Genomic DNA, 115,343 nt, shown 5'->3' on the forward strand with positions numbered 1-115,343 from the left:
GCGGCGAGCTGGCGCACCAGCGCGAGAGCTATCAGCACTACGACTATCCCGGTCGCTTTAAACAGGACCCGAGCGGCAAGGCGTTTACCGGCTACCGGCTGGAGGCGCTGCGTGCGGGGGCGGTAACGGGTGAAGGGGAATCGAACTGCGCGGGGCTGATGCCGGGCAGCACGTTTCAGATGACGGAGCACCCGAACCCGGCGCTGAATATCGCCTGGCAGATAGTGGGGGTGACGCACAGCGGGCAACAGCCGCAGGCGCTGGAAGAGGAGAGCGGCGGCGAGCCGACGACGCTGAGCAACGGTTTCAGGGTGGTGAACGGCAAAACCACCTGGCGGAGCGAGATGCCGTACAAGCCGAGAGTGGACGGCCCGCAGATTGCGACGGTGACAGGCCCGGCGGGGGAAGAGATTTACTGCGACGTGTACGGGCGGGTAAAGCTGCAATTCCCGTGGGACAGGTACGGCGCCAGCAATGACCAGAGCTCGTGCTGGGTACGGGTGAGTCAGGGCTGGGCGGGAGGCCAGTACGGGATGGTGGCGATACCGCGCATCGGACATGAGGTAATCGTGAGTTTTCTGGAAGGCGACCCGGACCAGCCGATAGTGACCGGAAGGACGTATCATGCAACTAACCGACCGCCTTACGACCTGCCCGCTCACAAGACCCGTACCGTACTGCGCACGAAGACGCATAAGGGAGAAGGATTCAATGAGCTGCGTTTTGAAGATCAGGCCGGGCAGGAGGAAATTTATCTGCATGGACAGAAGGATCTCAACGCGCTGATTGAGCATGACGTGGTCTGGCATATCCGGCACGACGCACACACCGATATTGATAACGAACGGGTAACCCGCATCAAAGCCAACGATCACCTGACGGTGGAGAAAGAGAAGCGTGACCATGTTAAAGGGGAGCATTCACTGACCGTTGATGCTTCTATGCACCAGAAACTGGGGCAGGCGTTGCTGGTCGAAGCGGGACAGGAAGTTCATGTGAAAGCCGGGGCCAAGGTGGTTCTTGAAGCCGGCGCGGAGTTGACCCTGAAAGTGGGGGGAAGCTTTGTCAAAGTTGACCCCGGCGGTGTGACCATCGTGGGGCCGTCCATCAGGATCAACTCCGGGGGGAGCGCCGGTAGCGGCTCTGGCTGGGCAGGGCAACTCCCCGTTCCGCCGGGCAATGTTGGCGCGCCACCGGCACCGCCCGCCACACTACCAGCCCCTGCAATTCATAAAAGCATGGAATCTGTGGCGCCGCTTGCCAAGCCCTGTCCCCTGGGCAAGGGAGGTCAAGCATGAGCCTGAATGCGTGGCGAATGCAGCATAGCGGTACGCTATTTGCGATTGTAGACGGTGCGGTAGACCGTTCGGTGGCGGGGCGTTTCTATACGCTCAGTGAGGGGGAGGCTTATCCTCTTTTTGCCGGTACGCCGTTTGCGGATCAAGCCGCCCTTGGCCCCTGGCTGCTGTCTAACCCCTCTCCCGCATTCGTGGCGGATTATCCTACCTTAAGTGGATTCTACCTGATGAGCGAACAGTCGATTGAGATCGTTCGTCGTCACTGGCAAAGCCTGATACAGGTGATTAATGAAGGGATCGCCGTCTGGTTTCGCTTCTCTGACCCTCGTATTTTTCTGCCCATATTCAGCGCGATGACCCCGAAGGAACGGGATACGGTTCTGGGGCCCTGCGCCGGGCTGTGGATTAACGGCAGCGGGTTTGCGCGTAGTCCCGATACCCGGTTTCGTCCCTCGTTGCAGACCCCGTGGTTTCCTATTCATTCGCATCATCTGGCGGCGTTGTATGACGAAAGTCGTCACGCCTATATCCTGCGTCGCCGCCTGTGGCAGACCATGACAACGATGATGGAACGTCATCCGGATCCGGCAGGCGCCATTTTGCCGGTGCTGAGGCAAGCCAATACGGAAAGGCTTCAGGAGGATGTGCTCGATGGCGTGGTGGCGGGCGCGCTGACCTTGCAGGCCGGATTTCCTCTGGAAAGTATTCGCGCGCCGCTGATGCTGAACGAGGCGGAATGGGCGCAGGTCAGTCATTGGCTGGCGCAGCATGATAAATTGACAGGAGTCAACTGATGGCGGCAAATCCTTACTGTATTCCCTGCGAACATTACGATAATTGGATAGAGATTGAGATTCGCGATGAGCACAATCGCGCGTTTAAGGGGCTAAGCGCGACGCTGGCCGACGATACCGGCAACGCCATAACGGTGACGCTCAAAGAGGGGCCGACGTTAGTTCAGGGTTTCGCCGTTGGCCCGATAACGGTAAAACTGGAAACGCAGCCCTGGCTTAAAGCCGCGCAATCGCGTGAAATGCTCAGTGAAGGGCCAAGTACCGTACCGGCCTATGCGGCGGAGCATACCGGGCATGAGGGCACCCGGCGGGAACACGTCAAGGCCACCACCGGCGACCTGTGCCTGACCGCCCCCGAGCGGCCGTTGCCGGAGGCGCATCAGCCAGGGAAAGCCGGACAGGTGCGCTTCTTTACCAACCATTCCTACGTGATTGAGGTCAAGGGCTACCAAATCAACGTATTGCGCATCGGCGTATTCTTCGACGGCACCGGAAACAACACCCATAATGCCGAATCGGGCCTCAAGAAAGTCGAGCAATGGCTGGCGGAAACCTGTTCAGACCCGGCACAGCGGGAACAAGAGCTGCGCGGCTGCCAGATGGGGCGGCTTCCGGTGGGAGACAGTGCGGCTAACGATATTACTAATGTGGGCAAGTTATTCATCCAATACGATCTCGCTGCTGGTGCGTTGATCGCCCATAGCTATATCAGTGGTATTGGAACCCGTGATCCGGTCGCCGGGGAAAGTGATAGGGAATATCTCTCGGATGATATGTTGACCAAAGGGCTGGATCTTGATTTCCTGGGGGAGAATACGTCGATTGCCGGTAAAGTGGCGGAAGCCTGTGAGAAATCTATTGTTCAGGCAATAGATGATGATCTGAAAGAAATACTCCCCAATATTGAATGCATCCACCGGATTATGTTCGATGTGTTCGGCTTTAGCCGTGGGGCGGCGGCGGCGCGCCATTTTGTTAATGTTATCGACCAAAAGGCCGACCATCCCCTGGTGCGGGCGGTGGCCAATACCGACACCATCCGCCTGAAAGCCGGGTTTGACTGGAGCAGTCGGGAGGATGTGCGCATCGCGTTTGTCGGGCTGTTTGATACGGTCAAATCGTCGTACCATCCCCGCGTCAATATCCGTTTGCGGGACGACAGCGCCGAGCGGGTGGTGCATCTGACGGCGCTGGATGAAGTACGGAAGCACTTTCCGCTATCGCGCATTACCCCTACGGCCATCGGCACCAGCATCCCGTCGCATTTTACCGAACTGGCTCTGCCGGGAGCGCACTCGGATATCGGCGGCGGCTATTACAGCCGCTGGAGTCTGCGTAACCCGAACAGCAACCCGGCGCTGACCGAGTGTATCGAACTGGAGCGCTTTATGAGTGAAGAAGAGGCCTCCACGCCCGATACGGCCAGCCGCGCCTATCGTCAGGCGCTGGCCTATGCCGAGGAGAAAGTTGCATTGGGCTGGGTCGGACGGCTTAATCCTCACTTGCGGCGTGGGGCCACGCCACCGGTGGGGGAAATCAGTTTACTTCCCTATTCGTTTATCCGGCGGCGCGGGAAGGATGATGCCTGGCCGAGAAAGGCCGTTTATGTGGAGGTGGTGATGAGCCGGGTGGTGGAGGGGGAATACGCCCGCATTCCGTTACATATGATGGTGGAAGCGGGGCGGGCTGTCGGCGTACCGTTTAAGGAGTGGGATCCGACAATCCCTGCTAATAGACTTGATTCTGGCGCTGCCAAACTTCCGGCGGTGAATCTGACTAAATTGGATGAGTACTGGGCGCTGGCGGCCAACGAGCAGGGCGTGGTGAAGAACCTGGGTCAGTCGCTGCCGCCGGAGGTTTACCGGGCGCTGCGTCGTGACTATATGCACCACAGCGCCAGCAGTCAGGGTATCGCCAATCCGGCCAATACCCACAAACAGGAAACCAGCGAGAGCCGGGAGCGGCGGCATATCATCGGCAATCAGGAGGCATGATGTTTAAACAACTTATTGTATTACTGGGGCTTTGTATCTCATTGGCTGCCTGTGCTACGACACCAATGATCCCGGACTTTTCATGGCGATATGGTACCGGCAGCAATATTGATATCACTCGAAATACGCGGACGGAGTTTTATCGTGATGGAAAACTGGTTTACTCCGATCGCGAAGCTGGCGGTGGGGCCGGCGGGCTCTTAAGTGACCGAATCAAAGGTCAGCGTTACTACTGGGCCGGGGGGGGCGGATTGCCTACCGAGGGCGTCGTTGTCCCAGACAAAGCGGTGATAGAAATGGTGTCCTTCTACGATCGTAAACGTTACCGCATCAAGGTTGATTTACCCGCGGATTTAGAGCAGCAGATGAGGACGGTTTATCAAATACACGGACGCTATGATCGCCGGGAACGTTTGTACTTTGGGCTGGCGCCCGGCGGCTATTATGAGGTTGTTTTGATGGGGCGTGGGCTTGGCGCAAGTCCGGATCTATTACTTGCCCGGGGTATTGCCGAAGAGGTTACCGATGACTGGTACGATAAAAAATTCCCAATAGGGATAAGCCAATTTACCGTAACGCTTAAAAATTTTGACGAAAAATACGGCGAGTTATTTAAGCAACATCCTATCCCACAGGGAATGGACTGGGCGCCGATAATGGATGCCTACCGCGCCAGCCAGCCTAAAACGGATCAGCATCCATTTAAAGAATAAGCGTCGGTCGTGCGTCATAACGCTATTTGTCTGAGGCGGTGTGGTTATCACACCGCCTTTTTAAACGCCGTTACTGCCGGCGCAGGGCGATGCAATTATCCGCCACCCGCCGGGCGATCCAGAATGCCGTCTGGGCCGCATCGCTGTGTAAATCGTTTGCGATGCGCCCCTCGGCCTGGTGCAGAAAGTCCGGCTCCAGCGAATCGACAAACGCGTCAAACGCGAATTTGCCACGGTATGGCGCGCTTCGCCGCGACAACACGGCATTCAGCTGTTCGCGAACCAAACCAATAGCGCGTTCGAACGCTTCGCGTTGCATGGGGGTCAGGTATCCCCCCTGCTTCACCACGTCAGCCCAGCGGGAAGGCGCGGCGTGATTATCGCCTGTTATGTGCAGCATCTTAGTTCACTCCTATGCTGGCGGAATCGGGCACTTTGTAGTGATTATTGACGTTCACCAGATTGATGTTGTTACCGGTGATTTTTAAGTTATCACTGTCGCTTTTCACAAAAGAGAACTTGCCGTTTTCTGCGTCAATATTGCTCAGGTTCATGTTCCAATTGCCTTGCTGACCGCCATTGGTGCGAATAAAGGTGCCGAAATCCTTCACCTTGAAGTTATCAATGGTCAGATTGGCATCGGCATTCAGTTGGAACACTTTGTCTGAGGCGTTCTGCGCGCTACTGTTGGTGATGTGTACGTTGGCCGGCTTACCGTTGTTGGATTTAACGGTTAGCGCATCTTCACCGACGTTGGTCCAATGCACGTTGTTAATCTCGGCATCACCGCGCACGTGCACGCCGTCCGCGGCATTATCGCCAAACACCACGTTTTTCAGGGTGGCGCCGTGAGCCAGTTCAAACACCGGCTTCTGTCCCTCTTTCTGACTGCCATCGCCTAATTTACTGCTGGCGACAAACGTTTTACCTCCACCGTCAAAAACTTGTCCGGGGCCGACCTTAATTGTTTCATCCACGGTGGTGACGTCGCTACCGGCGGTGGGAAAGGCTACAGCGGCGGCCTTACCGGTATCGGATACGGCGCCGTTGCCAGCTACGGTCGAAGAGGGTGAGGAAGGCGGTGAAGAGGGCGCGGCGCCGTTCCCGGCAGGGGCTGAAAACCCGGGCGAACCGCCGCTGCCGACATTGCCGTCGGCAGGAACAGATGGTGCGCCTTTCCCGCCGCCGGATGACGTCGGCGCTGCCGCGCTGCTCGGCGCGGAAATGTCCTTGTCCTGATTATTCGGCTGACCGAATGCCCCCTTTTGCGCATCCATCAGGTTGGCAATCAGTTCCAGCAGCGCTTTCAACAGCGGGTTGTCGCTAATCTGACCACCGCCGTCGCCGGTGGGGCTGATGGCGTTACTCAGCGCATTGTCTGTGGTGTCCTGTAATAATTTCCGGCTCAGGTCTTCCGGTTGTTGCGCGTCCCCGCTGCCGGCGGCTCCCGATAGCGGCGATGCGCCTGCGCCCTGACCGGCGCCCGAGGAGGTGTTGTTTTGCGCATCGTTGGGTATCAATGCTTCCAGCAGTTTCATCAGCATGTCGGCCGCGCTGCTATTCTGACCGGCGTTCTGACCGCCGGAACTCCCGGGTTCGGCGGCTTGGCCGGTCGGATCGTTGCCCGATGACGCTTGTCCGCCACTTGCGGCGGAGAGAAGGAGGGCGCTGAGCAGCATCCCCATCGTTTCTTTCAGTTGGTCGTTTTGATGTGCGGAACGGGGCGAAGCTCCCCCGCTGGCGGACTGCGGTGAGTCGGTGTTTGGCGTCAAGAGTCCCGCGCCGGGCGGCAGGTTAAATGAGAGTGTGATTTCAGACATGGTTGCTCCTTTACAGGGTTGGTTTTGGTAGCAAATAGCCGTAGTAAATGGCGATTTGTGGTTAGTCGAGTGTTAAGTGATGAAAAGGAGCGCATTGGTTCCGGATGGGGCTGGCAAAGAGAAAAAAGGGGTGAGGGAACCGATAAACAAATACGGCCACTTAGCAAGCAACGCCATTTTCTTATCCGGGGAAGTTGATTATGCAAAAAATTCAGCACGTGCAGTCAAGCAGGCCAATTTCGGAGATTGAACCAGCCTCATCGTCCCAATCCACGCTAGCGCAGGGTAAAAGCAGTAACGCGAGTCAGAAAGGTTCGCCGTCGCTGATTCAGCAGGGACTGCATGATAAAAATAAGCCGCCGGTGCTTGAGCAGGGAAGCGGCAGTCAGGTGAGGCATCAGGGCGCGCGTCCGACGGATCTGCGCTCGTCGCTATCCTCGGGCGGATTGATCCAGGGTTTGCCGCGCTCGCTGCGCGATTCGCTGTCGTCAGGGGGGCCGATTCAGAGCCTGGCGCGTCGGGAATCGTCGCCGGGGTCGTTATCACCGGGAGGCGGCGGCAGACTGACCGGCAGTGAGCGAGGGCATAGCGAGCGGTTCTTTACGCCCCCAAGCTCGTTGCCTGCTTCCCCTCGGCACAGCAATGCCGACAGCGACAGCCACGGGTCGCAGCGCTTCTATACCGCCCCCTCATCGCCGGCCGGTTCGCCGCCGCGCGAGGTGGGCCGCAGGGTATTCGAGCAAGGCGAAAGCAGCCATCAGACGCCGATTTCCGGGGCAACCTCTCAGCCGTCAAGCGCCATTGCGCCTTCACGTTCATCGCTGGGTTCCGGCGGGCCGATTCGGAATCTGACGCGCTTCGCTCCCCCTGAGGAATTCAAGGTTAAGATAGATGACCATGGCAAAATTCAGTTCGGCAAAGGGCTGCCGAATACGTTGGCGACGTTATTACAGCAGACTCTGGGGAAAAACAGTCAGCCGTTTATTGCCCATCATGAAAGCCAGGACGCCCAACAGCACGCGTTGTTAGATAAATCCGGCCGCGTGTTTGTGATCCAGCGCGAGGGGGAAAACGCTATCGCGCTGCACAGCAGCGGGCGCAGCCCCATTCCCGGCGTGGGCCGTGCGGGCAGTGCGCCGTCAGGCAGCGTGCAGTTGACGCTTACGCCGGGCCAAATCAAGCTTCAGTCTTCTTCTGCCGGCGCGCGCGGAGAAGAGGTCAGTATCCCGTTGTCGGGAAAGATGAATCACGAACTGCTGACCGGGATTTACCGACAGCCGGCCTCCGCGTCCGCGCCGGGCGAGCAATTGCGCATTCATGATAAAAAACTGTTTGCGCTCAGCCCCGACTTCGGCGTTTGGCAGCAAACCAGCGAGGTTCCTCACAGCTTGTTATCCCGGCAGGGCGACGGGCAATTGTATGCGGTTGAGGATAAACATACTCTGAATAACCTCTCATCAGGGGCGGGCGCGTCGAAGTTCAGCGACGAAATCAGCGATTTCTCCGCCAATAAAAACGGGCAACTGGCGGTGCTGACCAAGCGCGATCACCTGACGCAACTGCATCTTTTGTCCGCGCTGGACGCGTCTCCCCAGCCTGTCGACTTGCTGAATGATGGCAAACCGGTACAGGCGCAGTCCGTTGCCCTCACCGCCGAACACCTGCTGATCGCCGATCATGAGGGTAATCTCTTCCATGCGCCGCTGCCGGGGAAAGACGAGAAGAGCGTGACGTTGACGTCTTATGATACGCCGGAATTGGACGCCACGTTGGGGGCCAATCGCCGCATTACCGGATTTGCCCATGATGAGCACGGCCAGACGCATGCGCTGGCGACCGATCGGCAAGGTCAAAAACACGTGGCGTCATTGGGGCAAAATGGACTGTCGCCGGAACCAGGCTGGAATCTGAGCGATCGTCTGGTGGTGGATGACGCGCTGGGGCTGAAGGCTCAGGCGCCGGTGGGGCTGGATACCATTGATCTGGGGCGCTTGGGGAAGCTGGCGCTCCAGGACGGAAAAGTTCATTTTTACGATAAAAACAGCCAGAGTTGGGAAGCATCCAGCGTCGAGGCCGGTCAGCTTAAGCGCGGGCTGGATAATCAGGCCTACATCCTGAAAGACAGCAAAATTACTCCGTTATCTATCGGCCAGAAATCCGATGAATTCATGCACGGCGACAATACGGTGTTCGCCCTGTCGCAGGTGCGCCAGATGCCGACTGACGGTACCGCGCTGCCCGGTATTAGCAAAGAGGACAACGTTTCGGTCATCGCGATGATTAATCGCAATAAATTCGTGGCCGTCAATCAGCAAGGCGATCTGCATTTCCACCAGCATAAACCGGGTCTGGATCAAGTGGCTATCCCGCCGCTGGCGCTGCCCAAAAACGGCCTGTCCGGTGAAATACGCGACATCACGCTGGACAAGCAGCAGAACCTTTTTGCGCTGAATAAAGAAGGGCAACTGTTTCAACTGCCGAAAGCCGACTGGCAAAACGCGGCTCATCACGGCGCTGCGCAGTGGCGGCCGGTCGGTACGCCGATAGACGGTAAAATAAACGCCATCGGAACCGATGCGCAGCATCATTTACAAATCGCGCACGACGAGCATCAGTTGTATACCCGGCAGTCGGACGAGTGGAAAAGCGAGGTGCCGAAAGGACAAGCAACGCCTTCCGACGATGCGCGAGCCGCGGAAACCGTGTTCGGCACCTTGCGACGCGCCACCAAAGGCAAGCGGTTGCCGGCTACCGGCGTTACGGCCAAAGCCGATTTGCAGATTATGGGAAAAACCGGCGCAGAGTCGCAGAAGGTTAAAAGCAAGCTGTCCGATCTGGTGCGGGCGCATATCTTCAACACGTCGCTGGATATACCCCGACCGATAAAGACCTTTGCTAACCATGTACAGCATCAACTGGTGGGACGGGAAGGGCTGAAGCCGATTTATGAGATGCAGACCGCTTTGCTGAAAAAGCTGGAGGCGAACACCGGTCAACCTCAGGAACCAATGATGGATCTGGCGAGCAAGATGGAAAAACTGGATCTCGGCGAACAGGGTAAGCCGTTGGTGGACCTATTAAAGCAGTTTCGTACCGAACTGGAGACCAGTTCGGCCAGAGCCGCGTTGAACATCGGAAAACATTTGGGCGTAGTGGATGCCAATGGCGCGATAAACACGCAGAGCAAACCGGCGCTCCCGGACGAACAGTCCAATGCCGTCAGCCTGAGTCGTCAGGAGAAAGATCTGGCGCCCATGCTGCTCGCCGCCATGGAAACCACCCCCGCATCCAAAGAGAGTATGGCCAGAACGCTGGTGAAACAGTTTGTGGATAACCAGATGCCGATACAGCAGAAGCTGAATTCCGCTACGCTCGGTCAGCAGCGGGATACCCACGATGCATTGTCGCTGGCTAAAACCCGGCTGGTGTTGGATACGCTGACCCTGGGGGATTTGTATCAGTTGACCGACCGCCTCGGTACATTGTCCGGCACGTCGCCCGGCAAGGAGGCGCTGGCCTCGTTGACCACGGAGCTTAACGCGCTGCGGCAGGATACCTACGGGGCGAACCCGGTGAAGAAACTGACCGATATGGGCTTTGCCAATCATAAGGCGCTGGAAGCGGACTACGACTCTATCAAAACGTTTATGAAAGCGTTCAGGAAAGAGGAGAACGCGGTCAGCGTCACGTCCAGAACCGTGATGCGGGCCGGCAGCCAGACCGATATGATTGATAAAATGAAAGCCACGCTGCTGTCGCTGGATAGCAGCGAAAGCATCGCTTTCAGCCGCACTTATGGCGGCGGCGCATCGTTGGCGTTTGTGGTATTGGGAACGCCGCTGCCTTTCCCGCCGGTGCCCGGCGGCAGCGTCAGCGGCGAAAGGACTTATAATTTGAGCTTTGCCCGCGGGGATAACGGCGTTTCTGTGACGTTCGAACGCAGCGGCGGCATTACCGGCAAACTGTCCTATTCCGGCGGTTACGACGTCAGTGAATACCTGACGGGGACCACCTCGGCGGAAATGACGCAGGAAATCAACGATAAACACAGCTTTGTTCCCGATATTCGCGCCTCTGCCAGCATATCCGCCAGCCTACAGGTGGCGCAGCAGAACGCCATGAAATTTTCACTGACCGAGGAAGAGCTGCCAGGGTTTATCGAAGGGCTGACCAAAGGCACGCTTAACCCGCTGGCCCTGATGGATAAGGGCGAACAACACAGCGTGAAGTCGGGCAGAACGGTCAGCTTTAATCTGGACGGCAGCGCCGCGCTGGAGATACGCGGCGGGATTGACTTGACCACCAAAGGCGCTAAGCCTTCCACCGTCACGCTGCGCGGAACTGCCGGGATGACGGCAAGCGCGAACGTGCTGTCCGCGAACAGCGCCAAAAGTGTCGAGCAGAGTGAAAATTCGGACAGCTATACGGTCTCCGACAACCGTATGCAATTCATGAATCAGATTGCGCTGGGGGCCAACGCCGGGATCAACGGCGGGATCGCCAGAACCACCGATGATGGATCCGGGCTGGTCCCGATCTTTGCGGCGGCGAGCGTTGGGGTAAACGTTGCGGTGGATTCGCGTACCAACCAGTCTATCAGCTTAAATATGAAGAAAGCGGTGCCGATGCAAAAAACCGACATCGCCTCGATGACCCAATCGCTGGCGGCGGCCTTTACCGATCCGGCCAGCAATCTGGTACTCGATAATGTGAAAAAAATGACCAAACCGGATGACCAGTTGGCCATCCTGAGCGAGCATTTTGCCGACAAAACCGCGAAAACGGACATGCAGCATCAGGTGCTGACGCAGTTGAAACGTCTGGACCTGCGTCAGGACGCCGCGATGCGGGATGGCGCGACGCTGGACAGCGTAAAACACTCCACCTCATATACCAATCTGAGCAAACTGACGGAAAACGGCCTGTTTCAAGTGCTGGGCAGCCATCTGTTTTCGACGCTGCCGCCCAGTAATGCCGATCGCGTTAATCAGATGATTGCGCAAAATCCGGCGTTAAAAGATATCGTGAGTCGGTTGCAGGATAAGGATAACGCCACGGTGACGGTGGGGCTGGAACTGAAAGACGATGTTCGGGCAAAAGTAGAGCAGGGTATTCAGAATAAAACGCAAGGAAAAGATGACGTTATCGCGCTGTTCAAAGATAAGAGCAACCTGCGCCTGGCGAGTATCGAGGTCATGCAGACGGTGAAAAAGAGCGAGGGGTTCACTACGCCGGCAGTCATCATCAACGCCGCAAGCAGCGCGGCCGTAACCATGAGCAAACTGCTTGGCAGCGTCAGCTTCACTTACGGCCAGGACCAGACGATACCGCAAAGCTACACGCTCGGCGGAGAAATCGCCAAAGCGCATCCGTCCACCGCCAGCGCAATACAACAGTTGCAGCAGACAGGTTTGCAACTGAAAAGTTAATCGTGATTAAGGAGAAAATCCATGACACCGGCCCAACAACATATTACCCGTTTATTACACCATTACGGCAAGATTCATCAGGTTTCGCTTAGTTTACAAGACGGCGTTTGCGCGCTGTATGAGCAAGGCGGGCAGGAGGCGGCCGTATTGGAAATGCCCGCTAATGGCGACGCGTTGTTATTGCACGGCGAGATTATGCGCTTTCAAGACGATAACCCTGCGGCGACCTATCACCTTATGCTGCTGCTTAATTTTGAAATGGCGGCGATGAAAGGTTGCTGGCTGGCGCTGGATGAGAACACCACGCTACGCCTGTGCAGCCGGCAAACGGCGGACTCACTGGACGAGTCCCGTTTTACCGCGCTGCTTTCCGCGTTTATCGATCAGAAAAAGGAAGTCCGGCTGCTGATCAACGAACTGCTGTCGCCGGGAAAAGCGGCCTGATACCGCCGGCGGGAGCCGGCTTAGCCTACGCCTGCTGCTCGGCGGCAATAAACGCCAGCATGGTTTCGCTGCCATCCAGAATATCGCGCTGGATGGCGCGCATCGCGGCTTGGCCGTCTTGTTGGCGCAGGGCGGTCAGCACTTCCTGATGATGTTCGATAGCCATTTGCAGCGAGAAATGGGCATAGGCCCGGGCAATCAGCGGCCCGGTGCGCATCCACAGGCTGCCGATAAACTGCGTCAGCAGCGGCATCTGGGCCGACTGCGCCAGCAACAGGTGAAATTCGCTGTTCAGCCGCAACGCCTCGCTCAGGTTTTTGTCTTCAATCGCCTGGCGGTTGCGTTGAATATTTTCTTCGATACGCCGTAAATCCTGCGGAATAATCAATCCGGCCGCCAGTTCTGCGCCCGTTCCCTCCAGCGACAGTCGCAGGGTACGGATTTCTTTGAATTGATCTTCGGTTAATTGTGGAACGCGGATATCGCGGGGGGTCTTCAGCACCAGCGCCTGTTCTTTAGCCAGTTGCAGAATCGCGTCCCGCACCGGGGTAACGCTGGTGCCGACCTGCGCGGCAAGCTCCCTGATGCGCAGGCGATCGTCAGGCTTGAGGCGACCGACAATCAGCGCCTCGCGCAACATGGTATAAACGCTGGAACCCAGATAGCTGTGGTTGATTGGTCCGATTGGATAATTCACGCCTGCTCCCAAAGAAAGGGCGTCAGCGCCGCCCAAAGTCATCAATATACAATATGATGCATCAAAAATGCCATTCAAGATGCCACAGGTTTCCCTGATTTCTTGCGGTGTCATTATTCTTCTATTTCCTACGTGGAATTCACTATTTTTTGCGGCATCGAAATGACGAACGTCATATTTCTGTAATTATTCGTTAGTGCGATATTTTGTATTGAGTTAAGCCAAATTAATTATTGTAAAATAATATGTCGAAAAATATATTGAGCTTGGTAATTAACGGTTCTACTATGCCAGAAAAAATTAATAACCTCAGGGATGAAAACGATGCTGGTTTTTATCAGGCGGCTTTTGATTCTGCCTATTCTTTTTCCTTATTTCGTATTGTCGGCACCGCTTAACCCGGCAGACCGAAATGAAATACAACAACGACAAGCGGAAATCATTGAACAGGCTCGCCAGCAGCGTGAATCCTTATTACAACTGAATCAACGCCAGGAGCGGCAAGCGGCGGGGAGTGATGCCGAACGGGGCCATTGCTTCGCTATTCAGGCAATTCGCTATAACCATAGTTCATTATTGAGCGAAAAAGATAAAGAAAGGTTAAATAACAATTATATTAATCGTTGTATTAATGTTAATGAAATAAATAAACTTATCCATGACGTAAGTAATTGGTATATCGAGCGAGGGTATATTACCAGTCGTGCGTTTATTCGTGAGCAGGATTTATCCAGTGGCGTATTACAGATCGATATTCTGGAAGGTCGACTGCAATATATTAAAATCGATAATGAATCAAGACGAATTATAAAGCAGGTATTTCCCGGACTGGCGGGTGAAATCCTTAATCTGCGGGATATTGAACAGGGGATGGAACAGATTAACCGTATGCCGACGCAGCAGGTGAGCATTGAAATTCTGCCGGGAAGCCAGCCGGGCTATTCCATCGTCAATTTAACCAGTAAAAAACAACTGCCGCTGACGGCAAACATAAGTTTTGATAATAGTGGGCAAAAAAGCACCGGCGAGCAACAGCTAAACGGCGGGCTGTGGGGAGACAACCTGTTGGGCCTTGCCGATCAATGGTTTATCAACGGCGGACACAGCAGCCGATTTTCCGCCGGCCAGAATGCAAAAAATTTTCAAACCGGGGTTTCCGTGCCCTATGGCTACTGGAATCTCAATTATGACTACGCCTGGAGCCGCTACCGCAATGATTTCCTGAACCGGGATTTCCTCTGGCATTCCACCGGCGATAGTCAGACGCACCGTCTGTCGGTGTCGCGTGTGGTCTTTCGTAATGGCGATATGAAAACCAGTCTGTCGGCGGGCATGGCTCACCGTATCGGGCATAACTACCTCAATGATGTGCTTTTGCAGTCCAGCAGCCGAAAACTCAGCACGGCCATTGTCGGCGTTAATCACAGCCAGAAACTGTGGGGCGGGCTGGCGACATTTAACCCGGCGTACAGCCGCGGGACACGCTGGTTTGGGGCGGAAAGCGATGTTGGCAAAGATAGCGATGCGCCACGGGCGGCGTTTAACAAGCTGACGCTGGCCGCCAGTTATTACCACCCGATTACTGAAAACATCAGTTATCTCACCAACTTCTACGGTCAGTATTCTGCACAGACGTTGTATGGCAGCGAGCAGGTCACGCTGGGCGGAGAGAGTTCGGTGCGTGGATTTAAAGAACAATACCTTTCAGGCAACCGTGGCGGCTATTGGCGCAATGAAATCAATTGGCGGCCTGTGGCATTGCCGTTATTGGGCGAACTGACCTTAACGGCGGCGCTGGATGGCGGGCATCTTTCTGCGCATCAAGGGGATGGCGAATCCGCCGGTACTTTGTGGGGGGCGGCGCTCGGTGCCGGGGTCGCCAATCGGTATTTGGCGCAGCAGATCACCGTCGGTTGGCCGTTGGATTATCCAGGCTGGTTAAATCCTGATGCGATTGCCGTTTATTACCGCATCGGTGTTTCTTTTTAGCCGCTGAAACATGTCACAGTGTGGGGACAGGGATGAAAACAATTAAAACAACGCAACGGTTAATCGCTTATACGTTGATTAATCTTATCGCCTTCCAGCCCGTTCTGCCTGCGATGGCGGCCGGCGTCAATGTTGCCGCCGGCAATACCTCGGTGGATAAAGCCGGCAACGGCGTACCCGTGGTGAACATTGCGACGCCGAATAGCGCGGGTATTTCCCATAACCAATACCACGACTTCAATGTCGATAAATCAGGATTGATCCTGAATAACGGCACGGAGCGGCTCAATGCGACCCAGCTTGGCGGTTTGATCCAGAATAACCCTAATCTGAAAGGTAAGGCGGCGGACGCCATTATCAACGAAGTGGTATCGCCCAATCGCAGTACGCTGGCCGGCTATCTGGAAGTAGGCGGGAAACAGGCCAGCGTGATGGTCGCCAACCCCTACGGCATCACCTGTGATGGCTGCGGATTTATCAATACCCCTCGGGTCACGTTGACGACGGGCAAACCGCAATTTGACGCGCAGGGCAGGTTACAAAGTATTGACGTAAAGCGCGGAGATATTTTGCTCACGGGGCAAGGGCTGGATGCCAGTAAAAGTGACTATTTCAGCCTGATTTCCCGCACGGCACAGATCAACGCGGGGTTAAACGCTAATGAAGCTCAGGTGGTGCTCGGTGCGAATCAGGTCGATGCAAACGACAATGTGACGGCGCAAACGGCGGATAATAGCGGCATCAAAGTGGCGCTGGATACCGGCGCATTAGGCGGCATGTACACCAACCGAATTACGCTGATATCCAACGATAAAGGGGTCGGCGTCAACGTCGGTAATCTGAGTGCCCGCAGCGGTGATATCACGCTGTCGGCGAATGGCAAACTCAGCGTTGGCGATGCGGTTGCACAGGGAAATATTCGTGCGAAAGGAGAAGCGCTGGCGCTACAAGGCAAGCAGCAGGCCGACGGCGAACTCACTCTCGACGGGAATTCGGGGATCGCCCTGACGGATGCCACGTTACGTGCGGGACAATCCGTTACGCTTGCCTCGGAAGGTGACTTGAACGCGACCCATTCCCGGATTAGCGCGGGTGTCGATGCGCAAGGTACGGTCACTGCCGGACATCATCTAACAGTAAAAAGTGACAATGTCACTATAAATAATACCCAATTAGCCGCCGATAACGTGGCGATAACGGCCGACGGCGCATTACGGCAGGACGCCTTAAGCGGTATCAAAGCCGAGAGCGAGCTTGGCATCCAAGCCAAAGACATCACGTTGTCCGGGATTGCCGGGGCGCAAACTATCCGGCTTAAGGCCGAAACGTTGACCGCCACCCGTGACGCACAGCTGCAAGCTAAAAATAGCGCAACGATTAGCGCCACTCAACAAAGTGACTGGCAGGGTAATCTGACCGCCGGTGATACGTTGACGCTGCAAGGCGGGCAAATCGTGCAGCGTGGCACCTTGGCCGGGAAGACGCTGAATCTGAACGTTGATTCGCTGGATAATCAGGGTGATATCGCATCATTGCAGGGGCTGTCGTTTGGGGGCAACCAACTGATTAACAGCGGCTCGCTGTCGGCGGCTGAACAACTGACGTTGAAGGCAGGCCGCATTGACAACGCTGGATTGCTCAGCGCCCGCGGCGATTTGAAGCTTGAGTTACAAACGCTGCTGAATAATCAGGGGAAAATCCTGACCGACAGCCATCTGTTTATACTGGCCGACGACGTGGCGAACTGGGGGGCGATTCAAGCGGAAACGCTGGCGTTACACAGTACCTATCTCGCCAATCAGGGGGATGTCGCGGCGAGTCAAAATATTGATCTGAACAATCAGACGATAGATAACCACGGCGCGATTAACGCGCAACAGATGATCAATCTGTCTGGCGGCGCCGCGCTTAATAGCGGCACGCTCAGCACGGGAGCGTCGCTGACGGCCGGCCTGAATAACGGTCTAAATAACAGTGGCGTGTTACTGGCTGGGGAAACCCTGGCGGTTACTGCCGGCGACATCGCCAATAACGGTACGCTGACCGCGCCGGATTTACAGATTCACAGTGGTTTTCTCGACAATCAGGGGGTTATTCAGGCCGATAATTCGCTGACGGTCAGTGCCGATCGTCAACTGGTACAGCATGCAGCCGGTAAATTGCTGGCGGGGAATACGCTGACCCTGACCGCCGCCCAGGCGGAAACCGACGGCGAGTTGCAGGCGAAGCAGTTTTTACTGAATGCGGATCGCTGGCTTAACCGTGGCAAAACCAGCATCGGCGGTGATGCGCAGGCGACGGCATACGCTCTCGATAATACCGGCAGTCTGCTGGCGCAAGGGCGTTGGCTGCTGTCAGGGCATGACATGGTTAATCAGGGGATATTGCAGGGCGAGCGCCTGGATCTGCGCGCGAATAACATCACCAACGGCGGTCAGGTCCGATCTCTTCAATCCAGTGTGCTGCATGCGGATGACAAGCTGATCAATACCGGCGACTGGCTTAGCGGCGATGCCTTGTACCTGAGCTCTCTGGCCATAGATAATTCAGGAACTCTGCGGGCGTTGACCACGCTGGCTCAGAGCGATCGACTCACTAATCGCGGGCAAATCGATGGCATCCAACATCTGGATTTGAATATTCTTGACCGACTGGACAATCAGGGAACGCTGGACGGCAATCTGCTGAATATCGCCGCCGGCAGTCTGAACAATAGCGGGCGGATCACGGGGGTTGATGACTTTCAACTCAGTTTGTCAGGCAGTCTTGATAACCGTGGGCTAATCCACGGAGGCAGTGACCTGAATGTGGCCGCGGGAACGGTAAAACAGCAGGGTACGCTGCAAGGGCAATCAGTACGACTGGATGCCGCCGATCTGGATAATCAGGGAACGCTATTGGGCGTTGACGCGCTGACGCTGGCGATCCGCAATAGCTTGCAGAATAGCGGCGCGTTGCTTAGTCAGGGCGACAACGCCGTTACGGCGCAAACCGTCGACAACCGTGGGCAATGGCAGGCAAAAGAGATCACGCTGACCGCCGATGAAATAGCCAATGCCGGACAGATAATCGGACTTGCGGCGCTACAACTGACCGCCAGTCATTCATTGCAAAATTTGCAAAGCGGTAAATTGCTGACGCAGGGCGTCGCCACGCTACAGGCGGCTGATACCCTTAATGTCGGCGAGTGGCAGGCTGAAAATCTGCTGCTTGAAACTCATCGTTTCATTAACGAAGGCCGGGTGCAGGGCGATCGCTCGCTGAAAATTGCGGTTACTTCACCCGCCATCAATCAATCGTCTTTGTTGGCAATGGCGCTATCGCTGGCCGATGATGCGCGGGATCTCAGCACGCCAGCGCCTGCGGGAACGCTGCTGAACAACGGCACATTAATTTCCGGCGGCGACGGCCAACTGACCGCCATACAGATTAATAATCAGGGCGTGTTAGCCAGTAACGGCAGTGCGGTACTGGCCGGTGAGGCTATCCGCAATGACGGCGATGTGGTCGCCACCGATGGATTGTCGCTGAACGGTGAGTATCAAGGCGGCGGCTTGCTGTATACGGCGGGGCTTTTAGCGCTGCACGGTAATCATCTTGGCAATACCGGTCGTTGGGAAAGCCGCGTTCTGCAACTGACCGGGCAGTCGTTGACAATCAGGGAACGATCGTTGGTGAACGCGGGCTTGAACTGGATTTGGCCGATGAACTCACCGTCGGCGCCGCCGGACAACTGCTGACCGGCGGTGAACTGCTGGTGGAAGCGGGCAGCGTCAGCAGTCAGGGATTCTGGCAGGGGAAATTGCTGTCGTTGACTGCAAACGCATTACTCAACGCCGGCGCGCTGGTGGGACAAAACAGGTTGCAACTGGCGTTACAAGATAGCTATCAGGGTAATGATCGTTCTCAACTGCTTAGCGACGGCGATGCCGCCCTGACGGCAAGCCGTGTAATTCAGAGCGGAGAGATCGCGGCCAATAATCTGCAACTGAATACCGATGCGTTGGATAACGATGGCCGCCTGTTGGGCCTGAATCGCCTGCAAATAACCAATCAGAGAGAGATAACCAACCGCAAAAACGGTGAACTGCTGACCAATGGCGACGGGGTGATTAACAGCGCTTTACTCAACAATAACGGCAGCGTACAGGCGAACGATCTGCGACTTAGCGCTGAGCGGGTGGAAAATCAGGGACGTATTCAGGGCACTTCCGCGCTACGACTGCTGGATCTCAATGATTATATTGGCGATAAAACCAGTCAGTTGTTGAGCAGCGGCGCCGCAACCATTCAGGCCCAACAGGCCGACAATCTTGGCCTGTGGCAGGCGGGTAATCTGAGCGTCAACGTGGGTTCCCTGGTCAATGGCGGCACGCTGGCGGGGTTGAACAGCCTGTCATTTATAGGCGAGCAGATTGGCAATCAGGGCGATATTTACTCTCAGGGCGCGCTGGCCTTAAGCGGCGCGACCTTTGATAACGCAGGGACCGTCACCGGTATTGGCGGTTTTGATCTGCAATTTACCGATTCCGTGCTTAATCACTCGCCGGGCCGTTTACTGAATGGCGGTGTCGGCACCATTAATACCGACAGGTTAATCAATCAGGGGCTGTGGCAGTCTGACGATTTACACCTTATCGCTAGTGACTTGGATAATCAGGGGCAGATGCTGGGGGTTGAACAGGCCACGCTGCAACTGAGCGGAGACTATCAGGGGGCGGTAGATAGCCAACTGGTCAGCGGCGGTAACGCGACGCTGACGGCGGCGAATATCAATAACCGCGGGCAAATTCAGGCACTGAAGCTGGATGTAACCGCCAATTGGCTAACCAATCAGGGAATGCTGCGCGGTAATCAGAACCTTAATGCAACGGTAAAACATCTACTGGGTAATGCGCAGGATGCCCGGTTGGTCAGCGACGGCGCGCTGAAGGTTCAGGCGAATGATATTGATAACCAGGGCACGATTAATGCCGCCGGTCTTACGCTGCATGGCAATAATTCTCTGAACAATAACGGCGTATTGCAGGGAGCAACCGCATTACAACTGGAAACCGCTGGAAAACTGATCAATCAGCAGGCCGGGCAGGTGCTGTCGGACGGCACAACGACATTGAAAGCGGCGGCGCTGGATAATGCCGGCTGGTTACAGGGACGGGATCTGGAGGTGCAAACGCAGCAGTTTACCCAGCAAGGTAGCCTGATTGCGCAGGATAAGCTGACATTGCGCATTCCTCAGTGGGTCAACAAAGGGCTGATTCAGGCGCAGCATACGGAAATCATCGCCGACGTGCTGGAAAATCAGGGCACCTTACTCGGATTGACGCAGTTGGCGTTGCAAACCCATCGTCTGATCAATCAGCAGGGCGGCAAAATTTACAGCGCACAGGATTTAAGCCTCAAAACCGACGAACTGCAACAAAACGGGCAACTGCTGGCGCTAGGTAATCTGACCGCCGATATCAACGGGCCGCTGGCGTTTACGCAGTTATTGGCCGCCGGGAACCGCTTAACGCTCAACGTCGCGGGCGATCTCGATCAGCGCGGTACGCTTCAAGGTAAATCAGTGGTACTCGCCAGTAGCGGAAAGCTGACCAATCAGGGAAATATTCTGGCCGGTGACGGCGACTCCTCGATTACTGCACAGGATATCAATCAACTTGAAGCCGGCAGTATTCAGGCCGGCGGTAAATTATCGCTGGTAAGTGAAAACGATATTCGCAATCAGGGTCTGATTGGCGTTACCGGTGATTTATTAATGCTGGCAGGATCTGCGCTGAATAATACCAGCCTGTTATATGCCGGCGGTAATATGCGGTTATTCTCCGATTCGCTCAGCAATGTATTCGGCAATATTCTGGCGGGTAATAATCTGTGGATCCAGCGTGATGAACAGGGCAATGCCAGCGCATCGGTATTAAATAGCTCCGGTACGATTGAAACCCAGCATGGGGATATTACGATTAATACCGGCACGTTAACCAATCAGCGGGAAGGGTTGGTGGTGACGGAGAGTGGTGACGAAGCGTCAGAATTTCCTGAGTGGGCGGGAAAAACAAACGCTTTCATCCCATTAACTTTTTTTGATGAAGATGAGTATGGAATGTTCTTTGATTTTGGCAGAGAAGGGTATGTTGTAGATGAAGTGACCTTTTATGCTCCTTATGCTAAAGATTATGTAAAAAAAATTGCTATTACCAATAAAAGCATCAACATTACAGCAAAGGGAAACATCGGAGTAATTAGTTCAGGGAATGATGTTTATGTAAATAGTTCTATAATGAGTAATGTTGCTTCGGAGTTATTAGCAAAAAATAATGTTTATTTAAAGGGAGGCGAACTTAATAATATATCGTATCAGACTGGCACATTAACCGAGTTTTTAACTTATTATTTCCCTTATGAATCCGCTAATATAGGCATTTCACCATATTACATAAAACGCCATAATTTAGAACCCTATATGGAACTTAAGTTATCAGGCTCCCCAACCTACGAACAAACCACCGGCGAAAGCTATAACGCTTTAATTCAGGCGGGCGGCACCATTACCGCCGATTTCGCCGAAGATATCAGCAACACCACCTTGCAACCGGGCAGCGGCGGTTTTATCCCTACTACGGTGACGCCGGTATTAGCCTCCACGCAAACGCTGTCACCATTGCAGAAACAAACCACGCGCCAACTGGTTGGTAATAATTCGTCGCTCAATACGGGCGCAGTTGATCTGAGTCATACCAGCGTCGACGCCGCTACGTTGGGGCACAACGCCCACGCGGTCAGTTCGACGGCTAAAAATGTGTCTTTAAGCCAGTTGGAAAAACCGCAACTTATCACCGATACCGCCGCGACGCCGATAGACGTTGAATCGTCTGAGCCGTTCAGCCATCTTTCGGCTTCTGAACTGATGGACGCCATCGGCAACGGTTTACAGGCATTAAGCAGTAATCCACTGGCTGATTATCCGCTGCCTGCGGGCAACAATGGGCTGCTGGTTGTCGACCCGAATAGCGACAGTCGTTATCTGATCCACACCAACCCTAAACTGGAACAACTGGGGCAGGTGGATAACAGCCTGTTCAATGAGTTGCAGAGTATGCTGGGTCAACAGCCATCGACGACGGCGCCGGTGGAGACAAGTTCACAATGGACGCAAGCGGATAAAGTTCTGGGGTCGTCCTATCTGCTGGACAAACTGAACCTGGATGCCGACCATGCTTATCGTTTTCTGGGCGATGCCGAATTCGACACCCGCTACATCAGCAACGCGGTGTTGAATCAGAGCGGAAAACGCTATCTTGATGGTACGGGTTCCGACTTGTCGCAAATGCAAAAGTTGATGGATAACGCCGCGGCGGCGCAAAAAGGGTTGGATCTGCAATTGGGTGTCAGCCTGACGCCGGAGCAGGTCGCCAACCTCAGCGAGAGCATTGTTTGGTGGGAAAATATTGAGGTCAACGGGCAAACCGTCCTGGCGCCGAAATTGTATCTGGCGCAGGCCGACAAGAATAACGTGCAGGGCAGCGCCATCATCGCCAATCAGGTTAATCTTAGCGCCGGGGGCAGCGTCACCAACAGTGGAACGATTAATGCGGTTGAGTTACTGGCTATCGCCAGCGGCGACAAGATTGATAATCAGGAAGGCGGACTGCTTAAATCGGACGGCAGTCTGAATCTGGTTGCGCTAAATACTATCACCAACAGCGGCAGCCGAATCGAAGGCAACACGCTGCAACTTGCCAGTATTAACGGCGATATCATCAATAAAACCGAATCCCGCGAATGGCAAACATCCGCGTCTGCCTCCCCGCGTAGTGGAACGGGTTCCATCACATTTACCGAATTGGGTAAAACGACGCAAATCAGTGCGACCAATGACCTGACGATGACGGCAGGCCAGGATATCCGCAACGTAGCCGCCACGCTGAGCGCCGGGCAGGATATGACGCTGAATGCCGCTAACAATGTGTCGATTGAAGCGCTGACGTTGACCAATAATCGGCTGGATCAAAGTCAATCATCACTGAAGACGGGGGTTCAGGGAAGTCAGTTGACCGCGGACGGTACGTTGCAAGCCAATGCGGGGAACAATATTCAGATTGATGCCGGCATGATTTCCGGCGGCGCGGGGTTATCGCTGACGGCGGCGAATGATATTCAACTCGCCGCACAGCAAACCCTTCAGGAAACGCTGAATCGCCACGGCGGCGGCACGGCTCAGCGCCGCACGCAGGAGATCGCGGCGACGCAATTGCTGAGCGGCGGCGACCTTGAAGTGCTGGCGGGGCGCGATGTGCTTTCAGAAGCGTCCACTCTGAATGCCAAAGGCGATGTCACGCTGGCTGCCGGTCGCGATCTCAATCTGTTATCGGAGGAAGAGGAAAGCTATAGCGGCAACTGGTGGAAACGCCATGCGGACTGGCAGCAAACCATCACGCAGCAAAGTACCGAATTGACCGCCGGAGAAGGGGTGAACCTGCAAGCCGGAAGAGACATCAATCTGCAAGCCGTACAAGGGGTTGCCGGCGGCGCGTTGACGGCGCAGGCCGCTAACGACATCAACCTGTTGTCTGCGACGGAAACGCAGCACACCTTCTTTGAAGAAACCAAGGTTAAGAAGAAAACCTTTTCGAAAACGGTGACGCATACCGTTCGCGATCATTTCAGTACCGAGGAAAAAGGGAGTCTGCTGTCGGGCGATAGCGTGGCGTTGCAGGCCGATAATGATATCAATGTGAAAGGTTCCGCCATTACTGGCAACTCGCTTGTCGCGCTTAAAGCAGGTAATGATGTCGACATCACGGCCAGTATCGAAGAGCAACGTGACTATGAAAAACAAACCAAGAAAAAATCCGGTCTGATGAGTGGTGGAGGTATTGGTTTCACCATCGGCAAACAATCCAGTAAAGCGGAATATGATGGCGCGGAAACCCGCCAGAGTGAGGCTCGCAGCCTGATGGGGGCAGCGGATGGCAATGTGGTTATCCAGGCCGGAAAAGACGTATTTGTTACCGGTAGCGACATTATCGCCGCACGCAATAGCCAAACCGATGATAACAGCCGTGGGAACATTGATATTCTTGCCGAAAATATTGCTATTACCCCAGGGCAGGATACCCGGGATATCACCACCCGTTATGAAACCAAAAGCAGCGGTATCGGCATCGCCCTGAAAGGCACGCCGTATGACAGCTATCAAAATCTGCGCGATATCGGCAAAACGGACGGGGAGACGCAGAAAGCCCGCTTATATATGAGTGAAGCGGCGGCGGCAGTCTTTGACGCGCCGCAAATTGCCGTGTCGGTAGGCCGGAGCAGCAGTAAAACCGAGCAGCGTACGCAGGGCGTGTATCAGTCCGGTAGCACGTTGAGCGCCGCCGGCGATATTCAACTTCAGACGACATCATCGGCTGAGGGACTTCCCGATGGCGGTAATATTCTGGTGGCGGGCAGCGCCGTTCAAGCGGGAGGCAATCTTCTCATTAATGCGGAGCGGGATATCAGCCTGCTCAGTGCGAGTGATTCTGAGCAAACGGACGCGAAGACATCCAGTCGCGGCTGGTCATTCAGCGATGCCATCCCGGGTATCGGCTCGTCAATCCGTCACCTCAGCGGCGGCCCTAATCATGATGTCAGCCAGATACCTTTCGCCAGCGAGACGGCAAGCGAAAAACAGCGGGGGGACACGCTGGCGCAGACGGCCAGTACGTTGAGCGGGCAGACGGTCACCTTGAACAGTCATCAGGGCGACATTCAGATTGTGGGTACGGCGATAAGCGGCGTAGAGGATGTGTTCCTGCAAGCTCAACATGGCGATGTCGTGATCCAACCCGGGCAAAACAGCGCGCGCAGCGAAACCACCGGCGGCAGAAAGACCATCGGCGACCTGGGCGGTGACGGTTACAGCGGCACGGTAGGCTGGCAATCGAATCGTTATCATTCAGTAGATGAAGTGAACCAGCAGAGCACGCTGCGCAGCCACATACAGAGCGGCGAGGGCGATATCGGTATTGTGGCAAAAGAGGATATTGTAATTGCGGGAACAGACCTGCTGGCAGGCAAATCCCTGCTGCTGAACGGGCGCGATATCACGCTGGATACCGCCGTCGATACCGAATATCGGTTACGCGAGCAGCAAAATAGCCAGTATGGCGTCACGACAGCGCTGTCCGGCTATGCAGTCAGTGCGGTACAGGCGTTGGAGCGGCTGTCGCAATCGGTGGAGGATAAACAGGACCCGCGTCTGAGTGCGATTTATGCGGCGCAGTCGGCGCTCACCCTGGCGACGCAGAGCACGGTGACGGGTATGAATAGTGCCGCCATCAAGGTGACCGTAAGCGTCGGCGGCGGCTCAAGTCAGAGCCGTCAACAGAAAGACGCGGTGACGCATGAAGGCAGTACTCTGTATGCCGGAGAAGACATTCGCTTGGCGGCGGAGCGGGATATCACCGCGATAGGCGCGGATATTCGTAGCCGGAACATCGAATTGGCGGCGGGAAATAACCTGAATCTGACTTCTGCGCAAAATGAAGAGTCTGTAACCGGAAACAGTAGCGGCAGCCGGGCCGGCATCGGCGTGGGATTCGGCCTGGGGGGACAACAAAACGGCTTTACGGTGGAGCTGTCCGCCAGCGGCCAGCAAGGGAAGGAAAAGGGGAACAGTCAAACTCATCAGTTAACTCAGGTTAGCGCGACAGATACCGTGAAACTGGTCAGCGGTTCGGATACGACGCTGAGTGGTGCGGTCGTTTCCGGTAAACGTGTGGAGGCCGACATCGGCGGTGATTTGCTTATCGGCAGTCAACAGGATACGTCGACCTACCACAGCAAGAGCACCAGCGCAGGGCTGAATGTCAGTATCTGCGTCCCACCGATTTGCGCCGGTCAAACCGTAGCCGGGAACGCTAACCTCAGCCAGCAGATACTGAATAACCGTTATGCCTCGGTACAAGAACAGAGCGGTATCCGGGCGGGCGGCGACGGATTTGATATTCGGGTCGGCAACCATACCCAACTGGATGGCGCGGTACTGGCTTCCGAGGCGGCGGAAGAGAAAAATAGTCTCAGTACCGGTACGCTGGGCTGGCGGGATATCGCCAATATATCCGACTATAAGGGCACGGGGTTCAGCGTCGGGGTTTCCACGGACAGCATGCCGGTGGCGGGGCTGGGGATGGTGCAGGATAAACAGACCGGCATCACGCATTCAGCGGTATCGCCGGCGGTGATTGAAATACGCGACGGCAGCGCTCAGCAGAAGGATATCACCCAACTCAGTCGCGACACGGACGGTGCGAACGGCAGCGTCAAAGACGGTTTTGACCGTAGCAAGGTCGAGGACAAGCTGGCCATTCAGAAGGAAGCGACGGCGCTGGGCGTTCAGGCGTTGAGCGCTTATAAAGAATATAAAAAAACCGCGGCGGAAGCCCAGGCACGGGAGCGATTGAGTCGTGAAGGCGTCCCGGCCGAAGAGATGGATGCGCGGATACGTACCAGCGATGAAGTAAAACAAGTTGAACAGGACTATGGTGTCGGCGGACGATACTGGATGGCGGGAACGGCGCTGACGGCCGCGCTGTCGGGCGGACTCGGCGGGAATGTGAACGGTGCGGTTGCCGGCGCGGCGGCCCCCTACCTGGCGGGGCTGGTGAAGGACGTTGCGCAAGGGAATGAGCCTGCCCGCATCGCGTTGCATACGGTACTGGGCGCGTTTCTGGCACAGGCGCAGGGCGGCAGCGCGGTGGGGGGCGCGGCGGGAGGATTGACCTCAGCGGCGGCGGCAGGGATGCTCGCGAAAGCGCTGTATCCGGAAGTCGAGCCGGAAGCGTTGTCGGCCGAGCAAAAACAACTGGTGGCGAATCTGGCGGCGATCGCAGGCGCTGGCGTGGGAGGGCTAAGCGGTGGTAATCTGGCCTCAGCGGGCAGCGGCGCGAACACGGCGAAGAATGAGGTGGAGAATAATTATCTGAGTGATACGGACATCACCGACTTCACTGAAAAATACGCTAACGCAAAGACAGACGCGGAGAAAGAACAGCTTCTGGCTGACCTGAAGAAAAAAGATGCGGCGCAGCAGCAACAGGCAGAGACCACAGGGATATCGGTCGCTGATCAAAAAGAAGAATTGGTGAAACTCAGGGCGCTGATGGACTCATCAGAGTGTAATGCTCAGTGTCGTGAACTGGTCAGCTACTCTATATCCGAACTGGAGCCTGTGGCGAATGATCAGCAGTTGCACAAAGATAACCTCAATAAAGGGATATTGGCGGGTGTTATTTATGCTCTGACGGTAGAGAAACCGATGAGTGGCAGTTCGACGTCTGGTTTATCGTCTTTGACGAAAGAGCAGCAACAGTTAATCAGAAACGCGGAATATATAACAACGGCCAAGGGTATTCAGAATCCTTTCCCGAGGGATCTGAATGAGAAGATATTGTGGAATGGAATTAAAGCTAACCCATCAGCTGGATATCCATTAACGGGATTGAATAGTGATCCTAAATTTCCCTCATCGGCAGGATTTCAGAAAATGTCAGTTAATCATACACTTCCCGATGGTAGGAATATTGAAGTTCATTATCAATATAACTCATTGACTAATAAGGCTTATGATATGAAAATTATCACGCCACAACGCTCAGGGGCTTCATTTAAGGAAAAACAATGAAAATAATAACTCACCGTGGGGGGCATTTCGTTGATATTTATGCAGTCTATTGGGTTGGAGGTAACACTTACTTCTATGGTCTGTCTAAGGGGAATGGTGGGTTATCTGCTTATAAACTAGGCGATGGTATAGATATAATTGACTCTGATTTATCAGGTGAGTTTGTTTATTTTAACCAAGGTGTCTTTTATAAACCTTTAATAGAGGAGAGACTCCTTGATGATCTTCTTGAATATGATGAAACTGCCTACAAACGTTTCCTTGAGATCTTGAAAGCTGAAGGCCGAATAGATCCCGACTTTTATTAGCCATTATAAACCCCGGCTCTAAAACAGGCCGGGATTTTTTTGTCTGTCATTCAGCCACAATACGGATCAGCAACTGGCCGCGTTCAACGGTGACAATAACGGGCTGGCAGTTCTTCCAGCCACTTGCCGCTAAGCTTAAGCTGCATGTTGGACGGCTTTTTACCGCCATTGGGGGCGTAACCGACTGTTTAGAGAGGGAATCCCGTCCCTGTTGGCGGGATTTTACTGTATTAGCCCTCTTCATTTGAAGCCGAAAGGCAACACCATCGCTGCCTCAAGCTTCGGCCTCTCATCACTTCTCCACTGCACCACCTACACCGTAGATGGCATCCCGCAGATCGGTAACGAAGTTGCCGGCCATTCCTTCATATAAGGTATTGGTAAGCGCCACCGCGCTGATCCCTTGTTTTTTATCCACAAACCACGAATGGCCGTAGACTCCGCCCCAACGCCAGGTTCCTACTGATTCCGGCGATCCGGCGGCCAGTGGGTCGCGCAGTACGGAGAACCCCAGTCCGAAGCCAATGCCGGGCGCATCAGGCAGAGGCTGTCCGTTGGTTTGATCGCGGCCCATTTCTTCAACCAGATCAGCGGAAAGTAATGGCGTCCCGCCCTGACGCAAGGTCTCCAGCAAGGTCGATACATCATCGGCTGTGCCGATCATGCCGGCGCCGCCTGACGGAAATGCCTGTGGATTGTACGCACGCGCGAGAGAAAAACGTACGCCGCCGCCGCTGCCTTCTGAAAGCGGAACTGTGTCGGCTTCCTGCAAGCGATATGGAGATGGCGATGCATTGACGTAAGGCGTAACAAGGCGATCGGCATCCCGGGTATAAAAACCGGTGTCATCCATATGCAGCGGATCGGTGACCAACAAGCGTACGGCATCGCCTAACGGTTGGTTGCAAACTTGCTCAATAACCGCGCCCAACACATCCATCGCCAGCGAATATCCCCATGCCTTTCCCGGCGGATAAAACAGCGGAACGCTTGCCAACCGGCGTAGATTCTCGGCCAGCGTTATCTGTGCGTCGTCCAGACCGTCAGAGATCCCGGCGCGGGCATAAGCGCCGTGGTCATCGCTTTCGAAAAAACGATAGCTCAATCCGGCGGTATGGCTGAGTAACTGGCGCGGGGTGATTACCGGAATGTCGCCGTTTGCCAGTCGCGGCTGAAAATCAGGCAGCCAGCGCCGGATGTCCTCATCAAGTCCCAGCCTGCCTTGTTCCACCAGCGCCATCGCCGCAGTGGCGACAATCGGCTTACTGACGGACGCTAAACGAAACAGGGCGTCCTCTGTCATTGGCCGTCCGCTTTCCCGATCGGCAAGACCGGCGGCGCGGCGGTATAGCGCTTTACCATGATGGCGGATAATAATTACCGCGCCGACAATACGTTGCCCGGCAATGGCGCGATCAACCACCGCCTTCACGCGGGCAGGCAACGCGGCATCCATGGCCGGCGGCGATATTTCTGACATCGTTAACTCCTTAGGCGAATGATGCCGAAGATAGATATTTATGCGAGTAGCGACAGCAAGGCTGGGGCATTTATCGCTAAAGCTCAAAACCGGGCGCCACCTCTTTTACCGGCTTTTTGCATTCCTCCGGTTTGGGGGTTCCGGCAGGAATATTCTTGCAGTCGGTGGCGAAAGGATTGAGCGCGTCACGGTTGAGATAGAGGATAAACAGCACCAGTATAATCAAGATCAGGATACGTTTTCTTTTCATTATTCTGCTTCACGCCGCTAATAAATATAAGCTTTCAGCATTATACAGGAATGTTTTTGCTGCGCCGATTGTTATGGGACGCCACGGGCGGTAATCCATTATTCAGCACGCCCTGCTGATGCAATGCCGCTTCAGCCAGTTGTGCAAAATAACGGGCCGCGGGGGCGATAGCGCTTTCTTCCGGGTTGAACTGCGGGTGGTGCAGGCCGAATTGGCTATTCGAACCGATGCTGACAAAGGTTCCCGGCACCTGCTGGAGATACAGCGCAAAGTCTTCGCCGCTCATTTGCAGTTCGGCGTCTTCCACATGGTAACCCGCGTCACGGGCGATTTTCTTGCTGAAGTCCGCCCAGTACGGCGTATTGACCACCGAGGGCGGCCCCGGTTGCCAATCCAGATGCGCTTTTGCCCCCAAAGCAAGGGTAATGCCGTTAATCAATTGTTCGATGCGTGCCGGGATCTGTTCCCGAATCTCGGCGTTGTAGGTGCGCACCGTCCCTTCCAGTTCCACCGTTTGCGGCAGCACATTCCAGGTATTCCCGCCCTGTATCCGCGTAATACTGATAACCAGCGATTCAAGCGAGCTAAAGCTGCGGCTAGGCAAGGTCTGCAACGCATTCACAATGTTGCAGGCGGTGACGATGCTGTCGATGCCTTCTTCCGGTTTGGCGGCATGAGCGCCTTTACCCGTTACGCTGATGGCAAACCGGTCAACGTTGGCATAGAACGGCCCGCTGCGCGTGGCGAAAGTGCCCGCCGGTAATTCAGGGGCGTTATGCAAGCCGAAGACCGCGGCGACGTCTTGTAAGGCGCCCGACTCAATGAAATGCCGGGCGCCGCTGGAAACCTCTTCCGCCGGCTGAAACAGAATACGGACTTTACCGGGCAGCGACGATTCGCGTTTTTTCAGTAAACAGGCTGCTCCCAGCATCACCGCGCTATGAAAATCATGACCGCAGGCATGCATAACGCCCGCGTGCCTGGAGCGGAAAGCCACATCGGTCAGTTCTGCAATGGGAAGAGCGTCGATATCGGCGCGTAATGCGACGATCGGCCCCGGGCCGTTGCCCAGTTCAGCCACCACGCCGGAAGTTAACGTCAGCGGCAGTAAACGAATGTCCCTTTCTTGTAACCACCGGGTAATTCTGGCGGTGGTCTGGTGTTCCTGGTTGGAAAGTTCGGGGTATTGATGTAACTCGCGGCGCCATGCAATCAGTTGTTGGTCGAGCAGAACGTCACGACAGGGGATAATTTCAGTCATATCAATCAGACAGCCATTCCGTGATGAATTAAGTCAAAGGTAGTTGAAGGGCACCACTAACATAAATACCGTCTGGTTATATTTCATAGCGGATTATCATGACCGCGTTTTGCCCGCCGTCGGCCGATTCCTCCTGTCGTCTTTGTCTCCTTTACAACAATTAGTCAGATTATTGTACCTAACCCCCCGCGACACACCGTGTCCGTAATATAAATTATCATTATTTATCAAATGATTAACCTCTTCCGTGCGGCTGGTATGCACCCTGCAAGATAAACCGGGACATTCACTGTGAAAGAGGAAGACACCATGGCAATACGTCAGTGTGCGATTTATGGCAAAGGGGGGATCGGCAAGTCCACCACGACGCAAAATCTGGTGGCGGCGCTCGCCGAACTGGGTAAAAAAGTGATGATTATCGGCTGCGATCCGAAAGCCGACTCCACGCGTTTGATTCTGCATGCCAAGGCGCAAAACACCATTATGGAAATGGCCGCCGAAGTCGGCTCGGTAGAGGATCTGGAGCTTGAAGATGTATTGCAGATTGGCTACGGCGGGGTGCGCTGCGCCGAATCCGGCGGCCCGGAGCCCGGAGTGGGCTGCGCGGGACGCGGGGTGATTACCGCCATCAACTTCCTGGAAGAAGAGGGCGCGTATGAAGACGATCTGGATTTCGTGTTCTATGACGTGTTGGGCGACGTAGTGTGCGGCGGGTTCGCCATGCCGATCCGCGAAAACAAGGCGCAGGAAATCTACATCGTATGCTCCGGCGAAATGATGGCGATGTATGCGGCCAACAACATTTGCAAAGGGATCGTGAAATACGCGAAATCCGGCAAGGTGCGTCTGGGGGGATTGATTTGTAACTCCCGCCAGACCGATCGCGAAGATGAGCTGATCATCGCGCTGGCCGAAAAGCTGGGCACCCAGATGATCCATTTCGTGCCGCGCGACAATATCGTACAACGCGCTGAAATCCGTCGCATGACGGTGATTGAATACGATCCGACCTGCAAACAGGCTGACGAATACCGCACGCTGGCCAGCAAGATCGTCAACAACACCAAAATGATCGTACCGACGCCGGTCACTATGGACGAACTGGAAGCCTTGCTGATGGAATTCGGGATCCTCGATGAGGAAGACGAAGCCATCATCGGTAAAACCGCAGCCGAAGAAGCGGCGTCGGCCTGAGGAGTCAGCACATGACAGACACCATTACGCAACAGAATCAGGCGCTGATTCAGGAAGTGCTGGAAGTCTTTCCCGAGAAAACCCGGAAAGAACGCGCCAAACACATCATGACCGTTGACGAAGGGATGGAATCGGTCGGGAAATGCATGACGTCCAACCGCAAGTCTCAGCCAGGGGTGATGACGGTACGCGGTTGCGCCTATGCCGGTTCCAAAGGGGTGGTTTTCGGGCCGATTAAAGATATGGCGCACATTTCCCACGGGCCGATTGGCTGCGGGCAATACTCCCGCGCCGGTCGACGTAATTATTATACCGGGGTGAGCGGCGTCGACAGCTTCGGCACCCTGAATTTCACCTCGGATTTTCAGGAAAAAGACATTGTTTTCGGCGGCGATAAAAAGCTGCGCAAGCTGATTGATGAGCTTGAACTGCTGTTCCCGCTGACCAAAGGGATCAGTATCCAGTCAGAATGCCCGGTCGGGCTGATTGGCGATGATATTGAAGCCGTCGCGCGCTCGGCCAAAGAGGCGCTCGGCAAGCCGGTGGTGCCGGTGCGTTGTGAAGGGTTCCGTGGCGTATCGCAGTCGCTCGGTCACCATATCGCCAACGATGTTATCCGCGACTGGGTGCTGCCCGCGCGAGACGACCAACCGTTTGCCGCCACACCGTATGACGTCGCCATCATTGGCGACTACAACATCGGCGGCGATGCCTGGTCTTCCCGTATTCTGCTGGAGGAAATAGGGCTGCGGGTGGTGGCGCAATGGTCCGGGGACGGCACGCTGATTGAAATGGAAAATACCCCCAAGGTGAAGCTCAATCTGGTGCACTGCTATCGCTCCATGAACTATATCTCCCGTCATATGGAAGAGAAATACGGCATTCCCTGGCTGGAGTACAATTTCTTTGGGCCGACGCAGATCGCCGCCTCGCTGCGTAAGATCGCCAGCCAGTTCGACAGCGTTATTCAGGCCAACGCCGAAGCGGTGATCGCCCGCTATCAGGCACAGACCGACGCGGTGATCGCCAAATACCGCCCGCGTCTGGAAGGGAAGAAAGTGCTGCTGTATATCGGTGGGTTACGTCCCCGTCACGTGATTGGCTCGTATGAAGATCTCGGCATGGAGATCATCGCCGCCGGGTATGAGTTTGCGCATAACGATGACTATGACCGTACCTTGCCGGAGCTGAAGCAGGGCACCCTGTTGTTCGATGACGCCAGCACCTATGAGCTGGAAGAGTTTGTCAAGCGGCTGAAACCCGATCTGGTGGGCTCGGGTATTAAAGAGAAGTACGTGTTCCAGAAGATGGGGGTGCCGTTTCGGCAGATACACTCCTGGGATTACTCCGGTCCTTATCACGGCTACGACGGCTTTGCGATCTTCGCCCGTGACATGGATATGACGCTGAATAACCCGTGCTGGAAACAGTTAACCGCGCCCTGGCTGAAATCCGCCTGAGGCCTGACGACCCGTTTATCCCGTAAGTTCACCGATTCGTGGCGCGGGAGGAGAATGCGATGAGCCAGAATACCGAGAAAGTGAAACCCTGTTATCCGCTGTTTGAACAGCCGGAATATCAGGCGCTGTTTGCCAGCAAAAGCGAACTGGAAGAATCACACAGCGCGGAGCGTGTGCAGGAAGTCTTTGAATGGACCACCACGCCGGAATATGAGGCGCTTAATTTTCAGCGTGAGGCGCTGACCGTTGACCCGGCGAAAGCCTGTCAACCGTTGGGCGCGGTGCTGTGTTCGCTGGGATTTGAGAAAACCTTGCCATATGTGCACGGTTCCCAGGGATGCGTCGCCTATTTTCGTACCTACTTTAACCGTCACTTTAAAGAGCCGGTAGCCTGCGTTTCCGACTCGATGACCGAAGACGCGGCGGTGTTCGGCGGCAATAACAACATGAACCAGGGGCTGCAAAACGCCAGCGCCCTGTATAAACCGGAAGTGATCGCGGTTTCCACCACCTGTATGGCGGAGGTCATCGGCGATGATTTGCAGGCCTTTATCAGCAACGCCAAAAAAGATGGCTTTGTGGCCGATGGCATCGAGGTGCCTTATGCCCATACGCCCAGTTTTATCGGCAGCCATATCACCGGCTGGGACAATATGTTCGAAGGCTTTGCCCGTACCTTTACGCAGGGCGTTGAGGGATATCAGGCCGGCAGCAACGGCAAGATCAATTTGGTCACCGGATTTGAAACCTATCTCGGCAATTATCGGGTGCTGAAACGGATGATGGCGCAGATGGCGGTGCCGTGCTCGCTGCTGTCCGATCCGTCGGAGGTGCTGGATACGCCGGCCGACGGTCATTTCCGCATGTATGCCGGCGGCACCACGCAGGCTGAAATGCGCGATGCGCCAAACGCCATCGACACGCTGTTGCTGCAACCCTGGCATTTGGTGAAAAGCAAAAAAGTAGTGAAAGAAGACTGGGGGCAACCCGGTACGGAGGTTTCGGTTCCAATGGGACTGGCCGCCACCGATGATTTTCTGATGACCGTGAGCCAACTGACAGGGAAACCCATTGCCGAAGAGCTGGTTCTGGAACGCGGCCGGCTGGTCGATATGATGATGGACTCCCACACCTGGCTGCACGGCAAGCGTTTTGGCGTCTATGGCGATCCCGATTTTCTAATGGGCCTGACCCGCTTTCTGCTGGAACTGGGCTGCGAACCGGCGGTTATCCTTTGCCATAATGGCTCCAAGCGCTGGCTGAAGGCGATGAACAAACTGCTGGAGTCGTCGCCGTATGGCAAAGACAGCGAGGTGTTTATCAACTGCGACCTGTGGCATTTCCGCTCGCTGATGTTCACCCGTCATCCGGACTTTATGATCGGCAACTCATACGGCAAGTTTATCCAGCGTGATACCAAAGCCAAAGGCGACCGGTTTGAAGTGCCGCTGATCCGCATCGGTTTCCCGATCTTCGATCGCCACCATCTACATCGGGCGACGACCTGGGGTTACGAAGGGGCGATGACGATGCTGACCACGCTGGTGAACGCCATCCTGGAAAAACTCGATCAGGATACGATGGCGCTGGGTAAAACCGACTACGGTTATGACCTGATTCGCTGACGATAACGCCGTTCCGCCCCAAAGGCGGCACGGTTTTTTCCGATCCACCGGAGGACGTATGGCCAGTATCATTCTTCGTCAGCTTGCTGACGGCATCCATTGCTATATTGCCAAAAAAGATCTGGAAGCCAGAGTCACGTTTCTGGAGTTCGACCGGCCCGACTGCTGGGGCGGGCGGATCCAACTGGAAGGGGGACAAGACTGGTTTGTTACGCCGTTAACGGAAAAACCCACGTTTCCCGTCACCTTACGGGCGAAGAAATGTGAAGGTTAACGGCTGCCTACGGCCTTTCGAACACCACAACTACCGGAGATGCTCATGAGCCTGACTCGGGACGATTTACTTTTCTGGCGGCTATTCGCCCTGGCGCAACTGCTGCCGGAAATTGCACCCGCAACGTTGATTAACTGGCTGGAAACCACCTGCGACGAGGCGCTGACGCTGGAGCGCCTGTCCGCACTGTCGCTTGACGAATTATCCCGCCATCTCCCTTTGGATAAGGCTGCGCTGAGCGTAGCCCGCTGGCAGCAAATCATGGATTGCCTGCACGGTAATCTTCCCCCCCATTTGACCGCGCAATCCGAGCGCAAGCAGGGGCAACAGCTACAGGTGGCGTTCGCTTCCAGCAACGGTCTGACGGTTAACGGCCACTTCGGTCAGTGCCGCCTGTTTTTTATTTACGCCTGGGATCGGCAGGGACCGTTTCTCAGCGGATTACGCCGTTATCAGCCGCAGGAGGGAGAAGACGGAAACGAAGGACGGCTGCGGCTGCTGACCGATTGTCATCTGCTGTTTTGCGAATCGATCGGCGGGCCGGCGGCGGCCAAGGTGATCCGGCATAATATCCACCCGATCAAGGTGCCGGCGGCCACCACCATTGACGAGCAATTACGGGCGCTGCAAGGGATGATTAGCGAGCATATGCCGCCCTGGCTGGCAAAACGGCTGGGCAAAGACAATCCGTTGCAACAGCGGCAGTTCGGCTTTTAATCTGCGACCTGAGGGGCACGGAGCGTGCCCCTCAGGGGGATTAGCGATGGCTGTCGCCGCAGTCGCAGCCCCAGTTTTTCAGCTTCGAGGTTTTGCCAATTCCCGGGTTGAGGCTATTGGTCGGATCGTTGTGCTGATAAAACGCTTTAAGTTGAGGCTTAGCCTGGTACAGATGCCCGACGTTATGCTCGGCCGGATACTCCGCGCCGCGTTGGTCGAGTAGGGCCAGCATTTTCTCTTTCAGCTTATGCACATCGACGCCTTTCTTCACGATGTAATCCTGATGGAAGACGTAGCACATGAAGTGACCGTAATACAGACGGTGTTCCAGCATGTCATCAAACTCCGCCGGCAGGTGCTCAAACCATTCGTGATCGTTACGCCGCAGGGCGATATCCAGCGGCAAAATGTTTTCCACTTCTTTGCTGTGTACCGCATGGTAGCGGATCGCCGCCCCGGCCGCCGCAAAGCGGTGCAGAAAAGCTTTGGCGCCTTCTTTCTGCGTACAGACAAAAAATTCGCCGTCGGCCTCGCGGAAATACTGCTCCAGCCACTGACGAGCCTCTTCAATGCCGTCGCCGGCCATTTTCAGCATCAGGTGATGTTCAAAGCGATCGCGATAGGCTTTCAGCCGATCAGGCAGGTGTGAAGGCAGCAGGCGGCTGAGTAACTGCATGGTGCGATCCACCAAATGTGACGGCAGAAAGGGCACTTTACCGAAGATCGCGTCCATCCGTCCTTTCAGATTAAAGAACATCGGCATTTTATCGGTGCCCAGCTTGTCGATCATGATGAACGTGTCTTTACCGTAAATTTCGGCCATATTGAACATATCGCGGTGCAGATATTCACCCGCCACCGGCAGGTTTTTAAAGTTGGCGAGAATATGACGACGCAGTTCGGTCAACACCTGCGGCTGATTGGTGCCGATATAGAACACCTGCTGCGACTTTTGCGCCGGGAAGGTATCCAGACGGACGGCGAAAACCGCCAGCTTCCCGGCGCAGCCCGCGGCCTCAAACAAACGGCGTTCATCGGCGTTAAAGCGTGACGGCGTGTCCGCGTCCACATCACGGATACGTTCGGCATATTCATGGTCGGACGCCTGCCGCTCGTCGTGGATCACATCCTGAGCGCGGTATTGCTTTGACTCCAGACGGGTCAGGATCTCTTCCGGGGTATTTCCCAGCTTGATCCCCAGATGGTTAATCAATTCCGCCTGTCCCTGTTCATTCACTCGTCCGTAAAGCGCCATTTCGGTATAGGCCGGGCCGCGGTGCACCAGCGAACCGCCGGAGTTGTTGCAGATACCGCCGATCACCGACGCGCCGATGCAGGAAGAGCCGATCACCGAATGCGGTTCGCGTCCCAGCGGCTTCAGCACCCGCTCCAGGTGCCACAGGGTACTGCCCGGCAGCGCCACAACCTGCTTGCCGCCGTCCAGTAATTGAACCTTATCCAGCCGCAAGGTATTGATAATCACGATTTCACGGTCGTAGCCATCGCCGCTCGGCGTCGAACCTTCCGTCAGACCGGTATTGGCCGCCTGCATCAGTACGATACGGCCGGCCTCGATACAGGCTTTGAACACTTTCCACTGTTCCAGCAGTGACGCGGGGAACACCACGGCCAGCGCATCGCCCTGACCCGAACGGAATCCTTTACGATAGCGCTCGGTTTTATGCTCATCGGTAAGGATATGGGATTGTCCGACAATGCTGGTTAGGGTGCGAATAAGCGTCTGAGAATTAACGGAGGAAGTTGGGGGGGTTGCATAGTCCTGCATGACAATGTGTCCTGGTAATTAATCTATAGATAGCGATAAAAGCATAGCGCTTACTTTGAATTTTGCTCACCGTTGTTGCGCCGTTAAGTCCTTGATTCCGTCTGCCCGCCTGACAATCATTGTTGGTTTTGTCGCACAAACGACAATGATAAATGATTAAAAATCAAATAATTAATTTCTGGCTCGCCAATTGCAGCAGGGATGATGGAGCCACATTAACGGTGCCGAGGTGAGTGATGAGAAAGAGTGAAATTGTGGCATTAATGGATCAGCCGGCCTGTGATCATAATGGCGGTCATAAAACCGGCTGTAGCGCCCCCAAACCCGGTTCGGCGGCGGGAGGCTGCGCATTTGACGGCGCGCAAATCACCCTGTTGCCGATTGCCGATGTCGCCCATCTGGTGCATGGCCCGATTGGCTGTGCGGGCAGTTCCTGGGATAACCGCGGCAGCCACAGCTCCGGGCCGCAGATTAATCGGCTGGGGTTTACCACCGATATGAGCGAGCAGGACGTGATCATGGGACACGGCGAGCGACGCCTGTTTCATGCAGTGCGCCATATCGTCGAGCGCTACCGTCCGGCGGCGGTGTTTATCTACAACACCTGCGTCCCGGCCATGGAGGGGGACGATATAGAAGCGGTGTGCCGGGCGGCGGAGCAGGTCAACCATGTTCCGGTTATCGCTATCGATGCCGCCGGATTTTACGGCAGTAAGAATCTGGGTAACCGCATTGCCGGCGATATTATGGCGAAAAAGGTGATCGGCGGCCGGGAACCCGCCCCCTGGCCGGAGGACTTCGCCATCCCGGAAGCGCAGGGACACAGCATCGGTCTGATTGGCGAGTACAACATCGCCGGCGAGTTCTGGCATGTATTGCCGCTGCTGGATCGATTGGGGATCCGCGTGCTGGGCAGCCTTTCCGGCGATGCCCGCTTTGCCGAGCTTCAGACGTTGCACCGCACCGAAGTCAATATGTTGGTGTGTTCCCGGGCGTTGATTAACGTGGCCCGCCATCTCGAAATTCACTATGGCACGCCGTGGTTTGAAGGCAGCTTTTACGGCATCCGCGAGATGTCATCCTCGCTGCGCACGCTGGCGGGGTTGCTGAACGATGCGGATTTGCAGGCAAGAACCGAAAAGCTTATCGAACAGGAAGAGCGGGCCGCCGGCCTGGCGCTGGAACCCTACCGTCAGCGGCTGCAAGGCAAGCGCGCGTTGCTGTACACCGGCGGCGTAAAGTCATGGTCGGTGGTGTCTGCGCTACAGGATCTGGGCCTTGAGGTGGTGGCGACCGGAACCAAAAAATCCACCGAAGAAGATAAGGCGCGCATCCGCGAACTGATGGGCGATGACGCCGTGATGCTGGAAGACGGCAACGCCCGCCTGCTGCTGGATACGGCCTATCGCTATAACGCCGACATCATGATTGCCGGCGGGCGCAACATGTACACCGCCTATAAAGCCCGCCTGCCATTTCTGGATATCAATCAAGAACGGGAACACGCCTTTGCCGGTTATCAGGGCATTGTCGCGCTGGCCCGTCAGCTTTGCCTGACGCTGGAAAGTCCAATCTGGCCGCAGGTGAATCGCCGGGCACCCTGGCATATCTGAGGAAGGAGAAGCGTAATGGCGCAGGTTTTAAAATCGGCAAAACCACTGGCGACCAGCCCGATTAAAAGCGGGCAGCCGCTGGGGGCTATTTTAGCCAGCATGGGGCTGGAGGGGGGTATCCCGTTGGTGCATGGCGCCCAGGGGTGCAGCGCATTTGCCAAAGTGTTTTTCATTCAGCACTTCCACGACCCGATCCCCCTGCAAACCACCGCGATGGATCCGGTCACCACCATCATGGGATCGAACGATAACATCCTGGCCGCCTTGTCGTTACTGTGCGAGCGCCATAACCCGAAGGTGATCGTGGTGCTGAGCACCGGTCTGTCGGAGGCGCAGGGAACGGATCTGGCGTTTGCCTTACGCCAGTTCAGAGAAGGCTATCCCAAATATCAGTCCGTCGCCGTGGTCACGGCCAGTTCGCCGGACTTTTACGGATCGATGGAAAATGGCTATGCCACCGTGCTGGAAAGCGTGATTGAACAATGCGTGCCGACGTTGCCGACCGCCAGCGTGATACGCAAAAAGCGGGTGAATCTGCTGCTGGGGCATATGCTGACGCCCGGCGATCATGAACAGATCCGCAGCTATGTCGAGGCGTTCGGCCTGCAACCGATTATCCTGCCCGATCTGGCGGGGTCGCTGGACGGCCATCTGGCGGAGGGTGATTTTTCCGCCTTGACCCAGGGCGGTACGCCGCTGCGCCTGCTGGAACAGATGGGGCAGAGCGCGTCCACCGTGGCCATCGGGGTATCGCTACAGCGGGCCTCGCGCCTGCTGGAAAGCCGCAGCCATACGCCATCGCTCTGGCTGCCGCACTTGATGACGTTAGACCAGTGCGATGCGTTTATCGATCATCTGCGCCAGTTGTCCGGCCGCGAGGTGCCGAACTGGATCGCCCGTCAACGCGGTCAGTTGCAGGACGCGATGATTGATACCCATGTCTGGTTACAGGACAAGCGGCTGGCGATTGCGGCAGAAGGCGATCTGCTGGCCGCCTGGCTGGATTTCGCCATCAGTCAGGGGATCCGCCCCGCGTGTGTGGTCGCCCCGGCGAACCAACCCGGTTTATCTTCACTGCCCGTCGCCGAGGTGCAAATCGGCGATCTGGAAGACATGGACGATAAGTTACAATGTCACTCAGCGGATATGCTGTGCGCCAACTCGCATGCGGCGTCGCTGGCGCAGAAATACCATCTGCCGCTGGTGCGTATCGGTTTTCCGCTGTTCGATCGCATCGGCGAATTTCGCCGTCTGCGGCAGGGTTATGGCGGCATTCGCGATACCCTGTTTGAGTTGGCGAATGCCATGCGCCAGGCGCACCACGAACTCCCGGTTTATCACTCTCCGCTGAAGCAGGCTTTTCCCTCTGCCGTTACGCAGCAACCCATCATGGAGATAAAGCCATGCGACATTTAACCCGTCAGTTGGCGATCCCCTCTGTCGATAGCTGGATTATTCGCATCGCGTTTGCCAGCGTCGATTTACGCGTCGTCGATCAGCATTTTGGTTCATCGCCGCGTCTGGCGATTTATGGCATCCGTCGTGATGAAGTACAACTGCTGGAAGTGGCTGATTTCACCGTCTTGCACGGACACAGCGAAGATAAACTGCTCAGCCGAATCAGCGCGGTGGAAGGTTGTTTTACCCTCTACTGCACGGCTATCGGCGATACGGCGTTCAGACAACTGCTGGCCATTGGGGTGCGGGCGGTGAACGTTGCCAACAATACCCCGATCGCCATGCTGCTGGCCGATGCGCAGGCGTTGTGCGACGAGGGACGGATCAGGAAATCCCTGCGGAAAAAAGACAGCAACCGTTTTGACGCCATGATGCAGGAAAGCAGCTGGTACGACGAACAGTGAAACGTGTCGGCTGTGCGACAAAACCGACAATTACCGGCGTTTATGCAACAGCTCAACAATCACCTGCGTCGCTATCTCACTGATAAAAGAGATTTTTGTGACTGGCATCACATTTGCTCAACGATAAGTGTCAGGTACAGGAGCCAAACCATGATCTATATCGATGCGATGACCGTAAACCAACTCAGGCGGCGCCAGCAGCAGCGCGCTCAGCCTACCGCCGGACTGGCGCTGGTCGTCAGGGGCGATGCCTGCCGCGGCTGGACATTACAGATGATCTGGCGGACGCAGGCGTTACCGTACGAAGAATGCCATGACATCGCCGGGTTGCGGCTGTTCGCCGCCGAGCAACATTGGCGGCAGTTGGATCAGGCGCGCATCAGCTCGGATACGCAAGGTATCTGGGTGGAGTTTCAGCCGCTGGGATGCCGTTGTGAAGACGGGTCGTGCGCGGTGGCGACATTATAAGATCGTGAGCCGTAACAAACGGGAGAAGAGAGCATGTGGAATTATTCTGAGAAGGTAAAAGAGCATTTCTTTCATCCGCGTAACGCCCGTGTGGTGGAACAGGCGAATGCGGTGGGCGATGTCGGTTCTCTCAGCTGCGGCGATGCCCTGCGGTTGATGTTGCGGGTCGATCCCGATAGCGAAGTGATTCAGGAAGCCGGATTTCAAACTTTTGGCTGCGGCAGCGCCATCGCCTCTTCATCGGCCTTGACCGAGCTGATTATCGGTAAAACGCTGGACGCCGCCTCGCAGGTGACCAACCGGGATATTGCCGATTATCTTGATGGCTTGCCGCCGGAGAAAATGCACTGTTCCGTCATGGGACAAGAAGCGTTGCGGGTGGCGATTGCCAACTATCGCGGCGAAACGCTGAATGAGGATCACGAAGAGGGCGCGCTGATCTGCAAATGCTTTGCCGTTGACGAAGGGCAAATTAAACGGGCGGTGCTGACCAACGGGCTGACCTCGCTGGAAGAGGTCATTCAGTACACCAAAGCCGGCGGCGGATGCACGGCATGCCATGAAAAAATCGAGCAGGCGCTGAGCACCATTTTAGCCGCCGCCGGCGATAACCCGACGGCGGTGGAGGGAAAAGAGAAAAGCGAACGCTGGCGGGCGGTGGAAGAGGTGATTGCCGGACTGCGGCCGCATATCCAGATGGACGGGGGCGACATCACGCTGGTCAAGGTAACGGACGATGAGGTGCGCGTCGCGCTGTCCGGCAGTTGCAACGGCTGCATGATGACCGACATGACGCTGGGCTGGCTGCAACAGAAGCTGCTGGAACGGCTGGGGGTGGTTATCCGCGTGGTTATCGATACGCCCGCCGCCGCCGGGGTCATTCTCCAGACTTCTGACCTTTAAGGAATGCGCATATGAAATCAATCTATCTGGATAACAACGCCACTACCCGTCTGGATCCGATGGTGCTGGAAGCCATGCTGCCGTTTTTGCAGGATCAGTACGGCAACCCGTCGTCGATTCATGACTTTGGCGAACCCTCCCGTCGCGCGCTGGCCAAAGCGCGCGAGCAGGTCGCCAGTTTTCTGGGCGCGCGCCACGACAGTGAAGTTATCTTCACCTCCTGCGCGACCGAAGCGACATCGACCGCCATTCTCTCCGCGGTGGAAGCCTTTCCCGCCCGGCGTGAAATCATCACCACGGCGGTGGAGCACCCGGCTACGCTGGAGGTGTGTGAACATTTGGAGCGGCAAGGCTATAAGATCCATCGGCTGGGGGTAAACGAACAGGGCGCGCTGGATTTGGATGTCTACCGCGCCTTATTGCATGACGGCGTCGCGCTGGTGAGCGTGATGTGGGCGAATAACGAAACCGGGGTGCTGTTTCCGGTCGAACAGATGGCGCAACTGGCCCACGAACAGGGCATTTTGTTTCACTGCGATGCCGTACAGGCGCTGGGGAAAGTACCGGTCTCGGTGGCGGATTCAGCCATTGATATGCTCTCATGTTCGGCGCATAAAATTCACGGACCGAAAGGCACCGGTTGCCTGTGGCTGCGGCGCGGCACGCGCTTTCGTCCGCTATTGCGCGGCGGACATCAGGAGCGCGGGCGGCGGGCGGGCACGGAAAATATTGCCGGTATCGTCGGTATGGGCATGGCGAGCGAACTGGCCGCCATCCACCTGCCGATGATGAACGCCAGCATCGCTCCGCTGCGCGACCAATTGGAAGCCGGGTTGCAGACCATCGCCGGCACCCGGGTGATGGGCGCCGGGCAGCCGCGCACGCCGAACACGCTCAATATCGCCTTTGAATTTATCGAGGGGGAGGCCATTTTGCTGATGCTGAATCAGGCAGGGATTGCGGCTTCCAGCGGCAGCGCCTGTACCTCCGGTTCGCTGGAACCTTCCCACGTCATGCGGGCGATGAGCATTCCCTATACCGCCGCGCACGGCAGCATCCGTTTTTCGCTATCGCGCTATACGCGCGAAAAAGAGATCGACTACGTACTCGAACAGATCCCGCCGGTGATCGACCGTTTACGTGCGCTGTCGCCTTACTGGCAGCAGGGGAAACCGGGTGAATTCGCGCCCGCCTGGGGTTAACCGGGGAGATTCCGCCGATGAAAACCATCGTCATTAATGACACCACGCTGCGTGATGGCGAGCAAAGTCCGGGCGTGGCCTTCAGCGCCAGTGAAAAATTGGCGATTGCCGAATCGCTGGCGCGGGCGGGCGTACCGGAGCTGGAGGTTGGCACGCCCGCGATGGGCGAAGAGGAGTGCGCACGCATTTATCAGATCCGTCAGGCGTTGCCGGATATCAGCCTGATGGCCTGGTGTCGGCTTAATGAACAGGATATTCAGCAGGCGGCGCGGCTGGGGGTGAACTGGGTCGATATTTCGCTGCCGGTGTCCGCCTGTTTACGGCAGTTCAAAGTCGGCCTGCCGTGGGCCGACATGCTGCGGCGGCTCAGCGACCTGATCCCGTTTGCCCTGTCGCAGGGGCTTAAGGTGTGCGTCGGCGGTGAAGACGCCTCACGCGCCAGTGAGGCGGATTTGGCGGCGGTGGCGCAGGTGGCGATCGTCGCCGGCGCCCGCCGGATGCGCTTTGCCGATACGCTGGGATTGCTCGATCCGTTTTCGACCCTGCGCCAGATCCGGCAGCTACGGCGGTATTGGCCGGGCGAATTGGAGATCCATGCCCACAACGACTTTGGCATGGCGACGGCAAACACGCTGGCGGCGGTGCGCGCCGGCGCTACGCACGTCAGCACCACCGTTCTGGGATTGGGCGAGCGGGCGGGCAACGCCGCGCTGGAACAGGTGGTGCTGGGGTTGTCGCATACGCAGCTGGGCGACAGCCAGATTGATACCCGTCAACTGTCGGCCCTGTGCCGACAGGTCGCCGCCGCCGCCGGGGAAAATATTCCTTACCGGCAGCCGCTGGTGGGCGATCGGGTATTCACTCATGAATCGGGCGTACACGTGGCCGGTCTGTTGCAGGGCGTGGAGAGCTATCAGAGCATCCCGCCACAGTTGCTGGGGCGGGAACATCAACTGGTGTTGGGCAAACATTCCGGCCGGCGGGCGCTGGAAGCGGTGTTCGCACAGCTTGGGCTGCCGGTGAGCGCGACGCAAATTCCGCTGCTTCAGCAGGCGCTGCGCGCGTTTGCGGAAACCGATAAACGCAGTCCCACCCGCGATGAGCTTTACCGTCTGTATTGGGGGATAAGCGACACACCGGCCACGGCGCTTAACGTTGTCTGAAGGCCGAGGACTCCCTGAAAAATAAGTCCGCATAAAAATGTGGCTAAGAGACAGGGTCTTAAGGGGGATAAGTATGGACTGGTTTGATGAACTGCCCGGCGTAAGCCAGTTAGAGAGCGCCGAGGATTTTCTGCGCTTTTTCGCCATTGCATTTGATGAGCAGAGCGTGCGGGTTAAACATCTGCATATTCTGCATGCTTTCAACCTGCGGCTGCGGCGATATCAACCCGATGATGAGCCGGATCTCGCGCCGCAACAGCGTCAGCGATACCGGCTCGAACAGGTCCGATCGATGTTGCGGGAAAGCTATTGGCACGTTGTCGGCGGCGAACTGCGGGAGCGCTCGCCGCTGAAAGTGTATCAACGCACCGCCCGCTGTTTTATCCCCTGGCTGCTGTTGGATGAAGGAGAGCATAGATGAAACCCCGGTTTGAATTTGGCGAAGCGGTGCGGGTGATCCGTACCCTGCGCAATGACGGCACTTTTCCGGCGCTGGCGCGCGGTGAGCAACTGGTGCGGCGCGGTACGGTGGGCTATGTGCGGGAATGGGGCACGTTTTTGCAGGACAATATTATCTATCAGGTACATTTTCTGGATGACGATCGCATCGTGGGATGTCGCGAGCACGAACTGCTTCCCGCCTCGGCGCCGTGGGTCGATGGGGTTTTCCAATACGGCGATTGGGTCTCCGCCGCCATGATTCTGGCTACCGATCATCATATCCGGGTACAGGCCGGAGAGGTCGGCCAGGTTATGGGCGTTGAACGAGATAGACAACCGATGCAGTTTATCGTGCTGTTCGGCGGCACATTGTTACAGGTGCCGGAATACGCTTTGGAGGCCCTCGATCATGACAGCCTGTAAAACGGAAATCTTCTCCATGTGGCAACGCTATTGCCAACTCAAGTTATCCTTATCGCTTTATCACTGTCTGCCGTGGCAGTTAACGTCAACGCAGCAGGCCGAATTTAGCCAACGGTTGGCGCATCAGTGGCGGCTGGAAAGCGCTATTCAGGCGCAGGCGAAACAACAGGGTATACGGGCGGATGAGCAAAGCATCATTACCGCACAGTATGTGCTGCGCACTTTTTTCGATGATGAACCAGCCTGGCATGATGCATTGAGACGCGCGGGTATTAATGAAACCGGACTGCGACAGGCGCTGGCGCATGAGGCCACGTTAACCGCGATGCTTGAAACGGTCGCGGATCGGGCGCCGCCGGTCAGCGATAGCGAGATAGAGACAGGGTATCAGCAAAATAGGTCTCGTTTTCAGCAGCCGGAGAAGCGGTTGGCGCACCATTTATTACTGGTGGTGGATGAAACGCTGGCTGATTCCGGCCGCGATAGCGTGGCGGACAGAATGGCGACGCTGCAACGGCGGTTACAGATAGATCCTCGCCGTTTCTCCCGGCTGGCGAAGCGTTTTTCCGAGTGCCCCACGGCGTTGGAAGGCGGTAAGTTGGGATGGGTTAAGCCGGGAATGCTGTACCCTGAACTGGACAGGGTCTTATTTTCACTGGAGGCGGATGCGCTTAGCCCGGTGGTGGAAAGCCCGATGGGTCTGCATATTCTCTGGTGCCAAGCGATTCAGCCCGCCGGAGAACTCCCCAAAACACAGGCGCTAGCGCAAATCCGCCAGCAGTGGCGGGAAACGCGCCGTCAGCAGTATCAGCGCCGGTGGCTGGCGGAGATTTTGCGTTAAATCGGGTTGGTTAAGCCCGCGCCTCCCCGCCTTCGCGATGAGGCATCATCCCGATAGCCGTTGACGGTTCCAGCGAGAGATCCCCGCCTACTGCTGCGGGGATGACGGGTAGAGGCGTATAACGGAGTGGCGGAGAGTGACGGCGATGGCAAGACTGTGAACACCGTTTCCTGCTATTAAATCGTCGCCAGAAGCTCGCTGACCCACTGCGTGACGCGTTCTTCCGTCAGATCCTGCTGATTATCCTGATCCAACACCAGCCCGACGAAGCTGCCGCTTTCCAACGCCGCGGAGTCGGTGAAGGTATAGCCTTCGGCCGGCCATGTGCCGATGATGTTGGCGCCGGCCTCGCTGACGATGTCGTACAGCTCGCCCAATGCGCTGACAAAGGCATCGGGATAGCTGACCTGATCGCCTAGTCCGAACAGGGCGACGGTTTTGCCGCTCAGATCGGCGTTTGCCAATTCATCGGCGAACTCCGCCCATGATTCGCTCATACATTCCGCATCCAGACCGGGAAGTTGCCCGTCGCCCAGTGTGGGGGTGCCCAGAATCAAGGTGTCGTAGGCCAGCAAATCGCTGAGTGAGGCGCGGTTGATATTCACCGGTTCAGCGGCCTGTTCGCCCAGCTTTTGCTTGATAAGCTTAGCCACCTTGCGGGTTTTACCGGTGTCAGTTCCGAAAAAAATGCCGATAGTGCTCATGGTTACAGTCTCCTAAGACAAAAATTACTCATCGTCGTCCGCCTGCGCGGCGTTACGTTCAATCGGCAGATAGATTTCTACCCGATCGCCTTCGTGAATTTGGCTGTCGGCAGGACAAAGACGGCCATAAATCCCCATACGGTGAATGTCCGGATCCAGCGCGGGATACAGCGCCGGTAGCGGTGAGGCCAGAAAGGCCTGCCGCAACGTGACGGGCTCGGGCATCTCCATTTCGATGCAGCGGCTCTCGTCGCCGTTGGCGTGGGCAATGGTGAATTTCATCCGTGGCACCCTCCGCATCCGGCGCCGCAGCCGGAACCCGACGCCTCTTTCTTCAATACGTCGCGACCATAGCGCAATACTTTGACGCCGCGGATCGCCGCCAGCACCAATCCCATCACCACAAAACCGCCCGGCGGCAGTAACATCAGCAGGAAACCGTCATAGTTCGGCAGCAGGTGCATTTCCAGAAAATGGAACGCCGGCCCCAGCAACTGCTCGGCGCCGCTGAACAGCGTGCCGCTGCCGATGATTTCGCGGATCGCGCCCATCGAGGTCACTCCGAGGGTAAAACCGAGTCCTGTCGCCATGCCGTCCAACGTGGCGGCAAACGGCGGGTTATGGGCGGCAAAGGATTCCGCCCGGCCGAGCAGGGCGCAGTTCGCCACAATCAGCGGGATAAACAGCCCGAGGATTTTGTGCAGATCGTGCATCCAGGCGTTCATTGACAGATCAAGCAGCGTCACCAGGCTGGAAATGATCAGGATATAAACCGGGATCCGGATCTGATGCGGGGTGATATGCCGCAGTAGCGACACCAGCAGATTTGCCCCGGCCAGCACCGCGGTGGTCATCATCCCCATCCCGAAACCATTGGTCGCCGTGGTGGTCACGGCCATCAGCGGGCACAGGCCGAGGATCTGCACGTAGGTGATATTGTTGGTCCAAATCCCGCTGACCAGAATGTCCCGGTAGGCGGGACGCTCGGGCGGCGCGGTCGCGGTAATTTCACTCATGGGGTTTCTCCTCATTCAAGCCAAGCAACGCCGCGCGGTGACGTTGAAACAACAGCAGCGTTTGATGAACGCTTTTCACCACCGCGCGCGGGGTAATGGTGGCGCCGGTAAAGGCATCAAACTCGCCGCCGTCTTTTTTGACGCGCCACTGTTGCTCGGTGGTGTTTTGCAGCGATTTACCATTAAAACCCAGGATCCAGTCGCCGTGGCTCAGTTCGATTTTGTCTCCCAGTCCCGGCGTTTCGGTATGCGAGATGGTTCGCACGCCGGTAAGTTCGCCGTCGGCGTTAATGCCAATCAACAGGCTGATGACGCCGCTGTAGCCTCTTTCGGCGCCAAACATCACCACGCCGCTGGGTTGACCGCGCAGCGCGGCACGATAAATCCGTACCGATTGCCCCTCCAATGTCAGGGTAATTTCACTGTCGCTGAGCACATTATCGTGCAGCGCCGGCGGGAAAACGGCCGACAGCTGACGCTGGGTGTCTTCCTGATGACGCAGTTCAATTTCTTGATAGGTGGCCCACCACACGCCGCCGATCATCAGGCTGATCAACAGGGTAAAGGTGCCGAGCAATAAACTCAGGTTGATCGGGTGGCTGCGTGGCGGCCAGCGCAGCCCGTTGTAAGAGGCAGAAGCCATATCATTTCTCCTTCTGCGTTTGATAGCCGTAGGCGCGCGGACGGGTCCAGCTATCTATCAGCGGCGTAATGGCATTAACCAGCAGCACCGCGAAAGCGACGCCTTCGGGATAGTTGCCGAAGCTGCGGATAGCCCAGACCAGCAGTCCGGCCAGCGCGCCATAATACAGGCGGCCTCGCGGGCTGCCGGGGCCGGTCACCGGATCGGTGATAATGAAAACCACGCCCAGCATCAGCCCGCCGGTGGTCAGTTGCGCCATGGGCGGCAAAATCGTCTCCGGCGCGATAAGCCACTGCACTGTGCCGGGAAGCAGGCAGCCAACCAGCATGGCGACCGGCGCATGCCAACTGAACACCCGCTGCTGTAATAACCACAGTCCGCTTAGCGCCAGCAGCAAGGTGGAGGTTTCGCCAAAGCTGCCGTTATGGGTGCCGAGCAGGGCGTTCTCCCATGAAAAAGCGGCTTGAGCCTGTTCGCGGAAAGCGCCCAGCAGGGTGGCGCTGGTGGTGCCGTCGGTATGCAGGGAATACACCGCGCCGTGCCAGAATTCACTGGGAACGACCCAATGGGTCATTTGCACCGGAAAGGATATCAACACCACGACGCGCGCCAGCATGGCGGGATTAAACAGATTCTGGCCGAGTCCGCCATAGATATGCTTACCCAGCAGGATGGCCACGGCGGAACCGAATGCGCCCAGCCACAGCGGCGCATGAGGCGGCAGGCTGAGGGTAAACAGCAGAGCGGTCAGCAGCGCGCTGCCGTCAAACACATGGCCGAGCGCTACCGGGTTTATCCGCAGGCACAGCGTTTCGCACAGCAAGGCGGTGACAATGCTGGTGAACATCAGCATCAGCGCCGGGGCGCCAAACTGGATAATGCCCAGCAGCACCACCGGCAGCAGCGCCAGATTAACTTTATACATCAGGTTTTGGGTGCTAAGCCCTTGATGTACGTGAGGTGATGTCAGCATGCGGAACCCTCCATCGGCGCATCGGGTGTGGTAGCGCGGCGGCGCGATGGCTTGGCGGCTTTCGCCGCGGCTTTTTCCGCCGCTTCACGAGCCAGTCGTTCCTGTCGGCGCAGGCTGTTGGCGCTGGTGCGCTGTATTTTTTGCTCCTGACGTTGTTCCAGCCTGAGCTGCTGTTGTCCCCAGTCAAAAAACTGCGTTAGCGGCAGCACGGCGGGACACACCCATGAGCAGGAGCCGCACAGCAGACAACTGCTCAACCCCAGATCCCGGGCGTTATTCAAGGCATCCATTTTCAGCTCGGCCAGCATGGCTAGCGGGGGCAGTCCCATCGGACAGGCATCCACGCAGCGACCGCAGCGCAGGCAGGCGCTGGCGTGCGGCTGGGGAATTTCATCTTCGGTCAGCAGCAGCAGGCCGCTGGTGCCTTTGGTGATCGGCGCCATAAGATCGGTGGTGGCGCGGCCCATCATCGGCCCGCCTAGAACTATTCTGGCCGGCGTGCTTTTTAATCCGCCGCAGGCGGAGATGATGGCGTTTATCGGCGTGCCGATAGGCACCAGCAGATTGCCGGGTTGCTCAATCGCCCGTCCGCTGACGGTGATGACCCGGTGGGTCAACGGCTGACGAAAACGGATGGCATGAAAAATGGCGATGCAGGTGCCGACGTTCTGCACCAGCACCCCCATTTCAGGCGAGCGTTTGTTATGCGGGATTTGCCGGCCGGTCACCGCTTCAATCAACTGTTTGGCCGAACCCATCGGGTAGAGGGAAGGCAGGGCGACCACATCGATATCCGTTTCATCCTGACACAGCCGGTCAAGCCGCTGGATCGCCTCGCTTTTGTTATCTTCGATGCCGATGTAGACATGACGGGCTTTGGTCAGCTCCTGTAAATAACGGATACCGCCGATAAGAAATTCAGCCTGCTCCTGCATCATGCGTTCGTCGGCGGTAATGTAAGGCTCGCACTCGCCGCCATTGATGATCAGATAGTTGATTTTATGCCGCATCGCCAGCCGGATTTTATCCGCCGCCGGGAACATCGCGCCGCCCATGCCCACAATGCCCGCCTGCGCGATTAACGACAGCATCTGTTCGGCGGAAGGGGCCGGCGGGGTTTCCAGCCGTATGCTTTTCGCCGGGGAGGGTAAAACCCGCAGCCGGATATAACCGGACTCGCCGGGAACCACCTCGGTCACTATGCCGCTCGCCGGACTGTGCAACGGCGCCGACATACGGCCAAACGGCCGGGCCAGACGCTGGCCTGAAGTGACGGCGTCACCGACTTTCACTTCGGGAAGCGCCGGCGCTCCGGTATGCTGGCGCAGCGGCAGGGTCAGTTTATCCGGCATGGCGAGAGTCCGGATCGCCAGGTCGCGGGTTAACGATTTGTGGCTATAAGGACGGATGCCGCCGTGCGGCGTGGTGAGGGCTTTAAGCATAATCAGGCTCCTGCCGTAAAGGTAACCCCGGTTTGGCGATCGCGGGGGTAAGATGAGGATCGGCCTGGAGATCGATACAATTGTTGGGGCAGGCGGCGACGCAGGCGCCGCATCCGGTACAGTCCTCACTCAGCACGCCATGCAACTGCCGGGTGGCGCCGATGATGGCGTCAAAGGCACATTGTTTTAAGCAACGGCCGCAGCCGTCACAGGTTTGGGGTGCGATCACCGCCACTTTCGGCCCTTGCGTGCCGTCGTTATCCAGATTGACCCCCATTAATGCCGCGATGCGCTGGGCAACCCTGTTTCCGCCGGGCGAGCAGATCGTCACCGCGGCTTCGCCGCTGGCGATGGCAATCGCGGCCGGCCGGCAGCCGGGGTAGCCGCATTGCCCGCACTGTCCGCTCGGCAGTATCGCCACAATGCTCTCGACCATCGGATCGCTGTCTATTTTCAGGTAGATAGCGGCATAGCCCAGCAAGGCGCCGATCATCGCGGAGATTAACGGGATGACGAGTAAGGAAAGTAAAAGCATCGCCGTCTCCCTATGAGGACAAACCGGCAAAGCCGGTAAAGGCCAGCGCCAGAATGCTGGCGGTAATAAAGTTGAGCGGCGTGCCTTTAAATAGCAGCGGCGGCAATGCGCTGGCCTGCCGTTCGCGTAAACCGGCAAAGATAACCATCACCAGCGAATACCCCAGCGACGCGCTGAATCCAAACAGTACGCTGTGGGTGAAACTGAGTTGCTCCTGGAGGATCAACAGCGCCACACCGAGCACGGCGCAGTTGGTGGTAATCAAGGGCAGAAAGATGCCCAGCGTGCGGTAGAGCGTCGGGCTGTACTTCGCAATCACCATTTCAATCAGTTGAACCAGCGACGCGATCACCAGAATAACCGACAACAGCCGCAGATAGCCCAGGTCGAGCGGCAGCAAGATCCAGGCGTCAACCATCCAGCTCAGTCCGGCTGCCAGGGTAATAACCGCGGTGGTGGCGATGGATATACCGATCGCGGCGTGAACCTGATTGGTGACGCCCATAAAGGAACAAAGCCCCAGGAAGCGCGCCAGTACAACATTATTTACCAGAATATTGGCCAACATGATTAACAGTATCTCTTTCATTTTTCCCCCAGACGTGATGATTGCCAAAGGAGTATTGCGAAAGCCATGCCAGCTTGCTCAGGTCAATAAATGTGCAATCAGGGTGCAAAAAGCTGCGCCAAAAGCGAGCAGAGGAAGGGAGGTTAACGATGTGATACAGCTCACAGACAACGAGAAATCGCTTATTCGGCTGAAAAACCCTTATCAGGATCAAGGTTTTTGCTGTTTTCTGTCAACGAGGAACAAATCTTGCACTTTCACTAGGGTTATTTCATGTCGTTCGATGTCTGTTCCGCAATCTGACAATTTGTCATGAAGCCGACAGAATCCGCAATGCAAACCGGAGGGGCCCGGATGAGTTCATCATTAATCTTGGATGATGTGCAACTGATTACATCATCTTTGGGGGGAAGGGGGCTGCATGCGGCAGTATTCCACACTGCGGTTGAGCAATCTTCAGTGGCGATTTCCATTACCGATCCGCAGGCCAACATTGTTTACGCCAACCCGGCCTTCGCCGAGCTGAGCGGCTATACGCTGCAAACCTTGATTGGCGCCAACCACAATCTGCTCTCCAGCCACCAGACGCCGGAATCGGTTTATCAGTCCCTGTGGCAAACGATCACCGGCGGCAATGCCTGGAGCGGCCAACTTATCAACCGGCGGAAAGATTCCTCGCTTTATCTGGCGGAGATCACGATTTCGCCCATCGTCAACGCGCAGGGCGAAATCGAACATTATCTCGGCATGCACAAGGATATCAGCGAGCGCTATGCGCTGGCGCAGCGGGTACGTAACCAGATGACGCTGATATCCGCCGTACTGAATAATATTCCGGCGGCGGTAGTGGTGGTGGATAGTCAGCAAAAAATCGTGATGGATAATCTGGCTTATAAAACCCTTAGCGCCGACTGCGCGGGTCAGGAGCCGCTGGCGTTACTGGACGGTTTGAACCGTTGCGCGCCGGCCCCGTTGCTGCCGCTGACCATTCGCGGCGCGCAACGGTGGTTTTCGGTCAGCTGTTGGCCGCTGCACGCGGTTAATGAAGAAGCCAGCCTGTATTTCACCGACAGCGCGCCGCCGCGGCAGTTGGTGGTGATTGTTGACTGCACCGAGCAACAGCGGCAGATGACTCAGGATCGCCGCACCCACCTCGAACGCCAGATTAGCGTCAATAAAATGATGGCGGCTATCCGGGAAACGCTGGACGCGGCGCTGATCCAACTCAGTTGCCCGTTGAATATGCTGTCTGCGGCGCTACGGCTGAATCCTGATGCCGATAATGTCGCCCTGCGCGCGGCCTGGAATGAAGGCAAAGAGGCGCTGGCGCGTCTGACGGCTTGCCGTCCCTCAATGGATCATGAATTAGCGGATAGCTGGCCGGTGGCGGGGATGTTGATGGATCTCGCGGAGCTTTATCAATATCGTCTGAACAAGGTGGGCAAATTGGTCTGGTCCTGTTCTTCGGAGGATTTAACGCTGCGCGGGCAGCGAACGCTGATCCTCACAGCGCTCAGCCTATGGCTCGATCGCTGTCTGACGCTGTCAGGAAAAGATGAGGCGGTGATTGAGATCCAAGCTCGGCAACAATGCCGCCATCTGTGTTTTTCCGTCTACGATAACCTGTCGCCATCGGCACTGCGCGCTCCGCATCCGATGGTGGAAATTCTGGCCACCGGACAGTGCATGGAATTGCGCCTGATTCAGATGATTATGTCGCAGTTGCACGGTACGGTCAGCATAGAGACGTTGTCATCGGGTAGTACGCGGATGACGCTCGCTCTGCCGCTCGACGGCTTATCCCTCACCGATACCGACGCTTTGGGAGGATGAAAAAATGGCTCATTTTCCGACCACGGAACGCGTTACCCGCCGCTTAGACCTGCAACAGCAGGTTGTCGCGTTGCATAAAATCAGCGTGGCGCTCAGCCATTCGCTGGATTTACCCCACACGCTGGAGGCAATGATTCAGGCGCTGCACGATCACGCGTTTATGCAATACGGCATGGTATGCCTGTTTGATAAAGATCGCTCGGCGCTGTTCATTGAGGCATTGCAGGGCGCGGATACGCAGATTATTAAAGGGGGACGGGGCATTCGCTATCGGGTTGGCGAAGGTATTTTAGGGTCGGTGATGAGCCAGCGCGCATCGCTGGTTTTACCCCGGGTATCGGACGATCCGCGCTTTCTGGATCGCCTCAACCTTTATGATTACGCCCTGCCTTTTATCTGTGTGCCCATCCCAGGGCCGGATGAGGTGCCATTGGGCGTGTTAGCCGCTCAGCCGATGGAACTGCACGAAGACCGTCTGCCTTCCAGCACCCGCTTTCTGGAAATGGTGGCCAACCTGATAGCGCAAACGGTTCGTTTGGTCAGCCACGCCACCGGGGAAAGCGAAGCGCTGCGAACCGAGCGCGACAGTCTGCGCAGAAAAGTTCAGCAACAGTATGGTTTTGACAACATCGTCGGCAAGAGTCTGCCGATGCGGCATATTTTCGACATGATGCGTCAGGTGTCCCGTTGGGACACCACGGTGTTGATCCGCGGCGAGAGCGGCACCGGTAAAGAGATGATCGCCAACGCCATTCACTACAACTCACCGCGCGCCGGCACGCCGTTTGTGAAGTTTAACTGCGCCGCCTTACCGGATTCACTGCTGGAAAGCGAACTGTTCGGACATGAGAAAGGGGCGTTTACCGGCGCAATTAAGCAGCGTAAAGGACGTTTCGAACTGGCGGATGGCGGAACGTTGTTTCTGGATGAAATTGGCGAGAGCAGCGCCTCCTTCCAGGCCAAGCTGCTACGCATTCTTCAGGAAGGGGAAATGGAGCGCGTCGGCGGCGACGAAACCTTGCATGTGGATGTGCGCATTATCGCCGCCACCAACCGCAATCTGGAAGATGAGGTGCGAGCCGGCAACTTCCGCGAAGATCTCTATTATCGTCTGAACGTGATGCCGATTTTTTTACCGCCGCTACGGGAACGGCTTGAGGATGTGCAGGATCTGGCGCAGTTTCTGCTGACGAAGCTGAGCAAGCGGCAAGGGCGGGAACTGCATATCAGCGACGGCGCGCTAAGGTTGCTGATGAACTACGACTGGCCCGGCAATGTACGCGAGCTGGAGAACTGTCTGGAGCGTGCGGCGGTGATGGCGGAAGACGGCCTGATCGATCGGGACGTCATTCTGTTCAACTACAAGGAGAACTCGCTGGCGCCGTTTAGCCGCGGTAAAACGAGCGATGCGCTCGCTAACGTCAGCGGCGAACCGAGTATTGAAAGCATACAGGACGAGCGGCAAAGATTGATCGCCGCGCTGGAGCGTACCGGTTGGGTGCAGGCCAAGGCGGCGCGTTTATTGGGGATGACGCCCCGGCAGGTGGCCTACCGTATTCAGATCATGAACATCAATATGCAGCGGATGTGACATGATGTCGCATTCAATACATTGTCTGACAATGTCAGTTATGAAGCAGGATGGCTACCAGATAACTATCTATTTATTAAAAAGTTTTTATTTTCCTTTTCCCGGCATGGCGTTTGCAAAAATAAGCTGAGGTTCGCTCATTACTGGGGTTATGCATATGGAAAACAACGCGTCATTTTCAGGCAAACGCGCATGCGGGCCGATGAACACGGCACATTTTACGCCGTTACAGGCGGATAAAGTTTCCCGTCATCCGTGCTATTCACCGCTGGCGCACCATCGCTATGCGCGTATGCATCTGGCCGTCGCGCCGGCCTGCAACCTGCAATGCAATTACTGCAACCGCAAGTATGATTGCAGTAACGAATCCCGGCCCGGCGTTGTCTCTGAGCTGCTGTCGCCGGAGCAGGCGATCGCCAAAGCCAGGTATGTGGCCTCGCAAATCCCGCAACTGTCGGTCATCGGTATTGCCGGCCCCGGCGATCCGCTGGCTAATCTGGCCCGTACTTTCAAAACGCTGGAGGGGCTACGCACGGAAATGCCGGACATCAAACTGTGCCTGTCGACCAACGGCCTGATGCTGCCCGATGTGGTCGATCGGCTGGTTGATCTCGGGGTCGATCACGTCACGGTGACGGTGAATGCGATCGATGCGGTGATAGCCGAAAAAATTTATGACGGCCTGTGGTATGAAGGAGACAAGCTGCACGGGCGTATTGCCGCCGACTTGCTGATAGAGCGTCAGGGGGAGGGCATTCGTCGGCTGGCCGAGCGCGGGATTATGGTTAAAGTGAATTCTGTGCTGATCCCGGAAATTAACGCGGCGCATCTCGGCGAAGTCAGTTTACAGGTTCGTCAGTGGGGCGCGGTGCTGCACAACGTGATGCCGCTGATTGCCAGACCGGAACACGGCACCAAGTTTGGTCTGGAAGGCGTACGCGAGCCCAGTGTGGAAGAGTTGGGTCAGGCCCGCAGTCACAGTGGACGCTATATGCCGCAGATGGCGCACTGCCAGCAGTGCCGCGCCGATGCCATCGGCATGTTGGGTGACGATCGCAGCCAGGAGTTTCCGCTGGCATCGTTGCCTGAGCAGCAGGAGCCTAAACTGACCACGCTATTTCGGCGGGCGAGCATTCAGGCCAGCATCGCGTCGCAAGGGGAGTCCGAGGAGCCAGACGCCTGTCTGGTGGCGGTGGCGACCGGGCAGGGCGACGTTATCGACCAGCATTTCGGTCATGTCGATCGCTTCCATATTTACAGCATTTCCCGTGCGGGCATCATTCCGTTGGGCGAGCGTTTCACGCAGCGTTACTGCAAGGGGCCGGCCGATTGCGAAGAGCAGGAACCGGAAGATCGGTTGGAGCAGGTGATTGCCCTGCTGGCGGATGTCAAAGCCGTCTTCTGCGCCCGTATAGGTTTGGCGCCGTGGCAGCGTCTGGAGTCGGCAGGCATCGAACCTGACGTCAACGGCGCATGGCGGCCGGTGCGGGAAACGCTGGAACAGTGGCGCGCCCAGCGCATTCAACCGGAGGTCAGTCAGCAGGGGGTGGCATGACGATCGCAATTCAGATGCCTGAAGCATGGTTACGCCGTCTGGTCGACAATCATCTGCGCGGTCTGGCCCGTTTTCCGGCGCAAATGAATCTGGATGATGCCGCCTGGCAAAGCCTGCTGTTACGGGTGGGATTATCAGACACCGCCCGTTCGCCGCATTTACGCCAGCAGGATGCGCTGCTGAGCCATTTACTGACGCCTCGTCGTCAGGAGTGTGAGCAACTGGCCTGCTGGCTTGAGCAATACATGACGCCAGACACCGTCCCGATGCATGCGTTAATTGCCAGTGCATCGATGGGGTTTAATCATCTGTGGCAGGATCTGGGGCTGGCGTCGAGAGCGGAGTTGCGCGAGTTGATGGCGGCCTGTTTTGAACCGCTGATCGGCATGAATGCAAAAAATATGCGCTGGAAAAAGTTTTTCTACCGCCAGGTTTGTCTGGCGCAGGAGGGCGAGTTGATCTGCCGTTCGCCCTCCTGCGAAAGCTGTAGCGAAATCGCGTTCTGCTTCGCACCGGAAGTCTGATGTGGCAACGCGTGATCTGTAACAAGGTTAACGGGGAATACGAAAAGTAATATTTTCTCTCATTTGTTTATTTCAGAGAGGCAATATGTCAGTACCTGGCAGCAAGGATGAACTGATTAAGGCTATTAACAGTAATTTCGCGTCGTTGATGAAGCGCCTCAATGCGCTACCGCCTGAACGCGCATTTGCGCCTGAGATGACAGGACATGCGAAAGGAACCCATATGAGCGCGGCTAATCTGGTGGCTTACCTGTTGGGATGGGGCGAACTGGTACTGAAATGGCATCAAAACGAGCGGCAGGGACTGCCCGTCGACTTCCCGGAAACCGGCTTCAAGTGGAATCAACTCGGACTGTTGGCACAGAAATTTTACCGTGACTATGCTCATATCGAAGACTGGTCTACCTTGCTCGATCTTCTGGTAAAAAACAAGACGGAACTGCTAGCGCTAATTGAAGCGCATTCTGATGAGCAACTCTATGGTCAACCCTGGTATGGCAAATGGACGCGCGGCAGGATGATCCAGTTTAACACCGCTTCACCCTATAAAAATGCAACGGGCCGGCTGCGTGACTGGGGGAAGAAAAAGTAGATTATGGTCACGCCGGCGATCGGTATTCTGCTTTATGGTGCGGCTTATCCATTACCCTGCGGTACGACGTTTTTTCAGACAAAACCTTAAATATCCCTTGTCTTCGACTGTTCTATACTCAAAGTAAGTTATGAATCAGGCGTATGAATGGAGGGAAGAACAATGATCAATATCAGCACATTTTCTTCAGTGCCATATAACCCTATAAACAACCACGAGTACGTACAAAGGATTGCCCGCGTGCAGCAGTTAGGCGGTCAGGCTAATCAGGAGGCCTCTTCCGGTACGACAGAGGATAATGAGGCCTCACAGTTGAAAGCTAAAATGCTGGAAGCGCAAATTGAAACGCTACAGCAACAGCTTTCCAGTCTACAGTCTCGGCGCGGTCAGCCGACCGGCTATGACAGCGACGCCGATGTCATATCGCCGGTGGCTGATGGCATTAATCGCCCGACGGCGACGAATCAGGTCAACGTCTACGTATAAAGCGTTTCTAAACATGCCAGGTGCTGTCAGGCACATCGGTGATAAACATATGCCCGGGCGCATGGGTGATGGCAAAAGGCACGCCGGACGCCATCACCGCTGCCTGAGGGGTAACGCCACAGGCCCAGAACACCGGAAGTTCGCCGGGTTCGATGCGCACGGCATCGCCGAAGTCGGGGCGCGCCAGATCGGCAATGCCCAACTGCGCCGGTTCGCCAATATGTACCGGGGCGCCATGTACCGCCGGGAATCGACCCGATATGGTCGCGGTCTCCGCGATGCGATCGGCGGGGATGGGGCGCATGGACACCACCATCTCGCCGTGCAGGCGGCCTGCCGGCCGACACTGACGGTTGGTGCGGTACATCGGAACATTGCTGCCATCGGTAATATGGCGCACCTCTATTCCCGCTTCCTGTAGCGCCGTCTCGAAGGTAAAGCTACAGCCGATAAGAAACGTCACCAGATCCGGATATTCGGCCCACAGGGTGCTCACGTCACTCAATTCCTCCACCAACTTGCCGTCGCGCCACAGGCGATAGAGCGGAAAGTCGCGACGCAGATCCGCGCCTTCGGCCAACACCGTGGTGTGGCTGCCGGGATCGCTGACGTCCAGAATCGGGCAGGCCCGTGGATTGCGCTGAGCGTAAAGCAGAAAATCGTAGGCCCACTCGCGCGGCAGCGCGATCATATTGGCCTGCGTCATGCCGGGGGCGACCCCGGCCGTGGGGGCAATCAACCCGCCGCGATAACGGTCGCGCGCCGCGCGGGCGGCATCGACAGCCTGACGTTTTGCCTGTTCGAGTGCGTTCATAACACCTCCTGAGTCGTAAAGGGACGAAAGCGTAGGCCGAAATGTGCCTGATGCGCCACTTTCCACTGACCGAAACTACCCCAATCGCTATTGTCGAGCGTTGCCATGAGGCGTCTTTGCCTCAATCCACGCTGAGGAAAGCGAAAATCGGGCCAATGGATTTGATCGCCATATACCAGGTCAGCAGACAGGTGACGGCCCCCAACAGCAACAGCCAGCGCGGATAGAAATAGCCTTTCATCAAATCGCTGCGCCGCCAGCCGACGTAAATAAACAGCGTCAGGCCGATGGGGAGGATTAGCCCGTTGAATCCCCCGGCGAAAACCAGCAGCGCCGCCGGCGGCGTACCCAGCAGCAGGTAGATCAGCAGGGATAGCGCAATAAAGATCACCGTGGCCTGATTGCGTCCGCGTTCGGTTATCTGCGGTTTGAACACTGTGATAAAGGAGATGGAGGTATAGGCGGCGCCGATCACGCTGGTAATACCGGCAGCCCACAGGATCAGCCCGAAAACACGTAGCCCGAACTCACCGGCGGCGGCCTGAAAGGCTTGTGCCGCCGGATTAGCGCCCTGACCTGAGGTATCGATAATCACGCCGCTGCTGACTACCCCAAGAATCGCCAGGAACAACACATAACGCATGACGCCAGTCACCATAATCCCGTGCAGCGCGGCTTTGGAAACCTCGTTGATGTGCTCCGCCCCGGTCGTGCCTTTATCCAGCAGACGGTGAGCGCCGGCATAGGTGATATAGCCGCCGACGGTGCCGCCGACAATAGTCGTAATGGTGGCGAAGTTGATGTGATCCGGCCAGACGGTCTGGCGAAGCGCTTCGCCCAACGGCGGATTGGAAGCATAGGCGACGAACAGCGTCAGGGCGATCATCAACAGCCCGAGCACGATCATGATGCGGTCAACGGCGACCCCGGCGCGGCGCGACAGAAAAATCCCGATAGCGATGACGGCGCTCAGTGCGCCTCCCCATTTGGGCGGCAGCCCGAGCATGGCATTCAGCCCGAGGCCGGCGCCGGCAATATTGCCGATGTTGAACACCAGCCCGCCGAAAATCACCAGCACCGCCAGCAAATAGCCACTGCCGGGCAGCGTCGCATTGGCGATATCCGAGGCGCGCATACCGGTCAATGTCACAATGCGCCAGACGTTTAACTGAACGACAAAGTCGATCAATATCGAGGCCAGAATACCGAATGCGAAAGCGGCGCCCATTGTGGCGGTAAAGGTAGCGGTCTGGGTAATAAAACCGGGGCCGATCGCCGAGGTGGCCATCAGAAATATCGCCGCGGTAAGTGAAGCGCGGCGTTTTTTGGCAAAATCACCGGTTGCCTTGGTTGGCATGGTATGAACTCCTGGCGGATTAATGTTTACGGATAAATAGCAATAGTTGTGCCAGTGTCATACCTTTGAAGATAACCTATTGGTTATTAAAGATTGTTTTGTTGAGGCATGACGTTGATATGGTTGTCCTTATGAACCAGCATAGAACATGTAACGGCGAACGCGCACCGTATGGGTCTGGAAAGGGAGGGAGCGGCATTGCCGGCGCGATCGTCGCAGGCGGCATTAGGTAGCTATCAGGCGTTTTTCTGCAAGGAGCGATTTCGGTGACAAGATCGCGCTTGTCACCGGTATTTTGATGTTAGACGTTAAACAAGAAATTCATCACGTCGCCATCTTTCACGATGTACTCTTTGCCTTCTGAGCGCATTTTTCCGGCTTCTTTGGCACCTTGTTCGCCTTTATAGGTGATGAAGTCTTCATAGGCGATGGTTTGTGCGCGAATAAAGCCTTTTTCAAAGTCGGTGTGGATCTTACCTGCGGCCTGTGGGGCGGTTGCGCCGACAGGGATGGTCCAGGCACGGACTTCTTTAACGCCCGCGGTGAAATAGGTTTGCAGATTCAGCAATTCATAACCAGCGCGGATCACGCGGTTCAGACCGGGTTCGGTCAGGCCCAGCTCGGCCATAAACTCTTCACGCTCTTCATCATCCAGTTCGGCGATATCGGATTCAACCGCGGCGCAAACCGGAACGACGACAGAACCTTCCGCCGCGGCAATCGCCCGAACCTGATCGAGATACGGGTTATTTTCAAAGCCGTCTTCGTTAACGTTGGCAATGTACATGGTCGGTTTTAGCGTCAGGAAGCTCAGGTAGCGGATGGCGGCTTTTTCTTCCGGGCTAAGATCCAATGAACGCAACATACCCGCATTCTCAAGCTGCGGCAGGCATTTCTCTAACGCGGCCAGTTCGGCTTTGGCGTCTTTGTCGCCGCCTTTGGCTTTTTTCTGTACGCGATGGATAGCGCGCTCACAGGTGTCCAGATCGGACAGCGCCAGTTCGGTGTTGATAACATCAATATCATCAGCCGGGTTAACTTTGCCCGAAACGTGAATAATGTTGTCGTTTTCAAAGCAGCGCACCACGTGACCGATGGCTTCCGTTTCACGGATGTTGGTCAGGAACTGATTACCCAGGCCTTCACCCTTGGAGGCGCCTTTTACCAGACCGGCGATGTCAACAAACTCCATCGTGGTGGGGAGGATACGCTGCGGCTTGACGATCTCGGCCAGTTTATCCAGACGCGGATCCGGCATCGGCACCACGCCGGTATTCGGTTCAATGGTACAAAACGGAAAGTTGGCCGCTTCGATACCGGCTTTGGTCAATGCATTGAACAGAGTGGATTTACCGACGTTAGGCAGCCCAACGATACCGCATTTGAATCCCATGTTTATATCACCTTAAATTACTTATTAATCAGACAATTAGTATCGCATGCCTGTCAGAATGAAAATATTCCGGCCGATTATACACGGAATGACGATTTATCTCGAACCGTCGACAATGAATTATGCCGCTTTAAACGCGTGTAAGCGGTTCATGGCTTTGACCATATCTTCTTTCAGCAGAATCTCGGTGCAACGAACCGCTTCATCAATCGCGTCATCGATCAGCGTTTGCTCGCTGGCAGGCGGTTTGCCCAGAACAAAACCGGTCACTTTGCTTTTATCACCCGGATGGCCGATGCCAATGCGTAAGCGATGGAAGTTAGGGTTATTTCCCAACTTACTGATAATGTCTTTCAAGCCATTGTGGCCGCCATGTCCGCCGCCAAGTTTAAGTTTGGCGATACCGGGCAGTAAATCCAGTTCATCGTGCGCCACCAGAATTTCATCTGGTTGAATACGATAAAACGTCGCCATAGCGGCGACGGCCTTGCCGCTCAGGTTCATAAACGTGGTGGGAACCAATAACCGGATATCATGCCCGGCCAGATTCAGGCGTGAGGTATAACCATAAAATTTGCTTTCTTCTTTCAGCGGCTGACGGTGAGTTTCAGCCAGACGATCAACGTACCAGGCGCCCGCGTTGTGGCGGGTAGCGGCATATTCGGCGCCAGGATTGGCCAGACCAACAATTAACTTGATGCTACTCACGATAGTGTTCCAGATTGAGCGTTGTGTAGAAATAACGCGGCGTGATTTAAATAAGCAGTAAAGTGCGCTAGTTTACACACAGGGCAGGGCAATCGCCAAATATCAACCTGACGGACGGTACGAATAATAATTAATACCGGTTAGTTATTATTAAATGTTTCGTCTATTTATTTGTTTAAACGTAAAGAAATCTCTCTTTTCACACCATTATCTGTGATCGCTCACGCAATCATCCGACCAGTCATTGTCTATAATTACATCAACACGAAAAGGATCGCAGTGGCATCCTCATTCATCCACCGAATTTATCAGGAGGTGACAGATGAAACGTAAAAGTGCAACCACATTAGGCAATGTGCTGATGGGTATCGGGATGGTTCTGATGATTGGCGGAATTGGTTATTCCATCATCAGTCAATTCCCTGAATTGAACTTACCGCAATATATGACCTATGTTGATTTGGTCGCTATTTTCGCCGGGGCTATTTCCTGGCTGGTTGGCGCGCGTATTAGCGGTCGTGAAAAAGTGGCCGATCGTTACTGGTGGGTAAAACATTTCGATAAACGCTGCCGCCGCGAGCATCATTCATAGATCAAGAAAAGCTGAACCCGAATTCAAATTCCGCCGTGGCGTGTAGCTATGGCGGCTTTCTTTTTTATATTGCTGATAAAAAATGCACCCTTACTTATTGGCCTGAACGTCCAACTTTCGGGGTGCGGTTCATTTCTTAGCGGTAAATCCATTAATCGTCAGTAACCGGGTATCCGGTTAAAAACGATTAATGCTCAAACATGGCGGAAATAGATTCTTCGTTGCTGATACGGCGAATCGCTTCAGCCAGCATACCTGAGAGGGTCAGGGTGCGGACATTGGGTAGCGATTTGATTTTGTCTGTTAGCGGGATGGTATCGCAGACAATTACTTCATCAATAACTGAGTTTTTAATGTTGTCGTACGCATTACCTGAGAAGATCGGATGCGTAGCGTAGGCAAACACGCGTTTGGCGCCTCGTTCTTTCAATGCCTCGGCGGCTTTACACAGCGTACCGCCGGTATCGATCATATCGTCAACCAAAACGCAGTCACGGCCGGCAACGTCGCCGATGATATGCATCACCTGAGACACGTTGGCGCGTGGGCGGCGTTTATCGATAATCGCCATATCGGTGTCATTCAGCAGCTTGGCAATGGCGCGGGCGCGAACTACGCCGCCAATATCGGGGGAAACCACAATCGGATTCTCCAGATCTTGTTGCAGCATGTCTTCCAGCAGAATCGGGCTACCGAAAACGTTATCGACTGGAACGTCAAAGAAGCCCTGAATCTGTTCTGCGTGCAGGTCTACCGTTAATACGCGGTCAACGCCGACGCTGGAAAGAAAATCGGCCACCACTTTAGCGGTGATTGGCACACGGGCGGAACGCACCCGGCGATCCTGGCGAGCATAGCCAAAGTAAGGAATAACGGCGGTGATACGTCCCGCGGAAGCGCGACGCAGAGCATCAACCATAACAACCAGTTCCATCAGGTTATCGTTGGTAGGCGCACAGGTGGACTGGATGATGAAAATATCACCACCGCGTACATTTTCATTGATTTGCACGCTGACTTCGCCATCGCTAAAACGACCGACAGCGGCGTCGCCTAGGCTAGTGTACAAACGGTTGGCAATACGTTGTGCTAGTTCCGGGATGGCGTTACCAGCAAAAAGCTTCATATCAGGCACGAGAAGAACCTCAGGCTTGCGTCCAGAGAAATATTGTACCCGCTATACTATCCGGGAGCGGGGAACAACAACAGGTACAATATGCATACGGGTGTATGAATTAAGTTTGATTAGACACTACCCAACCGCGGGCGGGTTATCATCAAAACCTAACATTGCCCGGAAATCGTACGTTGCAGCGGAGAGACATTAACGCCTCGCGCCACAAAACCATTTAACCATTCCGGGGCCTGGTCAAGCACCTGACGGGCTTCGTGCTCGGTGTCAAACTCAGCAAACACACAAGCACCCGTTCCGGTCAGGCGCGCCGGGGCGTATTCTAGCAGCCATGAAAGTAGCTGTTCAACCTCGCGAAAACGTTTTCTTGCGATAGCTTCACAATCATTGACGAAGGTCTGTTTTAATAACGATTCTAACGATCGGGCCGGAGAATTTCGTTTTAGCTGCGGATCGCCGAAAATCAGCGGGGTGGAAATACTGATGCCGGGGTGGGCGACCAGATACCATTTCTCCGGCGGATTGGCGGGCGTCAGCTTTTCGCCGATGCCCTGCGCAAACGCCGCGTGCCCATGAACAAACACCGGAACATCGGCGCCGAGTTGCAGGCCCAGCGCGGCCAATGCGTCGGCGCTCAGGCCGCATCGCCATAGGTGGTTGAGCGCCACCAGCACCGTGGCCGCATTGGATGAGCCGCCCCCCAGACCGCCGCCCATCGGCAGACGTTTATCAATGCCGATGTCCGCACCGAAGAAATCGGGATGGATATCCTGACTTCGGCAATGCCGCTGGAGCAATCGCGCCGCACGAACAATCAGATTCTGTTGGTCATCTATGCCGTCTAGCGGGGTGAGCAGACGGATATCATCATCCTGACGCGGAATGATGGTCAGCGTATCGCCATAGTCCAAAAACTGAAATAAGGTTTGCAGCAGGTGATAGCCGTCCGCCCGACGTCCGGTAATATAAAGAAACAAATTCAGCTTGGCCGGCGCGGGCCAATTCTCAATTAAATTGGGCCGCATGGGTTAGTTAACCGTCCAGTTATCCATTTTCAGTTTAATGCGCTGCTCACCCTGAGTGAGTTCCAGACTCTCCGGCATCGGCGGCGTTACTTTATGACTATAACTTTGATAATTGACGGTCCAGCTCTGATCCCCCTGACGGTAGGTCGCGGTCTTGAGCAAATACTGGCTGTCGAGCGTGAAGTCGCTGGCGTCGCCGGGCAAACCGAGGATCCACTGACGCAGGTTATTCAGCGGGATCGCCATGCCTGTCAGCTGTTGCACCATATCTTCGGCATCTTTGCCGACATAGCGCTTGCCCTGATTGTCGCTAATCTGCACGCTGCCCGGCTGTGCTCTTAACTCCAGTTCAGTGCTGCCCAACGGATTGGTCAGCAGCAGACGATAGCGTTCGGCCGAGGACTCATGCCAGAAAAAACGGGCATATAGTTTTTTGCTATCGGAGATATAGGCGAAGGAGCCGCGCGTCTGATATTCGCTCAATTGTTGCACTCTTTGCTGGTGCTGTTGCCACTCGGGCGATGTCGGACTTTTCCCCGGTAACGAGGGTTGATGAAGGCTACAGGCAGCCAGCAGAAGGCTGGTTAACGGCAGGAGCCGCAGGCAACGGGCGGTATTTAGTGGCATGTCGCTCAGATCCTATCAATCAGGTTTAGTATCACGAATGGTCACGCTAACGGGCTTGTCGGTCAGCGTCAATGTTTGTCGCTTATATCACAGAGTATATACGTCCTATGGCGCGCAACCGCGCGCTGTCGCTTTTCTTGCTTCTCCGCATCAAGTAGAATGCCATACGGACCAAACCCATACTAACATCGGTATTACTCAAGAATTGTTCAATGACCCTGCTTGCGCTTGGTATTAATCATAAAACTGCGCCGGTTTCTTTGCGGGAACGTGTTGTTTTCTCGCCTGAAAAACTGGGGCAGGCGCTGAATAGCCTGTTACAGCAACCGCTTGTTCAGGGCGGCGTAGTGCTGTCTACCTGTAACCGAACCGAACTCTATCTCAGCGTGGAAGAGCAAGGGAACCAGCGTGAGCAACTGATCGACTGGCTGTGCGAATACCACCACTTGCATCCCGATGACGTCAGCACCAGCCTGTACTGGCATCAGGACAACGCGGCGGTCAGCCATTTGATGCGGGTAGCCAGCGGTCTGGATTCACTGGTGTTGGGTGAGCCGCAGATTCTGGGTCAAGTGAAAAAAGCCTTTGCGGAATCACAGCGCGGACACTCCCTTTCCGGCGAACTGGAGCGGCTGTTCCAGAAATCATTTACCGTCGCGAAGCGGGTGCGTACCGAAACGGATATCGGCGCCAGCGCGGTTTCCGTGGCGTTTGCGGCCTGTACGCTGGCGCGTCAGATTTTTGAGTCTCTTGCCGATGTTAACGTGCTGTTGGTCGGCGCGGGGGAAACCATCGAACTGGTTGCCCGCCATTTGCGGGAGCATCAGGTCAACCGTATGGTGATAGCCAACCGCACCCGCGAACGCGCGCTGTCCCTGGCGGCTGAAGTGGGGGCGGAAGTCATTACGCTTGCCGAACTGGATGAGCAGCTTGCTCATGCCGATATTGTGATTAGCTCCACGGCCAGCACGTTGCCGATTATCGGGAAAGGAATGATGGAAAGGACGCTGAAGGCAAGACGCAATCAGCCAATGTTGATGATAGATATCGCCGTCCCGCGCGATATTGAACCGGAAGTGGGTAAATTGCCTAACGTTTATCTCTACAGCGTAGATGATTTACATGCCATCATTCAGCACAATCTTGCTCAACGAAAAGCCGCCGCCATTCAGGCGGAGTCGATCGTTCAGCAGGAAAGCGCTGACTTTATGGCCTGGCTGCGGGCGCAGTCTGCGGTCGAAACCATCCGTGATTACCGTGCTCAGGCCGATGAACTGCGGGCGGAAATGACGGCCAAGGCGCTGGCGGCCATTCAGCAGGGGAATGATGTTGAAGCGGTGATCCAGGAATTGACGCACCGCTTAACCAATCGTTTAATCCACGCTCCCACCAAATCTCTTCAACAGGCCGCCCGCGACGGCGATCTGGACCGTTTACAAATTTTACGTGACAGCCTTGGGCTGGACTAGCATTCATTTTTCTTAACAGGATTTAACAGCCCGCATGAAGCCTTCTATTGTTGCTAAACTGGAAGCGTTACAAGAACGCCATGAGGAAGTTCAGGCGTTGCTCGGCGAGTCTGGCGCGATCGCCGATATGGATCGTTTTCGCGCCTTGTCTCGCGAATACGCCCAGCTTACTGACATTACCCGCTGTTTCCAGCAATGGCGGCAGGTACAGGAAGATATACAAACCGCTGAAACCATGCTTGACGATGTGGAAATGCGCGAAATGGCGCAGGAAGAATTAAAGCAGGCCAAAGCCGAAAGCGAAGAACTGGAACGGCAGCTTCAGGTTCTGCTGCTACCGAAAGATCCCGATGATGAGCGCGGTTGTTTTCTGGAAGTGCGCGCGGGAACGGGTGGGGATGAAGCCGCGATTTTCGCCGGCGATCTGTTCCGCATGTACAGCCGTTATGCCGAAACCCGCCGCTGGCGGATTGAAGTCATGAGCGCCAGCGACGGCGAACACGGCGGCTATAAAGAAATCATCGCCAAAGTATCCGGCGACGGCGTTTACGGACAGCTCAAATTTGAGTCCGGCGGCCATCGCGTGCAGCGCGTTCCGGCTACCGAGTCGCAGGGGCGAATTCATACCTCAGCCTGTACCGTGGCGGTGATGCCGGAAATCCACGAAGCCGAGCTGCCGGAAATCAGCCCGGCCGACTTGCGTATCGATACGTTCCGTTCTTCCGGCGCCGGCGGTCAGCACGTTAACACCACCGATTCCGCCATCCGCATTACCCACTTGCCGACAGGCATTGTTGTGGAATGCCAGGATGAACGTTCCCAGCACAAGAACAAAGCCAAAGCGCTCTCCGTGCTGGGCGCGCGTATTCGTGCGGCGGAAATGCAAAAGCGCCAGCAGGAAGAGGCCTCTACCCGGCGTAATCTGCTCGGCAGCGGCGATCGTTCGGATCGTATCCGAACTTACAATTTTCCACAGGGAAGGGTGACCGATCACCGTATCAATCTGACGCTTTACCGTCTGGACGAGGCGATGGAAGGCAAACTGGATATGCTGATCCAACCGGTGGTGCAGGAATATCAGGCCGACCAGCTTGCCGCACTGTCCGAGCAAGAGTAATGAACTATCAAACCTGGTTGCTGCTCGCCGCCGAACGTCTGTCGGCGGGGGAAAGCCCGAAACGGGATGCGGAAGTCTTGCTGAGCTTCGTCACCGGCAAAGGGCGGACGTTTTTGCTGGCGTTCGGCGAGACCGTGCTGACCGATACGCAACAGCAGCGGCTGGACGCCTTACTTACGCGGCGGATCAATGGCGAGCCCATAGCCTATCTGACCGGAGAGCGGGAGTTTTGGTCTCTGTCTCTTGCGGTATCGCCCGCTACGCTGATCCCGCGTCCTGATACCGAGTGTCTGGTTGAACAGGCGTTGCAACGCCTGCCGCCCGCGCCGTCTTCCATATTGGATTTAGGCACCGGTACAGGCGCGATTGCGCTGGCGATCGCCAGTGAGCGCCCGGATTGTCAGGTAATCGGCGTGGATGTCCAGCCGGAAGCCGTTGCGCTGGCCAGTCGAAATGCCAGCCGGCTTGGCATTGCCAATGCCGGTTTTCTGGTCAGCGACTGGTTTTCAGCGCTGTCGCCGGAACGCTTTGCGCTGATCGTCAGCAATCCGCCTTATATTGATGCCGATGATGCGCACTTGTCCCGGGGGGATGTACGGTTTGAGCCTGACAGTGCGCTGGTCGCTGCGGAAAACGGGTTAGCCGACCTGCGGTTTATTATTGAAAACGCCGTCGGCCATATACAGCCGCAGGGTTGGCTATTACTGGAGCACGGCTGGCGGCAAGGGGCGGCGGTGCGTCAACTGTTGCAGGCGCGGGGATTTCAACGGATAGAAACCTGTCAGGATTATGGCGGCAACGACCGCGTCTCGCTGGGGCAATGGTCGGGGCGATAAATCAATCATTATTCAGAAGGAAACGCGAGTGGCACTGTTTTTAGGATTCGCCTATCTGCATATGGTGACCGTCGGCGTCAGCATTGCTTTGTTTGTTCTACGTTTTTTCTGGTTGTGTCGACAATCGGTCATGTTGCGGCAACGTTGGGTCAAGATACTGCCGCATATAAACGACACCTTGTTGTTAGTCAGCGGGATCGGCTTGATGGTGCTTAATCGTGTTTATCCGTTTACTGCGGAGCAAAGCTGGCTGACGGAAAAACTGTTTGGCGTTATTATTTACATCCTGCTTGGCGCCGTTGCCCTCGGGAAACGCCCACGCAGTCAGAATGTGCGCTGGCTGGCGTTTATACTTGCTTTGGTATGCTTTTATCTGGTTATGCAGATTTCGCTTACCAGGTTACCGTTGCTGATGGAATAACTATGAGTTCTATTGCTGATTTTGAATTCAACCGTTCACAGTTAAGTGAAGGCGTCGTATTAGTTTCACAAGCCATTCGCCGTGACTTCCCCGCTCAGGATGTGCGGAAAAATCTGCAACAGTTGGTTGACGAGGCCCGTGCGGCTATCTCCGAAGATCTTGAACAGGATCTGCGGCTGGAGAAATTAATTAAGCTTTTCTTTCACACCTGGGGATTCGGCGGGGCCAGCGGCGTTTATCGGCTTTCCGACGTGCTGTGGCTGGATAAGGTGCTGGAGTCCCGGCAGGGAATGCCCGTCTCTCTTGGGGTTATTTTTCTGCATATCGCCCATGAGCTGGAGCTTCCGCTTATGCCGGTCATTTTCCCGACCCAGCTGATTTTGCGGGCCGACTGGCTGGACGAAGAAATGTGGCTGATCAATCCGCTGAATGGCGACACCTTGAGTGAACATGTGCTGGAAGTGTGGCTGAAAGGCAATATCGGCCCGTCATCGCAGCTAATGGATGAAGATCTCGACGAAGCAGAGAATGTGCTGATTGTTCGTAAAATGCTGGATACGCTGAAAGTCGCTCTGATGGAAGAAAAACAGATGGAGCTGGCCTTGAGAGCCAGTGAAGCGGTGTTGCAGTTTGATCCTGACGACCCGTATGAAATTCGCGACCGTGGTCTGATTTATGCCCAACTGGACTGTGATCATATCGCACTGTCCGATCTTAACTATTTTGTTGAGCAATGCCCGGAAGATCCGGTGAGTGAAATGATCAAAGTCCAGATTCACTCAATAGAGCAAAAACAAATCGTTTTGCATTAATCCCTATTTAATTTATCCGACATTAAGGTAACTGCATGAAGAACAAAGTGGTCAAGGTTGGGGATATCCCTGTTGCCAACGATCTGCCTTTTGTATTGTTTGGCGGCATGAATGTGCTTGAATCACGCGATATGGCGATGCGCATCTGTGAACATTATGTAACGGTGACGCAGAAGTTGGGCATTCCCTACGTGTTCAAGGCTTCATTTGACAAAGCCAACCGTTCCTCTATTCATTCTTACCGCGGGCCGGGTCTGGAAGAAGGGATGAAGATTTTCCAGGAGTTAAAACAGGCGTTTGGGGTAAAAATAATTACCGATGTGCACGAATCCCATCAGGCGCAGCCGGTTGCCGATGTTGTCGATGTGATTCAGCTACCGGCTTTTCTGGCTCGCCAAACTGATTTGGTTGAAGCCATGGCGAAAACCGGCGCGGTGATCAATGTGAAAAAACCGCAGTTCGTCAGTCCGGGGCAAATCGGCAATATCGTCGATAAATTTATCGAAGGCGGCAACGATCAGGTGATTCTCTGCGATCGCGGCAGCAACTTTGGCTACGATAATCTGGTTGTGGATATGCTGGGCTTTAACGTGATGAAGCAGGTATCCAACGGTTCGCCGGTGATTTTCGACGTCACGCACGCGCTGCAATGTCGCGATCCGTTTGGCGCCGCTTCCGGCGGTCGTCGGGGGCAGGTGACCGAACTGGCCCGGGCGGGCATGGCGGTGGGGCTGGCGGGGCTGTTTATTGAAGCCCATCCCGATCCGGCTCACGCCAAATGCGACGGCCCTTCGGCGCTGCCGTTAGATAAGCTGGAGCCTTTCCTGAAGCAGATCAAAGCCATTGATGATCTGGTCAAAAGCTTCCCTGAGCTGGATACCAGCAACTAAGCGAAAATGCCGGCGTAAAAAACCCGCAATAATGCGGGTTGAAGTCGCCGGTCTGGTTATGACCCGCAAATGCGGGTTTTTTTATTTATACAAATCGGCGCTGATCGTCATGTTCGAGCCTTTGTTCTGCGATTTCTGAGTAATGTGATAGTACTTGGCGCCTTTTTGTCCGGCGCGTTTGGCTACCGCCTCAGAGACGGCGGGTTCAGTGGTGAAATTTCCACGGAAGGTGATCGAATCAAAGGGAACCATCTGCGCCGCCGTGGCGTTATTCAACTCCTCGATTTTCGTCCCATTCGATAACGTTACGGTGTAACGGCCACCTTTTGATGACTGCGTTTCAAAGAAATTACCCACATTACGGCTCGGGCTGCCGGAGTTGGCGACGCCGGGGATTTCCACCTTGGCCGCCGCTGCGCCGCCTGTGGCCAGAGCGGCGCGGCCGGCGTCGGAATCGGCAGGAATGAGATCGGTGCTTTGTATCTGACGTTTTGGCGCATCGGCTTTGTAGACGTAGGCCGTGACTCTCTGATTACCGCCGCTTGAGTTAACGTCAATTTGCCGCACGATATAGAAAGAGTCGGCATTTTTCTCTTTTGCCGCTTTACCGATGGCCTCGTTCAGAACGGGCTGAGTAGGGAATAAGCCGCTAACGGTGACCGTATCAAACGGTTCCAGGCTGTAAGCCGCGTCTTTTGTCAGTTCTTTTACCCCATGAAACGTACGCAACTTAACTTCATTGCTCACCTTCGGCGCATCTTTATGATAGAGATCGACCGTCACATTCCAGTTTCCCCGGGAATTTACGTCGCTCATGGCCTGCACATAAAAGGCATCGGCGCCGTGTTTGTCCGCACGCTTTGACGCCGCGGCAACCGCGTCATTGATAGCGTTAAAACGGCCGATGAATGAAATTCGTTCAAACGGTTGCAATGATTCAGCCTGTTCCGGCGTGAGTTCCTGCGCTGCCTGTGCTGAAAATGCAGCTAATGAAAGTAACGTGGATGCAATAACGGTAGTTTTCAGCTTCATAAAAAATCCTTTCGCCCGACGCATTGGGTTTTAACGTGCTTAGACATCAAGATGTAACAGAATAGCCGTCGATTATCGCATGGAATAAACACTCACGCTTCAGCATTTTCAACGACATCCGAGGTTTCTTTGTGCGCGGGGGAGGAAGGAAAATGCCAATAATAACGGTTAATGATTATTTTGCCATCATAAGCGATATTTATACAGGTTCTATACATTAACAACCCTGTAACACGTGGTTTTTGTGAAATACCCCAGAACAATACTTCATTAATAGTGCTACAAAAGAGCGAGGTAAGCGTGATTTTTGACCAAAAAAAGCCTGCGGCGCCTGCTATAACTCGGCTTTTATATGAAATTCATTTTATGTATGGATCATCGATCACATTTTCAGTAGGTTATAGGTGAATTTGCTTAAAGAGATAAAAGGTACAATGGGTCTCGGCTGATTCATATACCGATAGGGTGATGATAATAACCTTCGTTAAAAATAAGCGAAAAAGGGAATCAGTATGCGTATTGGTGTTCCAAGAGAACGGTTGACCAATGAAGCTCGGGTTGCGGCAACGCCGAAAACGGTTGAACAGTTGCTGAAACTTGGTTTTGAGGTCTCGATAGAACATGAGGCAGGGAAACTTGCCAGTTTTGACGATGCGGCTTATACAGAAGTCGGCGCGTCGGTGGTGGATAACACAGCAGTCTGGCAATCCGACATTGTCCTCAAGGTCAATGCGCCGCTGGACGATGAGATTGAGCTTACCCGCGCGGGAAGTACGATCGTCAGCTTTATCTGGCCTGCTCAAAATCCTGAATTGCTGGAAAAACTGGCGGCCCGTCAGGTGACGGTGCTGGCGATGGATTCGGTTCCCCGAATCTCTCGCGCCCAGTCAATGGATGCGCTCAGCTCAATGGCGAATATCGCCGGTTATCGCGCCATTGTCGAGGCGGCCCATGAGTTTGGCCGTTTCTTCACCGGTCAGATTACCGCCGCCGGTAAAGTGCCGCCGGCCAAAGTCATGATCATCGGCGCCGGGGTCGCAGGCCTGGCCGCGATTGGCGCCGCCGGAAGTTTAGGGGCGATTGTCCGCGCTTTTGATACGCGTCCTGAAGTGAAGGAGCAGGTCAAAAGTATGGGCGCCGAGTTCCTGGAACTCGATTTTGAAGAAGAAGCCGGCAGCGGCGATGGCTACGCCAAAGTCATGTCGGAAGCGTTTATCAAAGCGGAAATGGCGCTGTTTGCCGCACAGGCGAAAGAGGTGGATATCATTGTCACCACGGCGCTTATTCCAGGCAAACCCGCGCCGCGTCTGATTACCAAAGAGATGGTTCTGAGCATGAAGCCCGGCAGCGTGATTGTCGATCTGGCTGCGCAAACCGGGGGCAACTGTGAACTGACCGTGGCCGATCGGGTGACGGTGACGGAAAACGGCGTCAAGATTATCGGTTACACCGATCTGCCCAGCCGTTTGCCGACCCAGTCTTCCCAGCTTTACGGCACCAATCTGGTTAATCTGCTGAAGCTGTTGTGCAAAGAGAAGAATGGCGAAATTGACGTTGATTTTGAAGACAATGTCATTCGCGGCGTAACGGTAATCAAAAATGGCGAAGTGACCTGGCCTGCGCCGCCGATTCAGGTTTCCGCGCAGCCGCAGCAGGCAAAACCTGCGGCCGCCGTCGTCAAAGAAGAGGTTAAACCCGCTTCTCCGTGGAAGAAATATGCTTTCCTCGCCATTGCCATCCTACTGTTTGGCTGGCTGGCGAATGTTGCACCGAAAGAGTTTTTATCGCATTTCACCGTCTTCGCCTTGGCTTGCGTGGTGGGGTACTACGTGGTGTGGAATGTCAGTCACGCGCTGCATACGCCATTGATGTCGGTCACCAATGCGATATCGGGCATTATCGTTGTAGGGGCATTGTTGCAAATCGGTCACGGCGGATGGGTCTCTTTCTTCTCCTTTATTGCCGTATTGATTGCCAGCATCAATATTTTCGGTGGTTTCACCGTCACTCAGCGCATGCTGAAAATGTTCCGCAAAAACTAAGGGGTAACACATGTCTGGTGGATTAGTGACAGCTGCATACATTGTTGCCGCGATTTTGTTTATTTTTAGTTTGGCGGGCTTGTCCAAGCACGAAACCTCCCGTCAGGGGAATATTTTCGGCGTCGTCGGGATGGCGATTGCGCTGATCGCCACGATCCTGGGGCCTGACGCCGGAAACGTCGGCTGGATTATCATCGCCATGGTTATCGGCGGTGCGATTGGCGTTTATCTGGCGCGTAAAGTCGAAATGACCGAAATGCCGGAACTGGTCGCCATTCTCCACAGTTTTGTGGGGCTGGCCGCCGTACTGGTCGGGTTTAACAGTTTTCTCGATCACGGTGAAATTACCGATCCGGTGATGGTGAATATTCATTTGACGGAAGTCTTTCTGGGTATCTTCATCGGTGCGGTGACCTTTACCGGTTCGGTGGTGGCCTTTGGCAAATTGCGCGGCATTATTTCATCCAAACCGCTGATGCTGCCTCATCGTCATAAAATGAACCTGGCGGCGCTGGTGGTGTCTTTCCTGCTGCTTCTGGTGTTTGTCAATAGCGACAGTGTGGCGTTGCAGTCCGTCGCCTTACTGGTGATGACGGCGATTGCTTTGGTGTTTGGCTGGCATTTGGTTGCTTCCATCGGCGGCGCCGATATGCCGGTGGTGGTTTCCATGCTGAACTCGTATTCCGGTTGGGCCGCCGCCGCCGCAGGCTTTATGTTGAGCAATGACCTGTTGATCGTCACCGGTGCGTTGGTGGGGTCTTCCGGTGCGATTCTGTCTTACATCATGTGTAAGGCGATGAACCGTTCCTTCTTCAGCGTAATTGCCGGCGGCTTTGGTACGGATGGTTCCTCCACGGGTGAAAGCGAAGAAATGGGCGAATACCGCGAGGCTTCGGCAGAAGATGTCGCTGAATTGCTCAAGAATTCGTCTTCGGTGATTATCACTCCGGGGTACGGTATGGCGGTCGCACAGGCTCAATACCCGGTACATGATATTACCGCGAAGCTGCGCGCCCGCGGCATCAACGTTCGGTTTGGCATCCATCCGGTGGCAGGCCGGTTGCCGGGTCATATGAACGTGCTGCTGGCCGAAGCGAAAGTGCCTTACGACATCGTATTGGAAATGGATGAAATTAACGATGATTTCGCCGATACCGATACGGTGTTGGTCATTGGCGCGAATGACACGGTAAACCCGGCTGCTCAGGAAGATCCGCATAGCCCGATTGCGGGGATGCCCGTTCTGGAAGTGTGGAAAGCGCAGAATGTTATCGTGTTTAAGCGTTCGATGAATACGGGTTATGCCGGCGTTCAGAACCCCTTATTCTTTAAAGAAAATACGCAAATGTTGTTTGGCGACGCCAAAGACAGCGTAGAGGCGATTCTGAAAGCACTGTAATCTTTATACCGACGAAACAAAGGGGCGATGTTCGCCCCTTTGTTATATATCACCTGCTAATCCTATTTTTTATCCTCATCGTCGTCCTCTTCCAGCGTAATCGGCGAGACGAAGTCATCGGGCTTTATCGCCAGCAAATCGCATTTCAGATGGTCAATCACATGCTCCACCGTATTACCGATAAATGCCGCGGAAAGACCGGTTCGGCCGAGAGATCCCAAGACCACGACTCCCGCCTGCAAATGTTCCGCCAAATCGGGAATAACTTCCTCCGGCAAACCCTTTTCGACATGCGTGACGCGCTCATCCAGATTGAATTTCTGGCGTAATGCCTTCATGGCGATAAGGTGCTGGCCGCGAATGGCATCGTTGTAGACGCCGGGATCAAAATCAGGCAGCTCAATAGCGATATTAATCGGGGTAACCGGATAGGCGCCAACAAGATGGACTTCAGTTTGGTTGACCTGCTTAGCCAGCTCCAGCGTTTCTGATACCAATTTGAGGTTTAGGGGATCGTGATAGGGGTCTTCGCTGGACAGGTTGACGGCCACCAGCGCCCGGCTTTCTTCCGGCCAGGGCTGATCTTTGACCATCCAGACCGGGCAAGGGCATTTACGCAATAGCTGCCAATCGGTGGGCGTGAAAATCACCGCTTCCAGGCGATCGTGCTGATGCGCCATTTTCAGCAACAGGTCATGCTGCCCGGCGATAACCTCCTGGATGATGGCTTCAAATGGCTTATTGTGCCAGACCACTTTAATTTCTATCGGTACACCCGCATCAAGATAATATTTGCATTGTTCCGCAATCCACTCGGTACGCTGCTGAATTACCCCCTGACGCATTTCTGTCCGTTCGTCAGGGGACAGCAGGGTGGTCATTTCATAAGAAAAATCATAAATAGGCAGGAATGCCTTGATACGGCCGCCAAGTCGCTGAACCAGATAAACCGCCCGACGCAGCGCTGGTTGGTCATCCTGATTCGGGTCAATAGCTACAAGTAAGTTCTGATACTTTGCCATAGGTCCTCCAAACAGCTGTTAATTCACAGTCTGTAATTTAAGAGTACCCAACGGAATCGTTTTCGACAACAGATGAAGAGGGCCGGATCAATAAAATGAGACAATAACTGATCCGGCAATGACTTAGGATTTATTCGGAGAAGAACCCGCCAGTTCGGAAAGCGCGTCGACATTTTCAATGGTGATATATTTGCCTTTCACGGCGAGAGTTCCATTTTTTTGAAAACGGCCAAGCAGGCGGCTGATGGTTTCCACCGTTAATCCCAGATAGTTGCCGATATCACCACGGGTCATGGTTAAGCGGAACTCACGGGGGGAGAAGCCGCGTTCGGCAAAACGACGGGACAGGTTATAAATGAAAGCCGCCAGACGCTCTTCCGCATTCTTTTTCGACAGCAGCAGGATCATGTCCTGATCGCCGCGAATCTCACCGCTCATCAGACGCATCATTTGCTGACGCAGATTCGGCATTTTCCCGGAGAGGTCATCAAGCGTTTCAAATGGAATTTCACATACCATGGATGTTTCCAGCGCCTGAGCAAAGCTGGGATGTTGCGCGTTGCCAATCGCATCAAAGCCAACCAGGTCGCCCGCCAGATGAAAACCGGTTATCTGCTCATCGCCTTGTTCGGTGATGGTATAGCTTTTAATCGTGCCCGAACGGATAGCGTAAAGCGATTTCAACTCGTCGCCCGCTTTGAACAAAGCCTGTCCCTTCTGGATAGGCTTTTTCCTTTCAATGATATTATCGAGCTGATCGAGTTCGTGCTCATTTAAAGTAAATGGGATACATAGCTGGCTGATGCTGCAATCCTGGCAGTGGATGGCACAACCACCAGACTGGATGCGTCGGATAATTCGCTTTTCCGGTATCATAGACTTTGCTCAGGCGATAATTGATATTGGTCAATTTTAACAGCTTTTATCGTCGGTGATAAGTCCGACAACCCTTGGAATAGACTAATAAATAGTGAACTAATGATAGTTTTAATGCCATATGGGGGAAAATAGTCGTTAGCGATCAGCATTTTGTCAGAAAAATATTTTTTATAGCGGCAATATATTTTGCTGCGGGAAATAACCTTCATGCGTTAATAACCATTGTTTACGATGAACGCCGCCGGCATAACCGGTTAATGTACCATTGGCGCCGATAACTCTATGGCAGGGAACAACAATACTCACCGGATTGGCGCCATTGGCCATACCCACCGCACGAGCGGCGGCCGGCCGTGCCAACTGGGCAGCCAATTCTCCATAAGTAGCTATTTTACCACAGGATATATGCCGCAGCGCCTGCCAAACCTGCTGTTGAAACGCCGTACCGACCGCGGCAACCGGCATAGTTTCAATAACATGTAAATCACCGTCAAAATAGCGTTGCAATTTTTCCGTCAATCCACCGGGATTGCGGTAAGGCTGTAACGAGTAGGGATCATTTCTGTAACCGATTTTAAGCAAACGATGTAATCTTTCTTGATATTCACGCCATTCAACTGCTCGCAGGCAATTATTTTCATCAGCAATAATTATCAATTCCCCTATAGGGGTTGGCATACTATCCAGAAAGAAAATCTGCACAATGATTCCTTACCTAATATATAACGTTTGCTCATTTTTCCTTTCAAACCTTAATACCTGCATGCGGCCTGAATAAACCGCACTATATCAGAAAATATATTAGGATGAGTTCGATCCTCTCAAAGAGGCATTTCTTTATGAGTGAGAGTGCATTTATCTGGTTTTTCTGCCAACGATGCCGGCGTAATCAACTCCAGCTCAACGCCCAGACGGATAGCCTGCCGGGCGTTGCTGACGCCCAGTTTGGAGACAACATTCCCCATATGAAATTTCACGGTACTGACAGAAATTCCGGCGATGACGGCAATCTCCGCATAGGTTTTTCCCATACTGGCCCAGTACAGTATTTCGTTTTCCCGGTGGGTAAATATGGCCTTGTTCGTAGCGAGCTCGTTCTGTTGTCTGCCGGATGAGGCAGAGCGGGCAAGTCGATACATCTGTTCGTTAATATCAATCAGTAACATCTGCATGGCTCCACGTTCAGCAGACAGGCGCTCTTCCAGCTCCCCCTGTCCTCGGCTATAAATCTCATGTTAAGCGACTTTCTCCCGCTCAGGTTACTTTTTAACGTATTTTTTACACGATGCCCCTCAATTCCCTTTAATAACCCCGCAGGCCATACGTGCGCCGCCGCCGCCCAGCGCTTCCGGGCTATCGGCGTAGTTATCGCCGCCTGCATGGATCATTAACGCATGGTTTTGCACGTCGGACAGTGATTTTATCCGCGGCGCCAGTACCTGGTAGGTGGCGCTGCCATCGGCGTTGACCACCAGTCCGGGCAAATCGCCCAGATGCCCTTTATCATTATAAGGTCCCAGATGCTGGCCGGTTTTTTCAGGATCGAGATGCCCGCCCGCCGCCAGCGCCGGAACAGATTTACCGTTCTGTTCCGCCGGTTCGCAGCTTGCTTTTTCATGAAGATGGAAGCCGTGGATCCCCGCCGCCAGCCCTTTTAAATCCGGGGTAAAGAGCAAACCATGCGGGGTTTCCGTCACCAACACGTCGCCAAGCGCGTTGCCATTGCCGGTTGGCAGCGCTTCATAAAGCGTCACCGTAGTGCTTGCGGCGTACACGGAACAGGAAAAGAACACGCCTGTAAGGATAAGTGCCTTCAGTTTCATTGTCTCTTGCCTCTATTGTTGTGGAACCGTTTGAGTATTCAACAAGCCAATATCGCCATGCCGGAATGAAAGACAGCTTGGAATGAAATAATAGTTGAGTCTGAAGGCGAGTCAAATGGTTGCGGTTTTCCGTTGCCCCCGGCCTGACGGCAGGGGGCGGATGGAGAATATTACTTTTCGGCGGGCTTTATCACATTCAATATGGCGCCCAATTGCTCGCGTTGTTCGGCGCTGACCTCACGTCCGGCAGCATACCCGGCATTTTGAACGATCATTTCATTAAGACCGACCAGCCAGTCGTAGATATAAAACGCCGTGTTGTTGGTAGGGGTCGGCGCCAGCCTGGTCAGCCGTTGCGATGCGCCCCAATTCACCGCCTGTTTTACCGGTTTGGCGAAAATTTTATGGCCTCGATTTATACGGCTGGCAGGACGCAGCGCTTCATCCATCTGCTGAAATCCCAGCCAGGCGACAAAGTCGCCCAGCACGGTGAGAACGCGTGATACCTGGCGATCCGCTTTACTTTCACGATGTACGCCCAACTGTTCCGTATCCGCCAGCATGCTGACCAACGTGTCTTCGATATTCAGCCGGATGCTGGCAGTGATAAGCTCTTCCGCCAGCAGTTCAATGGTCGCTTTAGCCACCCCCAGCAGTTCTACCAGCGGGGCGTTTTCCGGCAGGCTGCGCAGATGGTTGATCCAATAGCGGTAAACGAGGTGGGCGTATTCCGCTTCATAGCCATGATCGCGCGTCTGGAGCGGAGAGGCGGGTTGATCGACGTCGATAGGATCGTCGGCAAACAGATCGATGTCGATCCCGATGCCGAACGGCTCGGAACCGGTTAACGATGCGCCGGGTTCGTCGCTTTCCTGATGGTGGTGATAGCCGGGCTGAACCTGCTGTTTCAGGTAGAGGCGGCGCAATTCGTCGCGTGACGGCAATAAGCGCTCCAGCAATTCGCCATGTACGCCGGTGCGGGTTTGCAAGGCTTTAAGCAAGGTTTCGGCGATACGCTGCTTTTGGGCCGGATCGTCCGTACCCGCTGGCTGATACCAGTTGCCCAACAGGTTATCTCCCAGCTCACGCTGAATTTCGCTGAGTTGTTCGCTGATGCGCCCGAGTTTCACTTCGCGGTGAACTTCCGTACCCAGCCAGGCCGCCATCCGGCTTACGCCCCGTTTATCCATTGCCAGCATGGTGCCCCACGCATCGCCCGGGTTCCCGACATAGCGCTGAACCGCGGCGTCATGATTTTGCCCGTGGGTAATGCGTCGATCAAAGCGGGTTACGGCCCAGATCAATCCCGGTTTGCGACGACTGCGAACCTGCGTATTTTCGCCCTGAGTTTGTTTAACCCAGTAATCCAACGCCTTGCCGACGATTTTTACATCAGCGCGCTTGCCCGCGGCAGTGCAGACCATCAGCACATTCATTTCCTGATTATCGGTATAGCGTTCAAGCAGATAGGCGCGCTTGGCCCGCAGAAGCGTATGCGCCAATGGATGAATATCCATTTCGGTTTGTTGTGGGTCAGCCGAGTCGGGCGTATCACCGAAACCGGGAAAATCCAGTATATCGACCTGTTCAAACAGCGCTTCACGGGTAGGGGAATGCAAAGGGATCAATAATTCCGCCGCCAGCATCGTCAGTTCGGCCTGCGATAACTCCGCGGCTTTTCCCGCCCGTCCGTTCAATACCGGACGTACCGAAATACCGGTATCATTGACGGTGTTAAGGTGCGCCAACGTCGCCCCGTTAATAATTCCGTTCACGGGGCGCTGGGACTCATCCACTAACACTCGGATCGGAGCCAGTACCTTATGCGCGCCGGAAAGATGTTGCAGCGTGTGGGCGAAATGACGATAGGCCGCGGTCAGCGCCTGATGATCGCCCCACAATAGCGAGAACAATTGCGCGCGATCGTCAACGCTGAGGTAAGGCGCCAGATCGACGGCCACCGGCCAAAAATGCGTTTCCAGTTGCTTTTGCCGCTTAGCGTCATGGCGGGCCAGATAGTCCCAGAATGCGACCACTTCATCGGCGCTCATTCCTGCAACCGGTTCTGGCTGACGGTGCATCAGCAGCGTTTTCAGATGTTCGCCGATGTACTGCTCATCCAGCTCCTCGAACGCTTTTTCCTGATTGAAATCGTGCAGAAAGGCGTTGGCGATAATCTTGCCGATATCCGCTTCGCTGAGCAGCAGTAACTGAACAGGGAAGGACTTATTTTTTACGCCGGCCTGACGGCTAAAACGGGTAACCAACGCGGCGGATTGGTTTTCAGGGTTAATATGAGTAAGAAAATCAAGCTGTTGATCTTCAAGCGAGGTTTCCAGTTTACCATTCTCACCGCCGGCCAGGGCGGAGATCAGATAAGATTTTCCGGCCTGCGATAGACCAAAGAAACCAATGGCGATCTCTTTTAGCGATACGTCCGACAGGTGATTGGCTTTATTGCGGTGGCGGCGCAATTTAACCATCAGCCTGTCGGCTTCCATATCCAGCCGCGGCGCATTCTGCCGCGTGGTTTCAATCCAATCGATCGCCCGATCAACACCTTGCGCTACGGCCTGTAGCTGGCTATTGAGTCGGCTTGACAGTTGTTTGGGCGTTAATGGTTTCATTTTCTAAATACGCTCCCACTATCGATCCAATAATGGGTTGCTCCTGAGCCGTTAACGGCTAATGTGTTCAATTTCAGCCGTAAATGTTGGGGGGGAACGCGAGTGCCATCGTCCAGAACGGCGTCGGCGATTTCAAAGCGTTCCGGACTGTGCCGATCGTCGCCGTTGGTCACGGCCAACTTGACGCGCAACACGCTATCGCCAACCACTTTTCTCGCCAGATCCTGATCGACAATCGACAGAATATACAGGGACGATGCGGGCCAGCGTTCATTGTCCAACTGACGGAAACCGAGGCAGAGCGATCCGCGCACCTGGAAGCTGTCGTTAGGATCGAGCGCAAAATCAGGATCGTCCAGATCGATCTCGCCGTAGTAGACATTGTCGGTGGTCAGCGCGTTATTGCTATCCATCATGCCCAGATAGCGCACGGTGGAATAGGGCTGGAAATCACCGACTTTAAAATAGAAGCCGGGCAAGCGCAGGTCGAGCGCCAGTAGACAGAGCATGGCGCCGACCGCCGCGGTGGATTTCGGATTATCAATACGGCCGCGTTTATTAAACGGATACCAGTCGTTGGTATGATAGCCGTCCAGCGACAGCATGCGGTTAATCGGCAGCGGCTGTAAATGCCGGAATAAGGCCTGGATACCGGGGAAACGGGAAGGGCGGCCGGTAAGCAACAATACATCGCAGGAGTAGAGCGAGACCACCTCGGACATTAAGCGCAGGTTTTGGGTGATATTCATGCGGTTGGATAGAAATTCCCCATGCAGCTTGCTTAATCTGAGAATAAGCGGCACCTGCAAAATATCAAACGAACTGTCGCCGGCCGGCAGTTCGCGCTGAACTTCGGTATTGATGTATTCCAACACTTTCTGCGTCGGTTGCTGTTCCAGCAGTTCGCCAAAGGCGGACTCTATTTCAGCGTTGACGTCCAGCGGATCGAAACGCTCATAGGCTTCCAGAATCGACCGGCCGATAGGAATGAAAATCTGTAACGTGACCTGCTGACGCAACGTGAGTTGCCCGTCTATGCGACCGTCGTTGCCGAACAGCCTGGCCATCAACTCGTCGGGGCTGGCTATGCCGGCCGTTTTCAACGCCGCCTGTAACGCCGGTAAAACATAAAGCTGGATGACATCCAGCAGAATATCGTCGCCCGCAACCTTAAATCCTTCGCGGAACAGCAACCGTGGGATGATTTTGACATTACTGCCGATGCCGTCATCCAGTAAATATTGCGTGATAGCCAAATCCGTCGTACCGCCGCCGATATCAATAGACGCAATGCGTAATGTTTTACCGGCCGGCTCATCTGCGGACAACTCTTTATCCGGGCGCGCCATACTGGCAAAAAAATCTTCGGCGCGACCGCCGAAATTAACCTGCGCTTCGTTATACAGATACACCATTTGTCCACAGGTCGCTTCATCCCACTCGATCTGTACATTCGGCACCGGAACACGGCTTTTCTGCTTATCTTCAGGCGTCGTGAAATCGTCATCCAACGGATGCCAGCCCATCGATTTCCATACCAGGGCAATCGCTTCATTCATCCGGCGCCGAAAAATTTCCCGCTCGGGTTTCGGCATCGCCGAGGGCAGGGTAAGAATGATGTTACGCAACTGACGCGGCGCCGTGGCGTGGATCATTTTCAGGCGCTGAGCCGCGCTGTTCATCTGCATCAAAGCCTGCAACAGCAGTTCGGACAGCATAAACGTCATCACTGAACTGCGGCTATAGTGTGGGGAAAAAACCGGCAAACGCGTCTCGAACGGCAGATCGTACAGCGGCTGACCTTCATCATTAAGCAAGATGGTCAGCGGCATGGCCGTCGCCAGAGGCTCGTTGAGGGTATCCGCTTCGGGCTGACTGAAACGCCAGCCCGGCGCATAACTCTCTTCATCCCACAGATAACGGCGCGGGCTGGAGATACCGGTCGATCCTTCCGCGCCCTGGCGTAACAGCGCCATGCGGCTGGCTTCACGGCCGACGCGGGTAATTGACGGCCAGATAAACGCATCATCGCGGCCGCTTTCAACGGAGAAGTTTTGCTTACCGAATTTAGCCTGGGCGAATTCAACCCGGCTTTCAAACAGCTCGTTATACAGGTAGTGCGGCGCGCTCAGGTCGCGCAGTTGCAATTCGTATGTCTGCTTTAATCCGTTGCTTTCATCGGCGTGGTCTTCAACTAAAATACCGCAGGTGTGCGAGTTGCCCACGTCCAGAATCAGATCGACGTTAACCGCCGGTTCCTGAAGCGTACTGGCGTTAATGCGTATTTCCGGCACGGATAGCTGATTGCCCAGCATATCCAGCAAATTCATGTAATGCGCCTGATACTCAAATCCCCTGAGCGCTATTTTAATCTCTCTTTCATTACGATTTTCCAGTCTACTCACCTGCTGAGTAAAGACTTCGCGCAGCCAGCCATCGACCCAGGTCAGATCAAGAAACTCGCCCAATTCATCACTGTGATAGGCCAGAGCAAAACTGCCTCCGGTTTTGATGTCGTTGACATTGGGCGCCAGGGATTCATATTCATGTCCCTCGGGATAAACTTTGGTATCAAAAGCCAGGCAAATCCGATGGGTGTTACCGTCCTGATCCGGCGTATCCAGCGCTAAAACCTGCACCCGCGCCCAGTTATCCGGCCCGCCCATAAAGGTGCGCGGCGGATTAAAACGGAAAAAGGGCAGCGGCAGCCAGATTTTTTCCAGTAGCTTCAACGATTGCGTAAGCGGAATGCTCAGCTCCGGCTTCACCACTTCAGGCGGCGCGCCCGCCGGCGACGGGAGTAAGTATTTATCCGTCTGCTGGTTATAGATCAGGCGCAGCAGCGGCCCGTTGGCGCTTTTGCGCACATAGGTATTCGGCAAGTCAGCGGCCGGTTCCGGTTTTAGGGCGAAATCCAGAAATTGAATGCCGCTGTCCTGAATAAGCGTAATTCTCTGTTTATAATCGGTGATCGTCGCCAACATTATGATTTACTCTCGCGCTTTATCGTCATAGGGAAGACCGCATCAGCGTTATAGCGACCGATACACTCTGCAACGCCCGCCGAACCTTGTTTACATACCAGTTCGGGCATCTGGAATCTGGTATTATCGCTGCACCGCGCCCGATATCGGCTGTTGATCACCAGATTGCCCGATCTCATCAATCCGGCCTCAATGTCCGCCCGGCAAGTGACGCCATCGCCATGCGTGATCCTTGCCGTACCCTTGCCGTTCTTAATCTGATATCTCAGGCTTGGCGGGCGACCGGTCACGGTCAGCGGGGTTTTGGCGTCAACGGAAACCCGCCAGTTTCCGTTAAGGAAGTTGACCGATCCAATCCTTACCGCATCCGCCGGCATGACCAGTACGTCTTTGCTTACGGCGACAGCTGGAGCAGGGGGCTCCTGCGTGATTACCGGCTCCGGAACCGTCTCTTGTTCCGCTATGGGATCTTTCGGTTCGGTATCCGCCGGCGGCGTGGCGACGATGGGTTCAACCGGCGTCGGCGGCGCTTCAACAGGTTCAGTCACCGCGGCTTCCACAGGATTAGCGGTTTCGCTATCGGTAGGCGCTTCAGGTTCAGGAGCGGCTTCACGCGCCGATGAAGGTAAGACGCGTTTTTCGGGTGTTGCCACTGCCGCGATCGGTATCGACTCGGCCGTGGCCTGGTGATCGGAGACGCAACCGCGGATCTGTAGAAACAGGATCGCTAATAAAGCGGCGGCGGGGAATAACCACCACAGGCGCAGCCACTGATTGGGGGAAGATACCGCGACTTCGGGTTGTGGAATAGGGGGTTGCGGCTTGACTACCGGCTCAGACGGCGCGATCGGCGCAGCGGCAGGGGGCTCAACATTGACCGGCGCTGGCGCGAGAATAGGCTCCGCGTCTTTTAGCGCCAGACGTAAACAATCCAGCGCATCCGCCCGGGATTTTTTATCGAGATTGACAAAGCCCCAGAAGGTCAATACCGGTTTGCCATCCACCAGATAAACATGGTTCGAACCGGGGAACTGAATGGCTTTCGCCAGTAACACCCCAAAAAGCTTTTGACCGGGTTTTTCTGCGTTTTGCGCCTGTTGGCTGATCTCAGCGACGGCCGACTGATAGGTTTCCAACAGCTTTAACGCTACGGCGCGTTCCCCTTCACTGGCGGCAATCCAGGATGTTACCTTGCCTTCAATCGGCGAGTACCAGTCAATGCGATCGCCAGCTTCGTTAGGTTGGGGGATGGCCAGACAATCCGCAATCTGTTGTTGTTTCCTGAGACGTAATGTTTCCCGTAACTGAAGCGCTGATGCATAAACTGGCTGTCCATTTTCGCCCAGAGCCAGAAAATCATCCAAACTCCCGCTACGTAAAAATAATTTTGCCACGCAAAAGAGACCTTTTGTAATAGATGCCTAAGGCAGAAAATAGAGTGTAATCTGCGACAGGGTATACTTTAGTGCTAATGATGGCGAATCAAACGCTTAAAGAAGGGGCAAAACTAACAAATATTTAAGGCATAGACCGCGTGTTTTCCGTCACACGCCCATAAAACCATTAATACGCTGTTGACTCAGGCGCGGAGATACCGTCGCCTGAGTCGATTATTTCCACTAAACCGCCGGATGCTCTAACGGCGCGGCCCGCGTAAATTGGTGCTGGACGACCATTCATAGGTGGCGGCGATATCAGGTTTAAATTTGTTCTTTTTTTTCTCGGCGCGGGCTTGTCTGGCGATAGCTTCCCGTTCTTTCATCAGCTTATCGATGTAATCGTCTTTGATATGATTACTTTCAGAATTAGTCAGCGGACGGCCGTGTTTTTTTCTTTCCTGATCGAGCAGCGTTTTCAGTTGACGTTGTTCACTTTCCGTCATGTCTTTTTGCGTCAGTCTTGGCATAGGTATCGGCCTGATTGAGGGCTGGAAGTTTCATTGTAGAGGAAAACCGCGCCGCGCTCAGGAAAATCATAACGGCTGATAAACAATTGGCTTCTAAGTGGCTTTAAATTAAGGCAAACTGACCATCGGGGTTTGGCGGGAAATTCCTTACAGGCCTCTAACAAACATCGCTATTTCTTATGAAACAATGGTCGTGTAGTCCCCATTGTTTGTTCGCTTAAATTTATAAATCATATTCGGATCAACATTCAGCTATGCAAGATATCGCTTTCCGCGCCGACGTCGTCGGCAGTTTTCTCCGTCCGGCAGTGCTCAAGCAGGCACGTGCCGATTTTCAGGCCGGCAAGATCTCTGAAGACGAGCTTCGCCGTGTCGAAGACGAGGCCATCATCGATCTGGTCGCCAAGCAGAAAGCCGCTGGCCTTAAAGCGGTCACCGACGGCGAGTTCCGCCGCACCATGTGGCACTCGGACTTTTTCTGGGGCTTCGACGGCATTGAGCGCAAGTCGTCGGACTACCGCGTAAAGTTCAATGAAGTCACCACGAAATTTGATACCTCGCGCATTGTCGGCAAGATACGCTTCAGCCGCCATCCGTTTATCGAGCACTTCAAATTCCTGAAATCCATTGCCGGCGACGATGTCATTGCGCGCCAGACCATTCCTTCGCCATCGCAGTGCTATTGGGAATTCTTCCGTCCTGACAACTTGCAGGAAACGCTTCAGCAATATCCAGACCTGACCGAACTACAGCAAGATATTATCCAGGCTTACCGCGATGTGGTTCGGGCCTTTTATGATGCCGGCTGTCGTCATTTACAGTTTGACGACTGTACATGGGGTTTCCTGGTCGATCCTAAGAAATTCAATGAAATGAAAGGACTGGATGTCGATTTTGAGACAGTCGCCCAGCTTTACCTGGACATCAACAACCAGGTTCTCGCCGACAAGCCGGCCGATATGGTGATCAACACGCACATCTGTCGGGGAAATTACTCGTCAGACTGGTGGACCTCCGGCGGCTACGAGCCGGTCGCGCCATATGTACTCAACAAAGAAAATGTCGATGCATTCTATCTGGAGTACGACACCGATCGGGCCGGCGGTTTCCAACCGTTGGAAAAAGTGGGCGAGGGTAAAACCGTGGTTCTGGGGCTGGTAACCTCAAAGTCGCCGGTACTTGAAGATAAAGAACAACTCAAAGCACGTATCCGCGAAGCGTCAAAATTCGTTCCGCTTAAACACCTGTGCTTAAGCCCGCAATGTGGTTTCGCCTCCAACGAAGAAGGCAATATGCTGACTGAAGAAGATCAGTGGGCCAAAATCCGACTTATCGTCGAGGTTGCCAATGAGGTCTGGGGTGAATAAGACCGTACGGGAATACTGAGCCAAGAGAGATAGAGGCGGGCGGGAAACCTGTCTCTATTTTCATCTGCGTTAACAGGACAATACGATGAGTTTAAGTAAAAAAGGATATCCAAACGGTCCCTTGATTAGAGCTATATGGGACTGCTGTGATGAGTTGTATGAGCGTTTAGGAAGAGTGCCTGCAAGACAGGAATTATTACGGGAGATGAATCAGTGGGAACCGGAAAGAGCCGGTCGAAGCACATACGGCAGACAGAGGATTGAATGGAAGTTACACCATGGTTTCAATAGCACCGATAAAGCAGAGGGATATCTCCACGTAATACCCGATGAATATTTAGAACCCCAATTGCGTCGAGTTGTTTATGCCGTTAGCCTCTTGGGCAAAGTATCCATTCCACAGGTCATCGAATGGCTTGATTCGAGCAATGCTCCGCTGAAACTAAACGAGATTCGATCACAGTTCCAAGCGCTGACGGTCAATGACAATCAGCGTGCACGCTACCGCGCATCACGCACCAGTATGCTTACCGATCAGGGACATTATATGGACAAGCTCTACCGCAGCGGAAAAGGTAGGGCAACCCGCTATGTTCTCTATGACCCGCACAAGCATGGTGTCTGGGATATTGCTGATGACGGAAAAACCCCCATAGAAATCATAAAAGGTATTTCCCTGGAACGGCTTCGAGGTGAGCGGGAATTATCTGACTCCCCCCCGGAATCGAAACTGGAGGATATGCGAGTAAGAGTTCTCAGGGAGATAGTTGATCGGGAAGGCCAGCCAATTTTCCGGAAACGATTACTGGACGCTTATGCCGGGGCATGTGCAATAACCGAATGCACTATTACTGAATTATTGGAAGCTGCTCACATCATTCCCTATTCCGGAGCCCATCATTGTAAGGCCATGCATGGGATACTTCTCAGAGCTGATATACATACGCTTTTTGACAAAGGGCTGCTTTGGATTGGTGAGGATTTTACGGTTTATCTCGTGCCAGAGTTACTGAACAGCGAGTATGGTCATATGCATGGGAAAGTACTGAGACTACCAGAAGAACGAACTGCTCATCCGCTGAAAGAACATCTAGCCAGCCATCGGAAAGTCTTTGGGAGATAAGCCAGACATTCATAATTGTAAGTCTGGCTGAGGATTGCTCTCCATCCATGCTGGCCGAACGGGTTGCTACTATGCGGAAGGCCGTCAGAAATGATCCCAACGAGAGGGAAGTCTGAAAAATTCTAATGTATTGATTTATCAGAGCGTGGATGTGGCTTATTAATTATTAACCGTGATAGGTTATTTAACATAATATACATTATGCGAACCAAGATAAGGATGGGCGGAAACTGGCGTTCCCGGTGCTGTCATTGTGTTGATACGCTGAATCAAACACCACTTCCTCAGTGCCATCATCATGCCGGATAATCTGGTCTTTCAATTACGTCAGTCATTCTCCCCGAAACTTTATAAACCATACACACCGCAAAACCCCATTTAAATCAAACATCGAGACATCCGCGGCTAAATGACCTTTTCAGCAAAACGTCTGTCCGTGTGAGGCAAGCACGTTGCGGATTCCCCCTACATAGTATCAATAGATTATCAGCCCGGTTTTGGCACTGATACCAACGTTTTCACCTATCTGCCAAGCGACAATAATGAGGAAATGCCATGGCTATTGAACGCCCTAGTCTTGAAGAACTGCAACAGATCGCCGGCCGATTGCACATTCAGCTTTCACCGGAGCTGGCCAGTGAATATCTGGCGCTGATGCAAGCGAATTTCGACGCCTATGACCTGATTGACGAACTGCCTGATGATATCCCCGAGGTGCGTTATCCACGCGACGCAGGTTATCGGCCCAAGGAAACGGAAAATCCTTATAACGCCTGGTACTACAAAACCGAAGTGAAAGGCGCCGACGGCGGCAAGCTGGCTGGCCGTACCATCGCGCTCAAGGATAACGTTGCGCTGGCCGGCGTACCGATGATGAATGGCACATCGACGCTGGAAGGATTCGTACCGTCCTATGACGCCACCGTCGTCACCCGACTGCTGGATGCCGGCGCCACTATCCTCGGCAAGGCTACCTGCGAGCACTTTTGTCTTTCTGGCGGCAGCCATACCTCCGATCCGGGGCCCGTACACAACCCCAACCGTCACGGCTACTCCTCCGGCGGTTCTTCATCCGGAAGCGCCGCACTGGTTGCCGCCGGTGAGGTTGATATGGCTATCGGCTGCGATCAGGGCGGCTCCATTCGCATCCCCTCGTCGTTTTGCGGCACCTACGGTATGAAACCGACCCACGGTTTAGTGCCTTACACGGGCATTATGCCTATTGAGGCCACCGTGGATCATGCCGGTCCGATCACCGGCAATGTGCGCGATAATGCCTTGATGCTTGAAGTTATCGCCGGTGCCGATGGGCTCGATCCCCGTCAGTACGCGCCGTCGGTTCAGAACTACAGCGAATTTTTAGGACGCGGCGTCGATGGCCTGAAGATCGGTATTGTGACGGAGGGGTTCCAGTTGGCCAATCTGGATCCGCGCGTCGCCGCCAAAGTCCGCGAGGCCATTGCTCGCCTTGAGTTTCTGGGCGCGACGGTGGGTGAAATATCGCTGCCCGAACACAGTCTGGCCGGCGCGCTCTGGACCCCGATCGGATGCGAAGGACTGACCGCGCAGATGATGCACGGCAATGGCATGGGATTTAACTGGGCCGGTCAGTATGATGTGGCGCTGCTGGATAAACAGGCGCAATGGCGCGCCAACGCCGATGCCCTTTCCGCTTCGCTCAAAATCTGTATGTTCGTTGGTCAGTATGGTCTGGATCGCTACCACGGGCGCTACTACGCCAAAGCCCAGAACATCGCGCGCCGGGCTCGTGCCGGCTATGACCGCGCGCTGGCAAGTTATGACCTGCTGGTCATGCCAACAGTTCCGATCGTCGCCCAACCGCTGCCGGAACCCGGCTGTTCGGTGACCGACTATATCGCCCGTGCGTTTGAAATGATCGGCAATACGGCGGCGCAGGACATTACCGGTCACCCTGCCATGTCCCTTCCCTGCGGCCTGGTTGATGGCCTACCCGTGGGGATGATGCTGGTTGGCCGTCATTATGCCGAAGGCACCATCTATCAGGCGGCGGCGGCGTTCGAAACGGAAGGCGACTGGCGCACGTTCTAAAATCCGCCACGGCAAGGCCGACAGGTCTTGCCGTGGCTTGAAACGTTTTATCGAATGGCCGCATCCGTAAGTTACTGTGTTTTATGGAGATAATATGTCGCAATATGCACCGCTTTTTTCAGCTTTCCGGTCATGCCCTCTCGCCCTCCGCGCTCTGTATCCCCGCAAGATTCGTCCCCTAAGTCGTTGGCCCCTGCTGATGCTCTTGGCGGGTTCCGGGTTTTCTTCTTTTACCTACGCCGCCGCCACTCACTACCCGCTGACTGTCGAAAACTGCGGTCACACGCTTACTTTCCAGCGCGCGCCGACGAAGGCGGTAACCATCGGTCAGACCGGCAGCGAGATGTTGTATGCGCTGGGTCTGGGCGACAAACTGGTGGGAACCTCGCTCTGGTTTAATGACATTTTGCCGCAATACAAAGCGCAAAACGATAAGGTCCCGCGACTTGCCGACAACGCCCCGGGTTTCGAGACCGTGATTGAAAAACGTCCGGAATTGGTGGCGGTGCAATTTGAATGGATGGTCGGCCCGCAAGGCGCAGTGGGTACTCGTCAGCAATTTCATGAATTACATATCCCCACCTACCTTATGCCCGCCGACTGCGAAGGTAAAAACAATTTGATTGGCGCCGACGGCACACGTCTGGAAACGTTCAATATTGAAAGCATCTATAAAAGCATCCGCCAGTTGGCGGCGATTTTCGATGTTCAGGCGCGCGGCACGCAGCTTATTGATGAACTCCAGGCCAGCCTGTCCGAAACCAAAGCGATGTTGCAGCATAAAGATTTAAGCAATATCAGCGCGTTATTCTGGTTCTCCAGTTCGGATCTGAACAGCGATCCTTTTGTCGCCGGGCGCAAAGGTATCCCCGATTTCATGCTCAATACGCTGGGCGTACGCAATATTGTTCAGTCCGACGAAGAGTGGCCGACGGTAGGCTGGGAGACCATCGCCAAAGCCAACCCCACTTTTCTGATCGTTGCGCGCATGGATCGGCGTCGTTTCCCTGCCGATGATTACCGCAAGAAACTGGCGTTTCTTCAGCATGATCCGGTCACCCGTAATATGGACGCGGTCAAGAATAACCGCATCATTATCCTTGACGCCGAAGCCATGCACGCCAGCCTGAGAATGTTCAACGGCCTGGAGACGCTCGCATCATCCATCGTCAATGCAGATATGCCGGAATGACAGGGAAACTGATCGCGAGTCTGCTGGCCTGCCTGTTACTGCCGATGGCGATACTGGCGGGTATCGCCATCGGTGAGACATCGATTAACCCTGCGGTGGTTATGCAGGTGCTCGCCAATAAGCTGTGGTCGGCCGGCTATATACTGGATCCGATAGACGAAGGCATTGTCTGGAACTATCGGCTGACGCGCGCGCTGGTCGCCGGCTCCTGTGGCGCAGGTCTGGCTACCTGCGGCGTCATTCTGCAATCCCTGCTGCGCAACCCGCTGGCTGATCCCTACTTGCTCGGCATCTCCGCCGGCGCCTCGACCGGCGCGGTTTTGGTTGCATTATTTGGTTTGGGGGCCGGCTACCTTTCTCTCTCCGGGGGCGCGTTTATCGGCGCCATCGCCGCCTTTTCTCTGGTAACGCTACTGGCCAGAGCTGGCGGAACCGCCGCACCCACAACGCAGATTATCCTGGCGGGCATTGCCGGTTCGCAACTGTTCAATGCGCTCACCGCATTTTTAATCACCAAGTCCGCCAGTTCCGAACAGGCGCGCGGCATTATGTTTTGGCTGCTGGGTAGCCTCAGCGGAGTACGCTGGCCATCCGTGTGGCTCGCGGTTCCCGCATCATTGGCAGGGCTGCTCGTCTGCCTGTGGCACCGCAGAGCGCTTGACGCATTCACCTTCGGCGTCGATTCGGCGGCGGGGCTGGGCATCTCGGTACGACGGATACAACTGCTGCTGATCGGTTGCGCCGCGTTGGTGACCGCCGTCATGGTTTCCATCGTCGGCTCTATCGGTTTTGTCGGACTGGTGATCCCTCATGCGGTTCGCCTGCTGGCGGGAACCCGGCACGCTCGGTTGCTGCCGCTCAGCGCGCTAAGCGGCACGCTGTTCTTGATCGCCGCCGATATCCTCTCCCGCACGTTAATTAAAGGCCAGGTAATACCCGTCGGGGTCATCACGGCCCTGGTCGGCGCCCCGGTATTCGCTCTGATCCTGATGGGCAGAAGGAAAACAAGATGATCGCCGCAAAACCGCTAACAGAACACATTGTACTGCGTTGCTCAAATCTGGGTTTCAAAGCCGGTAATACCCTGCTGCTGCAAGATGTCGAACTGGCCGTACGCCGTGGAGAAACCCTCGGCATCGTCGGCCCCAATGGCTCAGGCAAATCAACCCTACTCAAACTGCTCGGCGGTTTGCGTATTCCCAGCGCCGGAACCCTCTGGCTTGATGAGAAAAAAATGCAACACTGGCCTCGCCGGCATATTGCCCGCGAGCTTGCTATGGTCGAACAACAGGCCGATACCGATGACGCTATCAGCGTATTCGATGTCGTCGCGTTGGGGCGTACGCCGTGGCTGTCGGCATTACATCCCTGGTCGCAGGACGAGGATGCCATCGTCTGGCAGGCTCTGCGCGACGTCGGCGCCGCTCATCTCGGCAACAGGCGTTGGAACAGCCTTTCAGGCGGCGAACGCCAACGCGTGCATATTGCCCGAGCTCTGGCGCAGCGTCCGCAAATTCTCCTGCTGGATGAGCCTGGCAACCATCTGGATATCCAGCATCAATTGGATATTTTGCAACTGGTTCATGACCTGCCCGTGACCACCTTGATTGCCTTGCACGATCTCAACCAGGCGCTTGTATGCGATCGGCTGGCCGTGCTGGATCGTGGTCGGCTGGTCGCTCTGGGACCGCCGCTTGAGGTTTTGACGCCACAATGTTTGCTCAATACATTCGGCGTCCGCGTCCATTATCTGACCGACCCGTTCGACGGCGCGGTTTTACTGCGGTTTAAGCAAAATGATGGCGGCGGGTTGTCCCTATCGCAATAGTGAATGTCCCATACAGCAAAGCGTAATAAGACAAATCTCCCTATTTTGATTTCACGGCACCTGGTGCCTTTACCGTAAGTACGCGATTAAGAACAATCACTGGGGAGTTTACGATGAATCATCTGGATAATAAGCAATTGTCTTCGAGCGGCGCCGGGTCCAAGCTGGCGGCGCTCGGCCTATTGATGGCGGCGCTGGCACCGCTAAGCGCCCAGGCGATTGATGTTGATGCCGCCGACTTTGTGCCGGCGCCGGCGGGCACCACCGCCGGTCTGCTCTACTTGCAACACGCCGAGCGCGATCGCTTTTATGCCCAGGGACGTGAAACCTTGCGGGATCCGCGGCTGGTTTCCAATGTCGGCATCGCCAGGCTGATTCACTACACTGACGTGGGCGGGCTAACCGTCGCGCCGCAAATACTGGTGCCTTTCGGTCGCCTGGCGGCCAGCCGCGACACCAGCGCCCTGGGCGATACTCGCGGTGTGGGCGACGTCATCGTGACGGCCCCGACCTGGCTGGTCAACGATCCCCAGTCGCGTACCTACTTCGCTCTGGCGCCTTACCTGTATTTGCCGGTCGGAAGCTATGACAAAAACCGGTCGCTAAATATGGGCGAGAACCGCTGGAAGTTCAACCTACAGGCCGGGCTGGTGAAAGGCTTTACCGATAACTGGTTTATCGACATAACCGCCGATGCCATGTTCCACGGCAAGAACGACGACTATGGCGCATCCGGCGCCACGCTCAAACAGGATCCGCTCTATCAGGGGCAAGCCTATCTGCGTTATCAGTTCACGCCTACGGCGAATGCCTTCGTCGGGCTGTCCCAGAACTGGGGAGGCAAGACCAGGGTAAATGGCGTAACCAATGATGATGCCGCCGAACAACGTAAATTCAGCGTCGGCGGCAGCTACTTCGTTACCCCTAAAACCCAACTGCTGGTCGCCGCGGGGCGCGATATCAAAGTGGAGAATGGCTTCAAGGAAGACGCCCGCATCAACTTCAGAGTGATGCAGGTATTTTAAGCCGGATTAAGGTGATTGCAGGAAAATGCGGCGTATCCGGAACGGATCTCCCTTGTTATCGTCGGCGCCTGTCCTTGTCAGCCTATCCGATGTCCGGTACAGCAAAGCAGGCGGCAGGCAATCACCTTATCTTTCCTTTATCGCGGTTTTCGATGCCTTTTCTTGCGGGAATACGCCCGCTTCTGGCTGGCCGTTACCGGGGCGGTCGCCAGCAAAAATCCGAATCCCGATGTTATCGAGGGGGTTACATGAACGGAGTACACGACATTGGCGGTATGGACGGCATGGGGCCGGTGGGACCGACCAAGTGGGAGCCGGTCTATCATGCGCCGTGGGAAAAGGCGGCCTATGCGCTGTTTCCTTTTGCGGCGCGCGCAGGGATGTTCGGACTCGATGAGTTCCGCTGCCATCTTGAGAAACTGCATCCGCTCCACTACCTGACGGCGTTCTACTATGAACACTGGGTCGATGCAACCGAACAAATCGGAGAGAAAAAAGGCTACTGGACTCAGGATGAGCTCGACAAGCGTACCGAATACTATCTGCAATATCCTGAGGTTCCGCTGCCCCCCAATAACGATCCCGAACTGGTTCAATTCGCCGAATGGGCGGTACGCAATGGCTTTTCGACCGCGCGGCAACTGGATACCGAACCTAAATTCAAGATTGGCGATCGGGTGACGGTCGACGCCAGCGTACCGAAACTCCACACGCGGCGAGCAGGCTATGTGCGTGGACGCACGGGCGAAATCATCATGTGTCACGGCGCGCACGTTTATCCGGATACGACCGGTAACGGCCTGCCTGAAACATCGGAACACCTTTACACGCTCCGCTTTACCAACGAGGAACTGTATGGCGCCGAAGCGGCCGAGCCGAACGGCGCCGTTTGCACCGACGCCTGGGAACCCTACCTTACTTTGGCCAAATAAGGAATTGCCGTTATGACACGAGTTAGCCTTGCTTACACCCCGAAAACCGAGGAGGAGATCGCCGCCCGCGTTAAGGCGATTGAATCCATCCTGATAGAAAAGGGTCTGATGTCCGAGGCCGGGGTCAATAAGTTCGCCGAGCTTTATGAAAACGAGGTCGGGCCGCATCTGGGCGCCAAGGTGGTAGCCAGAGCCTGGACCGATCCTGCGTTCAAGCAACGTCTGCTGGCGGATGCGACCAAAGCCTGTCAGGAATTGGGCATCGGCGGTCTACAGGGCGAACATATGATTGCCCTGGAATGCACCGATACGGTACATCACGTTATCGTCTGCACCCTTTGCTCCTGCTATCCCTGGCCGGTGCTCGGCATGCCGCCGAACTGGTATAAATCGATGCCCTATCGTTCGCGGATCGTTCGGGAGCCGCGTAAAGTCCTGAGCGAGGATTTTCATTTTGAACTTCCCCTTTCGACCGAAATACGGGTGTGGGATTCCAATTCAGAGATCCGCTATTGGGTGTTGCCTAAACGTCCGGCGAATACCGAAGGCATGAGCGAAGAGCAACTCGCCGCGCTGGTGAACCGCGATGCGCTGATCGGCACCGGACAGGTAACGGCCGCCTAACCCTATCGGAGAACCTATGACCACTCTCATCAGCAAGGATAATAACGAACTGGCAGCGGTGTTAAATCGCCGCGAAGGACAGGCGCCATTCAACAAACCCTGGGAATTGCGGGTCTTTGCCATCGCCGTGGCGGCCTGTGAGGCCGGCGAGTTCGAATGGGCCGAGTTTCAGGAAGCCCTGACGGAAGTAATAAAACAGTGGGAGGCCGCGAATCCCGGCTTTACCCAGGACGACTGGAGCTATTACGAGCATTTCGTCATCGCCCTGGAAGTGGTGCTGGCCAGCCATGGCAAGCTGTCGGAAGACGGCTTGGATCAGCGTGCGCAGGTGATCCTTGAGACGCCGGTACATAAACACCATGTGGCGAAATACGATCCCATCATGATCGATCCGGCACGCATCTGATTGCCCGACCGGTTGTAAAAACGTTCGCGTATGGAACGGGGCCTTGCCCTGTTCCATACGATGACCGCCGTTGAATCACCGCTATTTTCCCGCCATTTTTCATTTCTGAGTCTGTCCCGACATCGCATCGATCCCAGTGAATTTACCTGATTGCCCTCTTCCGGCGGAAACCATTGCACTACAAAAGAGCGCCTGCGCCAAATTGAATCAGATAAGTTTACTTATCCTATTGATTTTTATTAATAAAATATTGGAATGGTTTTTGCTTATATTCATCGTCAGGAGGATCAGGCTGTTTCAGTTGGATTTTTCCGGAGTCACTGCACGATGAGGGTTATTTATGTCTATCACTTATTCAACGGCCCATATCTCTGAAAAGCAGAGGTTTGAATATTGGAAAGAGGTTGTTTGCAGCCACTGTCTTTTAGCCAAAAGCGAACCGTTGGGAAGCCGGAGCTTTGATGCTTCCATGCAGTTTCATTCCGCACACCCGATGGCTATCAGTACACTATCCGCGCCCGCGCATCAGTGGAAGCGTTCGGCAGAAGCGATACGTAAAGGTCCTGATGACGATCTCTGGTTAGCATTAATCCAGCACGGTCAGGCCTGGATAGAACAGAATGGCCGACAGGCCGTGCTGTCGCCGGGTTCGATGGTGATTTATGACTCGGCAAGAGAGTTCGATTTCAGGATAGACTCCCAGGCGCTTCATCTGTTAAGGATCCCGCGCCATTTGCTGGCTGCCCGTTTTCCCAAAGCAGAACATCTTACCGCGATAACCCTGGACGCCTCGCGCCCCGGGATCGTTCCGTTACGTGAAATGTTGTTGCAAGCGCGCAGCGAATCCGTGGCCAGCGTTAATCCCAACACCGCCTCGCGGTTCTTTACGATGATGCTGGATATGTTGGCGTTCAGCCTTGAGATCGACGCGAGTCAAGAGCATTTGTCCGGTTCGCGTAATCTTTATGAAAAAGTGATGCGCTTCATCCGTAATCACTTGCAGGATGAGACGTTATCGCTGGAAAGCATAGCCAAGGCACATTATGTTTCCTCCCGCACCCTTACCCGCGCGTTTGCCATTCACCAGAAAACCCCGATGTCCGCGGTATGGCATGAGCGCCTGTTGGCCAGCCGCTGCGCGTTGGAGGAAGGCCGGGTTCACAGCGTTTCACAAGCCGCGCTGGAGTACGGATTCAAAGATTTCTCTCACTTCAGTCGCGCATTTCGCCGTACTTTCGGCCAATCGCCGAATACGCTGCTGATGCATACTTCATTCAAATAAAGGCTCAGGGGCCAGCTATCTCAGCCTGCATAACTTGACCGTGCAGGTCGTTTGGCCCTGACTTATACTCGTCATACTTCAGTTGCATGTGCGTTGGCTGCTCTCACTCACCGCGGCCATTAGGTAATTTGCCTAACCGGCGATTTATGCATAGAGTTAAAGTTAGTGATGTAATTCACATTTCATTTTCAGCCTGGCAAATCAGTTATAGACAGCAACTCAACGCAGCGTTGTACACCCATCGTTATTGTCCATCTATCCCCGATAATTTATGGAGAACCAATGTCAGAATTGAGTTCCAATCTGATGATTTTCAGCGATCTTGATGGTTCGCTGCTTGATCATGATACCTACGGTTGGGAGCCTGCGCGTCCGTGGCTGGAACGACTGGCGCAGCTTGCGATCCCGGTGATCATCACCACCAGTAAAACGGCGGCGGAAGTCGAGCAACTGCGAGAGGCTCTCGGCCTCGCCCGTTTTCCTTATATCGCCGAAAATGGCGCCCTGATTGCACTGCCGGCCGACTGGCGCTCGCACCCGAGTTATCCGCGTAAGATTTTTGATGCGGACTACCCTTTCATTTGCGCTCAGCTTAATCAACTGCGGGAAAAGCATGCCTTTCGCTTTAAAGGCTTTGCCGATATGGATTGCGCCGAGGTTGCCGCGTTAACCGGATTGTCGGCGCGGGATGCTGAACTCGCTCGCCGCCGCGAAGCCTCTGAACCTATTCAGTGGCTTGACGATAGCGATGCGCTGCTGCGTTTTCGTCAGCGACTGACCGATTGCGGATTATCACTGACCCAGGGCGGACGCTTTTATCACGTGATGGGCATTGGCGTCAGTAAGGGGATCGCCGCCAACTGGATAAAAAAACAGTACCCCTATAAAGGCGAACATCATGTCACGACCATTGGTCTTGGCGACGGGCCGAACGATGTCTCTTTACTGACGGCAATGGATAATGCGGTCGTGATTAAAGGTAAAGGAAATCAACTTGTCGACTTACCCGATAACTATGCCGGCCGCTTATATCGCACCCGGTCTATGGGGCCTGCCGGCTGGAGCGAGGGCCTCGACCACTTTCTTGGTGATTAACTTTTATATTAAATATTAATTAAATAAATAATAAATGGCATGGGAGAACACGATGAGTGAATTTTATCAGGATGGGATAATTACCAACTTTCATAATCTGACCCGGCGAAATGTGGAAGAGTTGGAATATGAACTTCAGGTGTTTTCCGGGCAGAACAGCATGGGGCTTATCCTCCCTTCTCTCTATTCAGAGCTGGAAGGACCCGCTTTAGATAACATCGTCGACCTATTGTCCCAGGTGCCCTATCTTGGCGAGATTGTCATTGGTTTGGATCGGGCCGACCGGGAGCAGTTTCACTATGCCCGTAAGTTTTTTTCCCGCTTGCCGCAGCGTCACCGAATCCTGTGGAATGACGGCCCGCGTCTTAAACAACTGAGCGATGAACTGGCTGATAAATCCCTGGCGCCGACCGAGCCGGGCAAAGGCCGCAACGTGTGGTTTTGTGTCGGTTATACATTGGCCTCGCGTCGATCGGCCTGCGTGGCGCTGCACGATTGTGACATTGTCACCTACGATCGCCGCATGCTGGCCCGCTTGCTCTATCCGGTGGCGAATCCGCATTTCCATTATGATTTCTGCAAAGGTTATTACGCGCGGGTGGCGGACCGGAAACTCAACGGCCGTGTGGGCCGCCTGCTGGTTTTCCCGTTACTCAAATCGTTGCAAAAGGTTTACGGCAATTCTGACTATCTGGAGTATATGCGCAGCTATCGCTATCCGTTGTCGGGCGAATTCGCCATGCGTACCCATATATTGAATAACCTGCGCATTCCCAGCGATTGGGGACTGGAAATCGGCGTGCTGTCGGAGATACACCGCGGGACGGCAACCAGCCGTATCTGTCAGGTGGATATTGCCGACAATTATGATCATAAACACCAGCCGATGTCGGAAGACGATCCCAATACCGGACTGCAACGCATGGCAACCGATATCACCAAAGCGTTGTATCGCAAACTGGCTATTCAGGGCGTGAATATCACCACCGACTCTTTCCGTGTGCTGCGCGCGACCTACTACCGCACGGCGCTGGATATGATTGACGCCTTCGAACACGATGCCCGCATGAATGGGCTACAGTTCGACCGCCATCAAGAAGAGTCCGCGGTTGAGCTGTTTGCCGATGTCATTACGCTTTCCGGTCAGGTATACACTGAAAGCCCGGGCGACAAACCCTTTGTTCCCAGTTGGAACCGCGTACAGTCCGCTTTCCCCGATATTCTTGAGCGCTTATATAACGCCGTTGAAGCGGATAATCAGGACGACTGAATTTCTGTACCATCGGTTTCCGTTACGTTCCCGGCCCTCATATTAGGGCCGTTAAAACTGGATTTTTCAGACAAAGTGGCACAAAGTCATGACTGTCCTGCAACCTGTCTGGGAGTAAAAAATGGAATATCGTCAATTAGGCCGTTCAGGCCTGAAAGTATCGGTTCTGAGCCTGGGCACCATGACATTTGGTGGTCAGGGAAAGTTTGCGAAAACCGGCAATACCGATCTGCAAGGCGCCCGTCGACAAATCGATCGCTGCATTGATGCGGGCATTAATCTGTTCGATACCGCCGATGTCTATTCAAACGGAGATTCAGAACAAATTCTTGGTAAGGCGTTGAAAGATAAACGCCATCAAGTATTGATTGCCAGCAAGGCGCGTTTTCCCATGGGCAACGGCCCGAACGATCGCGGTTCGTCCCGTCATCATATTATCCGGGCCTGCGAAGCGAGCCTGAAAAGGCTGGATACGGATTACCTCGATCTCTACCAACTCCATGAATGGGATGGACTGACTCCGCTGGAGGAAACGCTGGATGCGTTAGACTACCTCGTCAGCAGCGGGAAAGTGCGCTACGTCGGCGTATCCAACTTTTCCGGCTGGCATGTGATGAAAACATTGGGTATCGCCGAAAGGCAACGTACCGTACGTCCGGTTAGCCAGCAGATCCATTACACATTACAGGCGCGGGAAGCGGAATATGAATTGCTGCCGATAACTCACGATCAGGGGCTGGGGGTTTTAGTATGGAGTCCGCTGGCCGGCGGCTTGCTGTCAGGAAAATACCGTCGTAATAAACAGCCCGAGGGAACAACCCGGCATCTTGAAAACTGGAACGAACCGCCCGTGCGCGATGAGAATGCGCTATATGATATTGTCGAGGTATTAGTTGATATTGCGGCGCAGCGCGGAATTTCCGCCGCCCAGGTCGCATTGGCCTGGCTATTGAATAATCGCGCCGTCAGTTCGGTAATCATTGGCGCCCGGCGCGACGACCAGCTTGAAGATAACCTTAAAGCTGTTAATGTTATCCTCAACGAGCAAGAGATTGCGCGGCTAAATGACGTCAGCCGGCTCCCTCTGCTTTATCCGTACTGGCATCAGGCGCAGACAGCCTCCGATCGCCTAAGCAATGCCGATTTATCGCTCATCGCCCCCTATTTGAAATAATGACACGCAGTCAGAGGAAGATAACAGCATGATAATTTTTGTTACCGGCGCAACCGCTGGATTTGGTGAGTCTATTACCCGCAAATTTATCAAAGAGGGTCATAAAGTCATCGCCTGTGGTCGCCGTCAGGAACGGCTGGATGCCCTGAAAGAAGAGTTAGGCAAGTCGCTGCATACGTTACGGTTGGATGTGCGCAATCAGAAATCCATCGATCAGGCGATAACCTCCCTGCCCGCCGCCTGGCGCAACATCGATGTTCTGGTGAACAATGCCGGGCTGGCTCTGGGCCTGGAGCCGGCGCACAAGGCCTATGTGAATGACTGGGAAAATATGATCGATACCAATAACAAAGGGCTGGTCTTTATGACCCGCGCCCTGCTGCCGGATATGGTCAAACGCAATGTCGGGCATGTTATCAATATCGGTTCTACCGCCGGCAACTGGCCTTATCCCGGCGGGAATGTCTATGGCGCGAGCAAAGCTTTTGTCCGGCAGTTCAGCCTTGGCCTGCGGGCGGATTTATTCGGTACTCAGGTTCGCGTCACTAACATTGAGCCAGGCCTGGTCGGCGGGACAGAGTTTTCCGCCGTCCGTTTCAAAGGCAATGAAGATAAAGTCAATCAGGCCTACGATAAAACCAAGCCGCTTATGCCCGAAGATGTTGCCGAGGCCGTATTCTGGGTAGCGACGCTGCCTGCTCACGTCAACATCAACTCTCTGGAAATGATGCCGGTCAGCCAGTCTTTCGCCGGGCTGAACGTTTATCGCGAAAGTTAATCCTGCATGGCGCGGAGTCGATCTTCGCGCCGCAACCTCCCTTCCGCCGTCTACCCGACCTCCGCCGTTATAGTGCCGTTGATAGGAAGAATGATACACTTCTACCCTAAGCGGCGAATGTTCCCGGCCTCTTCCCTCCAGCGCCATTACGTGCGGCGGGGTTGATTTTTATCATTACCGACATCATTTGCCATAGTAATGACGGTTGTCTTTATCCTATTTTTATCAAGGTGAACCATGAACTCACATTCTTTTGTCTCTTTGATTCGGGCCTTGATCCCGCTGTCCATGATAATGGTCGCCGCCGCCTGGCAGCCCGCGGCGCTGGCGGAAACCCGCCATGTTATTGTCGAATCGGGGGATAGCGCCTTATCCAAAGAAGCGGCGCGTCAAAGCGGCGAACAGTGGAATTCAACCCGTTCTTTGCGCAGTAAGGTCAACGCGCGTACCGAGAAAGAATTCGACAAAGTTGAAAAGGCGATTGACGGGCAGGAGAAGTGTAACGCCAGCTATAACGTTAACGCCTACTGGGAAGCCAATACCGAGCGCTGTCTCGACCGCCGGACAGGTCGCCCGGTTACCCCCTGATTTTTAGTCTACGCTTGTAAAGTAAACATCATCTGCCTGACGGTATAACGTCGGGCAATGGGTAGGACTTTATTCAGAAAAAGGGTGATAAGATGAAAAAAACAATTATTTTTGCTGCGGCTTTATTGGTGATTGCCCCTTTGGCGGCGCAAGCGTCCTGTGAGAGCGTCAAGGCGGATATATCACAGAAAATTATCAATAACGGCGTGCCGGAGTCCGGATTTACGCTTGATATCGTTCCTAACGATCAGGTGAGCCAGATCGGTGGTCAAGTAGTTGGACATTGCGAAAACGACTCGCAAAAGATTGTCTATACCCGCCATGCCGATGGCGAAGCGAGTACCGACAGCGTCCCGTCGACGGCGGATAGTCAACCCGAGACCAGCGCGCAATAACGCAATACGCCGGATTTCCCTGACAGACTAAGGCGCGGCTTCCGCGCCTTAGTCTTATATAACATTCCACTATTACCGCCCTGCTGGCGCATGTCCCGGTCGTTGACTGGCGGGGATCATCCAGGCGGAAAATAAAGCAATCACCGAGATCAACGCGGAAACAATAAACACCCAGTGTAAGGAAGTCGAAACCTGCCACGACAGCGATTCAAGCTGCGTTACGCTCATGATGCTCTGGCGGCGGGCGTCCATCAGCGTTTGTAATGGATCGCTCATTTCAGGCAGACGTAAATGCAAATTGATATTCAGCGTGGCCCCCAGGATTGCCGTACCCAGCGCGGAACCCAGCATCCGAGTGAACATCGTGGACGCGGTCGCAATGCCACGGATGGAATAATCCACCGCGTTTTGCACCGAGACTAAAAAGGTGGTGTTGCTTAATCCCATCCCTGCTCCGATAAGAAAAGCCGCGACGCGCGCCCAGTTCAGATTGCGATCGGGCGCAAGGATCAGTAATGTCAGGCTACCGGTAATAAGCAGCAATCCCCCGCAAACGGCGGTAAAGCGGTAGGATGTCCACAGCATTAATCTTCCACTCAGGGTACTGGCCAGCGGCCAGCCAATAGACGTCAGCGCCAGAATACTGCCGGCTTCCAGCGGCGTTCTGCCCATCACGCCCTGAATAAAGGTCGGCAGAAAGGCACTGACCCCCATCATGGCGGCGCCGATAACCAGGCCGCCGAGGTTACCTGCGACAATCACCCGATTACGCCACAGCGCCAGCGGAAAAAGCGGCTCCGGGGCGCTCGTTTCCTGCCTGAATAACAACATGCCGCCAACGACGGTGATCGCCAGTAAAGGAATAACCCACAATCCAAACATTTCCGCCTGTAATAACGCCATCAACAGGCTAGCGACCGTGATGGCGAGGTAGAACGCCCCCGCCCAGTCCAGTTGATGGGGCCGAACCTGGTTAACCGCGGGTAAAAAACGGGCCAATAAGAATATCGACAGCAACCCAATGGGGACGTTAACCCAAAAAATCAGCGCCCAGTTGAAATGCTGAACAATAAAGGCCCCCATCAGCGGGCCGACTATCGCCGATACCCCCCACACGCTGGAGAGATAGCCCTGAATTTTAGGCCGCTCCGTAGCGCTATACACATCGGCGACAATCGTAAAGGCGATTGGCGTAATCGCCCCGGCGCCCAGCCCCTGGATGGTGCGAAACAGAATTAACCATCCCATATGGGTAGAAAAACCGCACAGTACCGATCCCAGCAGAAAAATAATCATGCCAATGAAAAATACGCGCTTACGGCCGAAAAGATCGGCCAGTCGACCATAGATGGGAATGCTGATTGCCTGCGTCAGCAAATAACCGGCGAAAACCCAGCCCAGCAGTGAGAAGCCGCCTAAATCGGCGATAATCGTCGGCAATGCCGTTGCCACAATGGTGACTTCAATGGCCGCCGTGAACATCGCCAGCATGCAGGCAATCAACACCCAGTGACGATGCGCTACCGGAGGATGTTCAGAATTATTCGCTGTTTTCATTATACTTTCTGCCTGGAGGGGAGAATTTGTTTTGAGTATATCAGGTGTTGCCCGGCTGAATATGAGGGGAAAAAGTAAAAAACGCGGGTATCCCGCATTTTGCGGGAATTGAGCAAACGAGAGACGGAAATTTAAGACGCGTTATGCTGAAAATAATCTATTCAATCGCATTAATTAACTCACAGCGGAAAGATCGATATAGGAAGATAAATCACGCTGTTCGGCCCGGGGTAAATAAGGTAATTCACCTAATTGCGGCGCGGGAATTTTTTTACGCAGGGCGGTAATAATTTCCGCATAATTCGCCAACCCGGGATTAATCCGGTTTGCGACCCATCCTACCAACGGCAATCCATCGTTAATAACGGCCTGCGCGGTTAATAACGCATGACTGATGCAGCCTAATTTAATGCCGACCACCAAAACAACCGGCAACTGTTCCTGCACCACCCATTCCGAATAAGGACGCAGATCGTTCATCAACGTACGCCAACCTCCGCTGCCCTCTATCACCACAACGTCGGCCAGTTCGCTCAGGTGATTCAGCCCTTGAGTCATGGCGCTGTAATCAATCGGATGTTCGCTGGCGCTGATTTCATCTTCCCGTAGCGCAATAGGATTAACCGACTCATAGGGTAAAGCAAGCGAGGATGCCGCCTGCAACAACAGCGCGTCTTTATTTCGCAACCCGTCTTCCGTATCCACACATCCTTTTGCTATCGGTTTATAGCCTGCCACCGGCTTGCCGGTCATTGCCAGTTTTTGCAGCAACGCTCTGGATACCACCGTTTTACCCACTGCGGTATCGGTGCCTGTGACAAAAATACGTTTCAACATGAGATAACTCCGGGCCACCTGAAAAATAACAAGCACTGCAAAAAATGCTTTCCAAGAGTGAAAGTCTAGGCGATGCACCATTCAGGCAGCTTGCGTTAGCTCAATGTTTTGCCTGTCAGAACTTTCGCGCCGGAAAGAGAAATATACAGCGAAAGATGGCAATTACCCCTGCAACAATTTCACCAATAATGAACCGTTATACAACGCCTCTTTTACCAATGCTGCGCCAGGCATGGTGCCCTGATTATAAAACTCGGTCGCTTCGACCTGAATATTATGACTATAAGGAGGAAAAGACTGCTGATGGATACATCCCATTATGGCCGGATATAAAATGTCGGCCGCTTTATTGAGTGGAGAACCGACTAATATTTTATCGGGATTAAATAAATTGACCATAATGGCGACAATACGTCCCACGTTATTACCGACATCGGTAATCACATCCTTCGCCAACTGATCGCCTTGCAGCGCCGCTTCACACAGGCTATCCACCGTTAGGGCGGAATCATGCAGCATTGAACTCATCGATGTACTCATGCGCCGCTGCGCCAGTTCCAGCATACTTTCCGTACCGGCGACGGTTTCAAGACATCCGTGATTACCGCAATAACAGCGTTTACCGTAAGGATCGACCTGCGTATGCCCTATTTCGACCAGATTACGGCTGCCCGCATGCAAAATACGCCCGCCGGTAATGACGCCGGCCCCGACATTGTGATCGATAACCACCTGAATAACGTTCTGACAGCCGCGCGAGGCGCCGTATAACGCCTCTGCCATCGTCCAGGCGCAGATATCATGTTGTACATAAACGGGTAATCCGGTTCGCTGCTCCAGCGCCGGCCCGATGGCCATCTCTTCAACGTCGTAAAACGGCATCCGGTGAATAATGCCGGTTGCGGCGTCAATCATGCCCGGCGCGGTAATGGCGATGGCGGTCAGCCGCTCCAGCTGTTTTTGATGGCGAATAAAGAAGCGATCGATTTCATTCAGAATACGTTCGAGCAACGGCTGCGGATGTTCCGCCGGAAGAGGAACGCAATCTTCAACAACCAGCTTGCTGCTCAGATCGCGCAGCGCCAGCGTGATGGAATTGTGGCTGATGCGAGCGGAAAGATAATGCCACGCCTGCGTATCAAGGATCAGCCCGATAGCCGGACGCCCCCTGCTGCCGATATCCTGATATTCGGTTTCCTGCACCAGATGGGCTTCCAGCAGCTCGCGTACAATCTTGGTGATGCTGGCCGGCGCCAACTGCGCCCGTTTGGAGAGTTCGATGCGTGATATCGGGCCATATTTGTCGATCAGCCGGTACACGGAACCGGCATTCATTTGTTTAATTTGATCGATATGTCCTGGCTGTCCGTCGGCAATCACAAACCTGACTCCTACTTTTCATTGCTAGCACTGCTAATGGGGGATCTGTTTATTACTGCATTACAACCGTACATTTTTACCATCGCGCAAACTGCCGCTACCGTATTCTATTTTTCACGCTGCGAAATAAAAAACTGAGGGTATGGTGGAGCTTTTCGTTAAAAGCGTCAAATATTTGATTCGTTATGTGATTTAACGCACATATTGAAAATATTATCGGTTAAGCATTAGCGAAATCAGCGTCTGGGCCGCCGCCTTCAAAGGCCGGTGTCGGGCCGTGACCAGCCATACTTCCGTAATCGCATCCTGTTCAGCCAGCGGCAAATATTTCACGCCGTCGACATTAATACGCATAAAAGATGCCGGAAGAATGGAAACCCCCAACCCTGACGACACCAGGCCGACAATCGTCATGGCTTCGCCGACTTCCTGCGTGATATAGGGGCTAATACCGTACCGCTTCAGCAGCGTCAATGTCTCGTCGCACAGGGCCGTACCGACGGCGCGTGAAAAGAAAACAAACGGCTCATTCGCCAATTGGCGAATACTGATAGATCCGCCAGACCGGCTGGCCAGCGGATGTTCCTCATGTACTACGGCAACCAGGGCTTCATGCAGCAACAGTTGATGCTCAAGGGCATCGGGCAGCGGATTATTACGCATAACACCCAGATCGAGTTTACCGTTTAGCAGGGGTTCGATCTGCTGTTTGGTATTCAACTCCATCATCTGAATGTGTACCTGAGGGAAGGATTGCCGAAAGCGCAGCAAACTGCGGGATACTTTTTTGATAAAAGGAGCTGATGAGGTAAAGCCGATGGTTAACTCCCCCGTTTCACCGCGCTGGATCCGTGCGGCGCGTTCCGCCGCCTGATTCACCTGCGCGATAATTGACCAGGCCTCTTTTAAAAACATTTCGCCCGCCGGCGTCAGCCGGACATTACGGTTATTGCGCTCTAATAATCTGGCGCCGACCTGCTGTTCCAGAATCTGAATTTGTTGGCTGAGAGGCGGTTGGGAAATAAGCAATTTCTCCGCCGCACGACCAAAATGCAACTCTTCGGCAACAGCAATAAAGTAGCGGAGATGACGTAATTCGATATTCATATTTTATAAGTATTAATCATGATTATTAATATATTATACAAAATATTATCGCTCTTCTATGATCGCCGCATCTTTCCTTTCTGAACCTGGAATTATTTTGAGTACCCCGTCATCTCCGGCATCGGGGCCGATGCCCGTGTCTATCACTCATGATGTAGATGCTAAACCGACCGTTAACGGTAAGTTACCTTATATCAAACGTGGCACTCCGCAGTTTATGCGCGTGACGCTGGCTCTGTTTTCCGCCGGACTCGCCACGTTCGCCCTGCTTTATTGTGTCCAACCGCTGTTACCGGTTCTTTCTCAGGACTTTGCCATATCCCCGGCGACCAGCAGTCTGTCGCTTTCGGTATCAACGGTCACGCTGGCCATCGGGTTGCTGTTTACCGGCCCTTTGTCGGATACCGTCGGACGCAAGAATGTGATGGTTGTTTCGCTGATGTTGGCGGCTACCTGCACCCTCATTTGCGCGTTTATGAGCAGTTGGAACGGCGTACTGATCATGCGCGCCATGATTGGGTTATCGCTGAGCGGCGTTGCGGCTGTCGCCATGAGTTACCTGAGTGAAGAGATCCATCCCAGCGTACTGGCTTTTTCGATGGGACTTTATATCAGCGGCAACTCCATTGGCGGCATGAGCGGACGCCTGGTCAGCGGCGTATTGAGCGACTATTTCCCGTGGCGGGTCGCCGTTGGGGCGATTGGCGTACTGGCGCTAATCGCGGCGCTGACTTTCTGGAAAATTTTGCCTGAATCACGGCATTTCCGGCCCGGCTCGCTGCGACCCAAGAGCTTATTGCTGAATGCCAAACTACACTGGCATGACGCCGGATTGCCGTTGCTGTTTTTGCAGGGCTTTTTGCTGATGGGATCGTTCGTTACGCTGTTTAATTATATCGGCTACCGATTATTGGCTTCCCCCTACTTGCTTAGCCAGGCGATCGTCGGTTTATTATCAGTAGTTTACCTGACCGGCAGTTACAGTTCGCCGAAAGCCGGCGCATTGACTTCCCGCTACGGCCGGGGGCCGGTGTTGAGCATTTCCATTATGTTGATGCTGCTGGGGCTTGGCGTTACCGCCTTAAGCCCGTTGGCGTGTGTTTTTATCGGTATGATGTTGTTTGCCGCCGGTTTTTTCGCGGCCCATGCCGTTGCCAGCGGCTGGATTGGTCAGCGCGCCCGCCGGGCAAAAGGCCAGGCCTCGTCGATGTATCTGTTTTCCTATTATCTGGGCTCCAGTATAGCGGGAACCCTGGGCGGCGTATTCTGGCACGCTTACGGTTGGGCGGGGATCACCGTATTCCTGACGACGATGCTGCTGATGGCGTTACTCGTGAGCTTTCGCCTGAAACAGCTTTCCTGATGCCGCATTGCCCGATAAATCCCTGCTTGGCGAACTGATACACTGTTGCCGATGTCAGGGATTTATATTATAACCATTAGTATGTTGTAACTAAATTGGTGTGCTGTTATGGATCGTTATTCGCTCATTCATCAAATGCACGGTTGCTTTACGTCGCTGGAAGAAAAGCTGGCCTCGATTCAGGATCTATTTTCCGCATTCAGGTTACTGGCCGGACGCATTTATTCGTTACCCGATATCGAAAAAGGCACCGAACACGACGCCATAGAACAGATCGCCGTTCGCCAGCATATCGGCCAGGAAGCGCGGGAAGTCGGATTGGCGCATTTTAAGCGTTTGTTTATCCACCACTACCCTGAAACGATCAGCAGTAAAGCCGCAATACGACTACCCGGCGCGCTGTGCTTTTCCGTCGATCGGCAGCAGTATCAGCAGGCGCAACGGCTCATTACCGAGATCAACGCGCTGAAGAAAACGCTGGAACGGATTGTCACCGTTGAGTCCGGGTTGGCGCCTGAACAACGCTTTGAGTTTGTACATGCCCATCTGCCAGGGCTGATTACATTAAGCGCCTACCGGACGCTGACGCCGATTGTCAATCCCGCTTCCGTGCGTTTTGGCTGGGCAAATAAGCACATCATCAAAAATATGACGCGCGCGGAGTTACTGGCGAAGCTGGAAAAAAGCCGGCAAGCAGGCAGAAGCGCCGCGCCGTACAGCAAAGAGCAATGGGGAGAATTAGTGGCGCAGGAAATTGAAGAAATATTGCGCTTACCGGAACAGGCCGTGTTGAAAATAAAGCGACCGGTAAAAGTCCAACCGATCGCCAGAGTGTGGTATCCGCAGCAGCAGAAGCAGGTGCAGCACCCCTGCCCGTCACCGCTGTTGGTGCTGTGTCAGCAAGAGTGCGGCGGCGGCGCGCCCATTATTGGCGAACTAAATAACTATGATGCGAACAACATAAAACATAAGCATAAACCACCGGCCACGCCGCTGCGTTTGCTGATACCGCGTCTGCATCTGTATACCGATGTACGGTAAGTCAATGTCCAGGCAGTCGCTCACGCCAGACAAGACGACCCCATTGAAGCATCAGCGTTTCAGGCTGCCGACCATATCCTGCGGCCGCACCCACTCATCGAACTGCGCATCGGTAAGATACCCCAGTTTCAGCGCCGAAGCCTTTAGCGTCAGCCCTTCTTTATGCGCCTTCTTGGCAATCTCGGCGGCTTTGTCATAACCGATATGGGTATTGAGCGCCGTAACCAACATCAGCGATTCATTCAGCAACTGATCGATGCGTTCGCGATTGGGTTCGATACCGACCGCGCAGTGTTCATTAAAGCTTTTCATTCCATCGGCCAGCAGGCGGACGGATTGCAGGAAATTATGAATCACCATCGGGCGGTAGACGTTCAGTTCAAAGTTACCCGATGCGCCCCCGATATTAACAGCGACGTCATTGCCCATAACCTGACAGCACAGCATGGTCATGGCTTCGCACTGTGTCGGGTTAACTTTGCCGGGCATAATGGAGCTGCCGGGTTCATTTTCCGGAATGCTCAGTTCGCCGATGCCGCAGCGCGGGCCGGAGGCCAGCCAGCGAACATCGTTGGCGATCTTCATCAATGACGCGGCCAGCCCTTTCAACGCGCCATGTCCGTGAACCAGCGCATCACAGGTGCCCAGGGCTTCGAACTTATTCGGCGCGGTCACCAACGGCTGCCCGGTGAGTTTCGCCAGTTCCGCCGCCACGCGAACGGCATATTCGGGATGGGTATTTAACCCGGTTCCGACGGCCGTTCCGCCCAGCGCCAGCTCGCACAGATGGGGCACGCTGTTTTCAATATGCTTTAGATTATGTTGCAGCATGGCGACCCAGCCGGAAATTTCCTGCCCCAGCGTCAGCGGCGTGGCATCCTGCAAATGGGTGCGCCCGATTTTCACGATATCGTTAAACTGTTCGGCTTTATCGGCCAGCGTACGCTGCAACTCCTGTAGTTCGGGGATCAGATGTTCATTAATCGCCGATACCGCGGCGACATGCATCGCCGTTGGAAAAACATCGTTAGAGCTTTGGCTCTTATTGACATCATCGTTGGGGTGAACCAGGCGATTATTGCCCCGCTCTCCGCCCAGCAATTCGCTGGCGCGGTTAGCCAGCACTTCATTCATGTTCATATTACTTTGGGTGCCGGAACCGGTTTGCCAGATGGCTAACGGAAACTCGTCGGCATGCCGGCCGGCCAGCACCTCATCGGCCGCCTGAACAATAGCGTTGCCTCTGTCTGCGGGGAGCAATTTCAGATCCATATTCACGCTGGCGGCCGCACGCTTGGTTTGAGCCAAGGCGTAGATTAATGCCCGCGGCATTTTTTCTTCGGAAATACGAAAATGCTCCAGCGAACGCTGCGTCTGCGCGCCCCATAAACGTTCGGCGGGAACATCGATCGGCCCCATTGAGTCTTTTTCACTACGCGTCGTGGTCATTGCCTTTTCTCCTTAGCATTCTGAATGATGAGATGAATAGCCTTAGCCGCACTGTCTGGAATAGTGGCACATAAAACATTACCATGGTGTGAGCAGAGACAACGTATTCATAGTCAATCACTTTATTAACTATTTGAATTATTTCAACCAACAGATATTTAACATTCAGGAAGCCAACATGCAAAAAATGCTCAATCGTGTCCAGCACTACGCCTGGGGTAGCAAACACGCATTAACTGAGCTTTATGGCATTGATAATCCTAATGATTTACCAATGGCTGAACTGTGGATGGGCGCTCATCCGAAAAGCAGTTCACACGTAATCGATGAAAAAGGTCACCAACGCAGTCTGCGGGACGTCATCGCCGCGGATTTATCCGGACAGCTTGGCGCAAGCGTGGCGCGGCGTTTCGGGGAATTACCGTTTTTATTTAAGGTGTTGTGCGCGCAACAGCCGCTTTCCATTCAGGTTCACCCCAGTAAATCGGCGGCGGAACAAGGCTTTGCCAAAGAAAATGCAGCCGGGATCGCGCTGGATGCGGCGGAAAGAAACTATAAAGACGCCAATCACAAGCCGGAATTGGTTTTCGCGCTCACCCCTTTTCAGGCGATGAACGGCTTTCGGGAATTATCTGAAATCGCCACGCTATTGCAGCCCGTCGCCAGCGCCCACCCCTCCATTACCGCCTTTTTACAGCAGCCGGACGGCAAAAATCTCGCCATGCTGTTTACCAACCTGCTGAGCATGGATGGCGATCAAAAAAGCCGGGCGCTGGGCGTGTTAAAAGCCGCCCTGAACAGCCAGCACGGCGAACCCTGGTCAACCATTCGGGACATCACGCAGTTTTACCCGGACGATTGCGGCCTGTTCTCGCCGCTGTTGCTCAATGTGATTACGCTTCAGCCGGGTGAAGCCATGTTCTTATATGCGCAAACGCCTCACGCCTATTTAAACGGGGTGGCGCTGGAAGTCAT

96 protein-coding genes and 1 pseudogene (1 of these 97 running past the window's edge) are annotated in these 115,343 nt (G+C 54.8%); 60 read left to right on the forward strand and 37 right to left on the reverse strand.

Features of this window, described 5'->3' with window-relative positions; genetic code table 11:
* The 4 genes from tssI to HOY33_RS00020 all read left to right on the forward strand — a co-directional run.
* On the forward strand, positions 1-1,298 hold a 1,298-nt coding region (tssI, locus tag HOY33_RS00005; protein ID WP_172287495.1), incomplete at its 5' end, for a type VI secretion system tip protein TssI/VgrG.
* Positions 1,295-2,092: a DUF4123 domain-containing protein gene (locus HOY33_RS00010; protein ID WP_172287496.1), complete on the forward strand. Its 798-nt coding sequence runs from the start codon at positions 1,295-1,297 to the stop codon at positions 2,090-2,092. The genes tssI and HOY33_RS00010, both read left to right, overlap by 4 nt.
* Entirely contained in the window at positions 2,092-4,086 is a 1,995-nt protein-coding gene (locus HOY33_RS00015) for a DUF2235 domain-containing protein (RefSeq protein ID WP_172287498.1), read from the forward strand. The genes HOY33_RS00010 and HOY33_RS00015 overlap by 1 nt, the downstream gene beginning before the upstream one ends.
* Positions 4,086-4,799: a DUF2931 family protein gene (locus tag HOY33_RS00020; protein WP_172287499.1), complete on the forward strand. Its 714-nt coding sequence runs from the start codon at positions 4,086-4,088 to the stop codon at positions 4,797-4,799. The genes HOY33_RS00015 and HOY33_RS00020 overlap by 1 nt, the downstream gene beginning before the upstream one ends.
* A gap of 70 nt (positions 4,800-4,869) precedes the next feature.
* Here HOY33_RS00020 and HOY33_RS00025 read toward each other — a convergent pair whose 3' ends face one another.
* Positions 4,870-5,199, reverse strand: coding sequence for a DNA-binding protein (locus HOY33_RS00025; protein WP_172287501.1), 330 nt, complete (start codon positions 5,197-5,199; stop codon positions 4,870-4,872).
* Position 5,200: 1 nt separating this feature from the next.
* Positions 5,201-6,619: a pectate lyase gene (locus HOY33_RS00030; protein ID WP_172287503.1), complete on the reverse strand. Its 1,419-nt coding sequence runs from the start codon at positions 6,617-6,619 to the stop codon at positions 5,201-5,203.
* 200 nt (positions 6,620-6,819) lie between these two features.
* Between HOY33_RS00030 and HOY33_RS00035 the strand changes: the two genes are divergently transcribed.
* Together HOY33_RS00035 and HOY33_RS00040 are read left to right on the forward strand one after the other, a co-directional pair.
* A complete protein-coding gene (locus HOY33_RS00035) occupies positions 6,820-12,048 on the forward strand; it encodes an AvrE-family type 3 secretion system effector (RefSeq protein ID WP_172287505.1) in 5,229 nt (1,742 codons plus the stop codon).
* Between the two features lie 21 nt (positions 12,049-12,069).
* Positions 12,070-12,492, forward strand: a complete 423-nt coding sequence (locus HOY33_RS00040; protein WP_172287506.1) for a type III secretion system chaperone — start codon at positions 12,070-12,072, stop codon at positions 12,490-12,492.
* A 25-nt stretch (positions 12,493-12,517) separates the two neighbouring features.
* Here HOY33_RS00040 and HOY33_RS00045 read toward each other — a convergent pair whose 3' ends face one another.
* The gene (locus HOY33_RS00045) at positions 12,518-13,189 is read right to left on the reverse strand and encodes a GntR family transcriptional regulator (protein WP_172287508.1); all 672 of its coding nucleotides are present in this window, start codon (positions 13,187-13,189) and stop codon (positions 12,518-12,520) included.
* A 324-nt stretch (positions 13,190-13,513) separates the two neighbouring features.
* Here HOY33_RS00045 and HOY33_RS00050 point away from each other — a divergent pair, with 324 nt between their 5' ends.
* Genes HOY33_RS00050 through HOY33_RS00065 form a run of 4 tightly spaced genes read left to right on the forward strand, consistent with a single transcriptional unit; the run spans position 13,514 to position 28,153 of the window.
* Positions 13,514-15,178, forward strand: coding sequence for a ShlB/FhaC/HecB family hemolysin secretion/activation protein (locus HOY33_RS00050; protein ID WP_172287509.1), 1,665 nt, complete (start codon positions 13,514-13,516; stop codon positions 15,176-15,178).
* Between the two features lie 32 nt (positions 15,179-15,210).
* Positions 15,211-18,918, forward strand: coding sequence for a filamentous hemagglutinin N-terminal domain-containing protein (locus HOY33_RS20545; RefSeq protein ID WP_253906900.1), 3,708 nt, complete (start codon positions 15,211-15,213; stop codon positions 18,916-18,918).
* A complete protein-coding gene (locus HOY33_RS00055; protein WP_253906901.1) occupies positions 18,876-27,845 on the forward strand; it encodes a hemagglutinin repeat-containing protein in 8,970 nt (2,989 codons plus the stop codon). The genes HOY33_RS20545 and HOY33_RS00055 overlap by 43 nt, the downstream gene beginning before the upstream one ends.
* On the forward strand, positions 27,842-28,153 hold the full coding sequence (locus tag HOY33_RS00065) for a hypothetical protein (RefSeq protein ID WP_172287511.1): 312 nt from the start codon (positions 27,842-27,844) through the stop codon (positions 28,151-28,153). Before HOY33_RS00055 ends, HOY33_RS00065 begins: the two co-directional genes overlap by 4 nt.
* A 292-nt stretch (positions 28,154-28,445) precedes the next feature.
* On the opposite strand, the gene HOY33_RS00070 is transcribed toward HOY33_RS00065, so the two are convergent.
* The 3 genes from HOY33_RS00070 to HOY33_RS00080 all read right to left on the reverse strand — a co-directional run bounded on the left by HOY33_RS00070 (position 28,446) and on the right by HOY33_RS00080 (position 31,144).
* Positions 28,446-29,633 carry a serine hydrolase gene (locus tag HOY33_RS00070; RefSeq protein ID WP_172287512.1) on the reverse strand — a complete coding sequence of 396 codons (1,188 nt, stop codon included), beginning with the start codon at positions 29,631-29,633 and terminating at the stop codon, positions 28,446-28,448.
* 76 nt (positions 29,634-29,709) lie between these two features.
* Positions 29,710-29,883: a hypothetical protein gene (locus tag HOY33_RS00075; RefSeq protein WP_172287514.1), complete on the reverse strand. Its 174-nt coding sequence runs from the start codon at positions 29,881-29,883 to the stop codon at positions 29,710-29,712.
* Between the two features lie 40 nt (positions 29,884-29,923).
* A complete protein-coding gene (locus tag HOY33_RS00080) occupies positions 29,924-31,144 on the reverse strand; it encodes a M20 peptidase aminoacylase family protein (RefSeq protein WP_172287515.1) in 1,221 nt (406 codons plus the stop codon).
* Positions 31,145-31,453: 309 nt separating this feature from the next.
* On the opposite strand from HOY33_RS00080, the gene nifH reads away from it, so the two are divergent.
* The 5 genes from nifH to HOY33_RS00105 are packed head-to-tail and all read left to right on the forward strand — an operon-like array spanning position 31,454 to position 36,414.
* On the forward strand, positions 31,454-32,338 hold the full coding sequence (nifH, locus tag HOY33_RS00085; RefSeq protein ID WP_172287517.1) for a nitrogenase iron protein: 885 nt from the start codon (positions 31,454-31,456) through the stop codon (positions 32,336-32,338).
* Between the two features lie 11 nt (positions 32,339-32,349).
* On the forward strand, positions 32,350-33,798 hold the full coding sequence (gene nifD / locus HOY33_RS00090; RefSeq protein ID WP_172287518.1) for a nitrogenase molybdenum-iron protein alpha chain: 1,449 nt from the start codon (positions 32,350-32,352) through the stop codon (positions 33,796-33,798).
* 59 nt (positions 33,799-33,857) lie between these two features.
* Entirely contained in the window at positions 33,858-35,423 is a 1,566-nt protein-coding gene (gene nifK / locus HOY33_RS00095) for a nitrogenase molybdenum-iron protein subunit beta (protein WP_172287520.1), read from the forward strand.
* Between the two features lie 58 nt (positions 35,424-35,481).
* A complete protein-coding gene (gene nifT, locus HOY33_RS00100) occupies positions 35,482-35,697 on the forward strand; it encodes a putative nitrogen fixation protein NifT (protein WP_172287521.1) in 216 nt (71 codons plus the stop codon).
* Positions 35,698-35,748: 51 nt separating this feature from the next.
* Positions 35,749-36,414: a NifB/NifX family molybdenum-iron cluster-binding protein gene (locus tag HOY33_RS00105; protein WP_172288750.1), complete on the forward strand. Its 666-nt coding sequence runs from the start codon at positions 35,749-35,751 to the stop codon at positions 36,412-36,414.
* A gap of 40 nt (positions 36,415-36,454) precedes the next feature.
* Here HOY33_RS00105 and dld read toward each other — a convergent pair whose 3' ends face one another.
* Positions 36,455-38,200 (reverse strand): D-lactate dehydrogenase, encoded by a 1,746-nt coding sequence (gene dld, locus HOY33_RS00110; RefSeq protein ID WP_172287523.1) that lies wholly within the window; start codon positions 38,198-38,200, stop codon positions 36,455-36,457.
* 236 nt (positions 38,201-38,436) lie between these two features.
* Here dld and nifE point away from each other — a divergent pair, with 236 nt between their 5' ends.
* The 10 genes from nifE to nifM all read left to right on the forward strand — a co-directional run bounded on the left by nifE (position 38,437) and on the right by nifM (position 47,116).
* Positions 38,437-39,813: a nitrogenase iron-molybdenum cofactor biosynthesis protein NifE gene (nifE, locus tag HOY33_RS00115; RefSeq protein WP_172287524.1), complete on the forward strand. Its 1,377-nt coding sequence runs from the start codon at positions 38,437-38,439 to the stop codon at positions 39,811-39,813.
* A 15-nt stretch (positions 39,814-39,828) separates the two neighbouring features.
* Positions 39,829-41,229, forward strand: coding sequence for a nitrogenase iron-molybdenum cofactor biosynthesis protein NifN (gene nifN / locus HOY33_RS00120; RefSeq protein WP_172287526.1), 1,401 nt, complete (start codon positions 39,829-39,831; stop codon positions 41,227-41,229).
* On the forward strand, positions 41,217-41,675 hold the full coding sequence (locus HOY33_RS00125; RefSeq protein WP_172287527.1) for a NifB/NifX family molybdenum-iron cluster-binding protein: 459 nt from the start codon (positions 41,217-41,219) through the stop codon (positions 41,673-41,675). The genes nifN and HOY33_RS00125 overlap by 13 nt, the downstream gene beginning before the upstream one ends.
* A gap of 150 nt (positions 41,676-41,825) precedes the next feature.
* Positions 41,826-42,143 carry a hypothetical protein gene (locus HOY33_RS00130; RefSeq protein WP_172287529.1) on the forward strand — a complete coding sequence of 106 codons (318 nt, stop codon included), beginning with the start codon at positions 41,826-41,828 and terminating at the stop codon, positions 42,141-42,143.
* Positions 42,144-42,176: 33 nt separating this feature from the next.
* Positions 42,177-43,046 (forward strand): Fe-S cluster assembly protein NifU, encoded by an 870-nt coding sequence (gene nifU / locus HOY33_RS00135; RefSeq protein WP_172287530.1) that lies wholly within the window; start codon positions 42,177-42,179, stop codon positions 43,044-43,046.
* Between the two features lie 11 nt (positions 43,047-43,057).
* The gene (gene nifS / locus HOY33_RS00140; RefSeq protein WP_172287532.1) at positions 43,058-44,248 is read left to right on the forward strand and encodes a cysteine desulfurase NifS; all 1,191 of its coding nucleotides are present in this window, start codon (positions 43,058-43,060) and stop codon (positions 44,246-44,248) included.
* A gap of 17 nt (positions 44,249-44,265) precedes the next feature.
* A complete protein-coding gene (nifV, locus tag HOY33_RS00145; RefSeq protein WP_172287534.1) occupies positions 44,266-45,411 on the forward strand; it encodes a homocitrate synthase in 1,146 nt (381 codons plus the stop codon).
* A 73-nt stretch (positions 45,412-45,484) separates the two neighbouring features.
* Complete coding sequence (locus tag HOY33_RS00150) at positions 45,485-45,832, forward strand: nitrogenase-stabilizing/protective protein NifW (RefSeq protein ID WP_172287535.1); 348 nt, start codon at positions 45,485-45,487, stop codon at positions 45,830-45,832.
* On the forward strand, positions 45,829-46,275 hold the full coding sequence (locus tag HOY33_RS00155) for a nitrogen fixation protein NifZ (RefSeq protein WP_172287537.1): 447 nt from the start codon (positions 45,829-45,831) through the stop codon (positions 46,273-46,275). Before HOY33_RS00150 ends, HOY33_RS00155 begins: the two co-directional genes overlap by 4 nt.
* Positions 46,262-47,116, forward strand: coding sequence for a nitrogen fixation protein NifM (gene nifM / locus HOY33_RS00160; protein ID WP_172287538.1), 855 nt, complete (start codon positions 46,262-46,264; stop codon positions 47,114-47,116). Before HOY33_RS00155 ends, nifM begins: the two co-directional genes overlap by 14 nt.
* A gap of 176 nt (positions 47,117-47,292) precedes the next feature.
* Here the strand turns inward: nifM and HOY33_RS00165 are convergent, their stop codons facing one another.
* From HOY33_RS00165 to rsxA, 8 genes are read right to left on the reverse strand one after another with little or no spacing between them, the layout of a single operon-like run.
* The gene (locus tag HOY33_RS00165; RefSeq protein WP_172287540.1) at positions 47,293-47,820 is read right to left on the reverse strand and encodes a flavodoxin; all 528 of its coding nucleotides are present in this window, start codon (positions 47,818-47,820) and stop codon (positions 47,293-47,295) included.
* A 24-nt stretch (positions 47,821-47,844) separates the two neighbouring features.
* Positions 47,845-48,102 (reverse strand): RnfH family protein, encoded by a 258-nt coding sequence (locus tag HOY33_RS00170; protein ID WP_172287541.1) that lies wholly within the window; start codon positions 48,100-48,102, stop codon positions 47,845-47,847.
* Positions 48,099-48,836: an electron transport complex subunit E gene (locus tag HOY33_RS00175; RefSeq protein ID WP_172287543.1), complete on the reverse strand. Its 738-nt coding sequence runs from the start codon at positions 48,834-48,836 to the stop codon at positions 48,099-48,101. The genes HOY33_RS00170 and HOY33_RS00175 overlap by 4 nt, the downstream gene beginning before the upstream one ends.
* A complete protein-coding gene (gene rsxG, locus HOY33_RS00180; RefSeq protein WP_172287544.1) occupies positions 48,829-49,479 on the reverse strand; it encodes an electron transport complex subunit RsxG in 651 nt (216 codons plus the stop codon). Before rsxG ends, HOY33_RS00175 begins: the two co-directional genes overlap by 8 nt.
* Before the next feature lies 1 nt (position 49,480).
* Entirely contained in the window at positions 49,481-50,452 is a 972-nt protein-coding gene (locus HOY33_RS00185; protein WP_172287546.1) for an RnfABCDGE type electron transport complex subunit D, read from the reverse strand.
* Positions 50,446-51,894: an electron transport complex subunit RsxC gene (gene rsxC, locus HOY33_RS00190; RefSeq protein ID WP_172287548.1), complete on the reverse strand. Its 1,449-nt coding sequence runs from the start codon at positions 51,892-51,894 to the stop codon at positions 50,446-50,448. The genes HOY33_RS00185 and rsxC overlap by 7 nt, the downstream gene beginning before the upstream one ends.
* Positions 51,887-52,429, reverse strand: coding sequence for an RnfABCDGE type electron transport complex subunit B (locus HOY33_RS00195; RefSeq protein WP_172287550.1), 543 nt, complete (start codon positions 52,427-52,429; stop codon positions 51,887-51,889). The genes rsxC and HOY33_RS00195 overlap by 8 nt, the downstream gene beginning before the upstream one ends.
* 10 nt (positions 52,430-52,439) lie before the next feature.
* The gene (gene rsxA, locus HOY33_RS00200; protein ID WP_172287552.1) at positions 52,440-53,018 is read right to left on the reverse strand and encodes an electron transport complex subunit RsxA; all 579 of its coding nucleotides are present in this window, start codon (positions 53,016-53,018) and stop codon (positions 52,440-52,442) included.
* A 333-nt stretch (positions 53,019-53,351) separates the two neighbouring features.
* Between rsxA and nifL the strand changes: the two genes are divergently transcribed.
* From nifL to HOY33_RS00230, 6 genes are all read left to right on the forward strand, one after another.
* Positions 53,352-54,830, forward strand: coding sequence for a nitrogen fixation negative regulator NifL (nifL, locus tag HOY33_RS00205; protein ID WP_172287554.1), 1,479 nt, complete (start codon positions 53,352-53,354; stop codon positions 54,828-54,830).
* 4 nt (positions 54,831-54,834) lie between these two features.
* A complete protein-coding gene (gene nifA / locus HOY33_RS00210; protein ID WP_172287556.1) occupies positions 54,835-56,421 on the forward strand; it encodes a nif-specific transcriptional activator NifA in 1,587 nt (528 codons plus the stop codon).
* A gap of 157 nt (positions 56,422-56,578) precedes the next feature.
* Complete coding sequence (gene nifB / locus HOY33_RS00215) at positions 56,579-57,976, forward strand: nitrogenase cofactor biosynthesis protein NifB (RefSeq protein ID WP_172287558.1); 1,398 nt, start codon at positions 56,579-56,581, stop codon at positions 57,974-57,976.
* Positions 57,973-58,500 carry a nitrogen fixation protein NifQ gene (locus tag HOY33_RS00220; RefSeq protein ID WP_172287560.1) on the forward strand — a complete coding sequence of 176 codons (528 nt, stop codon included), beginning with the start codon at positions 57,973-57,975 and terminating at the stop codon, positions 58,498-58,500. The genes nifB and HOY33_RS00220 overlap by 4 nt, the downstream gene beginning before the upstream one ends.
* An 85-nt stretch (positions 58,501-58,585) precedes the next feature.
* On the forward strand, positions 58,586-59,092 hold the full coding sequence (locus HOY33_RS00225; protein ID WP_172287562.1) for a ClbS/DfsB family four-helix bundle protein: 507 nt from the start codon (positions 58,586-58,588) through the stop codon (positions 59,090-59,092).
* Between the two features lie 240 nt (positions 59,093-59,332).
* Positions 59,333-59,578, forward strand: a complete 246-nt coding sequence (locus tag HOY33_RS00230) for a hypothetical protein (protein ID WP_172287564.1) — start codon at positions 59,333-59,335, stop codon at positions 59,576-59,578.
* A gap of 7 nt (positions 59,579-59,585) precedes the next feature.
* Here HOY33_RS00230 and HOY33_RS00235 read toward each other — a convergent pair whose 3' ends face one another.
* The 4 genes from HOY33_RS00235 to pth form a co-directional block, all read right to left on the reverse strand.
* Positions 59,586-60,392 (reverse strand): putative hydro-lyase, encoded by an 807-nt coding sequence (locus HOY33_RS00235; RefSeq protein ID WP_172287566.1) that lies wholly within the window; start codon positions 60,390-60,392, stop codon positions 59,586-59,588.
* Between the two features lie 121 nt (positions 60,393-60,513).
* Positions 60,514-61,749 carry an NRAMP family divalent metal transporter gene (locus tag HOY33_RS00240; RefSeq protein WP_172287568.1) on the reverse strand — a complete coding sequence of 412 codons (1,236 nt, stop codon included), beginning with the start codon at positions 61,747-61,749 and terminating at the stop codon, positions 60,514-60,516.
* 301 nt (positions 61,750-62,050) lie between these two features.
* Positions 62,051-63,142 carry a redox-regulated ATPase YchF gene (ychF, locus tag HOY33_RS00245; protein ID WP_172287569.1) on the reverse strand — a complete coding sequence of 364 codons (1,092 nt, stop codon included), beginning with the start codon at positions 63,140-63,142 and terminating at the stop codon, positions 62,051-62,053.
* Between the two features lie 120 nt (positions 63,143-63,262).
* On the reverse strand, positions 63,263-63,850 hold the full coding sequence (gene pth, locus HOY33_RS00250) for an aminoacyl-tRNA hydrolase (protein WP_172287571.1): 588 nt from the start codon (positions 63,848-63,850) through the stop codon (positions 63,263-63,265).
* A gap of 322 nt (positions 63,851-64,172) precedes the next feature.
* Between pth and ychH the strand changes: the two genes are divergently transcribed.
* On the forward strand, positions 64,173-64,442 hold the full coding sequence (gene ychH / locus HOY33_RS00255; protein ID WP_172287573.1) for a stress-induced protein YchH: 270 nt from the start codon (positions 64,173-64,175) through the stop codon (positions 64,440-64,442).
* A 187-nt stretch (positions 64,443-64,629) separates the two neighbouring features.
* Here the strand turns inward: ychH and prs are convergent, their stop codons facing one another.
* From prs to lolB, 3 genes are all read right to left on the reverse strand, one after another.
* Complete coding sequence (gene prs, locus HOY33_RS00260) at positions 64,630-65,577, reverse strand: ribose-phosphate diphosphokinase (RefSeq protein ID WP_009112736.1); 948 nt, start codon at positions 65,575-65,577, stop codon at positions 64,630-64,632.
* 149 nt (positions 65,578-65,726) lie between these two features.
* Positions 65,727-66,599, reverse strand: coding sequence for a 4-(cytidine 5'-diphospho)-2-C-methyl-D-erythritol kinase (gene ispE / locus HOY33_RS00265; protein WP_172287574.1), 873 nt, complete (start codon positions 66,597-66,599; stop codon positions 65,727-65,729).
* A gap of 3 nt (positions 66,600-66,602) precedes the next feature.
* Entirely contained in the window at positions 66,603-67,226 is a 624-nt protein-coding gene (gene lolB, locus HOY33_RS00270; RefSeq protein WP_172287576.1) for a lipoprotein insertase outer membrane protein LolB, read from the reverse strand.
* Positions 67,227-67,438: 212 nt separating this feature from the next.
* Between lolB and hemA the strand changes: the two genes are divergently transcribed.
* From hemA to kdsA, 6 genes are read left to right on the forward strand one after another with little or no spacing between them, the layout of a single operon-like run.
* Entirely contained in the window at positions 67,439-68,695 is a 1,257-nt protein-coding gene (hemA, locus tag HOY33_RS00275; protein WP_172287578.1) for a glutamyl-tRNA reductase, read from the forward strand.
* A 34-nt stretch (positions 68,696-68,729) separates the two neighbouring features.
* Positions 68,730-69,812 (forward strand): peptide chain release factor 1, encoded by a 1,083-nt coding sequence (gene prfA, locus HOY33_RS00280; RefSeq protein ID WP_172287580.1) that lies wholly within the window; start codon positions 68,730-68,732, stop codon positions 69,810-69,812.
* Positions 69,812-70,648, forward strand: coding sequence for a peptide chain release factor N(5)-glutamine methyltransferase (gene prmC, locus HOY33_RS00285; protein WP_172287581.1), 837 nt, complete (start codon positions 69,812-69,814; stop codon positions 70,646-70,648). The genes prfA and prmC overlap by 1 nt, the downstream gene beginning before the upstream one ends.
* 28 nt (positions 70,649-70,676) lie before the next feature.
* A complete protein-coding gene (locus HOY33_RS00290; protein WP_330526846.1) occupies positions 70,677-71,069 on the forward strand; it encodes a SirB2 family protein in 393 nt (130 codons plus the stop codon).
* A 2-nt stretch (positions 71,070-71,071) separates the two neighbouring features.
* Positions 71,072-71,881 carry an invasion regulator SirB1 gene (gene sirB1, locus HOY33_RS00295; RefSeq protein ID WP_172287583.1) on the forward strand — a complete coding sequence of 270 codons (810 nt, stop codon included), beginning with the start codon at positions 71,072-71,074 and terminating at the stop codon, positions 71,879-71,881.
* A 35-nt stretch (positions 71,882-71,916) separates the two neighbouring features.
* On the forward strand, positions 71,917-72,771 hold the full coding sequence (gene kdsA / locus HOY33_RS00300; RefSeq protein WP_172287585.1) for a 3-deoxy-8-phosphooctulonate synthase: 855 nt from the start codon (positions 71,917-71,919) through the stop codon (positions 72,769-72,771).
* A gap of 81 nt (positions 72,772-72,852) precedes the next feature.
* Here the strand turns inward: kdsA and ydgH are convergent, their stop codons facing one another.
* On the reverse strand, positions 72,853-73,803 hold the full coding sequence (gene ydgH / locus HOY33_RS00305; protein WP_172287586.1) for a DUF1471 family protein YdgH: 951 nt from the start codon (positions 73,801-73,803) through the stop codon (positions 72,853-72,855).
* Positions 73,804-74,315: 512 nt separating this feature from the next.
* On the opposite strand from ydgH, the gene pntA reads away from it, so the two are divergent.
* Both pntA and pntB read left to right on the forward strand, forming a co-directional pair.
* Positions 74,316-75,845, forward strand: a complete 1,530-nt coding sequence (gene pntA, locus HOY33_RS00310) for a Re/Si-specific NAD(P)(+) transhydrogenase subunit alpha (RefSeq protein WP_172287588.1) — start codon at positions 74,316-74,318, stop codon at positions 75,843-75,845.
* A 10-nt stretch (positions 75,846-75,855) separates the two neighbouring features.
* Positions 75,856-77,244, forward strand: a complete 1,389-nt coding sequence (pntB, locus tag HOY33_RS00315) for a Re/Si-specific NAD(P)(+) transhydrogenase subunit beta (protein WP_172287590.1) — start codon at positions 75,856-75,858, stop codon at positions 77,242-77,244.
* A gap of 62 nt (positions 77,245-77,306) precedes the next feature.
* Here the strand turns inward: pntB and uspE are convergent, their stop codons facing one another.
* From uspE to HOY33_RS00360, 9 genes and pseudogenes are all read right to left on the reverse strand, one after another.
* Complete coding sequence (uspE, locus tag HOY33_RS00320) at positions 77,307-78,266, reverse strand: universal stress protein UspE (protein WP_172287591.1); 960 nt, start codon at positions 78,264-78,266, stop codon at positions 77,307-77,309.
* Positions 78,267-78,389: 123 nt separating this feature from the next.
* Positions 78,390-79,142, reverse strand: coding sequence for a fumarate/nitrate reduction transcriptional regulator Fnr (gene fnr, locus HOY33_RS00325; RefSeq protein WP_172287593.1), 753 nt, complete (start codon positions 79,140-79,142; stop codon positions 78,390-78,392).
* 171 nt (positions 79,143-79,313) lie between these two features.
* A complete protein-coding gene (gene ogt / locus HOY33_RS00330) occupies positions 79,314-79,847 on the reverse strand; it encodes a methylated-DNA--[protein]-cysteine S-methyltransferase (protein ID WP_172287595.1) in 534 nt (177 codons plus the stop codon).
* Between the two features lie 119 nt (positions 79,848-79,966).
* Positions 79,967-80,374 (reverse strand): annotated as a pseudogene (locus HOY33_RS00335) (response regulator transcription factor); the annotation flags it as partial.
* A 63-nt stretch (positions 80,375-80,437) separates the two neighbouring features.
* Complete coding sequence (gene sodC / locus HOY33_RS00340; protein ID WP_172287596.1) at positions 80,438-80,968, reverse strand: superoxide dismutase family protein; 531 nt, start codon at positions 80,966-80,968, stop codon at positions 80,438-80,440.
* 170 nt (positions 80,969-81,138) lie between these two features.
* Entirely contained in the window at positions 81,139-83,595 is a 2,457-nt protein-coding gene (locus tag HOY33_RS00345) for a putative virulence factor (protein WP_172287598.1), read from the reverse strand.
* The gene (locus tag HOY33_RS00350; protein WP_172287599.1) at positions 83,592-86,579 is read right to left on the reverse strand and encodes a virulence factor SrfB; all 2,988 of its coding nucleotides are present in this window, start codon (positions 86,577-86,579) and stop codon (positions 83,592-83,594) included. Before HOY33_RS00350 ends, HOY33_RS00345 begins: the two co-directional genes overlap by 4 nt.
* The gene (locus tag HOY33_RS00355) at positions 86,579-87,973 is read right to left on the reverse strand and encodes an SrfA family protein (RefSeq protein ID WP_172287601.1); all 1,395 of its coding nucleotides are present in this window, start codon (positions 87,971-87,973) and stop codon (positions 86,579-86,581) included. Before HOY33_RS00355 ends, HOY33_RS00350 begins: the two co-directional genes overlap by 1 nt.
* 242 nt (positions 87,974-88,215) lie before the next feature.
* Complete coding sequence (locus HOY33_RS00360; protein WP_172287603.1) at positions 88,216-88,485, reverse strand: DUF3811 domain-containing protein; 270 nt, start codon at positions 88,483-88,485, stop codon at positions 88,216-88,218.
* A 254-nt stretch (positions 88,486-88,739) separates the two neighbouring features.
* On the opposite strand from HOY33_RS00360, the gene HOY33_RS00365 reads away from it, so the two are divergent.
* The 17 genes from HOY33_RS00365 to HOY33_RS00445 all read left to right on the forward strand — a co-directional run bounded on the left by HOY33_RS00365 (position 88,740) and on the right by HOY33_RS00445 (position 105,634).
* On the forward strand, positions 88,740-89,852 hold the full coding sequence (locus HOY33_RS00365) for a 5-methyltetrahydropteroyltriglutamate--homocysteine S-methyltransferase (RefSeq protein WP_172287604.1): 1,113 nt from the start codon (positions 88,740-88,742) through the stop codon (positions 89,850-89,852).
* A gap of 85 nt (positions 89,853-89,937) precedes the next feature.
* A complete protein-coding gene (locus HOY33_RS00370; protein WP_172287606.1) occupies positions 89,938-90,975 on the forward strand; it encodes an HNH endonuclease in 1,038 nt (345 codons plus the stop codon).
* A gap of 555 nt (positions 90,976-91,530) precedes the next feature.
* Positions 91,531-93,045: an amidase gene (locus HOY33_RS00375; RefSeq protein WP_172287608.1), complete on the forward strand. Its 1,515-nt coding sequence runs from the start codon at positions 91,531-91,533 to the stop codon at positions 93,043-93,045.
* A 199-nt stretch (positions 93,046-93,244) separates the two neighbouring features.
* Complete coding sequence (locus HOY33_RS00380) at positions 93,245-94,237, forward strand: ABC transporter substrate-binding protein (protein ID WP_172287609.1); 993 nt, start codon at positions 93,245-93,247, stop codon at positions 94,235-94,237.
* Complete coding sequence (locus tag HOY33_RS00385) at positions 94,234-95,250, forward strand: iron ABC transporter permease (RefSeq protein WP_172287611.1); 1,017 nt, start codon at positions 94,234-94,236, stop codon at positions 95,248-95,250. The genes HOY33_RS00380 and HOY33_RS00385 overlap by 4 nt, the downstream gene beginning before the upstream one ends.
* A complete protein-coding gene (locus HOY33_RS00390; RefSeq protein WP_172287612.1) occupies positions 95,247-96,065 on the forward strand; it encodes an ABC transporter ATP-binding protein in 819 nt (272 codons plus the stop codon). Before HOY33_RS00385 ends, HOY33_RS00390 begins: the two co-directional genes overlap by 4 nt.
* A 113-nt stretch (positions 96,066-96,178) precedes the next feature.
* Positions 96,179-97,090, forward strand: coding sequence for a transporter (locus tag HOY33_RS00395; RefSeq protein ID WP_216660356.1), 912 nt, complete (start codon positions 96,179-96,181; stop codon positions 97,088-97,090).
* A gap of 248 nt (positions 97,091-97,338) precedes the next feature.
* Positions 97,339-98,022, forward strand: coding sequence for a nitrile hydratase subunit beta (gene nthB, locus HOY33_RS00400; protein WP_172287614.1), 684 nt, complete (start codon positions 97,339-97,341; stop codon positions 98,020-98,022).
* A 12-nt stretch (positions 98,023-98,034) separates the two neighbouring features.
* On the forward strand, positions 98,035-98,646 hold the full coding sequence (gene nthA, locus HOY33_RS00405; protein ID WP_172287616.1) for a nitrile hydratase subunit alpha: 612 nt from the start codon (positions 98,035-98,037) through the stop codon (positions 98,644-98,646).
* Positions 98,647-98,662: 16 nt separating this feature from the next.
* Positions 98,663-99,052 (forward strand): nitrile hydratase accessory protein, encoded by a 390-nt coding sequence (locus tag HOY33_RS00410; RefSeq protein WP_172287617.1) that lies wholly within the window; start codon positions 98,663-98,665, stop codon positions 99,050-99,052.
* Positions 99,053-99,392: 340 nt separating this feature from the next.
* Entirely contained in the window at positions 99,393-100,334 is a 942-nt protein-coding gene (locus tag HOY33_RS00415; RefSeq protein ID WP_172287619.1) for a helix-turn-helix domain-containing protein, read from the forward strand.
* 282 nt (positions 100,335-100,616) lie between these two features.
* Entirely contained in the window at positions 100,617-101,429 is an 813-nt protein-coding gene (locus HOY33_RS00420) for a mannosyl-3-phosphoglycerate phosphatase-related protein (RefSeq protein ID WP_172287620.1), read from the forward strand.
* Positions 101,430-101,481: 52 nt separating this feature from the next.
* The gene (locus HOY33_RS00425; RefSeq protein WP_172287622.1) at positions 101,482-102,699 is read left to right on the forward strand and encodes a glycosyl transferase; all 1,218 of its coding nucleotides are present in this window, start codon (positions 101,482-101,484) and stop codon (positions 102,697-102,699) included.
* A 121-nt stretch (positions 102,700-102,820) separates the two neighbouring features.
* Positions 102,821-103,873, forward strand: a complete 1,053-nt coding sequence (locus tag HOY33_RS00430) for an aldo/keto reductase (protein WP_172287623.1) — start codon at positions 102,821-102,823, stop codon at positions 103,871-103,873.
* A 28-nt stretch (positions 103,874-103,901) separates the two neighbouring features.
* Positions 103,902-104,651, forward strand: a complete 750-nt coding sequence (ydfG, locus tag HOY33_RS00435) for a bifunctional NADP-dependent 3-hydroxy acid dehydrogenase/3-hydroxypropionate dehydrogenase YdfG (RefSeq protein WP_172287625.1) — start codon at positions 103,902-103,904, stop codon at positions 104,649-104,651.
* A 237-nt stretch (positions 104,652-104,888) separates the two neighbouring features.
* Complete coding sequence (locus tag HOY33_RS00440) at positions 104,889-105,239, forward strand: DUF1283 family protein (protein ID WP_172287626.1); 351 nt, start codon at positions 104,889-104,891, stop codon at positions 105,237-105,239.
* 92 nt (positions 105,240-105,331) lie between these two features.
* A complete protein-coding gene (locus HOY33_RS00445) occupies positions 105,332-105,634 on the forward strand; it encodes a DUF1161 domain-containing protein (RefSeq protein ID WP_172287628.1) in 303 nt (100 codons plus the stop codon).
* A 72-nt stretch (positions 105,635-105,706) separates the two neighbouring features.
* Here the strand turns inward: HOY33_RS00445 and HOY33_RS00450 are convergent, their stop codons facing one another.
* From HOY33_RS00450 to HOY33_RS00465, 4 genes are all read right to left on the reverse strand, one after another.
* On the reverse strand, positions 105,707-107,191 hold the full coding sequence (locus HOY33_RS00450) for an MDR family MFS transporter (RefSeq protein WP_172287629.1): 1,485 nt from the start codon (positions 107,189-107,191) through the stop codon (positions 105,707-105,709).
* 174 nt (positions 107,192-107,365) lie between these two features.
* Positions 107,366-108,028: a dethiobiotin synthase gene (gene bioD, locus HOY33_RS00455; RefSeq protein WP_172287631.1), complete on the reverse strand. Its 663-nt coding sequence runs from the start codon at positions 108,026-108,028 to the stop codon at positions 107,366-107,368.
* A 162-nt stretch (positions 108,029-108,190) separates the two neighbouring features.
* Positions 108,191-109,408 (reverse strand): ROK family protein, encoded by a 1,218-nt coding sequence (locus HOY33_RS00460; protein ID WP_172287632.1) that lies wholly within the window; start codon positions 109,406-109,408, stop codon positions 108,191-108,193.
* A gap of 213 nt (positions 109,409-109,621) precedes the next feature.
* Positions 109,622-110,515 carry a LysR substrate-binding domain-containing protein gene (locus HOY33_RS00465; protein ID WP_172287634.1) on the reverse strand — a complete coding sequence of 298 codons (894 nt, stop codon included), beginning with the start codon at positions 110,513-110,515 and terminating at the stop codon, positions 109,622-109,624.
* A gap of 130 nt (positions 110,516-110,645) precedes the next feature.
* On the opposite strand from HOY33_RS00465, the gene HOY33_RS00470 reads away from it, so the two are divergent.
* On the forward strand, positions 110,646-111,878 hold the full coding sequence (locus HOY33_RS00470; RefSeq protein WP_172288756.1) for an MFS transporter: 1,233 nt from the start codon (positions 110,646-110,648) through the stop codon (positions 111,876-111,878).
* A 108-nt stretch (positions 111,879-111,986) separates the two neighbouring features.
* On the forward strand, positions 111,987-112,919 hold the full coding sequence (tus, locus tag HOY33_RS00475) for a DNA replication terminus site-binding protein (protein ID WP_172287636.1): 933 nt from the start codon (positions 111,987-111,989) through the stop codon (positions 112,917-112,919).
* A gap of 51 nt (positions 112,920-112,970) precedes the next feature.
* On the opposite strand, the gene fumC is transcribed toward tus, so the two are convergent.
* Positions 112,971-114,368, reverse strand: a complete 1,398-nt coding sequence (fumC, locus tag HOY33_RS00480) for a class II fumarate hydratase (protein WP_172287637.1) — start codon at positions 114,366-114,368, stop codon at positions 112,971-112,973.
* A 178-nt stretch (positions 114,369-114,546) separates the two neighbouring features.
* On the opposite strand from fumC, the gene manA reads away from it, so the two are divergent.
* On the forward strand, positions 114,547-115,343 hold the 5' portion of the coding sequence (manA, locus tag HOY33_RS00485) for a mannose-6-phosphate isomerase (RefSeq protein ID WP_172287639.1). It continues 376 nt past the right edge of the window; only the first 797 of its 1,173 coding nucleotides appear in the window; the start codon lies at positions 114,547-114,549; the stop codon falls past the right edge of the window.

Source organism: Brenneria sp. hezel4-2-4 (assembly GCF_013155275.1).
Classification (GTDB): domain Bacteria; phylum Pseudomonadota; class Gammaproteobacteria; order Enterobacterales; family Enterobacteriaceae; genus Brenneria.

Excerpts from the sequence above, each read along its gene's own strand:
- HOY33_RS00010 (WP_172287496.1), top strand. The coding sequence starts at position 1,295 with ATGAGCCTGAATGCGTGGCGAATGCAGCATAGCGGTACGCTATTTGCG.
- HOY33_RS00015 (WP_172287498.1), top strand. The coding sequence starts at position 2,092 with ATGGCGGCAAATCCTTACTGTATTCCCTGCGAACATTACGATAATTGG.
- HOY33_RS00020 (WP_172287499.1), top strand. The coding sequence starts at position 4,086 with ATGTTTAAACAACTTATTGTATTACTGGGGCTTTGTATCTCATTGGCT.
- HOY33_RS00025 (WP_172287501.1), bottom strand. The coding sequence starts at position 5,199 with ATGCTGCACATAACAGGCGATAATCACGCCGCGCCTTCCCGCTGGGCT.
- HOY33_RS00030 (WP_172287503.1), bottom strand. The coding sequence starts at position 6,619 with ATGTCTGAAATCACACTCTCATTTAACCTGCCGCCCGGCGCGGGACTC.
- HOY33_RS00035 (WP_172287505.1), top strand. The coding sequence starts at position 6,820 with ATGCAAAAAATTCAGCACGTGCAGTCAAGCAGGCCAATTTCGGAGATT.
- HOY33_RS00040 (WP_172287506.1), top strand. The coding sequence starts at position 12,070 with ATGACACCGGCCCAACAACATATTACCCGTTTATTACACCATTACGGC.
- HOY33_RS00050 (WP_172287509.1), top strand. The coding sequence starts at position 13,514 with ATGCTGGTTTTTATCAGGCGGCTTTTGATTCTGCCTATTCTTTTTCCT.
- HOY33_RS20545 (WP_253906900.1), top strand. The coding sequence starts at position 15,211 with ATGAAAACAATTAAAACAACGCAACGGTTAATCGCTTATACGTTGATT.
- HOY33_RS00065 (WP_172287511.1), top strand. The coding sequence starts at position 27,842 with ATGAAAATAATAACTCACCGTGGGGGGCATTTCGTTGATATTTATGCA.
- HOY33_RS00070 (WP_172287512.1), bottom strand. The coding sequence starts at position 29,633 with ATGTCAGAAATATCGCCGCCGGCCATGGATGCCGCGTTGCCTGCCCGC.
- HOY33_RS00075 (WP_172287514.1), bottom strand. The coding sequence starts at position 29,883 with ATGAAAAGAAAACGTATCCTGATCTTGATTATACTGGTGCTGTTTATC.
- HOY33_RS00080 (WP_172287515.1), bottom strand. The coding sequence starts at position 31,144 with ATGACTGAAATTATCCCCTGTCGTGACGTTCTGCTCGACCAACAACTG.
- nifH (WP_172287517.1), top strand. The coding sequence starts at position 31,454 with ATGGCAATACGTCAGTGTGCGATTTATGGCAAAGGGGGGATCGGCAAG.
- nifD (WP_172287518.1), top strand. The coding sequence starts at position 32,350 with ATGACAGACACCATTACGCAACAGAATCAGGCGCTGATTCAGGAAGTG.
- nifK (WP_172287520.1), top strand. The coding sequence starts at position 33,858 with ATGAGCCAGAATACCGAGAAAGTGAAACCCTGTTATCCGCTGTTTGAA.
- nifT (WP_172287521.1), top strand. The coding sequence starts at position 35,482 with ATGGCCAGTATCATTCTTCGTCAGCTTGCTGACGGCATCCATTGCTAT.
- dld (WP_172287523.1), bottom strand. The coding sequence starts at position 38,200 with ATGCAGGACTATGCAACCCCCCCAACTTCCTCCGTTAATTCTCAGACG.
- nifE (WP_172287524.1), top strand. The coding sequence starts at position 38,437 with ATGAGAAAGAGTGAAATTGTGGCATTAATGGATCAGCCGGCCTGTGAT.
- nifN (WP_172287526.1), top strand. The coding sequence starts at position 39,829 with ATGGCGCAGGTTTTAAAATCGGCAAAACCACTGGCGACCAGCCCGATT.
- HOY33_RS00125 (WP_172287527.1), top strand. The coding sequence starts at position 41,217 with ATGCGACATTTAACCCGTCAGTTGGCGATCCCCTCTGTCGATAGCTGG.
- HOY33_RS00130 (WP_172287529.1), top strand. The coding sequence starts at position 41,826 with ATGATCTATATCGATGCGATGACCGTAAACCAACTCAGGCGGCGCCAG.
- nifU (WP_172287530.1), top strand. The coding sequence starts at position 42,177 with ATGTGGAATTATTCTGAGAAGGTAAAAGAGCATTTCTTTCATCCGCGT.
- nifS (WP_172287532.1), top strand. The coding sequence starts at position 43,058 with ATGAAATCAATCTATCTGGATAACAACGCCACTACCCGTCTGGATCCG.
- nifV (WP_172287534.1), top strand. The coding sequence starts at position 44,266 with ATGAAAACCATCGTCATTAATGACACCACGCTGCGTGATGGCGAGCAA.
- HOY33_RS00150 (WP_172287535.1), top strand. The coding sequence starts at position 45,485 with ATGGACTGGTTTGATGAACTGCCCGGCGTAAGCCAGTTAGAGAGCGCC.
- HOY33_RS00155 (WP_172287537.1), top strand. The coding sequence starts at position 45,829 with ATGAAACCCCGGTTTGAATTTGGCGAAGCGGTGCGGGTGATCCGTACC.
- nifM (WP_172287538.1), top strand. The coding sequence starts at position 46,262 with ATGACAGCCTGTAAAACGGAAATCTTCTCCATGTGGCAACGCTATTGC.
- HOY33_RS00165 (WP_172287540.1), bottom strand. The coding sequence starts at position 47,820 with ATGAGCACTATCGGCATTTTTTTCGGAACTGACACCGGTAAAACCCGC.
- HOY33_RS00170 (WP_172287541.1), bottom strand. The coding sequence starts at position 48,102 with ATGAAATTCACCATTGCCCACGCCAACGGCGACGAGAGCCGCTGCATC.
- HOY33_RS00175 (WP_172287543.1), bottom strand. The coding sequence starts at position 48,836 with ATGAGTGAAATTACCGCGACCGCGCCGCCCGAGCGTCCCGCCTACCGG.
- rsxG (WP_172287544.1), bottom strand. The coding sequence starts at position 49,479 with ATGGCTTCTGCCTCTTACAACGGGCTGCGCTGGCCGCCACGCAGCCAC.
- HOY33_RS00185 (WP_172287546.1), bottom strand. The coding sequence starts at position 50,452 with ATGCTGACATCACCTCACGTACATCAAGGGCTTAGCACCCAAAACCTG.
- rsxC (WP_172287548.1), bottom strand. The coding sequence starts at position 51,894 with ATGCTTAAAGCCCTCACCACGCCGCACGGCGGCATCCGTCCTTATAGC.
- HOY33_RS00195 (WP_172287550.1), bottom strand. The coding sequence starts at position 52,429 with ATGCTTTTACTTTCCTTACTCGTCATCCCGTTAATCTCCGCGATGATC.
- rsxA (WP_172287552.1), bottom strand. The coding sequence starts at position 53,018 with ATGAAAGAGATACTGTTAATCATGTTGGCCAATATTCTGGTAAATAAT.
- nifL (WP_172287554.1), top strand. The coding sequence starts at position 53,352 with ATGAGTTCATCATTAATCTTGGATGATGTGCAACTGATTACATCATCT.
- nifA (WP_172287556.1), top strand. The coding sequence starts at position 54,835 with ATGGCTCATTTTCCGACCACGGAACGCGTTACCCGCCGCTTAGACCTG.
- nifB (WP_172287558.1), top strand. The coding sequence starts at position 56,579 with ATGGAAAACAACGCGTCATTTTCAGGCAAACGCGCATGCGGGCCGATG.
- HOY33_RS00220 (WP_172287560.1), top strand. The coding sequence starts at position 57,973 with ATGACGATCGCAATTCAGATGCCTGAAGCATGGTTACGCCGTCTGGTC.
- HOY33_RS00225 (WP_172287562.1), top strand. The coding sequence starts at position 58,586 with ATGTCAGTACCTGGCAGCAAGGATGAACTGATTAAGGCTATTAACAGT.
- HOY33_RS00235 (WP_172287566.1), bottom strand. The coding sequence starts at position 60,392 with ATGAACGCACTCGAACAGGCAAAACGTCAGGCTGTCGATGCCGCCCGC.
- HOY33_RS00240 (WP_172287568.1), bottom strand. The coding sequence starts at position 61,749 with ATGCCAACCAAGGCAACCGGTGATTTTGCCAAAAAACGCCGCGCTTCA.
- ychF (WP_172287569.1), bottom strand. The coding sequence starts at position 63,142 with ATGGGATTCAAATGCGGTATCGTTGGGCTGCCTAACGTCGGTAAATCC.
- ychH (WP_172287573.1), top strand. The coding sequence starts at position 64,173 with ATGAAACGTAAAAGTGCAACCACATTAGGCAATGTGCTGATGGGTATC.
- ispE (WP_172287574.1), bottom strand. The coding sequence starts at position 66,599 with ATGCGGCCCAATTTAATTGAGAATTGGCCCGCGCCGGCCAAGCTGAAT.
- lolB (WP_172287576.1), bottom strand. The coding sequence starts at position 67,226 with ATGCCACTAAATACCGCCCGTTGCCTGCGGCTCCTGCCGTTAACCAGC.
- hemA (WP_172287578.1), top strand. The coding sequence starts at position 67,439 with ATGACCCTGCTTGCGCTTGGTATTAATCATAAAACTGCGCCGGTTTCT.
- prfA (WP_172287580.1), top strand. The coding sequence starts at position 68,730 with ATGAAGCCTTCTATTGTTGCTAAACTGGAAGCGTTACAAGAACGCCAT.
- prmC (WP_172287581.1), top strand. The coding sequence starts at position 69,812 with ATGAACTATCAAACCTGGTTGCTGCTCGCCGCCGAACGTCTGTCGGCG.
- sirB1 (WP_172287583.1), top strand. The coding sequence starts at position 71,072 with ATGAGTTCTATTGCTGATTTTGAATTCAACCGTTCACAGTTAAGTGAA.
- kdsA (WP_172287585.1), top strand. The coding sequence starts at position 71,917 with ATGAAGAACAAAGTGGTCAAGGTTGGGGATATCCCTGTTGCCAACGAT.
- ydgH (WP_172287586.1), bottom strand. The coding sequence starts at position 73,803 with ATGAAGCTGAAAACTACCGTTATTGCATCCACGTTACTTTCATTAGCT.
- pntA (WP_172287588.1), top strand. The coding sequence starts at position 74,316 with ATGCGTATTGGTGTTCCAAGAGAACGGTTGACCAATGAAGCTCGGGTT.
- pntB (WP_172287590.1), top strand. The coding sequence starts at position 75,856 with ATGTCTGGTGGATTAGTGACAGCTGCATACATTGTTGCCGCGATTTTG.
- uspE (WP_172287591.1), bottom strand. The coding sequence starts at position 78,266 with ATGGCAAAGTATCAGAACTTACTTGTAGCTATTGACCCGAATCAGGAT.
- fnr (WP_172287593.1), bottom strand. The coding sequence starts at position 79,142 with ATGATACCGGAAAAGCGAATTATCCGACGCATCCAGTCTGGTGGTTGT.
- sodC (WP_172287596.1), bottom strand. The coding sequence starts at position 80,968 with ATGAAACTGAAGGCACTTATCCTTACAGGCGTGTTCTTTTCCTGTTCC.
- HOY33_RS00345 (WP_172287598.1), bottom strand. The coding sequence starts at position 83,595 with ATGAAACCATTAACGCCCAAACAACTGTCAAGCCGACTCAATAGCCAG.
- HOY33_RS00350 (WP_172287599.1), bottom strand. The coding sequence starts at position 86,579 with ATGTTGGCGACGATCACCGATTATAAACAGAGAATTACGCTTATTCAG.
- HOY33_RS00360 (WP_172287603.1), bottom strand. The coding sequence starts at position 88,485 with ATGCCAAGACTGACGCAAAAAGACATGACGGAAAGTGAACAACGTCAA.
- HOY33_RS00365 (WP_172287604.1), top strand. The coding sequence starts at position 88,740 with ATGCAAGATATCGCTTTCCGCGCCGACGTCGTCGGCAGTTTTCTCCGT.
- HOY33_RS00370 (WP_172287606.1), top strand. The coding sequence starts at position 89,938 with ATGAGTTTAAGTAAAAAAGGATATCCAAACGGTCCCTTGATTAGAGCT.
- HOY33_RS00375 (WP_172287608.1), top strand. The coding sequence starts at position 91,531 with ATGGCTATTGAACGCCCTAGTCTTGAAGAACTGCAACAGATCGCCGGC.
- HOY33_RS00380 (WP_172287609.1), top strand. The coding sequence starts at position 93,245 with ATGCTCTTGGCGGGTTCCGGGTTTTCTTCTTTTACCTACGCCGCCGCC.
- HOY33_RS00385 (WP_172287611.1), top strand. The coding sequence starts at position 94,234 with ATGACAGGGAAACTGATCGCGAGTCTGCTGGCCTGCCTGTTACTGCCG.
- HOY33_RS00390 (WP_172287612.1), top strand. The coding sequence starts at position 95,247 with ATGATCGCCGCAAAACCGCTAACAGAACACATTGTACTGCGTTGCTCA.
- HOY33_RS00395 (WP_216660356.1), top strand. The coding sequence starts at position 96,179 with ATGAATCATCTGGATAATAAGCAATTGTCTTCGAGCGGCGCCGGGTCC.
- nthB (WP_172287614.1), top strand. The coding sequence starts at position 97,339 with ATGAACGGAGTACACGACATTGGCGGTATGGACGGCATGGGGCCGGTG.
- nthA (WP_172287616.1), top strand. The coding sequence starts at position 98,035 with ATGACACGAGTTAGCCTTGCTTACACCCCGAAAACCGAGGAGGAGATC.
- HOY33_RS00410 (WP_172287617.1), top strand. The coding sequence starts at position 98,663 with ATGACCACTCTCATCAGCAAGGATAATAACGAACTGGCAGCGGTGTTA.
- HOY33_RS00415 (WP_172287619.1), top strand. The coding sequence starts at position 99,393 with ATGTCTATCACTTATTCAACGGCCCATATCTCTGAAAAGCAGAGGTTT.
- HOY33_RS00420 (WP_172287620.1), top strand. The coding sequence starts at position 100,617 with ATGTCAGAATTGAGTTCCAATCTGATGATTTTCAGCGATCTTGATGGT.
- HOY33_RS00425 (WP_172287622.1), top strand. The coding sequence starts at position 101,482 with ATGAGTGAATTTTATCAGGATGGGATAATTACCAACTTTCATAATCTG.
- HOY33_RS00430 (WP_172287623.1), top strand. The coding sequence starts at position 102,821 with ATGGAATATCGTCAATTAGGCCGTTCAGGCCTGAAAGTATCGGTTCTG.
- ydfG (WP_172287625.1), top strand. The coding sequence starts at position 103,902 with ATGATAATTTTTGTTACCGGCGCAACCGCTGGATTTGGTGAGTCTATT.
- HOY33_RS00440 (WP_172287626.1), top strand. The coding sequence starts at position 104,889 with ATGAACTCACATTCTTTTGTCTCTTTGATTCGGGCCTTGATCCCGCTG.
- HOY33_RS00445 (WP_172287628.1), top strand. The coding sequence starts at position 105,332 with ATGAAAAAAACAATTATTTTTGCTGCGGCTTTATTGGTGATTGCCCCT.
- HOY33_RS00450 (WP_172287629.1), bottom strand. The coding sequence starts at position 107,191 with ATGAAAACAGCGAATAATTCTGAACATCCTCCGGTAGCGCATCGTCAC.
- bioD (WP_172287631.1), bottom strand. The coding sequence starts at position 108,028 with ATGTTGAAACGTATTTTTGTCACAGGCACCGATACCGCAGTGGGTAAA.
- HOY33_RS00465 (WP_172287634.1), bottom strand. The coding sequence starts at position 110,515 with ATGAATATCGAATTACGTCATCTCCGCTACTTTATTGCTGTTGCCGAA.
- HOY33_RS00470 (WP_172288756.1), top strand. The coding sequence starts at position 110,646 with ATGCCCGTGTCTATCACTCATGATGTAGATGCTAAACCGACCGTTAAC.
- tus (WP_172287636.1), top strand. The coding sequence starts at position 111,987 with ATGGATCGTTATTCGCTCATTCATCAAATGCACGGTTGCTTTACGTCG.
- fumC (WP_172287637.1), bottom strand. The coding sequence starts at position 114,368 with ATGACCACGACGCGTAGTGAAAAAGACTCAATGGGGCCGATCGATGTT.